The organism is Gulosibacter sp. GYB002 (genome assembly GCF_036577665.1).
Classification (GTDB): domain Bacteria; phylum Actinomycetota; class Actinomycetes; order Actinomycetales; family Microbacteriaceae; genus Gulosibacter; species Gulosibacter hominis.
This window is the reverse complement of the sequence record NZ_JARBDD010000001.1, coordinates 115,344-230,686: the sequence shown is the minus strand read 5'-3', so window position 1 is coordinate 230,686 and position 115,343 is coordinate 115,344. Positions and strand designations below refer to the sequence as shown.

At 61.2% G+C, this 115,343-nt stretch carries 84 protein-coding genes, 4 tRNA genes, 3 rRNA genes and 1 riboswitch (2 of these 92 cut by a window edge); of the genes, 36 read left to right on the top strand and 55 right to left on the bottom strand.

Going from position 1 to position 115,343, the window contains the following annotated elements; all coding sequences use genetic code 11:
- The 12 genes from obgE to ileS all read right to left on the bottom strand — a co-directional run.
- Positions 1–431, bottom strand: partial view of a GTPase ObgE gene (gene obgE, locus PV375_RS00960; protein ID WP_332105751.1) — the start only. Its footprint begins 1,075 nt before the window's first position; only the first 431 of its 1,506 coding nucleotides appear in the window; the start codon lies at positions 429–431; its stop codon lies beyond the left edge, outside the window.
- A gap of 105 nt (positions 432–536) precedes the next feature.
- A complete protein-coding gene (rpmA, locus tag PV375_RS00955; RefSeq protein ID WP_201517738.1) occupies positions 537–794 on the bottom strand; it encodes a 50S ribosomal protein L27 in 258 nt (85 codons plus the stop codon).
- Positions 795–815: 21 nt separating this feature from the next.
- Entirely contained in the window at positions 816–1,124 is a 309-nt protein-coding gene (rplU, locus tag PV375_RS00950; RefSeq protein ID WP_201517739.1) for a 50S ribosomal protein L21, read from the bottom strand.
- Positions 1,125–1,325: 201 nt separating this feature from the next.
- Complete coding sequence (locus PV375_RS00945; RefSeq protein WP_332105750.1) at positions 1,326–4,091, bottom strand: Rne/Rng family ribonuclease; 2,766 nt, start codon at positions 4,089–4,091, stop codon at positions 1,326–1,328.
- A 268-nt stretch (positions 4,092–4,359) separates the two neighbouring features.
- Positions 4,360–4,986, bottom strand: a complete 627-nt coding sequence (locus PV375_RS00940; RefSeq protein ID WP_332105749.1) for a hypothetical protein — start codon at positions 4,984–4,986, stop codon at positions 4,360–4,362.
- Positions 4,986–6,239 (bottom strand): alpha/beta hydrolase, encoded by a 1,254-nt coding sequence (locus tag PV375_RS00935; RefSeq protein WP_332105748.1) that lies wholly within the window; start codon positions 6,237–6,239, stop codon positions 4,986–4,988. Before PV375_RS00935 ends, PV375_RS00940 begins: the two co-directional genes overlap by 1 nt.
- A 25-nt stretch (positions 6,240–6,264) precedes the next feature.
- Complete coding sequence (locus PV375_RS00930; RefSeq protein ID WP_332105747.1) at positions 6,265–6,573, bottom strand: hypothetical protein; 309 nt, start codon at positions 6,571–6,573, stop codon at positions 6,265–6,267.
- Positions 6,574–6,706: 133 nt separating this feature from the next.
- Positions 6,707–7,072 carry a hypothetical protein gene (locus PV375_RS00925; RefSeq protein ID WP_332105746.1) on the bottom strand — a complete coding sequence of 122 codons (366 nt, stop codon included), beginning with the start codon at positions 7,070–7,072 and terminating at the stop codon, positions 6,707–6,709.
- Between the two features lie 102 nt (positions 7,073–7,174).
- A complete protein-coding gene (gene ndk, locus PV375_RS00920; RefSeq protein WP_332105745.1) occupies positions 7,175–7,606 on the bottom strand; it encodes a nucleoside-diphosphate kinase in 432 nt (143 codons plus the stop codon).
- Between the two features lie 67 nt (positions 7,607–7,673).
- Positions 7,674–8,045 carry a DUF4233 domain-containing protein gene (locus PV375_RS00915; protein WP_332105744.1) on the bottom strand — a complete coding sequence of 124 codons (372 nt, stop codon included), beginning with the start codon at positions 8,043–8,045 and terminating at the stop codon, positions 7,674–7,676.
- The gene (locus PV375_RS00910) at positions 8,042–9,478 is read right to left on the bottom strand and encodes a bifunctional folylpolyglutamate synthase/dihydrofolate synthase (protein ID WP_442903915.1); all 1,437 of its coding nucleotides are present in this window, start codon (positions 9,476–9,478) and stop codon (positions 8,042–8,044) included. Before PV375_RS00910 ends, PV375_RS00915 begins: the two co-directional genes overlap by 4 nt.
- Before the next feature lie 269 nt (positions 9,479–9,747).
- Entirely contained in the window at positions 9,748–12,978 is a 3,231-nt protein-coding gene (gene ileS / locus PV375_RS00905) for an isoleucine--tRNA ligase (protein WP_332105808.1), read from the bottom strand.
- Between the two features lie 457 nt (positions 12,979–13,435).
- Here ileS and PV375_RS00900 point away from each other — a divergent pair, with 457 nt between their 5' ends.
- From PV375_RS00900 to PV375_RS00855, 10 genes are all read left to right on the top strand, one after another.
- A complete protein-coding gene (locus PV375_RS00900; protein ID WP_332105742.1) occupies positions 13,436–15,280 on the top strand; it encodes a phosphoenolpyruvate carboxykinase (GTP) in 1,845 nt (614 codons plus the stop codon).
- Positions 15,281–15,517: 237 nt separating this feature from the next.
- Positions 15,518–15,856, top strand: coding sequence for a hypothetical protein (locus PV375_RS00895; RefSeq protein ID WP_332105741.1), 339 nt, complete (start codon positions 15,518–15,520; stop codon positions 15,854–15,856).
- Positions 15,853–17,298 carry a DNA/RNA non-specific endonuclease gene (locus tag PV375_RS00890; RefSeq protein WP_332105740.1) on the top strand — a complete coding sequence of 482 codons (1,446 nt, stop codon included), beginning with the start codon at positions 15,853–15,855 and terminating at the stop codon, positions 17,296–17,298. Before PV375_RS00895 ends, PV375_RS00890 begins: the two co-directional genes overlap by 4 nt.
- A gap of 127 nt (positions 17,299–17,425) precedes the next feature.
- Positions 17,426–17,866 carry a hypothetical protein gene (locus tag PV375_RS00885; RefSeq protein WP_332105739.1) on the top strand — a complete coding sequence of 147 codons (441 nt, stop codon included), beginning with the start codon at positions 17,426–17,428 and terminating at the stop codon, positions 17,864–17,866.
- Between the two features lie 111 nt (positions 17,867–17,977).
- On the top strand, positions 17,978–18,994 hold the full coding sequence (adhP, locus tag PV375_RS00880) for an alcohol dehydrogenase AdhP (RefSeq protein WP_332105738.1): 1,017 nt from the start codon (positions 17,978–17,980) through the stop codon (positions 18,992–18,994).
- 179 nt (positions 18,995–19,173) lie between these two features.
- Positions 19,174–19,386 (top strand): hypothetical protein, encoded by a 213-nt coding sequence (locus PV375_RS00875; protein ID WP_332105737.1) that lies wholly within the window; start codon positions 19,174–19,176, stop codon positions 19,384–19,386.
- A gap of 108 nt (positions 19,387–19,494) precedes the next feature.
- The gene (gene valS, locus PV375_RS00870) at positions 19,495–22,083 is read left to right on the top strand and encodes a valine--tRNA ligase (RefSeq protein ID WP_332105736.1); all 2,589 of its coding nucleotides are present in this window, start codon (positions 19,495–19,497) and stop codon (positions 22,081–22,083) included.
- A gap of 112 nt (positions 22,084–22,195) precedes the next feature.
- Positions 22,196–22,717 carry a GNAT family N-acetyltransferase gene (locus PV375_RS00865; RefSeq protein WP_332105735.1) on the top strand — a complete coding sequence of 174 codons (522 nt, stop codon included), beginning with the start codon at positions 22,196–22,198 and terminating at the stop codon, positions 22,715–22,717.
- Entirely contained in the window at positions 22,717–22,956 is a 240-nt protein-coding gene (locus PV375_RS00860; RefSeq protein WP_332105734.1) for a hypothetical protein, read from the top strand. Before PV375_RS00865 ends, PV375_RS00860 begins: the two co-directional genes overlap by 1 nt.
- 47 nt (positions 22,957–23,003) lie before the next feature.
- Positions 23,004–25,088: a M3 family metallopeptidase gene (locus tag PV375_RS00855; RefSeq protein WP_332105733.1), complete on the top strand. Its 2,085-nt coding sequence runs from the start codon at positions 23,004–23,006 to the stop codon at positions 25,086–25,088.
- An 87-nt stretch (positions 25,089–25,175) separates the two neighbouring features.
- Here PV375_RS00855 and PV375_RS00850 read toward each other — a convergent pair whose 3' ends face one another.
- From PV375_RS00850 to PV375_RS00800, 11 genes are all read right to left on the bottom strand, one after another.
- Positions 25,176–25,889 carry a hypothetical protein gene (locus PV375_RS00850; protein ID WP_332105732.1) on the bottom strand — a complete coding sequence of 238 codons (714 nt, stop codon included), beginning with the start codon at positions 25,887–25,889 and terminating at the stop codon, positions 25,176–25,178.
- 153 nt (positions 25,890–26,042) lie between these two features.
- Entirely contained in the window at positions 26,043–26,660 is a 618-nt protein-coding gene (locus tag PV375_RS00845) for a hypothetical protein (RefSeq protein WP_332105731.1), read from the bottom strand.
- A gap of 15 nt (positions 26,661–26,675) precedes the next feature.
- The gene (clpX, locus tag PV375_RS00840) at positions 26,676–27,959 is read right to left on the bottom strand and encodes an ATP-dependent Clp protease ATP-binding subunit ClpX (RefSeq protein ID WP_332105730.1); all 1,284 of its coding nucleotides are present in this window, start codon (positions 27,957–27,959) and stop codon (positions 26,676–26,678) included.
- A 121-nt stretch (positions 27,960–28,080) separates the two neighbouring features.
- Entirely contained in the window at positions 28,081–31,008 is a 2,928-nt protein-coding gene (locus PV375_RS00835) for a fibronectin type III domain-containing protein (RefSeq protein ID WP_332105729.1), read from the bottom strand.
- Positions 31,009–31,010: 2 nt separating this feature from the next.
- Positions 31,011–32,273 carry a hypothetical protein gene (locus PV375_RS00830; protein ID WP_332105728.1) on the bottom strand — a complete coding sequence of 421 codons (1,263 nt, stop codon included), beginning with the start codon at positions 32,271–32,273 and terminating at the stop codon, positions 31,011–31,013.
- On the bottom strand, positions 32,270–33,127 hold the full coding sequence (locus PV375_RS00825) for a heme ABC transporter ATP-binding protein (protein ID WP_311478474.1): 858 nt from the start codon (positions 33,125–33,127) through the stop codon (positions 32,270–32,272). The genes PV375_RS00830 and PV375_RS00825 overlap by 4 nt, the downstream gene beginning before the upstream one ends.
- A complete protein-coding gene (locus tag PV375_RS00820) occupies positions 33,124–34,296 on the bottom strand; it encodes a FecCD family ABC transporter permease (RefSeq protein WP_332105727.1) in 1,173 nt (390 codons plus the stop codon). Before PV375_RS00820 ends, PV375_RS00825 begins: the two co-directional genes overlap by 4 nt.
- Positions 34,293–35,555, bottom strand: coding sequence for a heme/hemin ABC transporter substrate-binding protein (locus PV375_RS00815; protein ID WP_332105726.1), 1,263 nt, complete (start codon positions 35,553–35,555; stop codon positions 34,293–34,295). The genes PV375_RS00820 and PV375_RS00815 overlap by 4 nt, the downstream gene beginning before the upstream one ends.
- Before the next feature lie 13 nt (positions 35,556–35,568).
- Positions 35,569–35,973: a hypothetical protein gene (locus tag PV375_RS00810; RefSeq protein ID WP_332105725.1), complete on the bottom strand. Its 405-nt coding sequence runs from the start codon at positions 35,971–35,973 to the stop codon at positions 35,569–35,571.
- Positions 35,970–37,043, bottom strand: coding sequence for a WxL protein peptidoglycan domain-containing protein (locus PV375_RS00805; RefSeq protein WP_332105724.1), 1,074 nt, complete (start codon positions 37,041–37,043; stop codon positions 35,970–35,972). Before PV375_RS00805 ends, PV375_RS00810 begins: the two co-directional genes overlap by 4 nt.
- A 113-nt stretch (positions 37,044–37,156) precedes the next feature.
- Positions 37,157–38,620, bottom strand: a complete 1,464-nt coding sequence (locus PV375_RS00800; protein ID WP_332105723.1) for a hypothetical protein — start codon at positions 38,618–38,620, stop codon at positions 37,157–37,159.
- A gap of 262 nt (positions 38,621–38,882) precedes the next feature.
- Between PV375_RS00800 and PV375_RS00795 the strand changes: the two genes are divergently transcribed.
- Complete coding sequence (locus PV375_RS00795) at positions 38,883–39,599, top strand: biliverdin-producing heme oxygenase (protein ID WP_311478480.1); 717 nt, start codon at positions 38,883–38,885, stop codon at positions 39,597–39,599.
- 148 nt (positions 39,600–39,747) lie between these two features.
- Here the strand turns inward: PV375_RS00795 and PV375_RS00790 are convergent, their stop codons facing one another.
- Positions 39,748–41,922 carry a S9 family peptidase gene (locus PV375_RS00790; RefSeq protein WP_332105722.1) on the bottom strand — a complete coding sequence of 725 codons (2,175 nt, stop codon included), beginning with the start codon at positions 41,920–41,922 and terminating at the stop codon, positions 39,748–39,750.
- Positions 41,923–42,039: 117 nt separating this feature from the next.
- Between PV375_RS00790 and PV375_RS00785 the strand changes: the two genes are divergently transcribed.
- Positions 42,040–43,725, top strand: a complete 1,686-nt coding sequence (locus PV375_RS00785; protein WP_332105721.1) for an MBL fold metallo-hydrolase RNA specificity domain-containing protein — start codon at positions 42,040–42,042, stop codon at positions 43,723–43,725.
- 105 nt (positions 43,726–43,830) lie between these two features.
- Here PV375_RS00785 and PV375_RS00780 read toward each other — a convergent pair whose 3' ends face one another.
- From PV375_RS00780 to PV375_RS00760, 5 genes are all read right to left on the bottom strand, one after another.
- Positions 43,831–44,493, bottom strand: a complete 663-nt coding sequence (locus tag PV375_RS00780) for an ATP-dependent Clp protease proteolytic subunit (protein WP_332105720.1) — start codon at positions 44,491–44,493, stop codon at positions 43,831–43,833.
- A gap of 21 nt (positions 44,494–44,514) precedes the next feature.
- On the bottom strand, positions 44,515–45,141 hold the full coding sequence (locus PV375_RS00775; RefSeq protein WP_201517770.1) for an ATP-dependent Clp protease proteolytic subunit: 627 nt from the start codon (positions 45,139–45,141) through the stop codon (positions 44,515–44,517).
- A gap of 261 nt (positions 45,142–45,402) precedes the next feature.
- Positions 45,403–46,752, bottom strand: a complete 1,350-nt coding sequence (gene tig, locus PV375_RS00770) for a trigger factor (protein WP_332105719.1) — start codon at positions 46,750–46,752, stop codon at positions 45,403–45,405.
- A 213-nt stretch (positions 46,753–46,965) separates the two neighbouring features.
- Positions 46,966–47,042, bottom strand: a tRNA-Pro gene (locus PV375_RS00765).
- Between the two features lie 23 nt (positions 47,043–47,065).
- Positions 47,066–47,139 (bottom strand) — tRNA-Gly (locus tag PV375_RS00760).
- A gap of 212 nt (positions 47,140–47,351) precedes the next feature.
- Between PV375_RS00760 and PV375_RS00755 the strand changes: the two genes are divergently transcribed.
- Positions 47,352–52,631 carry an SCO7613 C-terminal domain-containing membrane protein gene (locus PV375_RS00755; RefSeq protein ID WP_332105718.1) on the top strand — a complete coding sequence of 1,760 codons (5,280 nt, stop codon included), beginning with the start codon at positions 47,352–47,354 and terminating at the stop codon, positions 52,629–52,631.
- Here the strand turns inward: PV375_RS00755 and PV375_RS00750 are convergent.
- The 5 genes from PV375_RS00750 to PV375_RS00730 all read right to left on the bottom strand — a co-directional run bounded on the left by PV375_RS00750 (position 52,628) and on the right by PV375_RS00730 (position 58,496).
- Positions 52,628–53,692: an Fpg/Nei family DNA glycosylase gene (locus PV375_RS00750; RefSeq protein WP_332105717.1), complete on the bottom strand. Its 1,065-nt coding sequence runs from the start codon at positions 53,690–53,692 to the stop codon at positions 52,628–52,630. The two genes, PV375_RS00755 and PV375_RS00750, sit on opposite strands and share 4 nt — an antisense overlap.
- 15 nt (positions 53,693–53,707) lie before the next feature.
- On the bottom strand, positions 53,708–54,244 hold the full coding sequence (locus PV375_RS00745) for a ribose-5-phosphate isomerase (RefSeq protein WP_332105716.1): 537 nt from the start codon (positions 54,242–54,244) through the stop codon (positions 53,708–53,710).
- Positions 54,244–54,846, bottom strand: a complete 603-nt coding sequence (locus tag PV375_RS00740; protein ID WP_332105715.1) for a mycothiol-dependent nitroreductase Rv2466c family protein — start codon at positions 54,844–54,846, stop codon at positions 54,244–54,246. The genes PV375_RS00745 and PV375_RS00740 overlap by 1 nt, the downstream gene beginning before the upstream one ends.
- Positions 54,847–54,915: 69 nt before the next feature.
- Positions 54,916–56,721: an ABC transporter ATP-binding protein gene (locus PV375_RS00735; RefSeq protein ID WP_332105714.1), complete on the bottom strand. Its 1,806-nt coding sequence runs from the start codon at positions 56,719–56,721 to the stop codon at positions 54,916–54,918.
- On the bottom strand, positions 56,718–58,496 hold the full coding sequence (locus PV375_RS00730; RefSeq protein ID WP_332105713.1) for an ABC transporter ATP-binding protein: 1,779 nt from the start codon (positions 58,494–58,496) through the stop codon (positions 56,718–56,720). The genes PV375_RS00735 and PV375_RS00730 overlap by 4 nt, the downstream gene beginning before the upstream one ends.
- A 219-nt stretch (positions 58,497–58,715) precedes the next feature.
- Between PV375_RS00730 and pepN the strand changes: the two genes are divergently transcribed.
- From pepN to PV375_RS00715, 3 genes are all read left to right on the top strand, one after another.
- Positions 58,716–61,262: an aminopeptidase N gene (gene pepN / locus PV375_RS00725; RefSeq protein ID WP_332105712.1), complete on the top strand. Its 2,547-nt coding sequence runs from the start codon at positions 58,716–58,718 to the stop codon at positions 61,260–61,262.
- A gap of 141 nt (positions 61,263–61,403) precedes the next feature.
- A complete protein-coding gene (locus tag PV375_RS00720) occupies positions 61,404–62,366 on the top strand; it encodes a mechanosensitive ion channel family protein (protein WP_201612739.1) in 963 nt (320 codons plus the stop codon).
- 18 nt (positions 62,367–62,384) lie between these two features.
- Positions 62,385–62,813, top strand: a complete 429-nt coding sequence (locus tag PV375_RS00715; RefSeq protein ID WP_332105711.1) for a globin domain-containing protein — start codon at positions 62,385–62,387, stop codon at positions 62,811–62,813.
- A 155-nt stretch (positions 62,814–62,968) separates the two neighbouring features.
- Here PV375_RS00715 and rrf read toward each other — a convergent pair.
- The 13 genes from rrf to msrA form a co-directional block, all read right to left on the bottom strand.
- Positions 62,969–63,085: ribosomal RNA gene (rrf, locus tag PV375_RS00710) — 5S ribosomal RNA — on the bottom strand.
- 87 nt (positions 63,086–63,172) lie between these two features.
- Positions 63,173–66,224 (bottom strand): 23S ribosomal RNA (locus PV375_RS00705).
- Between the two features lie 343 nt (positions 66,225–66,567).
- Positions 66,568–68,090, bottom strand: a 16S ribosomal RNA gene (locus tag PV375_RS00700).
- The 16S, 23S and 5S rRNA genes sit together here, the layout of an rRNA operon.
- 388 nt (positions 68,091–68,478) lie before the next feature.
- The gene (locus tag PV375_RS00695) at positions 68,479–69,156 is read right to left on the bottom strand and encodes an ABC transporter ATP-binding protein (RefSeq protein WP_332105710.1); all 678 of its coding nucleotides are present in this window, start codon (positions 69,154–69,156) and stop codon (positions 68,479–68,481) included.
- Positions 69,153–70,808 (bottom strand): ABC transporter permease, encoded by a 1,656-nt coding sequence (locus PV375_RS00690; RefSeq protein ID WP_332105709.1) that lies wholly within the window; start codon positions 70,806–70,808, stop codon positions 69,153–69,155. The genes PV375_RS00695 and PV375_RS00690 overlap by 4 nt, the downstream gene beginning before the upstream one ends.
- 4 nt (positions 70,809–70,812) lie before the next feature.
- On the bottom strand, positions 70,813–71,850 hold the full coding sequence (locus tag PV375_RS00685; protein ID WP_332105708.1) for a thiamine ABC transporter substrate-binding protein: 1,038 nt from the start codon (positions 71,848–71,850) through the stop codon (positions 70,813–70,815).
- 42 nt (positions 71,851–71,892) lie between these two features.
- A riboswitch (TPP riboswitch) is annotated at positions 71,893–72,000 on the bottom strand.
- A gap of 76 nt (positions 72,001–72,076) precedes the next feature.
- Complete coding sequence (gene gdhA / locus PV375_RS00680; RefSeq protein ID WP_332105707.1) at positions 72,077–73,432, bottom strand: NADP-specific glutamate dehydrogenase; 1,356 nt, start codon at positions 73,430–73,432, stop codon at positions 72,077–72,079.
- Between the two features lie 230 nt (positions 73,433–73,662).
- Positions 73,663–74,334, bottom strand: coding sequence for a hypothetical protein (locus PV375_RS00675; protein WP_332105706.1), 672 nt, complete (start codon positions 74,332–74,334; stop codon positions 73,663–73,665).
- Positions 74,331–74,891, bottom strand: coding sequence for an acyl-CoA thioesterase (locus tag PV375_RS00670; protein ID WP_332105705.1), 561 nt, complete (start codon positions 74,889–74,891; stop codon positions 74,331–74,333). Before PV375_RS00670 ends, PV375_RS00675 begins: the two co-directional genes overlap by 4 nt.
- Positions 74,891–76,573, bottom strand: coding sequence for an energy-dependent translational throttle protein EttA (gene ettA / locus PV375_RS00665; protein ID WP_201518756.1), 1,683 nt, complete (start codon positions 76,571–76,573; stop codon positions 74,891–74,893). Before ettA ends, PV375_RS00670 begins: the two co-directional genes overlap by 1 nt.
- Positions 76,574–76,631: 58 nt before the next feature.
- Entirely contained in the window at positions 76,632–77,117 is a 486-nt protein-coding gene (locus PV375_RS00660) for a DUF6993 domain-containing protein (protein WP_332105704.1), read from the bottom strand.
- A 109-nt stretch (positions 77,118–77,226) separates the two neighbouring features.
- On the bottom strand, positions 77,227–77,700 hold the full coding sequence (locus tag PV375_RS00655) for a single-stranded DNA-binding protein (RefSeq protein ID WP_332105703.1): 474 nt from the start codon (positions 77,698–77,700) through the stop codon (positions 77,227–77,229).
- Between the two features lie 248 nt (positions 77,701–77,948).
- Positions 77,949–78,473 (bottom strand): peptide-methionine (S)-S-oxide reductase MsrA, encoded by a 525-nt coding sequence (gene msrA, locus PV375_RS00650; RefSeq protein WP_332105702.1) that lies wholly within the window; start codon positions 78,471–78,473, stop codon positions 77,949–77,951.
- A 24-nt stretch (positions 78,474–78,497) separates the two neighbouring features.
- On the opposite strand from msrA, the gene PV375_RS00645 reads away from it, so the two are divergent.
- The gene (locus PV375_RS00645; protein ID WP_332105701.1) at positions 78,498–79,361 is read left to right on the top strand and encodes an aminotransferase class IV; all 864 of its coding nucleotides are present in this window, start codon (positions 78,498–78,500) and stop codon (positions 79,359–79,361) included.
- Between the two features lie 37 nt (positions 79,362–79,398).
- On the opposite strand, the gene nadE is transcribed toward PV375_RS00645, so the two are convergent.
- The 3 genes from nadE to PV375_RS00630 all read right to left on the bottom strand — a co-directional run bounded on the left by nadE (position 79,399) and on the right by PV375_RS00630 (position 81,823).
- Positions 79,399–80,211 carry an ammonia-dependent NAD(+) synthetase gene (nadE, locus tag PV375_RS00640; protein WP_332105699.1) on the bottom strand — a complete coding sequence of 271 codons (813 nt, stop codon included), beginning with the start codon at positions 80,209–80,211 and terminating at the stop codon, positions 79,399–79,401.
- Positions 80,212–80,255: 44 nt separating this feature from the next.
- Positions 80,256–81,593, bottom strand: coding sequence for a Na+/H+ antiporter NhaA (gene nhaA, locus PV375_RS00635; RefSeq protein ID WP_332105698.1), 1,338 nt, complete (start codon positions 81,591–81,593; stop codon positions 80,256–80,258).
- 157 nt (positions 81,594–81,750) lie between these two features.
- Positions 81,751–81,823: transfer RNA gene (locus PV375_RS00630), tRNA-Arg, on the bottom strand.
- 70 nt (positions 81,824–81,893) lie between these two features.
- On the opposite strand from PV375_RS00630, the gene orn reads away from it, so the two are divergent.
- From orn to pglX, 6 genes are all read left to right on the top strand, one after another.
- Positions 81,894–82,526, top strand: a complete 633-nt coding sequence (orn, locus tag PV375_RS00625; RefSeq protein ID WP_201614882.1) for an oligoribonuclease — start codon at positions 81,894–81,896, stop codon at positions 82,524–82,526.
- Positions 82,527–82,603: 77 nt separating this feature from the next.
- Positions 82,604–82,679, top strand: a tRNA-His gene (locus PV375_RS00620).
- A 370-nt stretch (positions 82,680–83,049) separates the two neighbouring features.
- Positions 83,050–83,655, top strand: coding sequence for a DUF1819 family protein (locus PV375_RS00615; protein ID WP_201614884.1), 606 nt, complete (start codon positions 83,050–83,052; stop codon positions 83,653–83,655).
- A 12-nt stretch (positions 83,656–83,667) separates the two neighbouring features.
- A complete protein-coding gene (locus PV375_RS00610; protein ID WP_201614886.1) occupies positions 83,668–84,267 on the top strand; it encodes a DUF1788 domain-containing protein in 600 nt (199 codons plus the stop codon).
- Positions 84,268–84,272: 5 nt separating this feature from the next.
- Positions 84,273–87,785, top strand: coding sequence for a BREX system P-loop protein BrxC (gene brxC / locus PV375_RS00605; protein ID WP_332105807.1), 3,513 nt, complete (start codon positions 84,273–84,275; stop codon positions 87,783–87,785).
- A gap of 12 nt (positions 87,786–87,797) precedes the next feature.
- A complete protein-coding gene (gene pglX, locus PV375_RS00600; RefSeq protein WP_332105697.1) occupies positions 87,798–90,389 on the top strand; it encodes a BREX-1 system adenine-specific DNA-methyltransferase PglX in 2,592 nt (863 codons plus the stop codon).
- Positions 90,390–90,433: 44 nt separating this feature from the next.
- On the opposite strand, the gene PV375_RS00595 is transcribed toward pglX, so the two are convergent.
- Positions 90,434–91,573 (bottom strand): Eco57I restriction-modification methylase domain-containing protein, encoded by a 1,140-nt coding sequence (locus PV375_RS00595; protein WP_332105696.1) that lies wholly within the window; start codon positions 91,571–91,573, stop codon positions 90,434–90,436.
- Between the two features lie 290 nt (positions 91,574–91,863).
- On the opposite strand from PV375_RS00595, the gene PV375_RS00590 reads away from it, so the two are divergent.
- From PV375_RS00590 to PV375_RS00560, 7 genes are all read left to right on the top strand, one after another.
- The gene (locus PV375_RS00590; protein WP_332105695.1) at positions 91,864–93,075 is read left to right on the top strand and encodes a tyrosine-type recombinase/integrase; all 1,212 of its coding nucleotides are present in this window, start codon (positions 91,864–91,866) and stop codon (positions 93,073–93,075) included.
- A 77-nt stretch (positions 93,076–93,152) separates the two neighbouring features.
- Complete coding sequence (locus PV375_RS00585; RefSeq protein WP_332105694.1) at positions 93,153–94,136, top strand: hypothetical protein; 984 nt, start codon at positions 93,153–93,155, stop codon at positions 94,134–94,136.
- Entirely contained in the window at positions 94,129–95,175 is a 1,047-nt protein-coding gene (locus tag PV375_RS00580) for a PDDEXK nuclease domain-containing protein (protein ID WP_332105693.1), read from the top strand. Before PV375_RS00585 ends, PV375_RS00580 begins: the two co-directional genes overlap by 8 nt.
- The gene (pglZ, locus tag PV375_RS00575) at positions 95,172–97,667 is read left to right on the top strand and encodes a BREX-1 system phosphatase PglZ type A (RefSeq protein ID WP_332105692.1); all 2,496 of its coding nucleotides are present in this window, start codon (positions 95,172–95,174) and stop codon (positions 97,665–97,667) included. Before PV375_RS00580 ends, pglZ begins: the two co-directional genes overlap by 4 nt.
- A 14-nt stretch (positions 97,668–97,681) precedes the next feature.
- Positions 97,682–99,814: a BREX system Lon protease-like protein BrxL gene (gene brxL, locus PV375_RS00570; RefSeq protein ID WP_332105691.1), complete on the top strand. Its 2,133-nt coding sequence runs from the start codon at positions 97,682–97,684 to the stop codon at positions 99,812–99,814.
- Positions 99,811–100,161 (top strand): metallopeptidase family protein, encoded by a 351-nt coding sequence (locus PV375_RS00565; RefSeq protein ID WP_332105690.1) that lies wholly within the window; start codon positions 99,811–99,813, stop codon positions 100,159–100,161. Before brxL ends, PV375_RS00565 begins: the two co-directional genes overlap by 4 nt.
- Before the next feature lie 139 nt (positions 100,162–100,300).
- The gene (locus tag PV375_RS00560; RefSeq protein ID WP_201518767.1) at positions 100,301–100,621 is read left to right on the top strand and encodes a hypothetical protein; all 321 of its coding nucleotides are present in this window, start codon (positions 100,301–100,303) and stop codon (positions 100,619–100,621) included.
- Between the two features lie 10 nt (positions 100,622–100,631).
- Here the strand turns inward: PV375_RS00560 and PV375_RS00555 are convergent, their stop codons facing one another.
- Positions 100,632–101,219 carry a hypothetical protein gene (locus PV375_RS00555; protein WP_332105689.1) on the bottom strand — a complete coding sequence of 196 codons (588 nt, stop codon included), beginning with the start codon at positions 101,217–101,219 and terminating at the stop codon, positions 100,632–100,634.
- A 116-nt stretch (positions 101,220–101,335) separates the two neighbouring features.
- On the opposite strand from PV375_RS00555, the gene glgX reads away from it, so the two are divergent.
- From glgX to treZ, 3 genes are read left to right on the top strand one after another with little or no spacing between them, the layout of a single operon-like run.
- Positions 101,336–103,573: a glycogen debranching protein GlgX gene (gene glgX, locus PV375_RS00550; protein ID WP_332105688.1), complete on the top strand. Its 2,238-nt coding sequence runs from the start codon at positions 101,336–101,338 to the stop codon at positions 103,571–103,573.
- A gap of 59 nt (positions 103,574–103,632) precedes the next feature.
- On the top strand, positions 103,633–105,966 hold the full coding sequence (gene treY, locus PV375_RS00545) for a malto-oligosyltrehalose synthase (RefSeq protein WP_332105687.1): 2,334 nt from the start codon (positions 103,633–103,635) through the stop codon (positions 105,964–105,966).
- A gap of 46 nt (positions 105,967–106,012) precedes the next feature.
- Positions 106,013–107,920, top strand: a complete 1,908-nt coding sequence (gene treZ, locus PV375_RS00540) for a malto-oligosyltrehalose trehalohydrolase (RefSeq protein ID WP_332105686.1) — start codon at positions 106,013–106,015, stop codon at positions 107,918–107,920.
- Between the two features lie 57 nt (positions 107,921–107,977).
- Here the strand turns inward: treZ and dinB are convergent, their stop codons facing one another.
- Entirely contained in the window at positions 107,978–109,252 is a 1,275-nt protein-coding gene (gene dinB / locus PV375_RS00535) for a DNA polymerase IV (protein WP_201614909.1), read from the bottom strand.
- A 117-nt stretch (positions 109,253–109,369) separates the two neighbouring features.
- On the opposite strand from dinB, the gene PV375_RS00530 reads away from it, so the two are divergent.
- Both PV375_RS00530 and PV375_RS00525 read left to right on the top strand, forming a co-directional pair.
- Positions 109,370–111,103: an AMP-binding protein gene (locus PV375_RS00530; protein ID WP_332105685.1), complete on the top strand. Its 1,734-nt coding sequence runs from the start codon at positions 109,370–109,372 to the stop codon at positions 111,101–111,103.
- A 115-nt stretch (positions 111,104–111,218) separates the two neighbouring features.
- A complete protein-coding gene (locus PV375_RS00525) occupies positions 111,219–112,154 on the top strand; it encodes an acyl-CoA thioesterase (RefSeq protein WP_442903914.1) in 936 nt (311 codons plus the stop codon).
- Between the two features lie 13 nt (positions 112,155–112,167).
- Here the strand turns inward: PV375_RS00525 and PV375_RS00520 are convergent, their stop codons facing one another.
- Complete coding sequence (locus PV375_RS00520) at positions 112,168–112,869, bottom strand: NUDIX hydrolase (RefSeq protein WP_332105683.1); 702 nt, start codon at positions 112,867–112,869, stop codon at positions 112,168–112,170.
- An 82-nt stretch (positions 112,870–112,951) separates the two neighbouring features.
- On the opposite strand from PV375_RS00520, the gene PV375_RS00515 reads away from it, so the two are divergent.
- Positions 112,952–113,758, top strand: a complete 807-nt coding sequence (locus PV375_RS00515; protein WP_332105682.1) for an MBL fold metallo-hydrolase — start codon at positions 112,952–112,954, stop codon at positions 113,756–113,758.
- 73 nt (positions 113,759–113,831) lie between these two features.
- On the opposite strand, the gene gatB is transcribed toward PV375_RS00515, so the two are convergent.
- Positions 113,832–115,343, bottom strand: the 3' portion of a protein-coding gene (gene gatB / locus PV375_RS00510) for an Asp-tRNA(Asn)/Glu-tRNA(Gln) amidotransferase subunit GatB (protein ID WP_332105681.1). It continues 3 nt past the right edge of the window; 1,512 of the gene's 1,515 nt are visible here — the last part of the coding sequence; its start codon lies off the right edge, out of view; its stop codon occupies positions 113,832–113,834.

The following is a 115,343-nucleotide window of genomic DNA, read 5'->3' as shown; positions in this document are numbered from 1 at the left end:
CCCAGCAGCGCAAAACCGGGCGCTTTGCGTTTGCTGTTGGCGAGCGCGGCATTACCGAGACCGCCAACACCGCCTTCGGCGACGACGATGCGCATGCCCGGCTCAACCAGGTCAGCCAGTTCGCTGCCGTCTTCGGCACGCACCACGGTTCCCACCGGCACCGGCAGTTCTAGATCGGCGCCCTTCGTGCCGTTGCGAAAATCGCCCATCCCAAACCCGCCAGATTCGCTGCGGCGGTGAGCGCGGTGGTGGTAGCTCAACAGTGTGGTGACGTTGTTGTCGGCGACAAGCACGATGTCACCACCGTCGCCGCCGTTACCGCCGTCGGGCCCGGCAAGCGGTTTGAATTTTTCGCGTCGGATCGACATGCATCCATTGCCACCGTCGCCGGCGTTGAGATAGAGCGTCACTTCGTCGACAAAGGTGACCATGGCGATCCTTTCGTTCAGTGTTATGAGAATACGAGAAGAGGGGCGGATGCTCCTCCGCCCCTCTTCAGGAATGATTACCGGTGCGTGTGCAGCCGGTTTTGGTGACTATTCGCCAACCGCTACAACGTTGACGACCTTGCGACCCTTGCGGGCGCCGAATTCGACAGCGCCGTCAGCGAGTGCGAACAGGGTGTCGTCACCGCCACGGCCGACGTTGACACCGGGGTGGATCTTGGTGCCGCGCTGGCGGACGAGGATTTCGCCCGCGTTAACGACCTGACCGGCAAAGCGCTTCACGCCGAGGCGCTTCGCGTTCGAGTCGCGACCGTTCTTGGTCGAGCTCGCGCCCTTCTTTGTTGCCATGAGTTTTCAGCTCCTCGGGATTTACTTGATGTCGGTGACCTTGACGCGGGTGAGCTCCTGGCGGTGCCCCTGGCGCTTCCGGTAACCGGTCTTGTTCTTGTACTTAATGATCTTGATCTTCGGGCCGCGGAGGTCGTCGAGAACCTCAGCAGTCACCTTCACCTTGGCCAGCTTTTCGGCGTCGGTGGTGACCTTGTCACCATCAACGAGGAGCAAAGCGGGCAGAGTGATCTGGCCCTTGTCGTCGCCAGCGACACGGTTCATCTCGATGATCGAGCCAACCTCGACCTTCTCCTGCCGGGCCCCGGCGCGCACAACTGCGAATACCACTTCAGCTACCTTTTCTTCCAGCCCACGCACTTAGGTGGGCAAATCGTCTCATTTGATGAGGAAGTACCAAGTCCGCTGCGCCGGGCATCCACGAGATCGCAATGCATCCGTTAGCGAACGTGCAACAGCGCCCTACTTTACCCCAGCGAACAGAATCGCGTCAACCGTTGACCGGGTTCGGTTTTGCGGCGCCGCACTTGGTTAGCGACTTCCTTCGTCTGCCTCCGTTACCGGGCTCGCCGGTGCGGCACTGTCATCGGTCGAAATGGGACCGGTGGTGATGCGCCGACGCGGCTTCCGCGGCGTTTGCACCGACTCGGTCTTGGCTGCTTCTTGTTTGCTGCTGACCAAGGAATCGAGTGCGGCGTCGAGACTGCCGAGCGTTGCCGCAGCCGGCTCGGAAGCCGGTTCAGCGGCGGTGATAGCAACCTCGTCGAGGGGCAGACTAATGGATGCGATACGCGCGGCACGTTCCGACGGCTCGTTATTGTCGGTGGCCGGCTGCACTACCACGCGGCGACGGCGCGGCTTGTGCTTGGGCTGTGCATCCTCGGGAGATGTTGCGGGCGGCTCGCTGCTTTGTGACTGCGATTCGGTGCCGCAATCAGCGGCTGTTTCACGCGTGTCGCTGTCCGGCTTGCTGTCGCGTGAAGCGGACGTGTTGCGGCGCTTGTCATCACCCGAGTCTGAGTTTCCGTTTCGACCGCGGCGGCCGCGACGGCCGCGACGCGATGAGCTGCGCTCGGCATCCTTAGCGCTGTCGTTTCGCTGGTTGTTGTCGCTACGTTCGCTATCACCCACCGCGTCGGCGGCTGCGACCGCGGCTTCGAGCGACTTGCCACTCACTACCGCGGCGGCGGCGATTGCCAGGCGCTCGGCCGAGGCTTCAATTGCTGCCTGGCTGGGTTCGGCGCTGTCTTGTGTTGCACCCGCAATAGTGGATGCGGCAATCTTCGTGAGCGCGTTGCGGGCGTCGTCGGTGATTTCGTGAGTCGAGCCGTTTTGTTGCGGCTTCGACTTCGACTGCTGGCCGGAGTTTTTGTTGCGTCGGCCCCGGTTTTGGCGGTTGCCGCCGCCTGATTGTGCGGGCTGGTGTACGGGTTCGGCGTGCACATGCACACCGCGGCCGTCGCAGTGCTCGCACGGCTCCGAGAACGTTTCGAGCAGCCCCAGACCGATCTTCTTGCGGGTCATCTGCACCAGGCCGAGGCTTGTTACCTCGGTCACCTGGTGTTTGGTGCGGTCGCGTCCGAGACATTCGATGAGGCGACGCAGTACCAGATCGCGGTTCGATTCGAGCACCATGTCGATGAAGTCGATGACGATGATGCCGCCGATATCGCGCAGGCGCAGCTGACGCACCACTTCTTCGGCTGCTTCGAGGTTGTTTTTGGTGACGGTTTCTTCGAGGTTGCCGCCAGAGCCCACAAATTTGCCGGTGTTGACGTCGACAACGGTCATGGCTTCGGTGCGGTCGATGACCAGCGAACCGCCCGAGGGCAGCCACACTTTTCGAGCGAGGGCCCGGTCGATCATTTCGTTGACGCGGTAGTGCGAGAAGATGTCGCCGTCGCCGTCAAAGCGTTCGACTCGGTCGAGCAGATCGGGTGCGACCTGGCCGAGGTAGCTCTTGATGGTGTCGAGTTCCGACTGGCCCTGAACGATGAGTTTGTCGAAGTCTTCGTTGAATACGTCGCGGACGATTTTGATGAGCATGTCGGGTTCGGCATGTAGCGTCTGCGGCGCGCGGCCACCGTTGGCTTTGTTTTGGATCGACTCCCACTGCTTCATGAGTCGTTCGACGTCACGCGCGAGCTGTTCTTTCGTGGCACCTTCGGCGGCGGTACGCACGATCACACCAACGCCCTGCGGCAGCACCTCTTTGAGAATTTTTTTGAGGCGCGTGCGTTCGGTGTCGGGCAGTTTTCGGCTGATGCCGTTGAGGGTGTTGCCGGGTACGTACACGAGGTAGCGTCCGGGCAGGGAGATTTGGCTCGTGAGGCGGGCTCCCTTGTGCCCTACCGGGTCTTTGGTGACCTGTACGAGCACCTTGTCGCCGGGCTTGAGCGCGTTTTCGATTTTGCGCGGGGTGTTGGCGCCGAGGTTTGATTTCGCCCAGTCAACTTCGCCCGAGTAGAGCACGGCGTTGCGGGCGCGGCCGATGTCGACGAACGCGGCTTCCATACTCGGCAGCACGTTTTGTACGCGGCCGAGGTAGACATTGCCGATGAGCGAGGTGTCTTCGTTGCGGGCGACGTAGTGTTCAACGAGCACGTTGTCTTCGAGCACACCGATTTGCACGCGGTTGTCTTTGGCGCGCACGATCATCTTGCGGTCGACCGCTTCGCGGCGGGCTTGGAATTCGGTTTCGGTGACTACCGGGCGGCGTCGACCGCTGTCGCGGTTGTCGCGGCGGCGCTGCCGTTTGGCGGCCAAGCGGGTTGAGCCGTGCAGTTTTTGCGGCTCAGTGATGTCTTCAGAGTCGTCGCGCTGCTCATTCGAGCGCGAGTCTGCATCCGATTTGTGGGAGGTGTTGCTGCTTCCCTTGCCGCGACGGTTGCGGCGTGAGCGGCTGCGGCCGCGGCCGCTTCCCGATTCGTGGTCGCCGGTGTTGTCGTCGCTGCTGTCGTGGTCGCGGCGGGCGGGGCGTTCGGGACGCGGTGGCAGGTCGGGTGCCAAAAAGAACAGCGTGCGGGTGGTGATGATTTCGGGGATGCGCGGGTCGCGCTTGGGCTTATCGGCCTCGGTTTCCGGCGCCTTGGCAGTGTTTTCAGCTTCTTCAGGCTTGGATGCGGCCTGTTCAGCTTCTTCGCCGCTGGGTGCTTCGGTTGCGGCGTTCGGGTCGGGCTGGTCGGTCACGGGCTCGCCGTTGGCGTTTTCGGCCGTTTCGGGTGCAGCGTTGTCGCCGTTCAGTGCCGTTTCATCTGCTGGGGTTTCGGGCTGGTTGGATGTGGAATTTTCCACCATGTTCGGTGCTCCTCGCAGCCAGTCGCGTCGCGTTCCTGGCTACCTATCTCGTGCCGCAGTTCGGGCTGCGGGAATGCTGGCGCCGCATCTCACGGCGTTGCCGCTGGGGTGCGGCGGGCCACCCTCGAGCGACCCTGAAGTCTCGTGCGCTTATCGCGCCACTCAAGACTAACGCACCGAACCATCGCAGATGTCGAGCAGCAGAAGTTATCTGCCGACGCAGCTGCTACCTGATGCCTGTGGTCGATGCAGCATCAAGGGCCCGCAATCACTCAGACGGCCTCGTCACCGTCGGCTCCCGCCACGTCCGCGTCGGAAGCTCCGTATTCGCCACCGAAGCCAACGCCCAAAAATCATCTACCGGCAAACAACCCGTGTACATACGAATGTACATTTGACTTCCCTCAATCGTCCCAGCGATCACGGTAATGCCATTCTCCGAATCAATCCACGCGAATTGATTCACCACTTTGCCACTGCGCTGAGTTTCAGCAATCTTCTGCTTGAACTGCACATAACCACGCGACTCAAACACATCCCGCGCAGCCGCCAAAATCGGCTCCACCGCAACCGGCTCAGCCAAACGCTCCTCTACTCGAGTCGACACGAAACTTGCACCACGACTCCCTTCGCAGGGATACAGTGTGTACTGCTCCGGCTCCGGATCTTCCCAACCCACCGCACCAGCAGCAACCAACTGCAACTTGAACTCCCGAATCAATTCCCGAGACTCCGCCACAAACTCTTCACCCGTCATCCGCTCCGCAAACGGCAACGAACCACTATTATCCGGAAACATCCGGCCAGCATTCTCCGGCGGAGTATTCACCACACAACCACTCAACAACACCACCACAAATGACAACGCCAACCAGAACTTACCACCAGCACGCATTAATCTTCTCCTAGAATCACCCTGGCGAAATCATCAATAATCGGATTAGAATCCGTGCCATCAATCGGCGTGAAATAGTCAGCATGCTCCTTCTCTCCGATAAATTTCGAGCCGTATGGCACACCTGGCGGCTGCGAGCCCCGGTTTTCGAGCTGATTAACGTTGGCGTCATTCATTGGGTTATTCCCAAAGTTCCCGGTGGGATGTCCACCACCAATACCTCCAATTCCGTCACCGGGAATCAGCGAGGCAAAGACCCGCCCCTGGTCAACATTGAGATCGCGCGCATCTTCGACCCCCATACCGGGCGACCCAAAGAAGACCACGTTGTCGACCGCTCCCACTTTCACAGTCTCGACAGCGACTCCGGTGTTTGTCGACCCAAAGGAGTGCCCAGAGGCTGTCAAATAAAGCTCAGCGCCGTTGGCCTCACGCACCGAACGCAAGCCTTCGAGAAAAATACTTGCGCGCTCTCCTCCCGCCGTGAAGGGCCGAGTGTCAGTCGCGCCGGCAATAGTTTGTGGCACGTCATAGTCCATCCAATACACTCCAGCAGACAGCTCCCCGTCGGCACTTCGTGACCGTTTCAGGACAATATCCAACTCCTTGAGCCCCCTGTGCAACCCGCCTCTTGCGTTAGTCAAAATTCCAGGCGTGTGCACAACCATGTTCTTTGCATGATCGACATCACCGACACCAACAACCACTTCAAGGTTGTCGTGGCTGTAATCAAGTACCAGCAGTGAACGCGACAGGTCACGAGCAAGCGCATCATGCACGGCGAGCACGTCAGCATAGTAGGGATTTCTTCTTACCCACTCAGCTTTCGCAGTTTCCAGACTGGGCGGTTGCATCTCGTCACCGTAAATGTGTCGAGTGGACTCATAGATTTCGAGCTGTTCCTCATAGATCCTTTGCAGATCTTGATCATATTGCTGCAATTTAGGGTCGGCGAGCAGTTCATCCAGCACCATCCGATTTGCCCGGTCACGATCCACAGCAGGAATACCGTCGAGACTTCCGTAGAGCTCAGGGTCGTGTTCAATGAGCGTGCGCCGCTCGGTCTCGCTGAGCGCCGCCCACCAGACCGAAACCTCAGTCGGTGACCAATCAGCGAGCGGGGCCGCAGGCAAACCCGGAGCAAAATCGCTGCCTGGCCGGGTCAACGAAACGCTGTCACGCTCGAGCGCCGACAGTCTCGAACAAAACTCGGCATCCACCTCATCCGCAAGTGCGCACGCTTCGGCAATCATTTGACGCAACTGCTCAGCGTGCGCTTCATACGCTTTGATCAGTTCTTGAATCGCATTTCACTGCTACACGCGATGGCGTACTCGTAACCCCAATCTGCAATTCGTCGTATCTGGCCCCCATCTGCACGCTTCCGTCCGCACAAATCACCAGATCGTTGATTTCGGCAAACTGCCGACATTCCAGCACCGCCGTCTCAACTTCCCACACCCCGTCGGTTGCAGCCGCACAGGCCATCATGAGTTCCGATACCGCGGCCACAAAGTCATCGAGCTTGGCCTCATGCTGAAGCAGCCGCGATTTGAAAGCCTCCGCTGTAAGCCCCGTTGACTCCATCCCAGTACGGATGGCGAAACAGTCATCCGAGCACGTGTCGAGTGCGTTACGAGCCGGGATACACGTCTCGTCTGCTTGACCCAACGCCCCGTGTGTCCAATTAACTATCGTCTCCCAGTTCATCACCCCTCCACTACGGCATCAGCCGCCAAAGCGCTTCTCGATTGAGTTCGTCAACCGCAGCAAAGTCAGCCTCAATGGCCCGCAGCGACTCTCCGTCTGCGCTCAATGCAGATTTGAACTCCTGAAGCTCTCGAGCCAACTTGTCGACCACTGACGTAAGTTTTGACGCCGACTGCGATGCCGGCATCGAGTCTCGTGCATACGCCCCAGCTTCGCTCACACGTTGTGCAGCACCTAGCTCGGCGACCACCCCATCGAGTCGACCAGCTATCGCAGAAAACTCACCCGAGATGATTGCCAGCGACTGCATCCCCCCAGTTTCCTCACCTTTAAAGACCAAGTCCTCACCTTTGAAGACCAAGCTGTTACCGGTCATCCTAACCGCCACATGCAGCCACTACAGTCGGCCTCTGGAATGAGAAATGGCCCGCCAGTTGACGGGCCATTTCTGCTGAAACTCATTCAGTTTGTGCGAGCACTATTCGGCCGGGAACCACAGCCCCAGTTCACGCTCAGCCGAAAGCGTCGAGTCGCTCCCGTGCACGACGTTTTCAACCACCGCACTGCCCCAGTCACGGCCGAGATCGCCGCGGATGGTTCCAGGACGCGCAGTGGTCGGGTTCGTCTCACCAGCGAGCGAACGGAAGCCCTCGATTACACGGTTACCCTCAACGCGAATCGCAACCACCGGGCCCGACATCATGAACTCGACCAGCGGTGCAAAGAACGGCTTATCGACGTGCTCCTCATAGTGTTCGGTGAGCAGTTCACGCGACGGGGTCAGCATCTTGAGGTCGGTGACGGTGTATCCCTTGCGCTCAATACGCCCGATCACCTCACCGATCAGGTTCCGACGCACACCGTCGGGCTTCACCAAAACAAGGGTTGCTTCGGGGGCGGTCTGAGTCATTCCAGCTCCTCAATAGTCGATATTTGTTGGTCACCACGCTACCGCGTCTCGGTAACCAAAGTTCATTTCATTCAGCGGCAGCCTGGTCCATCGAGGCACGGCGCCGCTCAGCGTCAGCGGCCGCTTTCAAACACCACAGCCACAGCGCCGTAAAAATGCCGCCCACAACCCACATCGAGCCGTGTACAAATCCCAGCAGCATCAGCGCGATTTCCAGCCCCAAAAGAAACCACTTCCCCCAGGGGCGCCGCAGCGTCAACACGGCCACAATCATCAGCACGATGTAACCGGCAGTGCCGCCCAGCGCCACCGCCGGCGGCAGTGCCTTGAGTCCGAACAGCGCCATGCCGGCACAGAACACCGACACCACCTGGAAAGCAACCAGAATTGACCCCAGCTGCTCAATCAGTGATCGCGATCGACGCGGTCGCGCGCTCATGCCTCACCTTCCTCATCAGTGGCGGTCGGCCCCACAACGAGCGGTGCCTCGCCTGCCGCGGCAGCCCGCCAGCCCTCACGCTGGGCAATTGCCACCGCATCCCCAATCAACGTAATCGAACCGGTAATCAACACCCCGCTCGATGCGCCGACGCCAAGCTCGGCGGCCAGCTGCCGGGCAGTATCAAACGCGTCAACATCACGCTCAATAACTGTCAGCTGTTTGCGGTCGGCAACCTCATCACCCAGCACCTCCCGCACCTGCTCCCCCAGCTGCCAGGCGTCGATCGCCCGCGGCGAATCCGATTGGGTCACGATGATGCGGGTAGCAACGTCGGCCAGCGGCGGCACGATCCCCGCCACATCCTTATCGACCAGCACGCCGAGCACCAGCACGAGCTCGTCAAACGAAAACACCTCGCGCATCGCTTCGGCAAGATGCGCGGCAGCATGCGGGTTGTGGCAGGCATCCACCACCACGCTCGGCTCGGTGCCGATCAGCTCGAGCCGCCCTGGCGAGCGTGCCTCCAGCAGCCCCTCGGCAAGCGCATCCTCGTTGAGTTCACGGTCGAGCAGCTGCTCCACCGCGGCCATTGCCAGCGCCACATTGTCGGCCTGATAGCTACCGAGCAAGCGCACCGCCTGCGGCGCATACTCGGCACGGGTACCGCGCACCGCCACATACCGACCGCCCACCGCGGGCTTATCGCTCACCACCGCGAAATCTTCGGTGGCAAATTTCACCGGCACCTGCAGCATTTCAGCCGCCCGCCGCAGCTCGGCAGCAGCGTCCTCGGGCTGCGCCGCCGAAACCACGGTCGAACCCGGTTTGATAATTCCGGCTTTCGTGCGCGCAATCTCGGCGATAGTGTCGCCGAGACGGCCGCGGTGGTCGAGCGAGATCGGTGCAAACACCGCCACATCCGCATCGGCGACGTTGGTTGAATCCCATTCGCCACCCATCCCCACCTCGACGATGCCAACGTCGATCGTGGCGTCGGTAAAGCACGCATAGGCCAGCACCGTGAGCGCCTCAAAAAACGTCAACGCGGGTTTATCAGCGCGATCAAGCTCGGCATCAACCAGCCCAATAATGGGCTCAATATCGCGCCAAACGGTCGCCAGCTGCTCATCGCTGACCGGCTCACCGTTGATGCAGATGCGTTCGTTGACGCGCACCAGGTGCGGGCTCGTCAACAATCCCGTGCGCAGGCCGTGCGCCCGCACGAGTGCCTCGGTGATACGCGCGGTGGATGATTTGCCGTTAGTGCCGGTAATGTGAACCATCGCCCACCCCTCGTGCACATCACCCAGCAGCTCGCAGGCACGACGAGTGGCGTCCAACCGCGGTTCGGGCTGCGCCTCACCGGTGCGCGCCAAAAGCTCGTCGTACACCCGCTCGGCCTCAGCCGCCCAGTCGGTTTCGTCGCGCAAGCGCCGCTGCGCGAGTTCCCGCTCGCTCAGCTCATCATCGGGAAGTTCGTCATCTTCCAAATCGAGATCGCGCAGTTCCGCATCCAATTCGAGATCGTCGAACGGGGTGCCGCCGAGAAGCCGAGCCAGCTCATCGGCATCGACATCTGGCTCGGCAACCGGTTCGGGCTGTGCCGCCGGGTCGCGGCGAAAACTGGCACCGTCGTGCTTGTCACCTAGCCCACCGGGGCGGCCATATTCGCGGCCGGGCTCATTGCGCTCCGATTCGCTCACGCGCTCACCTTCTCGACCTCGACTTCAAGCGCTCCGTAACTGTGCGGGATGCGCGCACGATCAGCTTCGGGTGCCAGCCCGCCACTGATTTGGATTTCGAGGGCGAGCGTTTCGCCCGCGATCAGTTCACGGCACGATTCCATTGCGGCAACCGCGGCATCATCACTGCGCAGGGTGAGCCGGATGCGGTCGCTCACCTCAAGACCGGCAGCCTTACGCGCATCCTGCACGGCACGGATCACATCGCGCGCGATGCCCTCGGCGGCAAGTTCGGCAGTTATTTCACTGTCGAGCACCAGAATTGCGCCGTCATCGAGCAGCCCCAGCAGTTTGCCCTCAAACTCGTCGGCAATTTCGAGTCGCAGCTCGTATTCGCCGGCTTCGAGCTCGATGCCGCCCGAGGTAACCACCCCGTCGGTCACGCTCCAATCGCCCGATTTCGAGCCCTTAATCGCCTGCTGCACCTGTTTGCCCAGGCGCGGGCCAGCCGCGCGAGCATTCACCTGCAGCACCTGCGAGACGCCATATTCGGCCGCGGCCTCATCGGTGCGGGTGCGGAAATCAACCGAGCGCACGTTGAGCTCATCCGCCACAATCGGGGCAAACCGCGAGAGTTCTTCGGCGCGGGCTGACAGCACCGTTAGTTGCTGCAATGGCAGGCGCACCCGCAGCTGATGCTGTTTGCGCAGCGCCAGCCCGCCCGAAACCACGTCGCGCACCGCATCCATCGCCGCAACCAGCTCGGTATCGGCAGTAAATTCGTCCGCATCCGGCCAGTCGGTCAGGTGCACCGAACGGCCACCGGTGAGGCCACGCCACACAACCTCGGTGGTAAACGGTGCCAGCGGCGCAGCGACTCGGCATAGCGTTTCGAGCACGGTGAAAAGCGTGTCGAATGCGGCAGTGTCGTCGCCGGCCCCAGCCCAGAAGCGGTCACGCGAGCGGCGCACGTACCAGTTGGTGAGCACATCCGCGAAATCACGCAGCTGCGCCGTAGCGTTCGATGCATCCAGCGCCTCTAGGTCGCGCTCCACACCCGCCACGAGCTCGCGCAGCTTCGCGAGAATGTAGCGGTCGAGTACATCTGCCGAGTCGACCCGACGCTGGGCACGGTAGCCCTGCTTGTCTGGCCCAAAAGCGCTATTGGCGTAGGTGGTGAAAAAATAGTAGGTCGACCACAGCGGCAACAAGAACTGGCGCGTGGCTTCACGAATACCCTCTTCGGTGACGCTGAGGTTACCGCCCCGCAGCACCGGGCTCGACAGTAGGAACCAGCGCATCGCATCCGAACCGTCACGGTCGAACACCTCGTTCACGTTCGGATAGTTGCGCAGCGACTTCGACATCTTCGCACCGTCAGAGCCGAGCACGATCCCGTGCGAAATCACGCGCTTGAACGCCGGGCGGTGGAAAAGCGCGGTCGACAGCACGTGCATCACATAGAACCAGCCACGGGTTTGACCGATGTATTCAACAATGAAGTCGGCCGGCGAGTGCTCCCCAAACCACTGCTCGTTTTCAAACGGATAGTGGAACTGCGCGAACGGCATCGAACCCGAATCGAACCACACGTCGAGCACATCGGGGATGCGGCGCATCATCGACTTGCCCGTGGGGTCGTCGGGGTTCGGGCGTACCAGCTCGTCAATCGCCGGGCGGTGCAGATCGGTGGGGCGCACCCCGAAGTCGCGTTCGAGCTCGTCGAGCGAACCGTAGACGTCAACACGCGGATAGTTGGGGTCATCCGATTTCCATACCGGGATCGGCGAACCCCAGTAGCGGTTACGCGAAATTGACCAGTCGCGTGCGCCGGCCACCCATTTACCGAACTGGCCGTGTTTGACGTTATCGGGCACCCACTCGATCTGCTCGTTCAACTCGAGCATCTCGTCACGGAAATCGGTGACGCGCACAAACCAGCTCGAAACGGCTTTGTAGATGAGCGGCTGCTTACAGCGCCAGCAGTGCGGGTACGAGTGCACATACGACTTTTGCTGCAAAAGTCGCCGCTCAGCTTTCAGCTGCTGGATGAGCGGCCGATTGGCGTCGAACACCTGCTGCCCGGCAACCGGGGTGATGATGTCGAGGAAGCGGCCGCCCGCATCCACCGACAGGATCGTCGGGATACCCGCCGCGTCACAGGCCACCTTGTCATCCTCACCGTAGGCCGGCGCCTGATGCACCACGCCGGTACCGTCGGTGGTGGTGACATAGTCGGCCACCAGAATCTGGAAGGCGTTTTCGGTGCCGTATTTTTCGGTGTCGGTGAAGTAGTCCCACAACGGCTGGTAGCGCATCCCGCCCAATTCGGCGCCGCTGACGGTGCGCACGATCGCTTCACGCGCATCAGCTTCGCTTTCGTAGCCGAGCTCTTTTGCGTATGCGCCGATACCCGCATCGGCAAGCAAATACTGGGCTTCACCGGCAGCGGCTCCGTCACTTGCACCGGCGGGCCCGGCCGGCAGCACGGCATAGCTGACCTCGGGACCCACCGCGAGCGCCAGGTTCGTTGGCAGCGTCCACGGCGTGGTCGTCCAGGCGAGTGCCCGCACACCTTCAAGGCCGGCGGCGGATGCGCTCTCTCCCGTCAGTGGGAAGGTCACGGTAACGGTGTTGTCCTGCCGGTCTTGATAGACGTCATCGTCCATCCGCAATTCGTGGTTCGACAGCGGAGTTTCGTCTTTCCAGCAGTAGGGCAGCACCCGGAAGCCCTCGTAGGCAAGGCCCTGATCGTAAAGCTGTTTGAACGCCCAGATCACCGACTCCATGTAGGTGATATCGAGTGTCTTGTAGCCGCCCTCGAAATCGACCCAGCGGCCCTGACGTTCGACATAGTCTTGCCACTCTTGGGTGTAGCGCAGCACCGAGTCGCGCGCGGCGACGTTGAACGCGCCCACGCCCATCTGCTCAATCTCGTCTTTGGTGGTGATGTCGAGCTGTTTCATCGCCTCGAGCTCGGCGGGCAGACCGTGCGTGTCCCAGCCGAACACCCGCGGCACCTGGCAGCCCCGCATCGTGAAATAGCGCGGGAAGACGTCTTTGGCATAGCCGGTGAGCAGGTGGCCGTAGTGTGGCAGCCCGTTCGCGAACGGCGGGCCGTCGTAGAACACCCACTCGGGTGCACCGGCGCGCTGGTCAATGGATGCGGCAAAGGTCTTGTCTTCGCGCCAAAATTCGAGCACGCGCTCTTCGAGTTCGGGGAACCGCACCGATGGGGTTACGGGCATCGCACCCGGACCAAATGAGTTGGCGGGATAGACGGCGCGGTTGCGCTCAGCCGAGTCGGTCATGAGTGGTGGTCTCCTGAAACAGTGGGGTGCTGGCTGGTTCAGGGACGCTTTCGCGCGGTACCACCCCGATTGCGACGCTACTGCATCACCGCTCGTTCGTTGGCTGTAACGGGCCAGACCCGTTCGGTTCTACTTGGCACACCGATTGGCACGCTGTTCTTCCGAAGACTCCCCGTTGATAGCGGATCATCGTCAATAGCACCGAGTCTACTGGATTTCGCACAGTTCGCACGCGCGAGTTGTTGTACCCGAGCTGCAATTAAATGGCGTTCGGATGATTCGTATCAGTGGGCGTGGGATACTGAAGAGAACGCCATGCGCGTCCTGACCCAACGCGCAGGAAACGACCCCGAACGGTCGCACCACCGTCCGACGAAGGAGAAGGCAGAACAGCATGAACTCAACGCATACTCCGGTGAATCCGAACAACATCCCCCAGCTGTCGTCGAACTCCGACGTCAACGCCTGGGTCGTGAGTATCGCTGAACTGACCAAACCGAATCAGGTTGTCTGGTGCGACGGATCGGAAGCAGAGTTTAACCGCCTTACCGAAGAGATGGTCGAGCAGGGCTCGCTGATCCGGCTCAACGAGGAAAAACGCCCCGGCTCGTTCCTGGCACGCTCGGACGCCGGCGATGTCGCCCGCGTCGAGAGCCGCACCTTTATTTGTTCAGAACGCGAAGAGGATGCCGGCCCCACCAACAACTGGCGCGATCCGGCGCAGATGCGATCCGAGTTGAAAAACCTGTTCTCGGGCTCGATGCGCGGCCGCACCATGTATGTGGTGCCGTTCGCGATGGGTCCGCTCGGTGGCAAGATCACCCAGTACGGCGTGGAGATCACCGACTCGCCCTACGTGGTGGTTTCGATGGCGCTTATGACCCGCTCGGGCACCGCGGCACTCGAATACATCAAGCCCGACACCGATTGGGTGCCGGCCCTGCACTCGGTGGGCTACCCGCTCACCGATGACGACGGTAACGACCGACCCGATGTGCCGTGGCCCTGCAACTACCAAAAATACATCGCGCACTTCCCCGAAACTCGCGAAATCATGTCGTATGGCTCGGGCTACGGCGGCAACGCGCTGCTCGGCAAGAAGTGCTTCGCCCTGCGTATCGCCTCGGTGATGGCTCGCGACGAAGGCTGGATGGCTGAGCACATGCTGCTCATCCAGGCCACCAACCCCGAGGGTAAGAAGTACACCATCACCGGCGCTTTCCCCTCGGCAACCGGCAAGACCAACCTGGCCATGATGCGGCCCAAGGTTGACGGTTGGAAGGTCGAGACTATCGGTGACGATATCGTCTGGATGCGCCCCGGTGACGACGGCCGCCTCTACGCCATCAACCCCGAGTTCGGCTTTTTCGGCGTCGCGCCCGGCACCGGATACGACACGAACCCGGTGGCGATGGAAACCATCTCGAAGAACACCATCTTCACCAACGTCGCGCTCACCGATGATGGCGATGTCTGGTGGGAAGGGATGACCGCAGAACCGCCGGCGCACCTCATCGACTGGCAGGGTAACGACTGGACCCCCGATTCAGACACCCCGGCAGCACACCCGAACTCACGTTTTACCGTGCGTGCCGACCAGTGCCCCACTATTTCACCCGATTGGGAGGCCGTTGACGGGGTGCCGGTCGACATCATCCTGTTCGGTGGCCGCCGCCGCACCAATGTGCCGCTCGTCTACCAGTCGAAGGATTGGGACCACGGCTGCTTCCTCGGCGCCACGCTCGGTTCGGAACGCACCGCTGCCGCCGAGGGCAAGATCGGCGAGCTGCGTCACGACCCGTTCGCCATGCAGCCGTTCGCCGGCTACCACATGGCCGACTACTGGGGCCACTGGCTCGACATGGGTGAACAGCTCGGCGATAAGGCACCCGCGATTTTCCAGGTGAACTGGTTCCGCCGCGGCGAAGACGGCAGCTTCCTGTGGCCCGGTTTCGGTGAAAACATTCGCGCGCTCGACTGGGCGATTCGCCGAGTCGAAGGTGAGGTCGACTACGTTGAAACACCGATCGGAAACCTACCCCGTATCGAAGACATCAACGTCGAGGGCATCGACGTGACGCAAGAACAGCTCGACGAACTGTTCTCGGTTCCGGTTGAGGGATGGAAGGCTGAGCTGGTCGAAACCACCAAATACTTCCAGTCGATCGGCTCACGCGTTCCCGCCGAGCTGCTCATCCAGCTGGGCGAGGTGCGCGGTGGCTTCAAAGCAATCGACTAGCGAACGTTAACGCATACCAAACTGGCGGGGCGGATGATCGAAACTAAATCGACATCCGCCCCACTTTTTGCATCCCTAGAATTCAATTTTTTACCAGGTCAGCACGAACCCTAGCGGTGTGCCTCACAACTACCAGCAGCAGCCAGCGGGTGATCACCCGAGCACGTCACCAAAAGTTCAGACAAGCTCCATAACTTTGCGGCGCAATCGCACCACAACCGCTGTTGAAGGGTCGTTATGTCGTTGGAAATTTTGAACGGAGAGTTGGTAGAACTCTCGCGGGCGCTTGACAGCACCGCCGCGGAGGTGGCACCGGCAACTCTGTCCGGCGCGGCCGGTTCGGTTACCGCGGCAATGCCGGGCGCAGCGGCCTGCCAGGTTATGCAATCGGCAGCGACCACCTACGAGGCCAACCTGCGTCGCTTCGTGGACGCACTCAACTCGGATGCGACCGCGGCAAGCAGCTCGGACGCCGACTTCAACAGCACCGACAGCCACGGTGAGGGCACCTTCAGCAATACCGCCTGGAACAACATCGATTCGGCAGTGAACTACGGCGGGGAGGGCACCCGATGATCAACTGGGCAAGCATCCAAACCTGGAATCCCGCACCCCTGCAGGAAGGCAGCAGCCTGGCCCGGCACCGCGCCAACCAGCTCAGCTCGGCAGCCAGTGAACTCCAAAGCGCCGGTGGCCGCATCCAGTCGAAGGGTGAAACTGCCGATGCTGCCCGCAGATCAGCGGGCGAGCACACCGCCACAGCAACGACGCTGAGCGGCCAGCTCGACGGGCTTGATCGGGCACTCGCCCAGGGCGCCGCATCCGTAACGCAGCTGAACACGCAGGTGCGAGCCTGCCACACTTTTGCCGCCACCACGGGCATGGTTATCGCACCAACCGGCATGGTCAGCATCGGCCCCACCGTCAAAGCCACTGCCGTCGCACAGCAGGTGGCGATGCGCCTACCCACCTACACCGCAACACCCGCCTGGATCAAAGGCATGGCCGACCAGGCTACGCTCACCGGAATGGTGCAGGCAGCGGTAACACAAGCGAACACTATTGACGCTCAGCTGTCATCCGCTATCGGCACTGCGATGAACACCCCGGTGACGACTTCGGCAAACGGCAGTGCCCCGAACATTCAACTGACCGCGAACTCGATCGACCTCAGTGACGAGCTCGGCGACTCGGGCGCGGGAAAGACCCGGGGCAATGTTCCGCAGCTGCCGCTCAATGAGAGCGACTACTGGAACCCGCCCGAGGTCAAAAACAAGGTCGATGTGGCCGAGAAAATCGACCCCAACAAGACTTTCCCGCCAGAGGGATTCAAACTCGAACCCAACACTGCCTACACCGTGCACCAGGGCGGCAACGAGCAGATGCTGCGCGGCACCTACTACACCGACGAGAACGGCAACATCACTCACGTCGAAGCAAACGCCAGCCGTGAAAAAGGTGCGCCGCTCAACTACGACCTGCGCGAACCGGCGCCAAACACCACCTACCACGTCATGAACGCGCGGGGTGAGGGGTCAACCACCTATATCACCGACAATCTCGGCCGCACCGAAACGGTTATCATCGACGACCTCGACGACAAGAAGGGGGCTCGTCACCAGGGCATTCAGAGCACGATCGGGCAGATGGGCTCGTACGAGGGTGGCAGCAAAGAATCGGGCAACAAGGTGTACGACTATAACGGTGGTCACGCGGTTGCTGCTCAATTCGGTGGTATTCGCGAGAACATCAACCTCACCCCGCAGCTGGCCGATGTAAACCAGGCCAATAGCAATGCCGACTTCCAGAAGAACGGCCCGAACTACGGCCGGCTCGAAAACATGTGGAAGGCCGAGCTCGACAAGGGTAAGGAAGTGGATGTGGTCATCCACCACGTCTACGACAGCGACCTACAAAAACAACACAGGCTGATCGACCAGGTGCCCACGAGCTACATCGTTGACTACTCGAGCGACGGCAATATTTCGTCGACCTATGTGTTCGACAACACTCCGTAAGCGGGGCGCGGCACCGGTTGCTAACGAAGCGGTTGATTTGAGGTCGTACGCTAGACAGCGTTCAGACGGCCGGCCACTGTACAAGCAGTAGCGAGCGCGCAAGTGCGACCAAGAAAGAAGGGGCGGAATGGCTGAAAACGAGACTCCGAGCGGGGGCTTGCTCGACCAGCGCGAGGCGCTGGTGGCTGTGGCACGCGCGATGTGGGATGTACTGCCGGATGAATATGACAGCGTCACCTGCACCGCAATGGTGATGGGTGGCTTCGGTGAGTACCAGCAGCAGGCGCACAGCACCGAAGACAGCAAGGTGATCGGCGCCAGCTACCCGCTCATCAAGGCGGTCACCGAACTCCGTCGAATCATGTACCGCCCCCAAACTGGAACCTGGTACACCGCGACCTTCCGCCTGGTTCGCCCTGGGCAGCTCGAAACCCACTTCGACTACGACAGCGAGCCCGAGTGGACCATGCAGCCGTCAGATGACTCCTACCGGCAAGATGCCGAGGCCTTCCCCCGCGCCCCCGAGCACACACCCGATTGGATGCGGGCTAAGCTTCAGAGTTCGTAACGAGAACTTCAGACAACTTTGGCAGGCTGGAATTGGCTCGTGACCACTGAGCTGCAGCCAGCGGCATCCATGTGGCAGTGGTCGTAACGGGCCCGAACTAAGGAGTCCCCCGTGAAGGCTGCTGTTGTCCGTAATTTTGGCGACAACCTCGATATCAGCGAGGTTGACCGCCCAACCCCAGGCCCAAACCAGTTGCTCGTCAAGCTTGTTACCTCCGGTGTGTGCCACACCGACCTACATGCCGCACAGGGTGACTGGCCGGTTCGCCCCGAGCCACCGTTCATCCCGGGTCACGAAGGTGTCGGCATCGTCGAAGAGGTCGGCGAAGGCGTCGACGATTTCAAAGTTGGCGACATGGTCGGCAACGCGTGGCTGTGGAGTGCATGCGGTAAGTGCGAATACTGCCGTAAAGGATGGGAAACCGTTTGCGACTCGGTCGTCAACGGTGGATACACCGCCAATGGCTCGTTCAGTGAATACATGGTCGTAGACGCACGCTACGCGCCCCGTATCCCGGAGGGTGTCGACCCGGTCGAGGCCGCTCCGATCCTCTGCGCCGGTGTCACCGTCTACAAGGCGATTAAAGAGACCGAAGCAAAACCAGGTCAGTGGATCGTGATTTCGGGCATCGGCGGCCTTGGCCACATTGCAGTGCAGTACGCGGTTGCAATGGGTCTGCGTGTAGTTGCCGTAGACGTCGCCGACGACAAGCTCGAGCTTGCCAAGAAACACGGTGCTGAGGCGGTCGTTAACGCGGCCACTGAAGATCCGGGCGAAAAGGTCAAAGAGATCACCGACGGCGGCGCTCATGGAATCGTCGTGACCGCGGTGCACCCGAAGGCGTTCAGCCAGGCGATCGCTATGTGCCGCAAGCTGGGCACCATTGTTTTCGTGGGGCTTCCCCCGGGGGCCACCGAAGTCGAAATCTTCTGGGTGGTGCTGCTGCGTCTCACCATCCGCGGTTCGATCGTGGGCACCCGTCAGGATATGGAAGAGGCCCTCGACTTCTTTGCACGCGGCAAGATCAAACCGACCGTTGCAACTCGTAAACTCGACGAGATCAACGATATCTTCGACACTATGAAACAGGGCGGCATCGACGGTCGTTTGGTCATCGACTACCGCTAGCCCACAGCTGATCACAGGATCGGCGCTGTGCTTCTTTGCGTGAGCACAGCCCCGATCCTGTGTCGGCATCGCCGGTTGCCCGTCCTTCACCCGCTCGAGGCACAACCGGCCCGCATTGGCACCACTCGAACACGGAATCAAAGAGCGACTCTCTTCACGCTGAGGAGCATTGAGACGACATGCCAGCCTATGAATTCCTCGCCATAGTTGGGTTTGTTTTACACGCCGCAGTAGCAATCACTGCGCTGGTGAGCTTGCACCGGGCCCTCGACTCGCTGACGCTCGGCAGCGTGGTGTTCTGGTTCGCATTCATCGTTCTTTCGCCGCTATTGGGGGCACTCGTCTGGTTCGCGTTCGGCAAACCTTCCGACAAACACAAGCCCACGCGCTAACCGGTTCATTCCGATTCCCTCCCAATCACTGACAGCACTCGGGTAGGCTTGGCGCCAGTGCAAATTCAGGCACCCCGAACTCGGTGCCGTCGATAGTGAAAGGCTGCGATGTCGAACGCAAACCTCCCCGATAAGCCAGCTCTCGAAGGCCTCGAGGAGAAGTGGGGCAACGTCTGGGAAACCGATGGCACATACCGCTTCGACCGTGAGGGTGCGACCCGCGACACCGTCTACTCGGTCGACACTCCCCCGCCAACCGCATCCGGTTCACTGCACATCGGCCACGTGTTTAGCTACACCCACACGGATGTGGTTGCCCGCTACCAGCGCATGACCGGTAAGCGCGTGTTTTACCCGATGGGTTGGGACGACAACGGTCTACCCACCGAGCGCCGCGTACAGAACTACTACGGCGTGCGCTGCGACCCGTCACTGCCGTACGTCGAAAACTTCGTGCCCCCGCACGAGGGCGGTGATGGCAAGAGCATCAAGGCCGCCGACCAGCAGCCAATCTCGCGCCGCAACTTCATCGAACTGTGCGAAAAGCTCACCATCGAGGATGAACGTGCCTTCGAAGATCTGTGGCGCAAGCTTGGTCTCTCGGTCGACTGGACCCAGACCTACCGCACCATTGAAGATTCGAGCCGCCGCGCATCCCAGCTCGCGTTCATCCGCAATATTGAACGTGGCGAGGCATACCAGGACATGGCCCCGACGCTGTGGGACGTGACTTTCCGCACCGCAGTCGCGCAGGCCGAGCTTGAAGACCGCGAACAGCCAGGTGCCTACCACCGGCTCGCCTTCCACGGCGCCGACGGCAACGACATTTTTATCGAAACCACTCGCCCCGAGCTGCTGCCGGCCTGTGTGGCACTCGTGGCGCATCCCGACGATGAGCGCTACCAGCCGCTGTTCGGCACCACCGCCCGCACGCCGCTGTTCGACGTCGAGGTGCCGGTGCTCGCGCACCCGCTCGCCCAGCAAGATAAGGGCTCGGGTATCGCGATGATCTGTACCTTCGGTGATGTCACCGACGTGGTGTGGTGGCGTGAACTGAAGCTGCCGAACCGATCCATCCTGGGCGAAGACGGTCGCATCATGGATGCCATGCCCGAGGCCATCACCAGCGAAACCGGTCGCGCCGTGTACGCCGAAATGGTTGGCAAAACCGTTTTTAGTGCCAAGAAGATCGTCGTCGAGGCGCTGCAAGAATCGGGCGAGATGATCGGCGAACCCCGCAAGATCACCCACCCGGTGAAGTTTTTCGAAAAGGGCGACCGCCCGCTCGAAATTGTTTCGACCCGCCAGTGGTACGTCGCCAACGGCGCCAATGACGAGCAGCTGCGCGCGCGACTGCTCGAACACGGCCGCAACCTCGACTTCGTGCCCGAGTTCATGCGCGTGCGCTACGAAAACTGGGTCGAGGGGCTTTCAGGTGACTGGCTCATCTCGCGCCAGCGCTTTTTCGGTGTGCCGATCCCGGTGTGGTACCCGATCGACGCCGATGGTGTCGTCAACTACGACTCACCGCTGCTGCCGAGCGAGGCACAGCTGCCGGTCGACCCCTCAACCGACGCTCCCGAGGGCTACACCGAGTCGCAGCGCGGCGAGCCGGACGGTTTCGTCGGCGAACTCGATGTGATGGACACCTGGATGACCTCGTCGCTCACCCCGCAGCTGGCCGGTGGTTGGGAGCGCGACCCCGAACTGTGGCAGCTCGTATCGCCCTTCGACGTGCGCCCGCAGGGGCAGGACATCATCCGCACCTGGCTGTTCTCGACGCTGCTGCGCAGCGAACTCGAGCAGGGTCAGCTGCCGTGGCGGCACGCCACGATCTCGGGCTTTATTGTCGACCCCGACCGCAAAAAAATGTCGAAGTCAAAGGGCAACGTGGTGACCCCCGCCGCGCTGCTCGACACCCACGGCTCGGATGCGGTGCGCTATTGGGCGGCCTCGAGCCGACTCGGCACCGACGCGGCGTTCGACCCACAGCGCCCCACGCAAATCAAGATCGGCCGCCGGCTCGCGATCAAGGTGCTCAACGCCGCCAAACTCGCACTGGGCTTTGACGCCACCGGTGCCGACTCGATTGCCGCCATCACCAACCCGCTCGATCTGGCAATGCTCGCCGAACTGCGCGGTGTAATCGCATCGGCCACCCGCGCGCTGGGCGAGTTCAACCACGCCCGGGCACTGGAAGTGACCGAGACGTTCTTCTGGACCTTCTGTGACGACTACCTCGAGCTGGTGAAAGAGCGCGCCTACGGCGACGATGCCCCCGCACGCCAGTCGGCAGTGGCAGCGATGCGCACCGCAATCCACGTGCTGCTGCGGCTGTTCGCCCCGGTGCTGCCATTCGCCACCGAAGAGGTGTGGTCGTGGTGGCAGGAAGGCTCGGTGCACCGCGCCGCATGGCCAACGGTGGACGAGCTGCCCACACAGGGCCGTGCCGAACTGCTCGCCCTCACCTCGCAGACGCTCACCAGCATCCGCGGCACCAAGACCGATGCCAAGGTTTCGCAGAAAACCCCGCTGTTGAGCGTCACGATCGCGGCACCGGCCGCCGAAATTGAGCTGCTGGAAGGTGCCGCAGGCGACCTGGCCGCAGTCGGCCGCATCCAAGAACTCAATCTCGCAACCGACGCCGACGAACTCACCGTTCGCGACGCGGTACTCGGTGAGGCTCCCCAAAAATAAGCCAACAGATTCGGGCCGGTGTGTCGTACAGCCACCGGCCCGAAACTATGTGGGCACTGTTTTGGCTCGTCATCCCGGCCTAAAATAGGCGACGCGCTCTAGAAAAAGGATTATGACCACTCCCAACTACTCACGCTCATCCAATCGCTCCGCTGCGGCACGTATCGCACCGGTGCTGCGCCCGGTGGCCCGCGAAGATTTTTTCCCGTGGGTGAGTTTGCTGGCAGAGTCGTTAGAGGTAAGCGGGCTCGTCTACCGAGATGAGATTGCGCTGCGCATCTGGCAGCAGCTTGGCCACGAAAGTTCGAAGACGACTCCAGCTTCGCAATTGGAAGCCCTCGTCGCCGACCGCTCGGGGAACCTCATCGGCCTGGCCCTCATGCTGCCGTCGATCTCGCTCAGCACCGGTGCTGCCGCACTCGATGTACACCTGGCATATGTGCATCGCGCCGCCCGTGATGAGGCTGCGGCTCGTGCCCTTGTTGCTGCCGTACAGCAGCGAGCACGGGCAATCGGCGCAACCAAAATTCGCTGGCTCGCGGCAAGCGAGACCCTGCATCAGCTAGCCGGCGCCGAACCGATCTCAAAGTCGGGTATTTACGAGAGCAACCCGGCCCTGGACGTCGAGGCATAATGCAAATCGGCACCCGCTGGGCTGACAGCGCTCCCCCTCCCCCGAGCGTGCCGGAGCCGCTTGTCGAAGCCATCACAGCGGCGAATCTGCGCGGCGGCTCATGGACGCTCACCTGGCTCGAGGGACGCCCAATTGCAGATCACAGCGACGGCACGCATCTTGAAATTGACGACACCGGAGCCGTCACCGACGGCAGCAGTGAGCTGTGCGATGAAGACGACGACTGGCTGACGGGCTAGTTCCAACATCAAGCCAGTTCTGGGCTGGTCACGATTAGGCTCTGACCATGCCAACACCAAAACTCGATCCAGCAAACCCGTTTGCGGCCCCATCCAAACTGCCGTACGAACTCCCGCCCTTCACCGATATTCGCGACGAACACTATCGTCCCGCGTTCGAGGCCGGGTTGACGCAGCACCGTGCTGAAATTGCCGCCATTATCGATGCATCCGAACCGGCAACATTCGACAACACAATTGCCGCACTCGAACGCTCCGGCCAGCTGCTGCGGCGCGTGGCCATGGTGTTTTGGGCCCTCACCTCGAGCGACGCCACCGAGCCGATCTCAGAAATCGAGCGTGAATACGTCCCCAAACTCACCGCTCATTTTGATGCAATTGAACTCAACACACAGCTGTTTGAGCGCATCAACACGGTCTACGAGCAGCGTCACACGCTCGACCTCACCACCGAGCAACTGCACCTGGTTGAGCAGACCCGGCTGCGATTCCAACTCGCCGGTGCCGCGCTGGCAGACTCCGAAAAGCAGCGACTCGCCGCCATTAATGAGCGCGTTGCCGAGCTCAACACGGTTTTTCAGGCGAATCTGCTCGCCGACACCAATGCTCGCGCGGTGCTCGTCACCGACGTTGCTGAGCTTGATGGATTGGGCGAGGATGAGCGCGCTGCGGCGGCTCAGGCGGCTACCGATGCGGGTCACCCCGATGGCTGGTTGATTACGCTGCCGCTTTATACCGGTCATCCGTGGTTGGCGCAGCTGCGCAATCGTGAATTGCGGGCTCGCATCCACGCCGCCTCGGTGGCCCGCGCGAGTGAGGGCGAGCACAGCAATGCCGAGGTGGTGCTCGAAATCGTGCGGCTGCGCGCCGAACGAGCCGAACTGCTCGGTTTTGCATCCGCCGCCGAGGCGACCGCGGCCGATTCGACCGCGGGGTCGGCAGCGGCCATCAGCGAGCGGCTGCAACTGCTCACGCCACCGGCGGTGCGCAATGCTCGCCGTGAGCTTGAAGCCCTGCAAACGCTGGCCGATGAACAGCAACGCGCACAGGGTGCCGAGCCATTCCAGCTTGCCGCCCACGACTGGGCCTTCTACGCCGAACAGGTGCGCGCACGCGACTACGAGCTCGACACCGCGGCTATGCAGCCCTATTTCGAGATGAACCGAGTGCTGATTGATGGTGTGTTTGCTGCCGCCAAACTGGTGTACGGGCTGAGCTTCACCCCTCGGGAAGATCTCACCGGCTACGAACCGGATGTGCGAGTGTTTGAAGTTTTTGACGAGGACGGCACTGCCCTCGGGCTATACCTGTTTGACCCCTACACCCGCCCGGTGAAGCGAGGCGGCGCGTGGATGTCGAACTTCGTTGAACAAAACGAGCTGCTTGACCAGCAGGCGGTGGTGTTTAATGTGCTCAACGTCGCCAAGCCCCCGGCCGGATCGCCGACACTGCTTTCGCTCGACGAGGTCGAAACCATGTTCCACGAGTTCGGGCACGCCCTGCACGGCCTGCTCGCGCACACCGTGTATCCGAGCAATTCGGGCACCAGCGTGAAACGTGACTTTGTCGAGTATCCGAGCCAGGTGAACGAGATGTGGATGCTGCACCCGCTGGTGCTGCCCCGCTACGCCGTGCACCACGTCACCCGTGAACCGATGCCGGCCGAGTGGGTCGAGCGGCTGCAGCGCGCATCGCAGTTCAACGAGGGGTTCATGACCACCGAATACCTCGCCGCTTCGGTGCTCGACCAGGCCTGGCACTCGCTCAGCCGTGCCGAGGCCGAGGCGGTGCACGATGTGGCCGCGTTCGAGCGCGAAGCTCTTGACCGTGCCGGGCTATTGCTGCCCGAGGTGCCGACCCGTTATTCGTCATGCTACTTCCAGCACATCTTCGCGGGCGGCTACGCCGCCGGCTACTACGGCTATATCTGGTCGGAGGTGTTCGATGCGGCCACGGTGGAGCGATTCGAGGCGCTCGGCGAAGACCCGGCTGCTATTCGCGAGCTCGGTGAACAGTTCCGTCGCATCATTCTTGGCCCCGGTGGCTCGCGTGACGCAATGGAGATGGTGCGGGAGTTTTTCGGTGGCGACCCCAGCATCCAGCCGCTGCTGCACCGCCGCGGTCTCGACTAGCCGGTCGCGCCAATAAACACTGGCGCCGGTGTGCTGCTCCCCCCTGGGCGGAGGATGCGGCACACCGGCGCTAACTACTCGTAGAACTCAGTACTCGAGATCGCAAGCAACGTCGATCTCAAATTTCTTGACATCTCCACTGAATGAGCTGCCCTCACCCGTAACTCGCATTCGACCGCTTGAGTAGTTGAGCTGGGGCGCAGTTCCGCCGGTCGTTGAGGAGTACGACACATTATCACTGGTGTCTTCGCCAAACAGCAGCACCGAATCAACTTTGCCCTGTGAGTCTGCGGTGACAAGGAACGTTGCGCCCGCGTCGGCAGATGAAGAGTACTTGGAGTCACCACCAGTCAGTGTGTAACCGCCAGACGTACTGCAGGTGGTTTGCCAATCGATCGAAGACAGGTCGGTGTTACCGAGGCGCACGACATCGCGACCGCCTGCGCCGCCACCGGTGCCACCGCCACCGCTGCCACCGGTGCCGCCGGTGCCGCCGCCACCGATGTCGTCACCACCGTCACCGCCGCCGAAGCCGCCACCACCGCCGGTGCCACCCCCGCCGATGTCACCGCCGCCATTGGGTCCGTCCTCGGTGGGGCCGGGTGCTGGGCCATTACCCCCACCGCCGAATGGCAACAGGCCACCACCGCCGCCGTCACCTTTATTTTCTGCGCTGCGAGTCTGCTTAGACTTCGGCTTGTCATCGTTGTCATCGCCGTTCGCACATGCGGTCAGGCCAACGACCAACGGCACGGCCGCCATGAGAGCCAATACCTTGCGGCCTCGAGATGTGTGCTCCACGTGAGCGTCCTCCCCTGCAATCAATTCGCGGTCTAGTCACCGCATCAACATGGTAATAACGCAAGAAAACATAAACCGACCGCTTCAGGTAGTGCAGGCATCCAACGAGCGGATGACTCTGGCGAGCTGAACCTCAGCCGCGCGATCGTTCATTTATTCGTCGTCAGCGCAGGTGAACTCGGCGGTGTAGAGCGTTTTTGCCGTGCGGTCGGTGCCCTCAGGCGAATACGAGATGCCACGACCGTCCGAGATGATGCGCGTTCCTTCGAGAGTGAAGGTGCCGTTACCCTGACCACTGCCGGGAGTAACCGTCAGCCCGGTCTTTGAAGTGTGACCGCCACCATCGGGTCCGTAGCTAAAGGTGAATGACAGTAGCTGGTCGGCCCCACTGGCCAGCAGCATGAACACATACTGGTCGCCACCGTCCTCGGCGGTACCGAGCACAGAGGGAGCGCTATCGAGCCCACCACAGGTGATATCCCAGTCGAGCGCCGAGAAGTCATCATCGCCCACCCGTAGCGCATCCACACGTGGCGTACGCTTATCGTTTTCGCCGCCCGTAGGAGGTGTTGATTCAGCGGGTCCGGGAGTTTCGCTGCCGTGTGGCAACCCCTCGGGCTCAGTGAGCGTCTCAACGATACGGGTTGGGGTGGGCGTTTGTGCACGCGGGTCTTCGACCGTGAGCGACTCGGCAGTGCATCCGGAAGTCGCCGCGCTAACCGTGACCACGAGCGCGATCACGGCCATTGCTCGTTTTGGCCGGCTCATCATGCTGGCGGCACCGCGCTAGGCGGTTTTTCCTTTCCGTGCGTCCGCTGGCTTCGGGAGAATCGTGGGGGCGGCGTTCTGGCGCACCACATCGGCGGTGATCGATACCTTGGCGACGTCGTCGCGCGATGGAATATCAAACATGATCGGGCCGAGCACCTCTTCGAGAATGGCGCGCAGACCGCGAGCGCCCGTCTTCCGTGCCACCGCCAGATCGGCGATCTCCTGCAGCGCCGCATCGTCGAACTCGAGCTCGACCTCGTCGAGCTCAAACATGCGCTGGTACTGCTTGACCAGTGCATTGCGAGGTTCGACGAGGATGCGCACGAGCGCGTCGCGATCGAGCGGCTCGACGGTGGTGATCACCGGCAGTCGGCCAATGAACTCGGGGATGAGCCCGAACTTGTGGAGATCCTCGGGTTCAACGTCACCGAAAACGTTGTCGACGGTACTCGGCGAGTGAAGCGGCGAGCCAAAGCCGATGCCCTTCTTGCCTGCGCGCGACGAGATGATCTCTTCGAGACCGGCGAATGCACCCGCACAGATAAACAGCACATTGGTGGTGTCGATCTCAATGAAGTCTTGTTGCGGGTGCTTGCGGCCACCCTGCGGCGGCACCGCTGCGGTGGTGCCCTCGATGATCTTCAGCAGCGCCTGCTGCACCCCCTCGCCCGACACATCGCGGGTGATCGAGGGGTTCTCGGCCTTGCGGGCAATCTTGTCGATCTCGTCGATATAGACGATACCGGTTTCAGCACGCTGCACATCGAAGTCGGCGGCCTGCAGCAGCTTCAGCAGGATGTTCTCGACATCTTCACCCACATACCCGGCCTCGGTGAGCGAGGTGGCGTCGGCAACCGCAAAGGGCACATTGAGGCGGCGCGCAAGCGATTGGGCGAGATAGGTCTTGCCGGTGCCGGTGGGGCCGATCAGCAGGATGTTCGACTTGGCGATCTCAATCGCCTCGCTGTCGTCATCGGCCTGGTCTTTCGGGGTTTCGGCGTGCCGGATGCGCTTGTAGTGGTTGTAGACCGCCACCGACAGTGCGCGCTTGGCGTCTTCCTGCCCCACCACATAGTTCTGCAAGAACTCATAGATATCGCGCGGCTTGGGCAGATCGAACTCGGCGACCGCCTCGGGCTGCTGTTCGCTCATCCGTTCGCGGATAATCTCGTTGCACAGTTCGACACACTCGTCGCAGATATAGACACCGGGGCCGGCAATCAGCTGCTGCACCTGCTTCTGGCTCTTGCCACAAAACGAGCACTTCAGCAGATCGCTACCCTCACCGATGCGTGCCATGAAAACCTCCCAACGCGGTCAAATCAGACTAACCCGCCGCACCGACATTCCGCGAACGACGCACGCCAGGTTACGTTCGCCGCTCGCGAGCAGCCGATTCGCTCGCCATCTCGGCGGCGCGTCAGATATAGGCGGAGGGATCGAGCCCCAGTCGCTGCCGTAGGAACGCCACCACTGCCCATTGGAGCCCGGCGACGCTGAGCAGGCCCGCACCGCCACCCATGAGCATGGTCGGCGTCACCTCGAGTTCGGCATCGCCTCCCGCCGCCAGTGCTACGGTGTCCTGGCCGCCCTGCTGCGCCGCTTCGGCCCCGGTGCGGGTCTGCGCCGTTTTCGCGGCCGGTGCCTGTGCGGCAGCGGCGCTACTGGCACTACCCGCTTTCGGGGAGCTATTGGGCTTTGTGAGCGACGGTGCTTTCTCGGCCTCGTAGTCGCCCAGTGAGGGCACGAACGAACCCTGCAGGCTCAGCGTCATCGGCAGCGTCGGTTTGTAGGGGTCGCGCTGTCCGTTCGAGGTGAACCAGTACGAGAACTGCCCGGTTTCGTTCTGGAAGTCGACGAAGTCGCTCGGGAAAGAGCCCCAATAGGCCGCGTTCTCGCTCGTGCGCGGGACCTGCTTGGTTGCGCTAGCGCTGCCGTCACCACCCTCGATCTCCTGACTATCACCGGTGCCGCTATAGACGACGCCGAGGTAGTCGGGGGTGTGTTCGATAACGCCGTTCGCCCGCAGGCTCGCCATATTGACACCCGTCAGATTGGCGAGCGTAATCGTACGCGACTTTAGTTCAACCCACTTCGATGCATCCTGCATCGAGGCGCCATAGCCCGAGGCGACCGCGGTGAGTTTGCCGTTACCCTTCGGATCGAGTTCCAGCACCGGGTCGGTGGCCGACCAGTAGGTCATCCCGCCATAGAAGACCACCGTAAAGCTGCCCTGCCATTCGACGCGCACGCCCGACTCGTCGTTCTTCACGACGCTGCCATTCGAGAGCTTCACCTGCGACTCGGTGTGTGAGCCCTTGCGCTGCACGCTCACGGTATCACCATTGCGGTCGAGGCACTTGTTCTTCCAGGTCGCCAGCTCGAGCTGCGAGCCCTGTGGCTTTACGATGCTGACATTTCCGTCTTGTGCCCGATAGAGCTTGTCGGCTTCGCTGGCGAGCCACACACGTGAGCTGCCGGCGTCGCCGGTGCGTCCGGCCACGAGGAAGTTGCAGCCACCAAAGAAGGCGCCGCCATTCGTCTCGGCGTTGAGGCCCCAGTAGAGGGTGGCACCCTTGCTCGTGTCGTTCGAGTCGCCGTCCGGGCTGGGTGTGGGAGGCTTCTTGCCGCCGTCATTGCCGTCGCCGCCGCTGTCTTGCTGCTTGGAGGTGGTGACGGTGAGCTCGGCAGCCCGCCACAGTGCTTCGCTGTTGAGCACCGGTGTGACAACAACCGTGTACTGTGTGCCGTTCTGCAGCCCGCTCACGTCGGTGGAGTTCATCCCGTCAGGCACGGTGAGCGTTTTTACCGCTGCACCCGAGGTGTTCGTGCCCTCGAACACCTCGACCCGATAGTCGGGGGCCACCTCACCCGGCCAATTCCACCTCAGGCCGAAGCCGCCGGCGCGCACCGCCGACGCCTCGAGGTTCAGCGGTGCCCAGCTGCCAACGCCGCCCACAACAGCGAGCTGCGTGACGGCAATGGGTTCGGCCGTCGACGGCACGGGCGCGCCGGTAGCGGCGGATGCGGCACTCACGGCGCTGCTTTCTACTTCGGTGCCATCTTCAGCATTGGGGGATACGCTGCCGTCGTCGACAGCCTCGTTTGCCGCATCCGAATCAGGCGCATCGTCAGCGTCCGTGGATGCATCAGGTGTCGACGAAAGCTCAGTGGTCGGTTCGGTCTCGACAACTGGCTCGACCTCGAAAAGCTCCAGGCTGTGAACGCCAGCCGCGAGCGTGCCGACCCGCCACATCCCGGTTGCCGCAGCATCCGTAACGGGCATCGACATCTTGCCGTCGGCAGTTGCGAGCCATTCCCCGTTCGCCCGCACGGCAATCTCTCCGGTGACCCCGGCGGGAACGTTCGCGATAGATATCTGCACCGCTGCATCCGCACCCTCGGCAACCCGGCTGGGCGTCGCGGCAGCGTACGGCTCGGTTTTCTCGACATAGCTGATCTCAAGCGGCGCCGCAGGCTTCTTCAGGTCGACCATACCGCCCGACGAGTACCAATAGGCCGCCTGCCCCGTGAGCACATTGAAATCAACCCAGCTCTGCGGGAACGAGCCCCAGCCGTCTTTCGTGCGCAGCTGCTCGCCCGAGGGACCATCCGGTTTGACGTCAACCGCCACGCCTTCGTAGTCGGGAGTGACGCGAATGCCGGTGTCGGTGACCTCAACATGCTGCATTGTCGCCAGCTCAATCTGCGTGGGCGGGAGCTCAACCCACTTCTCGGGGTTGAACATATCGGCCCCGTATCCGCTGGCGGTGCCGGTGAGCTTGCCCCTGCCGTCGACCACCGTGAGCTTGGGGTTGCTGATCGACCAGTAGGTCATGCCGCCGTAGTAGACGATCGTGAACGAGCCCTCGAACTCGAGCTGCGCGTCGTTCTTTGCCGCGTTGATGGTGCCTGAGCCGCCGGTGAAGTTCACCTGGTTGCCGCTGGTCGACCCCGGCTTGGTGTTCACATTCTTGCCGTCGGGGCCCTGGCACTTGTTGGTCCAGGTGGGTGCCACCTGATTGCCCGCGGCATCGGGTTTGGTGATCGTGACCCTGCCGTTGGTGGTCTGGTAGTACTTGTCGGCGAAGGCGGCTGACCAAACCGATGAGGCACCGTTATCGCCCACCGTGCCGGCGACAAGGAAATTGCAGCCACCGAAGTAGGCGCCGCCGCCCGACTCGTCGTTGACGCGCCACGAGAGGTTCGCATCAACAACCTGCGTCGTGCTGCCGGCCACCGCAGCCTGCGCCGCGTCGATAGCGGCGAGTCCGCCGCCCGCCGTGAGGCTGAGCACGCCCAGGCTCACGGTGAGTCGCTGCAACCAGCCCTTCCAGAAGCTCACCATTTTCACTCTCCTCCCTCGCCGCGCGAGCGCTGCACCGACATCACGAGCGTCGGGGCATCTTCATCCGCGCTCTCGGTGGCACTGCGCGTAGCCGAGTCGTCTTCCTTCGACGCCTTCTGCGATCGCTCAAAGAAGCTAAGCCACTGGTCGAAACTCTCGCCGCTGGCTCTGGGGTCGGCGGGTTTGGGCGCGTCTGCCGACACTGCGGCGTGCTTCATCTCGGTGCGAGCGATGAGCGCCGCCGCGCGGTCGGCTTCTTTGGCGCCCCGCAGCTCCATCTTGTGTTCGAAGCGCATCGTCTTCTGTTTCTGTTTATCGCGCTGTTTGAGCGCCGCGCGCTCGCGCTGTCCGCGCACCTTCTCAAGCGCCTCGGGGTTCACACCGAGCAGCAGCGCTTTTACCGCCAGATAGCCACCCACGCCGGCGGCGAGGATGATGAGCGAAACACCCACGAGAATGAGGGCGGGCAAAATCGCCACAAACCATCCCGGCATCGCCGCCGCATCCCCGCCCGGCGCGGTCAGTTCCTGCACCGGTGATACCTCGGCAGGTCGCTGCGCCTGCGCTGCCGAACCCGACTGCGCTGCCGAACCATTCTGCGCATCCGCAGTCGACTGGCTGCTCTCGGCCGGGGTCTGGGAGCCGCTCGAACTGTGCTGAGCGTCGGCAGCGGGTGCCGCACCGGCCCAGGTCACGGGCGTAAACGACTCGTTATTGGCATTTTTCACGCCGTGTGCGCCGATGGTGATAATGCCGCAGGTCACCTGTGTGCAGTCAACCTGACGCTCGTTGAGCTGGCGATCGAAGGTGTTAAACACCGCGCCCGGCACCCTGAGCGTTGCCGACCAGGTGCCGTCTGCGTGCAGTTCACCACCGTTCGCGGCGCTGGCAGTGGAGCTGCCGGGGAACGTCACGAACAGCTGGAAACCGGCGGGGTTCGTTTCATCATCGTAGACATAGCGGTAGTTCGTGCCGGTGACACCACCATTACTCGGTTTCCACGAGCCGCCGCTGGGGTCGTCAACCCAGCCGAAGAGCACGTAGATCCCGCCGAATCCGCCCTGCACCGATTGGAAGCCGCTGCCCTGCAGCTGCAGCGTCGACTCCCCGTTCGGGTCGGCCTCGCCGGTGACGGTGACGCTCGCTGCAGCGTGCGCGGGCTGCGCGAACGACGGCACGGCAACGGCCGTCACGCCGAGCGCGAGCGCGACGCCCGCTGTGGCTCGCAGCAGCTTGCCCGCACGGGTGCGAATCGTTCGAATCATGAGGTACTCCCTGGAATAACTGATGTGGCGTCGCGATCGGGCACGACGATGGGTTTGCCGGTGCGCGGATCAGGCACGATATGCACCGGATAGTCGTAGACCTCAGAAACGCGCTCGGCAGTGAGCACCGCCTCTGGTGCACCGTCAGCGACAATGGTGCCGCCGCTGAGCAGCGCGATGCGATCGGCATAGGCCGCCGCGAGGTCGAGATTGTGGACAATGACGACGACGGCGCAGCCGGTGGCGGCGTAGCTGCGCACCAGCTGCAGCACCTGCTCCTGGTGCTTAATATCCATCGCCGCGGTGGGTTCGTCGAGCAGCATCACCGATGCAGTCTGCGCTAGCACGCGCGCGAGGGCCGCCCGAGCACGTTCACCGCCCGACAACGACGGATAGTGCCGGTCGGCAAAGCGCTCGATATCGGTACGCGCCATCGCCCCCGAGGTGATCAGCTCATCGGCCTTCGCATTCGGGGTGCCCTGCCAGGGTGCGCGGCCCATATCGACCACCTCAGCCACCGTGAACGGGAAGGCGATATCGATCTGCTGCAGCAGCACTGCGCGGCGCATGGCGAGCTCGCGATTGGTCCAGGCGTGGGTTGGATAGCCCTCGAGCAGCACCTCGCCGCTGATGGTGTCGACATCTGCGGTGATGGTGTTGATCAGCGTTGATTTACCGGCACCGTTCGGGCCCACTAGCGCCAGCACCTCTCCCGCCCTGATGTCGAGGTTGATGCCGTCGAGCACGCGGCGCTCGCCGAAGGTGACCGCCACATCCCGAATCGAAAGCACCACCTCGCCCATCGCAACCGGTTCGGGTCGACGCGGCACGGTACTCAACATTATGCTGCTCATGCCCAGCCACCTCCCCGATTGCGGCTGGCACGAATGAGGTAGAAGAAGAACGGTCCGCCCACGAGCGAGGTGAGCATCCCAATCGGCAGATCGGCAAACTCAACGAGCGTGCGGGCACCGAGGTCGGCGATGGTGAGTAGCAGCGCGCCGCCGAGCACCGAGGCCAGCAGCAGCGGCCGGTGCGCGGGACCGATGATCATGCGCACGATATGGGGCACGACGAGCCCAACGAAGGCGATGATGCCGGCAAACGCAACCGCCGACGCAACCAGTAGGGCGACGTACACCATCGCGAGCATCCGCAACCGTTCAACGTTGACGCCCACGTGCCGGGCCGCCTTTTCGCCCAGTGAGAGCAGGTCGAGCTGTCGCGCGATAAAAATTGCCAGCACGATGCCGATCATGATCAGTGGGCCAACGAGCAGCACCTGCTCCCAGCGGCTGCCGTTGAGCGAACCCATCTGCCAGAACACGATCTGCTCGCGGGCCTGGGTGGGTGCGCGAAAGGTGATGAAGGCGATGAGCGCACCGCACACGGCATTGACCGCCACACCGGTGAGGATGAGCGTGATCACCTCGGTGCGGCCGCCCGTGCGCGAGAGCATATAGACGAGGAAGGTGGTGATGAGCCCGGCGGTGAACGCAAAGGCGGGCGTCGTGAAGGGGCCGAGGAAGGTGAATCCGAACAGGATCGAGAAGCTCGCCCCCACTGCGGCACCCGACGAGACACCCACCGAGCCGGGTTCGGCGAGCGGGTTGCCGAAGATGCCCTGCATGAGCACCCCACCAACCGCGAGCGCGGCACCGACGAACACGCAGAGCACCAGCCGCGGGAAGCGCACCTCGGCAAGCGCCGCCGCACCGAACTCGTGCGAGGGGCCGGGCAGCCAGTTGATGCCGATCGAGTTGAGCACGAAACCGGCCACCTCTGCCGGCGGAATGAACAGCTGTCCGATCATCGCCGAGAGCAGGCAGGCACCCACGAGCGCGATCGCGAGCGTGATCATGAGGATCGTCGAGTTCGCGCGGCGCTGTTTGCGCGGTGCCAGTTCGGGAGCCTTCAGCGGCTCCTGCGGTGCTTCCTTCGGTACTCGCGCTTCGGCTCGCCTTGCGCGCGGCCGTGTTGCCACTGCCGACTCGTCGGCCTTGCTGGTAGACACTTCGGTCATCGGTTTTTTTCTTCCAGTTCTTGTCGGATCTCGCCGAGGCGTTTTTCAACGGCTGCGGGGCCGTGCTCGGGCTGATAGCTGTGCTCGGGTGCGTAGATCGCGGTGCCGAGCGCCGCAAGCACAAAGGCGGTGCGGGGCCCGAAGCTCATCACCTCGTAGTCGCTCATATCGACGATGCGGCGGTTCTTGCCCGCCGGGGTCTGCTTGATACCGGGTAGTTCGAGCGCGGCATCGATTCCACCCACCGAGGCAAGTCCCAGCGTCATCACGATGATGACGTCGGGTTGGGCCTTAATCAGCGCCTCCGAGTTTGTCGGCGCCATCCCCTCGAAGCCGACCTCGGTGGCCACATCACGCGCACTGATCGACTGGATGATCGAGTCGGCACCCGAGCCCATACCGAACCAGTAGTAGATATTGCCGCGCAAATAGAGGAACACCGTGCGGGGCTTTTTCTCGGGGTCGGTGGGCGCGATTCGGCCGAACTGCTGAATTACCGAGTTGATCTCGGCGTAGGTGCGGTCGGCCAGCGCCTCCCCCAGCGACGAGACCCCGAGCGCATCCGCCACAAATTGAATCTGCTCACCAACGCCACCAACCCCGGCCTCATAGGGCGTCGGCACCATCACCACCGGGATGCCCGCTTCGCGCAGCTGCAGCTGCACATCGTAGGGGCCGACCGTGCCGTCGGTAATGACGACAGTGGGCGCGAGGTTGAGGATCGCTTCGGCGGCGAGCTCATGACCGTTCTGGGTGACGAGCGGCAGGTCGTCATTGCCCGGCATGAGGCCGACAATGTCGGTGGCCGTATCGCGGCCGACGAGATTGCAACCGAAGCCGAGTCCGATCACGGCGGCTGCCAATCCGCCGTTCTGATTGAGGGCAAGGATGCGCGTGGTGTCACTAACGGTGACCTCAACTCCATCGGCGCTGTTGACGGTTGCCGGCAGCTGCTGCAATGCGGATGCGGCATCGGTGATGGGCGGGATGGCCGCGGCCTGCGTGTAGGCGGTTGTCGGGCCGGTGATCTCGCGGGGTGAGGTGAGGTCGACAGAGTTCACCTGGGGCAGCTGCGGCGGTGCCGGCTCGGTTTGAGCTTCGGTCTGCACGCAGTTCTTGTTCGCGGCGAGGGATGCGGTGCCCACGTTGTGGAAACCGTTCATTCCCAGCGCCACCGTGACGGCGACGATCACCACCGCCCAGGCGGTGCGGTGTACCGTGGCGCGCTTGAAGCGGCGCAAGAGCCGAGGCATAGCCATAACTGGTGGTCTCCTACTGCTCTTCGCGGCCGCGACGGCTCACCAGCACTGCGCCGCCGGCGGTGAGGACAGCCGCCGAGGCGATCATGCTGATCAGGGCGAATTCGCTGACACCGGTTGCGGCGAGCGAGCCATTGCCCTTGTTGCCGGTGCCCTTGCCGTTGCTGTTCGAGTTACCGGCGCCGGTGCCCTTGTCGGCACCCGAGCCGCTGCCCGCATCCGAACCATTGCCGTTACCGCCGGGCTTTTCGGTGGCGGTGTTGGCTGGAATGGTGACGGTGACGTCGCTCGAGTCTTTCTCGGCTGCGAGAGCCGCGGCGGCGCCCAGGCCACCGGCACCCAGACTGCCGCAAACCAGCAGGCCAGCGAGCGCAATAGCGGCCCGCGGCGAACGGTGTGAACTGCGCCGAAGAGTCATTCCAGCGCTCCTTCCTTCTGTGATTCTGATTGGAGTTCGCGTTCGCGTGCACGATAGGCCAGGTAGAGCTGCTCGCGGCGACGGCGAATCAGCACAAACACGACGGTTGCGGCGGCTGCGAGCACCACGACGATCAGGGCCAGCAGCGACCAGGGCGCGCCCGCCACCTGCGATTCGGCGGTAAACGGTTCGGGTACGGCCAGCGACCCGTCATACGGCAGCGCCGTGGCACTCACCTCGACACTCGCCCCGCCGATCGCGAGGGTCGGCACTTCGCGGGTGAGTCGCACGCTCGAACCCGGCAAGAGGTCTTCGACCGCCGTTGCGCCGCGCGGTGCACCAAAGGCGAACAGCCCGTGCACGCTGATCGCGTCGTCGAGGCGGATTCGTGTGTTCCCAGTGTTTGCCACCGTATAGGTGGTGCGGATCTTGGCAGGCGCGAAGGGGTTGGGGCTCGCTATGTATTCGCTGTCAACGTCGCTAATCTCAACTGCGGCTTTGAGCTCGCCAATAACGCGCACACTGATGCGCAGCCCGAGTCGACGCTCAACCTGTACTTGTCCCTCACCGCTCGGCAGCAAAGAGGCGACGATCGCGGCCGAGTGGTCACCCGGCGTGGCGTTGTTTGGCACTGCGACGGTGAACTCCACCTCGGTGGATTCGCCCGGTTTGAGGTCGATTTCTTTGGTCTTGGGTGTCACCCACGCGCCGGCGTCGGTTGATTCCTCGCCCGAGGCGAGGATGTCGATGCCACCCTCGGCGGTGGTGAAGGCATCGGCTGCGTAGATTTTCAGATGCAGGTCTTGCGAGCCGGTGTTAGTCACCTGCATGGCGTCATCGATGCTGCGTCCGGCCGAAGTGCCATAGCTAAAGTTCGGCCGACCGTTGCCTTGCTCGCCATCCACCGTCGACACCGACCATGCAGCGCCCTCATTCTGGGCTGATAGCGGTGCCTGGGCTGCGGCCACACGCGCGGTCAGCGCGAGCTGCACGGTTACCACGAGGATGCTGGCGAAAACAGCCATGAGGATGCGCGCGAGAGGGCGCGCGTGACGCAGGGCAGACGACATTCAGAGAAGCTCTCGAGAGACGGTGCAAGACCTACTGCACAACAGAGATTGAGAATGAGGGGTCCGGTTGGTGCGGCGGTCGTGTACGCCGCACCAACCGGAGTCGGAATCCGCTAGCTGATAGCCGAGATTGTCAGCTGCGCGGTGTACTTGCCGGCGGGGGCCTTCTCAACCGGAACCATCAGGTTGAGCAGGGCGTTCACCTTGGCGGGTGCCGCGGCGCCCGAGGTAGCGAGCAGCTGCGACTTGGCGAGGCCATCGGTCTCACCCGCGCCGGGGTTCACCTTGTTACCGGGCTTAACGGCATCGCTCTCGGCGGTGACGCTCGGCTCCCAACCGAGGTACGAACCCGAGAACTTGTTTTTACCCGAGTCGAAGCTGCTCACCTGACCGCTCAGGCTCCAGCTGTACTGGTTGTCGCCACCGGTACGGTCGTCGGTGACGATGATCGAGTCGAGGTTGCCCTGGGCAACGAAGTTGTCGCCATCCTGAGTTGCGGTTGCGAGGTCGGCACCACCGGGTTCGCCGCCCTCCCAGGCCCAGCCAAACTTACCCTTGGGTTCAGTCGGAGGTACCTCGGGGTCGGTGGGATCGGTCGGCTTGGTCGTGGCCTCGGGGATGGTCACATCGACATTCCCCTCGGGCGCGGTCGCCGGGGGCTCCGCAGCGTCGACGGTGTAGCCAATCGACAGCGGCGCCGCCACCTTCTTCGGGTCGACCGCACCGCCCGAGCTGTACCAGTACGACGACTGGCCGGTCTGGATATTGAAGTCAACCCAGCTCTGCGGGAAGGCACCCCAGTTCTCGCCCTCGCGCTTCTGGTCCGACATACCGCCCTCTGTGTTAACCTCAACGCCCCGGTAGTCGGGGGTGATCTCGATGCCGGTCTCGGTCACATCGACGCCCTTGAAGGTGGCCACGTCGATCGGGGTGTCTTCCAGCGGCACCCACTTCTCGAGGTCGTGCATATCTGTGCCATAGCCCGAGGCGGTGCCGGTGATCTTGCCGACGCCGCCGGTCACCTCGAGGTGGAGGTTCGACACCGACCAATAGGTCATACCGCCGTAGAAGACCATGGTGAACGCACCGGGGAAGTCGATGCTGGCGTTGTCGCCCGCGGCGTCAACCTTGCCGGTGCCGTTCGCGAAGTTCATCTGGTTGCCGCTGGTCGACCCCAGGTGCGTCCTCACGGTCTGGCCGGCCGCGTTCTGACACTTCGTGCCCCAGGTGGGTGCAATCTGCTTACCATCGCTATCGGGCTTGGTGATGGTGACATTGCCATCGGTGGTGCGGTAGTGCTGCTCGGCCTCGGCTTCACCCCACACGCGTGCCGACCCCAGGTCGCCAACCTTGCCGGCGACGAGGAAGTTGCAGCCACCATAGAAGGCGCCACCGCCCGACTCGTCATTCACGCGCCAGCTGAAGGTGGCGTTGCTGACGGTGCTTTCGCCACCCTCGGCTGCAAAAGCGGGTGCGGCAGCAAAACCTGCACCCATCACGAGCGCACTCGCCGCCAGACCGGCGCCTGCACGATTGAGCCAGGGCGATTTGCCCGCCCGGTTACGACGTTCTGTCATATCTACTCCTGTTAGGAACCAGGTCGATCTCGGAAAGAAATCGACGGAACAGTCGCCGACACGACACAGCGACGTTAGACTCACCTTCAAACGGTAAGGTGACCCTTAATTAGGTTAGGAAACCCTAAGTTAGGCTTGCCTAACTTCAGCATAGACTACGAAGTGAGTTTCTTCCACATTTGGTTGCTGCGCTTGAGAACCGTGCCGAGCTAGTCGGCCCAGCAACGCAGGTATGACCAACCCGACATCACCTAGGAGAGCCATGACTCAGACGGCAACCATCCCCGCACCCGCAGCAAGTTCGCTCAGCGAAAAGCTGCGCGCACTCACCGCCCGCTCGCATGAGAGCGCCGAAACGTCGACGTTCATCGTCGATCTCATGCGCGGCGCGCTCGACCTCAATGCCTACTACCATCTGCTCGAGCAGTACAGCTACATCTACAACGCCCTCGAAGTGACGGCGGGCAAGATGCGCGAGAACATGCCTCATTGTGAGCTGCTCTCGGTGGAGCTAAACCGCAGCGAGTCGATCGACGCCGATCTCGAGACACTGCGCTCGCGCGTGACTGCGCCAGCTTCGGGCATGCTGGCTTCGACTCGCAGCTATGTTGAGCAGATCCTCGCCACCGAGCACGACTCGGTACGCTATCTGGCGCACCACTATGTGCGCTACCTCGGCGACCTTTCGGGCGGGCAGGTCATGCGCGTGTGGCTCGGACGCCACTACGACCTCGCCGACGAAGAGGCCACTTTCTTCCACTTCGCCGAGATCCCGAAGCCGGTTCCCTTCAAGGAGGCCTACCGCGAGCGCCTGAACGCGCTCGACCTCACCGAGCAGGAGCAGAGCCGCTTCATTGACGAGGCGATCGCGAGCTTCAACGCCAACCAGGAGATCTTCGAAGAGCTGAACGAGATCACCCGCGCGCGCATCGACGTGGTGCCGGCAGAAACCGCGCCGCGCCCCATGCGCCGCGACTAGCGCAGCCCGGCCAACAAAAACCAGCGGCGTAGTCGAGCACCACCAGCTCGACTACGCCGCCTTTGTTTCGACTGGGTCGGGGCTCATTCACCCCGGCCAGCCGAGCGACACCGCGCCATGAACACCACAGCACGGTGCCAAGCATCACTCAGAGCAGCTGCTCAGCTCCGATCGCGTGCAGCACATAGGCGTAGTCCCACGCCCGATCGCGCCAGCGCTGGTAGCGGCCCGACCCGCCACCGTGGCCGCCGTGCATTTCGGTCTTCAGCACGATCGGCTCGCTGCCGGTGGTTACCTCGCGCAACTTCGCCACCCACTTGGCCGGCTCAACGTAGAGCACGCGAGTGTCGTGCAGGCTTGTCACCGCGGCGATCTGCGGATACCGCACCGCGCGGATGTTCTCATAGGGCGAGTAGCTCTTGATGGTCGCGTAGGCCTCGGGGTCGGTGATGGGATTGCCCCATTCCTCCCACTCGAGGGCGCTCAGCGGCAGCTCGGGGTCGAGGATGCTCGTCAGCGCGTCGACGAACGGCACCTGGGCGACGATGGCACGATAGCGTTCGGGGGCGAGGTTCGCGACCGCACCCATCAGCAACCCACCGGCCGAGCCGCCGATCGCCGCGAGCCGGTCACCGTCGACGAGACCGGCCGCAACCAGGTGCTCGGTCGCATCCACAAAATCGGTAAACGAATTGACTTTCTTCGCCTTCTTGCCGTCTTCATACCAGCGCCGGCCGAGCTCGCCGCCACCGCGGATATGCGCCACCGCGAACACAGCGCCGCGGTCGAGCGCCGAGGCCACTGGCAGCGAGAGCGCCGGCTCCATCGAAATCTCGTAGGAGCCGTAGCCGTAAATGATCGCCGGCGCGGTGCCATCGAGCGGCGTGCGCACGTGGTGTAGCAGTGTGATCGGCACGCGAGTGCCGTCGCCCACCACCGCCCACTCGCGCCGGGCCACATAGTCGGCAGCCCGGTAGTCGCGCACCTCGATTTCGTGGCGCAGCTGTGGCACATCCCCGCGCTCGAGTGCCGCAAACTCGATCTCAAACTCGCGACTGGGATGCACCCAGCTGTCGACCTCGAGCCGCAGCACCGGCGCCCCAAACTCGAGTTCGCGATGCGAAACACCGATGAGCTCCTCGGCAAATTGCGGCTGCAGCAGCTCACCACCAGCAAGCGGCACCACGAGCACCTGCGGCAGCGCCTCGCGCATCGCATCGACAACGAGATAGTCGCCAGTGTACGAGAACGACAGCAGCCGGTCGGTGTCGCTACCGGCAATCAGCACGATCGGCTCGAGTTCGGCGATTGACGCCACCGGCCCGGCCGCGAAACGCTCGAGATCAACCAGCACCAGCTCACCATTGGGCTGGCCGTCGTGGTGCAGCACTGCCAGCTGCTGGCGGCCATCGACTACCACCGGCTGCACTTCGTAGCGCAGCCGCGCATCCCGCGCGATCAGCGTGGTCATCGCATCCTCGCGCAGCCCCGTGCCCGGCACGAGTGGCCACAGCTGCAGCTCATCGAGCTCAGAGTTCCCGGCGCTGCCGATGACGAAGCGGCGATCGTCGCTCAGCCTGCCACCGAGCCACATCTCGGCATCGTCTTCGCGCCACAGCAGCAGGTCATTGGCCTCGCTATCACCCAGGCGGTGCACGCGCAGCTCATGCGGCCGCCACGACTCGTCGATCACGGTGTAGACAATGCGCTCACCATCGGGCAAAAACTCGACCGCCGGGCCGATATTGCGCAGCGAGTCGGCCAGCCACTCGCCGGTAGCGAGGTTCCGCACCCGCAGCGTGTAGCGCTCATCACCGGTGGTGTCTTCGGTGTGCAAAAACAGCTCTCCATCGGGCGAAATATCGATGCTGCCAACCGCATAGAACTCGTGCAGCTGCGACTCGGTATTCGCATCCAGCAGCACCTGCTCACCCGGCGCCACAATGTCAGCATCGAGCACCGGCGGCACCCAACCGACGGCTGCGGCGGCGGGTTCGGATGCGGCGATGCGGCAGAAAATCGGATGCTGCCCGCCCTCGATCATGCGGCTGAAATACCACCAGTTACCGCGGCGACTCGGCAGCGTCACCGAGGCCTCGTGGGTGCGCCGCTTAATCTCACCGAAGATCGCCTCGCGCAGGGGCGCCTGCTCGGCGGTGATCGCTTCGGTGTAGGCGTTCTCGGCCTCGAGATGCGCGATCACCTCGGGCGATTCTTTCTCGCGCAGCCACTCGTAGTTATCGATAAACACATCGCCGTGCACTTCACGTCGATGCGGTTCTTTGCGGGCTGTTGGCGGAGTAGGCATTCCTGCATCAGTCATGGCACCGACAGTAACCCACGCCTCCGACATCGCTGTCTGCGTTCTGCCAGCACTCGGCTCTCTGGCGGCTAACACGATTCCCATGAAATCAGCACCCGCGGCTGTCAAGCTGAAGCCGTGAACGCATCCACCCACACCACCCTGCAATTCCTCGGTGCCGCCGAAACCGTCACCGGCTCAAAATTCCTGCTCAGTGTCGGCGACCGCCGCATCCTCATCGACGACGGTATGTTCCAGGGGCCTCGCGAACTGCGCAAGCGCAACTGGGTGCCACTGCCCTTTGAGGCCGATTCGGTGACGGATGTGCTGCTCACGCACGCGCATATGGATCATGTCGGCATGCTGCCGCGGCTTGTGAAGCGCGGGTTCCGCGGCCCGATTTTCGCCACCGAGGGCACCGTGCGGCTCGCCGAGATCGTGCTGCGCGACGGCGCGAAGCTGCAAGAACAAGACGCCGCCGAGGCGAATAAGCGCGGCTCGTCGAAACACCAGCCGGCGCTGCCGCTCTACACCACCGCCGATGTGGAGGCGACGCTGCCGCTATTTGTGACGGTGCCCTTCGATGAGGATCTCGACCTCGACGACGGCATCGTCGCCCGCTACACCCGCGCCGCGCACATCCTCGGCTCGGCCTCGATCACGCTGTGGACCCCCGATGTTTCGGTGGTGTTCTCGGGAGATCTCGGCCGCCACGACCACCCGGTGCTGAAGCAGCGCGGCACTCCCCCGGGCGCGCCCTATGCGCTGATCGAGAGCACCTATGGCGACCGCGAGCATCCCGAACCCGAGTTGCTGCCGCACGAGGGCTTCGCCGATGTGGTGCGCCGCACCATCGAGCGCGGCGGCTCGGTGCTCGTGCCCGCCTTCGCCGTCGACCGCACCGAGGTGGTGCTCAAGCAGATCGCCGATCTGCGAGCCGAGGGGCGCATCCCCCATGTGCCGGTGTATGTCGACTCGCCGATGGCAAATGCGGCGCTGGATGCATACCGGTCGCTTCCCGATGAGCTGCGCGACGATCTGCGCCCCGATCAGCTGCTCGAGTTCCCCGATCTGCACTCGGTGCGCAGCCCCGATGAGTCGCGCGAGCTGACGACCAAGGCCGGCAAGCATCCCGCCATCATCATTGCCGCGAGCGGCATGGCAACCGGCGGCCGGGTGCTGCACCACCTCGAGGTGATGCTGCCCGATAAGCGGCACTCGGTGGTGCTCACCGGATATCAGGCCGTGGGCACGCGCGGGCGCACGCTCGTCGAGGGCGCCACGAAGCTAAAGCTGTTCGGCCAGTATGTGCCGGTGCGCGCCGAGGTGTTCCAAGACGGCGAGTTCTCGGTGCACGGTGACCGCTCAGACCTCCTTGACTGGCTGCGCGAGCTGTCGCCGCGGCCGCACACCGTGTTCTGTGTGCACGGCGAGGAGGATGCGGCGAAGGCATTTGCCGCAGCGATCGAGGAGGAGTTCCCCGGCATTGATGCGGTGGTGCCGCATCACAACGAGGTGGTCGTGCTCGATGGCACCCGAGCCGCGCTCGAGCCGAAACCCGCCACCGCCCGCCGCATCGACCGCACCGTGCCAGAAGTCACCGCATCCACCGGCCCCTTCACCTCGGATGCTGCCGGCGAGGCCGAGCAGATTGCCGCCGCACCCGTGCCGCGCGACTATCGGCTGCTGACCGGGGCATCCCCCGACGAGCTTTCGGCGCAGGCAGCCGAACTGCTGGCGGCCGGATATGTGCCGTTCCAGTCGCCGAGCGTGGATGAGATCGCCGGGCAGCCGCTGTATCTGCAGGCGTTCATCCGGCCGTAAGGCTCGTTTGGCAATAGCGCTCGCTGGCGTCAGCGATACAGCGCGAATCGGCCGTGTCGACCTCCCTGCCCGGGAGATTGACACGGCCGATTGCGTTGCGCTGATCTAGTTGAGAATGACCGGCTGTGCACCCTTCCTCGAGGTAAGCACCTGGTCGATAAGGCCGTATTCAAGGGCCTCCTGCGCCGACAGGATCTTGTCGCGCTCGATGTCGTTCGAGATCATCGCCTGTTCCTTGCCCGAGTGCTTGGCGAGCGCCTCTTCCAGCCACTCGCGCATCCGCAACACTTCCTTCGCCTGGATCTCGATATCCGAGGCCTGGCCCTGGCCGCCACCACCGGTTGCGGGCTGGTGGATGAGTACGCGAGCGTTCGGCAGCGCGAGGCGCTTACCGGGCTGGCCTGCGGCAAGCAGCACCGCGGCGGCCGATGCCGCCTGGCCGAGGCAGACGGTCTGCACCTCGGGGCGGATGTACTGCATGGTGTCGTAGATCGCGGTCATCGCGGTGAACGAACCACCGGGCGAGTTGATGTACATGGTGATGTCGCGGTCGGGATCCTGCGACTCGAGCACGAGCAGCTGCGCCATCACGTCGTCGGCCGAAGCGTCGTCAATCTGCACCCCGAGAAACACGATGCGGTCTTCAAAGAGTTTCGCGTAGGGGTCTTGGCGCTTGAAGCCGTAGGCGGTGCGTTCTTCGAACTGCGGCAGGATGTAGCGCGAGTTCGGCATCGGCGATCCGGCTGCGTAGGTGGGAATGTTAAGCATGTGAATGGGTCCTTCCTCGTCCTACTCGCCGTCGTTGCTCACTGCATCGGGGTTGCTCGAGATGCGTCGGTCGGTGCCGCCACCGCCGACCACCGAGGTGGCCGATTCTGAGATGTGGTCGACGAAGCCGTACTCGAGCGCTTCTTCGGCGGTGAACCACTTGTCGCGGTCACCGTCCTTGTGGATCTGCTCGACCGACTTACCGGTGCGTGCCGCGGTAATTTCGGCGAGGCGCTGCTTCATGTCAAGAATGAGCTGTGCCTGACGCTGGATGTCCGACGAGGTACCACCGAAACCACCCAGCGGCTGGTGCAGCAGTACGCGAGTGTTCGGGGTGATGTAGCGCTTGCCGGGGGCACCCGAGGTCAGCAGCAGCTGCCCCATCGAGGCGGCCATACCGATGCCGACGGTGACAACGTCGTTGGGCACCAGCTGCATGGTGTCGTAAATCGCCATGCCGGCGGTCACCGAACCACCCGGCGAGTTGATGTAGAGGTAGATGTCGCTTTCGGGGTCTTCAGCCGACAGCAGCAGCATCTTGGCGCAGATTTCGTTCGCGTTATCGTCGCGGACGTCTTCGCCGAGCCAAATGATGCGGTCTTTCAGAAGCCGGTCGAAAACACTGTTCGGCAGTTGCTGTTCAGCCACAGGTGATTCTCCTTCGTGCGGTTTCGCCTCAAAGTTACTCGACCCGAGCCGAAGATCTGGTCACTGTTCGCCGTGGGCGTGAATATGGCTGCGCCGGTCGAGAGGTGAGAAACGCGGAAGATTTTGGGTTCAGGATGGCCGTAGCTACATCCTGGACCCAAAATGTTCCGCTGAGCTCCCCAGACACTGCGACAAAAAGCGGGCACTGCAACAAAAGGGGTGGGGATGCTTAGATGCCTCCCCACCCCTTTACGAGCCGAATTACTTCTCTTCGGTCTCGGCAGCGTCTTCGGTGCCCTCTGCTTCAGCGGCGTCGCGCTTGTTACGGCCGTCGCGCACGGCGGCGGTGAACTCGCTCAGGTCAACTGACTTGCCGTTCGAGTCGACGATCTCAGCATCCTCAAGCACGTAAAGCACTGCCTTCGAGCGCGCCACTTCGCCGACCAGTTGCGGAATCTGATTGTTCTGCTGCATGATCTGCACGAATTCCTGCGGCGCGATACCGTACTGGCTCGACTGCTGGAACAGGTACTGGGTGAATTCTTCCTGCTCGACCTCGACCTGCTCGGCCTTGATGATCTCGTCGAGCAGCACCTGCTGCTTGAACGAGCGGTTCGCCTCGGCACGAACCTCTTCGCCGTGCTCATCGTCGAGGGTCTTGCCCTCCTGCTCGAGGTGACGCTTGACTTCGTCTTCGACGAGCTGCTCGGGAACCGGCACCTCGTTGGCTTCAAGCAGCGCGTCGATAGCGGCAACACGGGCCTGCTCGAGCTGTTCAAAAGCCTTCTTCTTCGCGGCCTGCTCACGCAGGTCGGCCTTCATCTCATCGACGGTGTCGAACTCGCTCGCGAGCTGCGCAAACTCGTCATCAAGCTCGGGCAGTTCACGTTCCTTCACCGACTCGACGGTGATGGTGATCTCGGCCTTCTCGCCGGCCTTCTCGCCACCGAGGAGCGTCGATTCGAAAGTGGTCTCTTCGCCGGCGGTGAGCGTGAGCAGAGCCTCATCAGTGCCCTCGAGCAGCTCACCCGAACCAACCTCGTGCGACAGGCCCTTGGCCTCGTCGATCACTTCACCGTCGATGCGTGCCACAAGGTCGATCACGGCGAAGTCACCGTTCTCGATCGGGCGCTCGACCACCTTGAGGGTGCCGAAACGAGCGCGCAGCTCGTCAACCTCGGCGTCAACGTCCTCGTCGGTGACCTCGGCAGCGTCAACCTCGAGCTTGAGACCCTTCCAGTCGGCAATCTCAATTTCGGGGCGGATGTCTACCTCAATTTCGACAACCAGGTCACCCGAGAAGTCAGCAACCTCGGGGGTTTCTTTCACGTCTGCTTCGGGTCGACCCAACGGCAGCAGCTCTTGCTCGGCTAGCGCGTCCTGGTAGAAGCGGTCAAGGGCATCCGAGATGGCTTGCTCGAGCACCACCGGGCGACCAACGCGAGCGTCGATGAGCTGGTTCGGCACGTTGCCCTTACGGAAACCGGGCACCTGCACCTGCTTGGCGATCGACTTGTATGCCTGGTCGATATAGGGCTTGAGTTCTTCCGGCGAGATGCTCAGCGTGAGCTTCGCGTGGGTCGGGGTGATCTTCTCGACCGAGGTCTTCACGAGTGGGTCTCCTACTAAATCTTTGGTCCGCGCACTGCGGTCTTCGACTGTCGCACACGTGCAAACCGCGCGGTTTCGGGCGAGTTCGCACAGACAACCCTCAATGATACGCGCCGAACTGTGTCACACCCTAATTATTGTCGGTAGTTTCAGCAGCCGGCCTGCATCCAGACACTAATTACCGAAGAGAATCGGGCACAGGCGCGCTCCAGATGGTCGGGACTACAGGATTTGAACCTGCGACTTCTCGCTCCCAAAGCGAGCGCTCTACCAAGCTGAGCTAAGTCCCGGAGACCGCGCCTGCGGCGCGATCTGGAGGGGATGACGGGAATCGAACCCGCGTAACCAGTTTGGAAGACTGGGGCTCTACCATTGAGCTACATCCCCACGGCCGCCAAGCGGCACTGCGCAAGTCTACCCGAAACTTTTTCACCGCGCGATTCGGCCCGCGAATGAAACTCGCTCGACCGCAGGGTTGAGGTTGTGGATATCTCGAGCAAAAACGCTGACATTCCGCTTAGCTCAGAGCAACTCAAAAACCATGTGCCCAAACCTGAGCACCAGATCGGGCACGGGACAGTGGCGAACAAAGGCGACGGATGAGCGGAACTCCCACAGAGCCATACGGCCCCAACGACCAGATCGAAATCGCACGCGATAGCGCATCGCTGCGCGACACCGGCCGCTGCCCGCTGTGTGCAACCCCGTCCGATAGCGCGGATCCTCAGGCCGGCACCACCGACCCTCACCGCTGCTGGCGCTGTCAACTCGACCTGACCGATCCGCGACTCGCCGAGGTGTTTCAGCTCGGCGTGGATGCGGCCAGGATGCTCGACCAGCGCGAGTCACAATTGCGACAGCTGCGCGTCGAATCAATCGCCGAGCAGGAAGAACACGCCCGCGCAGCGTTGACACTACCGACGGTGTCTGAGACTGCAGCACCCGCCCCAGTTCCAGCTCCGGCACCCGCACCCGCTCCCGCGCCCGCACCAGCGACGCAAGCGCCCACTCCCTTACCACCGCTCCCAGAAACGACAGCGTTCATTCCACCAGCACCCGTGCCAACACCCATGCCAGCACCCGTGCAATCACCGGTGCAGGCACCACAAATACCGTCTGCACCATCGGGCACAAAACCGCATCCCACCGCGGTATCCCGCCCGCGGCGACAGCTTTCGCCGCAGGCGATGCTGCTCACCGTCGGGGTGTCATTCGTAGCGATTGCCGCAGCGGTCTTCCTCACTGTTGCGTTCGTCGTGTTCAATCTGACGACGAAGGCGGCAATCATTGGCGGGCTCACGGTGCTCAGCGCGGTCGGTGCATCGCTGCTGCAACGCGCCAGGCTCGGTCGCACCGCAGAAGCCATTGCGGTGCTTGCTGTGGTCTTGTGCGTGCTTGACGTTTGGGCACTGGATGCACTCGGGTTACTCGCGGCAACATCGCTTAATTCGGCCATTATCTGGGGAATTGGTCTCACCTTGTTGGCCGCTGGATGGTGGGCGTGGGGACACATCACCCGGCTACGAGCAGCCACCGTCGCGAGCGCCTGCAGCATTATGCCAGCGCTGAGCCTGCTCATTCTGGGGCTAAGCAACCAGTTTGTCTGGGATCCTGCCGCGCTCGTGATCCCGCTCTCACTCGCCGCGGCATCCGCTTTCGCAGTCGCGCACGCTTTTCGACGGGGCGGCAAACCGCTACTCGCCGAACAGCACCTCGTGCAGGCAATGGCCACGCTGGCCACAGTTTCGCTGATGGCATTCCTGTTTTCAGCCGCCATAATGGCGCAACCCGCTGCCGGCTACCGCACCGTCGCCGCCGGCGTCTTACTCGCCAGCTGGTTTTTGGTGGCGCTGCGCTGGGGTATCAGCCCCGTGTACCGCGCTATTGCCGCGGTGAGTTCGGTGGCTGCTGCCTTCGTCTTCGTATTGACCGCCCAAATGGCAATTACCGGCACGAGTTCAGGACTGCCGTGGTGGTGCGGCGGAGTACTGATTGCGGTCGCCGGTTATTGGTGGTTGCTGCGCAGCTCTGGCCAGCCCAATCGCCCCGTTACGGTCGGGGCGACGGTATCGGCAATCGCGGCTGGATGCACGGTGGTGGCTCATTTCGGCTGGGCAGTCAACCGGTCGCATTACCTGTCACCGGTTCACACCGCCGAGCGCTACCTTGGCACCTCAACCGTTGATTACGGGGCGTTTGATCTCGGATTGCTAGCGTTTGCGACTTCTTCCGCAGCGGTAGCGCTGGTTATTGCCGCGCTCCTCCAGCGTCGCCCCGTGGCTGCACTGGCATCTGCAGACACCGGTGAAGTGACCAGCAACAGCGCTGACCCACGCCCAGCTTCACCTCCGCCGATACGCCCGCTCGCCGGCACGGGTATCCGGCAGCTGATAGGTGTCGTATTCTCGTGCGCTGCTCTCGTCTTTTTCGCGCTTGCGTTTTTGGCGGTGCCAGCGACCGTTGCGCTACCTGCTTTTGGAGTCATGACAGTCGCCGGCGTGATCATCGCGCTCCGACTAGCGGCTGCCAGTAGCGCACCGCTGCGCTGTGTCATTGAATTTGCCTGGATCATCGCTGCTGGTGGCGCACTGCTGCTCGCGCCAGTGACAGCTGTGCCGCTGCTCGTAGTGGCGGCCGTAGTCGCGGTGGTGCTTGTGCGCACCGTGCCGCTGCTTGGCACACAAACAGCCGGCGTGATGCCCGCAGCTTATGGAGCGCTGTTCATCCCGCTGGTGATCCATGCCGGAATCGCCTCGTTGAGCACGCAACAATTGTGGCCATTAACCGTATTGGCTGCGGTGTGTGGTGTCCCGGCGGCACTCTTGCTGCTGCCCGAACGGCACAATCCCACTCGGGTGGCCAGTTTTGCCCTCGCCGCGCTGGCATGTTTGAGCGCTGGGTTCACGGTTTTGGCGAGCTGGTTTTTCAGCCCCGAACGGATCAATAGCGGACACATCTCCCAGACGGCAACAACGCTCGGTTTGCCCACCACCGCAGCTGTGCAACCATTCGAGCCATTCCCCACCGTTGGCGTGCTCATCGCGCTGCTGGTGGCACAACTGCTGCTGCTCACCCTCACGCCGAACTGGCAGGCGATGCCCACACAGCTCGCGCGAATGCTTGCGATCCCGCTCGCCGCGTTCGCCGTGGCGCTCAGTGTCGACGGAACGCTACGGCTGGAATTTGACTTCAGCAACGCGTCCCATTTGATCACCGCGCTGAGCCTGGGCGGTGCACTCGCCGCGGGCTCGCTGCTGGCCGCCCGCAAAGCACCGGCCCGAGCGAAACTTGGTGCTGCGGCACTCGTGGTGCTGGGGCAGACCGTGACGACATTCACCGTGGTACTTGGTGACAGCGCGTTTCGTGAACAACCAGAAACCGTCGCGAGTACCTTCCTCGCAATTGTCGCGACAGCGGGAATTTCACTCTTCCTGCACCATCCAATTCGGGTATCTCCCGCGGCAGAGATAGTGATGTGGCTCGTGCCGACCTTTATTGCCGGTGGCATCGGTTCGCTGCTGCACACAATGGTCGATATCCCGTTGGTAACGGTTTTACCGGGCGCACTGGCGTTCAGTGTCGCGGCAGCGCTACTGGTACTGCGTCGACCTTCGCCAAGCCGTTCCTGGGCTGCCGCGTGGCTGGCGCTCGGGGTGCTCACTGTGTGGCAGGTTTCGCTCCGTTTGACACCGACCGGAACGTGGGCGCTCACCACAGTCGAGCTCGCAACGCTGGGGCTGCTCGCCGCGATCCTGTTCCTGGCAGCAATCGCAAACTGGCCACCGCAACTTGCTCCCCTGCAATCTGTGGCAGTGTGCATCGAGCCGGTGCTCACCGCGGCCAGCTTCGTCTTGTTCCACAACCGGTTCCACGAGTCCAGAACAATTGATTCGATGCCTGTTGTGGCACTGCTGATCGAGCTGGGGGTTATTTGCCTGCTCACCTGGTTGTTCGCCTGGCTGACGCTCTGCGATGCACGGCGTAATCGTCCGGCCTCCCACCGAGCACTCAGTGCTGCCGCATTTGCGGTCGCGCTGCTGGTGCTCTTGCTACCGGTTGGCAGCGCATGGTTAGCCGCCGATGCTGGATTTGCGCTGCCGCTACTCGCCGCTGCTGTCGGAGCGGTGCTGGCGCTGCTAACCGGCCCGGTGCCACCGACCGAGCAACTGTCACTCTCAAAGCTGCCGCACTCCCCCGCGCTCCCGCACTTTTTGGTCGCCGCGAGTGTGCTGGTGCTTGTTGGGCTTTCGTTCTTTGCGCTGGATGGACGTGGTTTCGAAGCCGCCACCAGGTTGACCTTCACTAACGTCACCGCCACACTACTCGACGCGAGCATTGCGGCGCTGAGCCTGGCGGCACTTCGCCGCGGTCATCACTTTGCGGCAGCAGTGGCACCACCGGCGATCTGGCTGGGCACCGTCCAGTTCAGCGTGCCACTGTTCGGTGCCTGGTGGCCCCTCATCACCGCCACCACCATTGCGTTGGTCGCAGTGCTCACTATCCGTCGTCGATACCGAGGTGCCGAGCCGTCGCCGCTACCGGCGCGCCTCACCGTGGCCCTCGCCGCGGCAATTCCCGGTGCCGCAGCGGCAATTCCACAGCTCACGCAGCCCACGGTTCCAAGCACCGGCTTGTTCATTGCTGCCACGCTGGGGCTCTTGGTGCTGTCGCTGTGGCCATTGCCGATGATGCAGCAACCGGTGAATCCGGTACGGGTTGTGCTGGCCGGTGTCGCGACGGTTGCGGCGATCGGGATGCGTCTCAATGCGCCGGCGCCCTGGGTCGAGCTGAGTGCGCTGCCGCTGGGAGTATTCCTGGCGTTCGCCGCGATCAGCGCCGCTCGAGCCAGGGCGCGCTGGGAGGCACAGGCTTATGCCCTGCTCGCGCCCGTGTTGGTCATGGTGATGCTCCTCCTCTTCAATGGTGTCGCCGCACGCCCCATCGTTGTGCTGGCAGTGGCTACCGCGCTGGCGCTCATTGCTGCACTCATGGCTGCCCTCAGCGCTCGACACACGCACGGGGATGCCTCCCTGGCCGCCTCGTTGCGGGCCGGGCTGCTGCAGGCTTTCAGCCTCGGCGCCATCACTGCGGCAGCAATTAGTCAGCTGGCAGCGGTAGTGCAGTCCGAGCCGGAGAGCATCCCAACGATGCTGCTACTGCTGCTCCCGGGCCTGGCCCTGCTTGTGGCGACGAGTTTCATCACAAAACAGATGTGGCTCGCCACGGCCGCAGCGTTCAGTGCACTGCTACTGCCTTCGCTTGCCTACATAGAGGCAGGTGTCACCGATATTGGCACCCAGTACGCACTCATGGTGCCGCTGAGTGCACTCGCTGCCATCCCCACCATTGCGCTGGCAATCAAGCCTCATTCGCCTGCCCGCACCACTGCCATGACCGCTGTCGGAGTGGGCCTGGCAATCGTGACCATCATGGGAGGTAGTGCGACAACGCCGCCCGAAGCGGTCACTATTCCAATGTCCACGGCTGCACTCACGTCCGGAATAATCGTGCTCGCAAACACCGCCACAGCTCGCAGCTGGCTGACACTCGGGCCCGGGCTGGCAGTGCTACTCGGGGCGGGATACGTATTCGAACACATCGACACGCAGCCGTGGCGAGTAATCCTCATGTCACTACTCATCGCGGGCTCGCTGGTGTTCGGTGCGATGAAGCGGCTGCAGGCACCGATCGTGCTCGGCACCATCACCGGCCTCGCGCACGCGATACTCGCCACTCGCCGCGCCTTCCCAGAGCTGGTGGTGCCCTGGTGGGTTTGGTTGGCGATCGTGGGCGCAGCGTTGATTTTTGTCGCCGCTACCTATGAGGCTCGCCGCCGACAGGCACGAGCGCTGTTCGCATCCGTATCAGCGCTGCGCTAGTGCTGACAGCCAGGGCACCAGTAGAGCTTGCGTCCCTGCATGAGTTCCACCTGCACATTGGCACCGCAGCGGCGGCAGGGTTCGCCCGCTCGGCCGTACACCCAGTGCCGATGCGCCACATCCGCGAGCGCAAGTTCCCACTGCTCGCCCGTGAGCCCATCAATTGTCATCATGCGCCCCACCCGTACACCGTCGGGCAGTAGTCGAGTCCAGTCACGCCACATCTCGCGCAGCTTGGATTCTGGCACCTCATTACCCGGTAGATGCGGGTCGATTCCGGCACGGAACAGGATTTCGGCGCGATAAATATTGCCGATGCCCGCAACCACAGCCTGGTCCATGAGCAACTGCCCGATCGCCACGCGGCGCCGCGCAGCATTTTCCACGAATCGGTCTTCACCGGCGGCGGGGTCGCCAACGAGCGGGTCTGGCCCGAGCCGATCGAGCACACGCTCCACGCCGGCATCATCGAGCAGTTCGCAAACGGTCGGCCCGCGCAAATCCGCGCAAGAGCGGTCGGTCAGCATCCGCAACCGCACCGTGCCGACAATCTCAGGGGGCCACTGCTCGCTCGTGGCCAGCTCGGCGTCGTGCTCGGCCATTCGACGACGCCGCGGCGCGCCAATCGACAGTGCCGAATCTTCGCCGTCGGCGTCCACGATCTGCGCGACCGTGTGCACCCGGTTCGCTGCCGCATATTCTCCGGTCTGACCGATTCGGCCGCCGTCTCCGGCGCGCTCTTTGAGCGGCACCGCATCGGTAATCGGTTCGGCACCGGGCAGCGTCACTGACGGCACACCGGCCGAATAGTCGACCGCAGTGACCTCACCCCAAAAATCCCAGGCGCCATAGATGCCGAGGTGCACCCGCAGCCACAGTCCATTATCGAACGCGGCAAACATCTGCTTGCCCACCGCAAAACAATCGGTGAGCACACGGTCATTGATGCGTGCTGCGCCGTCAGCAAATCGCCCTTGCGGGCTGGATGCGGTGATGCGTCGGCCACCGAAAGTGGCTCGGATCTGGTTGGCGATGCGGTGAACGGAATGGCCCTCAGGCACGATGCTCCTTCGCGCTTAGGCTTCGGGAGCAGCGTCGACCACCACGGGAACGTCGCCTTGGGTCGCCGTCACCGTGGTTTTCCCCGCGATCGCTCCGGTGCGTTCGTATTCGCGCAGCTGCCCGATACGGCGCACATGCCGCTCCTCACCGGGGAATGGCTCCCCGATGAACGTATCAATAAAACCGATCGCTTCTTCAAGCTCGTGCTGCCGGGCGCCGATCGAAATGACATTGGCGTTGTTGTGTTCGCGGGCAAGCTGCGCCGTGGCTTCGCTCCACACGAGCGCGGCGCGCACGCCGGCCACCTTGTTTGCGGCGATCTGTTCGCCATTACCCGAACCTCCGAACACCACACCGAGCGAAAATTCGCCGGCAGCCCAGTCGTTTGCGACAGCCTGCGCCGCATCGATGCAGAACGACGGGTAGTCGTCAACGGGGTCGTATTCCTGCGGCCCGTGGTCGATGACCTCGTGACCCGCCGCACGCAGGTGTTCCTGAAGCTGTCGCGAAAATTCGAGCCCGGCGTGGTCGGTCGCGACGTGGATGCGCATCAGTCGAACTGCGGACCGCGCGTCCGCGAGCGCTTGAGTTCGAAAAAGCCGTCATAGCCCGCTGCGGCCACAACGCCATCGAACAGTTGCAATGCCATATTGCCCTTGGGTGCCGGCGAGATGACGGGGCCAAAAAACGCAACGCCGTCGACCGCGATGATTGGCGTACCGACGTCCTCGCCCACGAGGTCGATTCCCGACCGATGTGAGGCCTGCAACAGCTCGTCAAATTCGCCAGACTGGGCGCGTTCGACGAACTCGGCCGGCACCTGAGCCTCGGCAACCGACTCTGCCAACACATCGTCGTCACGGCGTTCGCCAACGTGAATGCGCGTGCCGAGCGCGTCGTACAGCGCCTTGACCCGGTCGTTACCGAGTTCGGCATCAACACCGGCTGCCACCTTGCAGGTGAGCAGCATCCGCTGGTGTGCCTCGGCGTGGGTGTTGTTACGGCCCTCGTTGAGGATGGCGAGCGACATCACCCGCCAAGTCACGTTCGTTTCGGGACGGAGGCGGTGCACCTCGTCAATCCAGCGCGAAGTCATCCACGCCCATGGACATACCGGATCGAACCAAAACTCGATCGTCGCATTCGAAGTCATGCTGCCAGCGTAGCCGCTCCCTCGTGAGGGTTCCCTCGACGGCGGCCACACACCGTGCGGAGATTGCGCTTAGAGCGAGTCTTGCCAGGCGCGATGCAGGTCTGCAAAACGTCCGCCGGCGGCGATCAGTTCGGCCGGAGTGCCATCTTCAACCACGGCACCGTCGTGCACCACCAGCACCCGGTCGGCGTTCATGACGGTTGCGAGCCGGTGGGCGATGATGATCGCGGTGCGGTCGCCGAGCAGCTGTTCGAGCCCGTGTTGCACGGCACGTTCGCTTGGCAGGTCGAGCGAACTGGTGGCCTCGTCGAGAATAAGCACGCGTGGGTCGGCAAGAAACGCGCGCGCAAACGAAACCAGCTGCTGCTGCCCGGCTGCCAGTCGGCCACCGCGCGAAAGCACATCGGTGTCGTATCCATCGGGCAGCTGGCGAATGAACGTGTCGGCACCGATTGCTTCGGCTGCCGCTTCAATTTCGGCCCGGGATGCATCCGGGTTACCAATCGCAATATTGTCGGCAACCGTCCCCGAAAACAGATACGACTCCTGAGTCACCATCGCCACCGCCTGTCGCAGCGATCGATCGGACAGTTCACGCAGATCAACACCATCAATTCGGATGCTGCCGGAAGAGACATCATAAAAGCGCGCGATGAGCTTCGCGATCGTCGATTTACCGGCGCCGGTGCGCCCCACAATCGCCACGGTCTGCCCCGCCGGAATGTGGAGGTCAACGTGCGGCAGCACATCCTGGCCGTCTCGGTAGCCGAAGCTCACCGCATCCAGGTCAATGGTGCCGCGTCCGGCAGGAAGCGGTTTCGGATTCTGTGGTTCGGTTACTGACGGATTTACCGAAAGGAAGGCCGAAATTTTTTCGAGCGCCGAAGCGGCCGACTGGATCAGGTTGTAGAAGCCGGCGAGCGTGTCGATCGGCACAAAAAACCAGCGGGTATACAGCACCAGCGCGAGCAGCACACCCACTTCGAGGTTGCCGCCAACAACGCGCAGACCACCAACTGCGATCACCACCGCGATTGTGAGGTTGCCGAGCAGCTTGAGCGCCGGCTGGTAGATACCAAACACCATGATCGAACGCAGGAGTGCCGTGCGGTAGTCACCGCTGAGCTCGGCGTAGCGTGCATCGTTTGCGGATTCGCGACGATAAGCCTGCACCGCGCGAATACCGGTGAACGTTTCGACAAATTCCACGGTGAGCCGTGCCGAGTGGGTGCGCATATTTCGGTATTCCACCGATGAGCGACGCTGGAACCAGGTCGACAAAAAACAGCCCGGCACGAGCATCACGAGCATCACGAGCCCGGTGAGCCAGTCCATCAGGATGATCGACACGGCGATCACGATCATCCGGGCCGGGGCACCGATAATCGCTTCGAGGCCAAACACGAGCGGTTCGCTCAGCGACTCGGTGTCGTTGGTTTGGCGCGAGATAACGCGGCCGCTGGTATAGCTCTCATGAAACTCGAGATCGAGCTGCTGGCTGTGTCGGAAGATGCGTAGCCGCAGGTTGTAGAGCACCCGCTCGGCAACGCGGGCTGAAAGGCGCAGGTACGCGAAAATAGCGCTCGAGCCCACCACCGCGAGGCCCAGGTAGCCGATCCCCGCGGTCCAGGCCGGTGTCGAATCGCCCGCTTGTAGGGCCGGTAGCGCAACGTCAATACCCCACGCAATAACTGCGGGGCCGGCGACCACGGCGAGCTGATAGATGATGATGAGCACGGCCACGGTAAAAAATGCGCCGCGAGCTGGGCGCAGCAGCTCACCCAATAGCTGCCGCATCCGCTCTCGTTTTTCACGATCGCTGCCCGCCGCAATCGGGTCGAGGTCGTGGTCGGCTTCGGCCTGTTGCGTTGTCATTCGTCGTCACCTCCCGAAGCTGCGGCGCTGGTGGCCGGGTCGGCCATGATGGCGCGGTATTCCGGCCGGGTAGCCATGAGTTCGTTGTGTGTGCCCACCGCCATGACGCGGCCGTTTTCGAGCAGTGCGACCCGGTCGGCGAGCGCCACCGTGGATGAGCGGTGCGCGACCACGAGCGTGGTGGTGCCTCGCAGCACTTCCCGCAGCCGCGCGGTGACCCGTTCTTCGGTTGCCGTGTCAAGTGCCGATAGCGGATCGTCCAGTAGCAGCAACCGGGGTTTCGCTGCGATCGCACGCGCCAGCGCGATGCGCTGTCGTTGCCCACCCGAAAGTGACAGCCCCTGCTCACCGATGCGGGTATCGACACCGTTGGGAAGCTCATAGGCAAAACCGGCATCGGCGGTTTCGAGTGCCAGATCGAGCAATTTGTTGGCCGCGGCGGTGTTGCGATCGGCGTCACCGAGTGGTCGGTCGAGCCCGAGGGCGCGGTCGGCTCCCAGCAGCACGTTTTCTCGCACACTTCCCGAGAACAGGGTGGCCTGCTCAAACGCCACCGCGGTGGTGGCGCGCACCTCGGCGAGGTCAAGATCACGCACATCGTGGCCATCGATCAACACCGCGCCCGCGGTTACGTCATACAGGCGCGGCACCAATTGCAGCAGCGTCGATTTACCGGCTCCGGTAATACCCACCAGCGCCATCGTCTCCCCCGGACGCACGGTGAGCTGCACCTCGTGCAGCAGCGTGTCGTCGGGTCGATCGGGATAGGCAAAACTCACCCCGCGCAGTTCAAGTTCGCCGCGCGCAGACATGGCAGCAAATTCATCGGGATGCTCGGGGCTCGTGATCGTACGCGGTGCGTCAATCACCTCAAAGTGTCGTTGCAGCGCCGAGGCGGTGGAGGCTGCGGCACCAAACATTTGACCGATCATGGTCACCGGTCCGTTGAGGATCATCGCGGTGGCAAAAAAGGCCGACAGCTCACCGACGTTCATATCGCCATTGGCGATGAGGTGCAGCCCGAGCAACAGGGCCGTGCCGAGCGCAATTTCGGGCAGCATCCGCACCACCGCGTCAAAGTTGGCAATGAGGTCGGTCTGGCGCACCCCGATGGCACGCACCCGGTCGGCGTGGCGCTCATAGCGCCCGAGCGCATAGTCGCCGCGGCCGAAAGCCTTGAGCACTCGAATACCATGCACCGACTGCTCAACATTGGTGGCCAAATCGCCGCTGGCATCCTGCCCCTGGCGCGAAAGCTGCCGATATTTGCCCGCGAACCACGCGGTGTAAAACATGATCGGCAGCGCGGCGGCGAAGTAGATGGTCGCGAGCAGCCAGTGCGAGCGCACCATCAGTACCATGCCGATAGTGAGCGTAAACATGTCGGTGATGAGCATGATGCCGCCGAAGGCAACAAACCGACGAATCTCGCCGAGGTCGGTCATCGCCCGCGAAAGCAACTGGCCCGACTCCCAGCGATCGTGGAAGGCAAGTGGCAGCCGCTGCAGGTGACCAAATAGCCGTGTTCGCATCCCGTATTCGATGCGCGCCGAGGGGTCGACCGACAGCATCCGGCGCACAAACAGCAGCCCCGACTCAATAAGTGCCAGCCCCACAACCACGAGCGCGGCCATGAGCACAACCGTGGCACCGGCGTTGACGGTGAACACCTCGTTCACCAGATACGACAGCACCTGGGGCATCGCCAGCGCGGCGACCCACGAAAAAATTGAGACCACAACACCGAAGATGAGCCGGAGGCGATAGGGCTTCATCAGCCCCCAGAGGCGACGTAACGGTCGTTGCTGCAAAATTCACCCCATACGCGTCATTCATTCAATCTGGTTAACACTACGCCGTGCCGGTGCCGAAAACATGTGTGGCGCTTCAGTCTTTTTCACAGGTCGCCGACCGTTTTGCACACCCAGACAGCGGTAAGCTCAAGCCCGACCAAAAGCGTAAATGACGCCAAATCGAAACGACAGGATGTATTCGTGCCCGGAGAAAACCTCACTCGCACCGAAGCCGTCGAACGTCGTGACCTCGTCGATGCCACCAGCTACGACGTGTCGATCGACCTGACGACCTCTCCCGAAACCTTCCGCACCGTAACTCGCGTAGAGTTCACCGGCACCGAAGGCGCCACCACTTTTATTGACGCCATCACCGACACCGTTCACGCAGTGAAGCTGAACGGCATCGACCTCGACCCGGCAGAAGTTGCCGACGGCGTGCGCATCACGCTGCCAAATCTGGCAGCCAATAACGAGCTCATTGTCGAAGCCGATATGCGCTACATGAACACCGGCGAGGGTCTGCACCGCGCAGTCGACCCTGCCGATGGCGAGGTGTACCTGTACTCGCAGTTCGAGGTGCCGGATGCCCGCCGCATGTACCCCTGCTTCGAGCAGCCCGACCTCAAGGCCGTGTTCACCTTCCACGTGACGGCGCCCGAAAACTGGGCCGTGATTTCGAACCAGCCCACCCCCGAGCCCGAACCGCTCGGCGATGGCAAGGCCGTGTGGCATTTTGGCCAGACCCCAAAAATGTCGACCTACATCACGGCACTCGTCGCCGGCCCGTATGTCTCGTGGCATGACGAACTCGTTTCGGCAAGCGGCCGCACCATCCCGCTGGGGGTGTACTGCCGTAAGTCACTCGCTGAGCACATGGACGCCGACAATATTTTCACCACCACAAAGCAGGGCTTCGAATATTTCGAACGCAACTTCGGCGTCCCCTACCCCTTCGACAAATACGACCAGCTGTTCGTGCCCGAATACAACATGGGCGCGATGGAAAATATTGGCTGCGTGACCTTCACCGAAACCTATGTTTTCCGTTCGCGGGTGAGCGACGCCATCCGTGAGCGCCGCGTGGTGACCATCCTGCACGAGCTGGCCCACATGTGGTTCGGCAACCTGGTCACCATGAAGTGGTGGAACGACCTGTGGCTGAACGAGTCGTTTGCCGAGTTTATTTCGACGCTCGCGACCGCCGAAGCTACCGAATGGGAAAACGACTGGGTAACCTTCCTCGCCAGTGAAAAGACCTGGGCGGTACGAGAAGATCAGCTGCCGTCAACGCACCCGATCGTCGCCGAAATTCGTGACCTTGACGATGTGCTGGTGAACTTTGACGGCATCACCTACGCCAAGGGCGGTTCGGTGCTCAAGCAGCTGTTTTTCTGGGTGGGCCGCGAGGCGTTTTTCACCGGCGTGAACTCCTATTTCAACAAGCACGCCTACGGCAACACGGTGCTCGACGATCTGCTGGTTGAGCTCGAGGCCGCTTCGGGTCGCGATCTGCGCGAGTGGTCGAAACTGTGGCTGGAAACCGCCGGCGTGAACACGCTGCGCCCCGAGTTTGAACTGGATGCAGACGGCAAGTTCACGTCGTTCGCCATCCTGCAGTCGGCTGCCGACGCCCACCCCACTATTCGCCCGCACCGCCTCGCGGTTGGTATCTACAACCGCACTGACGAGGGCATTGTCCGCACCCACCGGGTCGAACTTGATGTGAATGGTGAGCGCACCGAGGTGCCAGAGCTTGTCGGCCAGCACCGGGGCGATCTTGTACTCATCAACGATGACGACTTCGCCTACGCCAAGATCCGTCTCGACGAGCAGTCGCTGCGCACCGTGCACGACCACGCGGGTGAAATTGTCGACCCGTTGGCCCGCGCGCTCACCCTCGGCAGCCTGTGGGATGCAACCCGCGATGGCGAGGTGCCGGTGCAGCAGTTCATCGAGACCGTGCTGGCACATATCGGTAGCGAAACCGAATCGACCACGCGTCGGATGCTGCAGTCGCAGCTGCTCGGCTCGGTTGACCGTTATTCGCGTCCCGAGCGCCGCGAGCAGCGCCGAATCGAGGTTGCGGATGCGTTCTGGTCACTCGCGCAGGCGGCCGAGCCTGGTTCGGATGCGCAGTTTGGTTTTGTGCAAACGTTCGCGCAATTCGCCACCACTGACGAGCAGCTGCAGGTTGTTGCGGATCTGTACGACGAAAGCGTGAAGCTTCCGGGTCTCGACATTGACACCGATCTCGGCTGGCAGCTGCTGTATGCACTGGTCGCCGGTGGTCGGGCAGGTGAGCCCGAGATTGCGGCGCGGTATGCCGCGGATGCCACCTCGGACGGTAAGCGTTCTGCCGCGCACGCCCGTGCCGCAATCCCGACTGCCGAAGCGAAGCGTGCGGCCTGGGATTCGGTGTGGACCACTGCGGGCGCCACGAACGACATCGTTCGCGCCGCCGCCGCAGGGTTCTGGACTACCCGCGATCATTCGCTGCTGACGCCGTTTGTCGACACGTATTTCGCCGAGCTGCGACAGATCTGGTCAAGCCGTTCGTACCACATCGCCGAATACCTGGTCGACGGTTTCTTCCCCGGGCTGGTCGACACCGAGCGGGTCGTCGCGCTCGCTACCGAGTGGCTGGCAAACAATGAGGATGCACCGGCACCGCTGCGTCGCCTCATCGCCGAGGACCTCGATAGTGCCCAGCGCGCGCTGCGCGTGCAGGCTGCCGACGTCGAGTAGTCAACCATAGCCATCAGGGCTGGGTGCTGCCGCTAAGGCAGCGTCCAGCCCTGATTTTTTTAGCTGTGCTGCCGCCGCGTTGTGGTGATGCTCAGCTGTTTGCTGCCAGCACTCGGGAAGCACTCGTATGATCGGCTGCAAATGCAAAACTTTTTTGACTCCGTTATTGAGTTCCTCGGCCCGTTCTCTGACCTCATTGCCATTGTTTTGGTCATCCTCGGAGCCTGGCTGGTCAACCGACTCGCGAAAATCATCATTCGTCGAACCGTGGGCAAGATCGTCTCCGGTGTCAAAAAAAAGCGTGGCGTCAACGACACCCAGATGCTGGCGCTGCGTTCGCCACTCGAGTCGGTGCGCACCGTGCAGCGCGCACGCACTATCGGTCAGGTGCTCGAAAACATCGTTGCGGTGCTGATCTTCGTGATCACCGTGATGTGGGTGGTCACGATTATTAACCCGTCGTTTTTGGCTTCGCTCACGGTGCTCTCGGCGGCCGTGGGTGCCGGACTCGGTTTCGGTGCCCAAAAAATCGTTGGCGATGTGCTCAACGGCCTGTTCATGGTCATCGAAGACCAGCTGGGCGTCGGCGACGAGGTCGATATGGAATATGCAATCGGCATCGTTGAAGCAGTGGGCGTGCGCGTAACCCAGGTGCGCGACCTGTGGGGCCAGCTCTGGTACATCCGCAACGGCGAAATTCAGCGCGTCGGCAATAATTCCCAGGGCTGGAACCGCGCCATCATTGACCTTGCGGTGCCCTACACCGTTGATCGCGACCGCGCCCAAAAAGTGATGGCCGAAGCTGCCGAGGCGCTCTATAACGACCCCGAATGGGCCGAACACATCATTGAAAAACCCAGTATTTGGGGTTTGCAGACGCTCTCGGCTGAAGCTGTCATTGTTCGCCTCGCGGCAAAGACGCTGCCGGGCGAACGCTGGAGCGTTGAGCGTGAACTTCGTGCCCGCATCCAGGATGCATTCAAGGCCGAGGGTATTTCGCTACCGCCGATGAACACGGTGATTTTTAACGGCCCCAATGGGATGAACCTCACGCGCGCCAACGGAATTGATGATCGTCAGGCACAGCAGCGCGAAGCCGAGTGAGTGCGTAGGCTTGGCCTTATGACTGAACCGCTTCCCGTCCATCTGCGCACCGGCGAACAAGGCGCTGCGGCCCTTCCCACCGTTTACGAGCAGGTCGGCGGCATGGCGGCATTCGACACGCTCGCCCGCCGCTTCTATGAGGCGGTGCAGCAAGACGAGGTCATGTGGCCAATGTATGACCCTGATGATCTCGAGGGCGCCATCTGGCGACTTAGCCGGTTCCTCGGACAGTATTGGGGCGGTCCCACCACCTATTCGGCACAGCGCGGACACCCGCGGTTGCGGATGCGTCACGCACCGTTTCCGATTGATCGGGATGCACGCGAGCGTTGGCTGCGCCATATGACCGCCGCAGTCGACTCAATGCAGTGGCCGCCGATGGTGCGCGCGCAGATGCTCGATTATTTTGATCGCGCGGCCACCGCCATGATTAATCAGCTCGGATAATCCGCCGGCCTGTCGGCAATAACCCCTAGGTCAACAGCGTCACCGTTTTGGTGTTGTCACCGTTTTAATGCTGTCTGAGGGGTTGTTTTCGGGAAACAAAAAAAATGGTGGGGCACACAACCCAAACGGATTATGCACCCCACCATCAAAGTAAAGTTCGGCAGTGACCTACTCTCCCACAAAGTCCCCCTTGCAGTACCATCGGCGCAAAAGCACTTAGCTACCGGGTTCGGAATGTAACCGGGCGTACCCACTCCGCTATAACCACCGAAACACTCCCTGGCAATACGCCAAGAACCACACAACAAACGCGAACACCCACAACAGCAAACAACCAAACAAGCAAGCCATTCAAAGGTAGAATCAAATAATCGGCCTATTAGTACCGGTCAGCTCCACACCTCACAGCGCTTCCACATCCGGCCTATCAACCCAGTCATCTACTGGGAACCTCAAAGGAAGTCTCATCTCGAAGCCGGCTTCCCGCTTAGATGCTTTCAGCGGTTATCCATCCCGAACGTAGCCAATCAGCCGTGCCCTTGGCAGAACAACTGACACACCAGAGGTTCGTCCATCCCGGTCCTCTCGTACTAAGGACAGACCTTCTCAAACTTCCAACGCACGCAGCGGATAGAGACCGAACTGTCTCACGACGTTCTGAACCCAGCTCGCGTACCGCTTTAATGGGCGAACAGCCCAACCCTTGGGACCTACTCCAGCCCCAGGATGCGACGAGCCGACATCGAGGTGCCAAACCATGCCGTCGATATGGACTCTTGGGCAAGATCAGCCTGTTATCCCCGAGGTACCTTTTATCCGTTGAGCGACAGCGCTTCCACAAGCCACTGCCGGATCACTAGTCCCGACTTTCGTCCCTGCTCCACCCGTCAGTGTCACAGTCAAGCTCCCTTGTGCACTTACACTCAAAATCTGATTGCCAACCAGACTGAGGGAACCTTTGGGCGCCTCCGTTACTCTTTAGGAGGCAACCGCCCCAGTTAAACTACCCACCAGGCACTGTCCCTGAACCGGATCACGGTCCGAAGTTAGATAACCGGTATCACCAGAGTGGTATTTCAACAACGACTCCACAACCACTAGCGTGGCCACTTCACAGTCTCCCACCTATCCTACACAAGTAACACCAATCACCAATACCAAGCTATAGTAAAGGTCACGGGGTCTTTTCGTCCTGCTGCGCGTAACGAGCATCTTTACTCGTAATGCAATTTCGCCGAGTTCGCGGTGGAGACAGCTGGGTAGTCGTTACGCCATTCGTGCAGGTCGGAACTTACCCGACAAGGAATTTCGCTACCTTAGGATGGTTATAGTTACCACCGCCGTTTACTGGGGCTTAAATTCAATGCTTCGCCAAAGCTAACACTTCCTCTTAACCTTCCAGCACCGGGCAGGCGTCAGTCCGTATACATCGTCTTTCAACTTCGCACGGACCTGTGTTTTTGATAAACAGTCGCGACCCACTAGTCTCTGCGGCCACCACACCCTCTCGGAGTAAATCCTAACAAGCGGGTGGCCCCCCTTCTCCCGAAGTTACGGGGGCATTTTGCCGAGTTCCTTCACCACGATTCTCTCGATCTCCTTGGTATTCTCTACCTGACCACCTGTGTCGGTTTCGGGTACGGGCAACTCAAACCTCACGTCGATGCTTTTCTCGGCAGCATAGGATCACCAACTACCCCAAAACAGGTTCCGCATCAGATCTCAGGCACACAAGCGACGGATTTACCTATCACTCACCCTACATCCTTGCCCGGATACAACCACTCACCCGGATTGGCTACCTTCCTGCGTCACACCCACGCTACCCTCCCCGGATCGGATCACGCACAAACCCATCAACACGAACCAAAGGCCCGCGAAAACAAGCTCACACGCTTAGCATCACCAGATCAGATTTGACGGTTCTTCGCCGGTACGGGAATATCAACCCGTTATCCATCGACTACGCCTGTCGGCCTCGCCTTAGGCCCCGACTCACCCAGGGCAGATTAACTTGACCCTGGAACCCTTAGTCATTCGGAGGACTGGTTTCTCACCAGTCATTCGCTACTCATGCCTGCATTCTCACTCGTGTCACGTCCACGACCAGATCACTCTGCCGCTTCACCCACAACACGACGCTCTCCTACCCACCCCCACAAAAGGAGTGCCAAAATTTCGGTGGTGTGCTTGAGCCCCGCTACATTGTCGGCGCGGAATCACTTGACCAGTGAGCTATTACGCACTCTTTCAAGGGTGGCTGCTTCTAAGCCAACCTCCTGGTTGTCACTGCAACTCCACATCCTTTTCCACTTAGCACACGCTTAGGGACCTTAATTGTTGGTCTGGGTTGTTTCCCTCTCGACTATGAAGCTTATCCCCCACAGTCTCACTGCCACGCTCTCACTTACCGGCATTCGGAGTTTGGCTGACGTCAGTAACCTTGTCGGGCCCATCGGCCATCCAGTAGCTCTACCTCCAGCAAGAAACACGCAACGCTGCACCTAAATGCATTTCGGAGAGAACCAGCTATCACGAAGTTTGATTGGCCTTTCACCCCTAACCACAGCTCATCCCCCCAGTTTTCAACCTAGGTGGGTTCGGTCCTCCACGAGGTCTTACCCTCGCTTCAACCTGGCCATGGCTAGATCACTTCGCTTCGGGTCTAGAGCATGCGACTCAACGCCCTATTCAGACTCGCTTTCGCTACGACTACCCCACACGGGTTAACCTCGCCACATACCACTAACTCGCAGGCTCATTCTTCAAAAGGCACGCCGTCACCCCAAAAGGCTCCGACGGATTGTAAGCATACGGTTTCAGGAACTATTTCACTCCCCTCCCGGGGTACTTTTCACCATTCCCTCACGGTACTTATCCACTATCGGTCATCCAGAAGTATTTAGGCTTATCGGGTGGTCCCGACAGATTCACACAAAGTTTCACGGGCTCCGTGCTACTTGGGATACCATCCACGCCACACACAAAGTTTCAGCTACGGGACTCACACCCCCTACGGTTCGCTTTTCAAAACGATTCGCCTACCCTGCGCACCAACGCCGACCCCCTGGTAGAAGGATCAAGACAGTCCCACAACCCCGACCACGCAACGCCTACCAACTCTCACACGTGACCGGTTTAGCCTCATCCGCTTTCGCTCGCCACTACTCACGGAATCACTCTTGTTTTCTCTTCCTACGGGTACTGAGATGTTTCACTTCCCCGCGTTCCCCCTCACCGCCCTATACATTCAGACGGGAGTAACCAGAACAAGTCTGGCCAGGTTTCCCCATTCGGAAATCCTCGAATCAACGCCCGTTTATCGGCTCCCCGAGGCTTATCGCAGATTACCACGTCCTTCATCGGCTCCAGATGCCAAGGCATCCACCATATGCTCTTACGAATTTGAACACCAAGAATAACTTGCCATTACCAAGACAAAAGAATCAAAAAAACTCTCATCAAGACAACAATTGCTCACAACCACACGCCACCCCAAACAGGGCAACATGCAGCTGCAGATGCTCGCGTCCACTGTGTAGTTCTCAACGTACCACCACGGCCCAACACCAACCCCCACCACAAAGCAAAGGCCAGCACCAGACGTGACCAGGCAAACCACACCCCACCACCAAAACAGCAGCAGAGCACTGGTCCCCCAGCACCCAACAACGCACACTCCAAGAATGTTCCACCCAAACACCCCCTGGCCAACACTCGCAGCCAACAGGGATGCCAAAAACAAACTCCTTAGAAAGGAGGTGATCCAGCCGCACCTTCCGGTACGGCTACCTTGTTACGACTTAGTCCTAATCACCGATCCCACCTTCGACAGCTCCCCCCAAAAGGTTAGGCCACCGGCTTCGGGTGTTACCGACTTTCATGACTTGACGGGCGGTGTGTACAAGGCCCGGGAACGTATTCACCGCAGCAATGCTGATCTGCGATTACTAGCGACTCCGACTTCATGGGGTCGAGTTGCAGACCCCAATCCGAACTGAGACCGGCTTTTTGGGATTCGCTCCACCTCGCGGTATCGCAGCCCATTGTACCGGCCATTGTAGCATGCGTGAAGCCCAAGACATAAGGGGCATGATGATTTGACGTCATCCCCACCTTCCTCCGTGTTGACCACGGCAGTATCCCATGAGTTCCCACCATAACGTGCTGGCAACATAGGACAAGGGTTGCGCTCGTTGCCGGACTTAACCGAACATCTCACGACACGAGCTGACGACAACCATGCACCACCTGTATACCGACCCAAAGGGCGCGACTATCTCTAGCCGATTCCGATATATGTCAAGCCTTGGTAAGGTTCTTCGCGTTGCATCGAATTAATCCGCATGCTCCGCCGCTTGTGCGGGCCCCCGTCAATTCCTTTGAGTTTTAGCCTTGCGGCCGTACTCCCCAGGCGGGGCGCTTAATGCGTTAGCTACGACACAGAAACCGTGGAAAGGTCCCCACATCTAGCGCCCAACGTTTACGGCATGGACTACCAGGGTATCTAATCCTGTTCGCTCCCCATGCTTTCGCTCCTCAGCGTCAGTAACGGCCCAGAGATCTGCCTTCGCCATCGGTGTTCCTCCTGATATCTGCGCATTCCACCGCTACACCAGGAATTCCAATCTCCCCTACCGCACTCTAGCCTGCCCGTACCCACTGCAGACCCGAGGTTGAGCCTCGGGCTTTCACAGCAGACGCGACAAACCGCCTACGAGCTCTTTACGCCCAATAAATCCGGACAACGCTTGCACCCTACGTATTACCGCGGCTGCTGGCACGTAGTTAGCCGGTGCTTTTTCTGCAGGTACCGTCACTTGCGCTTCTTCCCTACTAAAAGAGGTTTACAACCCGAAGGCCGTCATCCCCCACGCGGCGTTGCTGCATCAGGCTTGCGCCCATTGTGCAATATTCCCCACTGCTGCCTCCCGTAGGAGTCTGGGCCGTGTCTCAGTCCCAGTGTGGCCGGTCACCCTCTCAGGCCGGCTACCCGTCGTCGCCTTGGTAGGCCATTACCCCACCAACAAGCTGATAGGCCGTGAGCCGATCCAGAACCGCAAAAACTTTCCAACCGAAGACCATGCGGCCTCGGCACCTATCCGGTATTAGCCACGGTTTCCCGCGGTTATTCCAGAGTCCTGGGCACGTTGCTCACGTGTTACTCACCCGTTCGCCACTAATCCACCAAAGCAAGCTAAGGCTTCATCGTTCGACTTGCATGTGTTAAGCACGCCGCCAGCGTTCGTCCTGAGCCAGGATCAAACTCTCCATAAATGAAGTAAACACCCACCCACCCCGGAAAAAGAGGCAGACAGGCAAGCTCGATCTCTGACAACCACACAACCCCAAAAAACACGGGGCCATGCGCATCAAAGAAACCACAAACACAACCAAAAGGTCATGCCGAGGCAAAAAATAAACTGGCATTCAAAAAAGTGCACGCTGTTGAGTTCTCAAGGACCAAACACACCCCAAACCCACCAACACAACAAACCATGTCAGCTTCACTGGGAGTGGTAGTTCTAGTCGCCTACCGGCTGAATCCGATTTCGTGACCCTCGCGCTCTCTGGCGCTTGGCGTCTCGCGGCGACAAGGGAATAATTTACGCACTTACGAACAGTTATGCAAGTTGCTCCTGAAACCCGGGCGTGTCGCGCTTGTTTATGCGGTTTGTGGATACAGACGGCCATCGCGAATCTCGACGATCCGGTCTGCCATCGTGCGGGCCTCTTCCCAATCGTGGGTGACGTGCACAGCAGCAGTTGCCTGCCCCCGCAAAATATCCCGCACCTCCACTGCCAGCCGCTCGCGTAGTGCGCGATCGAGAGCCGAGAACGGTTCATCGAGCAGCATGATCCGCGGCCGGGGCGCTAGAGCTCGCGCGAGAGCCACCCGTTGGGCCTGCCCACCCGATAGTTGCGCCACCGAACGGTCGCCGAGTTGCGGCATCCCCACCAGTTCAAGAAGCTCAGCCACACGGTGGCGGCGCTGCGCCGCTGACATCCGCTGCACCTCGAGTCCGTACGCGATATTGCGAGCCACCGAACGATTCGCGAATAGCTGCGCATCCTGAAAGACCATGCCGCAGCCCCGCCGGTGCGTGGGCACATCGGTCACGTCATCGCCCGACATCAGGATGCGTCCCGACCACACCGGCTCGAGCCCGGCAATGGCGCGAAGTAGCGTCGATTTTCCGCAGCCGCTGGCGCCAAGCAACACCACAATCTCGCCTGGCTGCAGCTCGAGATCGGCATCGGTGACCACCGGACTTCCGGGTTCGTAACCCACCGTGACCGCTTCAAGCTGCAGTGCCGGAAGCGAGTTCGTCGAGTCGGTCATACACTGCTCGCTTTCTTTTCTTGAATCAGCAGGCTCTCGGTGGCGCGCGCTCCGGGTAGCTGGCGCGGGCGCCATTGCTCGCTCAGCAGCAAAATCGCACCGGTCAATAGCGCTAGCATCACTGCACCGGCCATCGCCATGCCGTAGTTGAAATCACCGGGGCGGCCCAGCAGCCGCACGATCATGATTGGCAGAGTGGGAGCATCCGGGCGCGCCAAAAATGTGGTGGCTCCAAACTCTCCGAGCGACAGCGCGTAGGCAAATCCCGCAGCCGGCCCCACCATGCGCGCCAGCACGGCACCGTCAACTGTCAGCAGCACCCGAAGTGGTGAAGCTCCGAGCACCGCCGCCGCTTCACGCTGCCGGTTATCAATCGCTCGCAGCGCCGGCACCAGCAACCGCACCACAATCGGTACGGCAATCACGGCCTGCGCCGCCGGGACGAGTGCACCTGAGATGGCGAGGTTTGGCCAGGCAGCTTGGATCGAAACCACCATGCCGAAACCCACCGTCACCGCCGAAACACCCAGCGGCAGCATGATGGCAGCGTCGAGCAACCTGGTTATTCGGGTTGCGTTGGGTCGAGATAGCAGCAGCGATAGTGGTACACCGATAATGAGCGATAGCACTGTGGCATCCACGCCGATGCGCAGCGAATTTTCGAGCGCGGCGAGCACGGTCACCCCACCACCAAAACCGGTTCCAGAGGTGGCAAGTTTGGCGAAGTTTTCGACACTCAACTCGCCACCGACCGTGAACGCGGCACGAAACAGCCCCAAAAGCGGTAACACGATCAAACCGGCGATCACCGCAACTGTGACGATCACCGCCGGCGAGGTGCGCACGGTGAGCGGCCGCAACCGCGGCTGGTGTTGTCGCAGCGGCTGGTGATTTCGGCGCGTGAGCGCATTCGACACGGTAACGGTCAGCACCACGATCACCAGCTGCAGGCACGACAACACTGCCGCCGCACGAAGATCAAACGCCGCCGTGGTTTGACGATAAATCTCGGTTTCGAGAGTGCCGACACCCGGCGTGCCCAGGGTGCGGACAATGCCGAACGCGGTCGAGCAAAATAGCAGCACGAGACTCGCCGCGGCGGCAATCGCGGGCATCAATTGCGGCAGGGTCACCGTGATAAACACCCGCGCGGGCCCGGCACCGAGGGTTGCTGCGGCCTCGGCGGCGCGATAGTCGAGCCCTCGCCACAGGGTGCCGACCGTGCGCGCCACCAGACCGTAGTTAAAAAACATCATGGCGAGCACGACGGCGGTAATGCTCCCCTCGAGCCCCAACGAGCGGAACGCCATACCCACCACGACGGTGGGCAATACGAACGGCATGGTCGCAGCCATGCGCAAGGCGGTTTGACCGCGGAATCGCACTCGATACAGGGCCCAGGCGCCGGGCACCCCCAAGAGCACACAACCAGCGGTCGCAGCCAGCGCCATCCCTAGCGTTTGAGCAAGAATTCGCCAAGTGCGCCCGTCGGTGAGCACGCTTCCAGCCACCGAAAGGTCAATTCGGGCTCCGTCACTGAAGCCGCGCACGAGCATGGCGGTGACCGGCCACGCGAACAGCACCGCAAGCAGTGCCGCCGGAACAAGACCGGCCACCAGCCACAGGGGCCAGAGCCCGTCGCGCCGTTTCACGGTGCTATTCGCTCAGCTTCGTGAACTCGTTTAGCCAGGTCTCCCGCTCGGCCGCAACCTGGGCAGGGTCGACATCAATCGGTGTCGTTGATGGCTGGGCGTGTTTCGCCCACTCCTCAGGAAGGTCGACCTGGTCACTGACCGGGTACATGTACATCTGCTCGGGAATCGTGACCTGGTATTCGTCGCTGAGCAGGTAGTCGATGAACGCCTGCGCGCCCTCGGGGTTTTTCGCGCCGGCAACCACACCGGCATACTCAATCTGGTCAACGCAGCTCGCTTCGAGGTTGCCGGTCTTGCCGCCCTCGGCGGCCGGCGATGAGGCATAGCTCAGCACCAGCGGGTAATCGCCCTTGCCTTCTGAACCCGAAAAGTCGCTGTAGTACGCATCCGACCAGCCGGCTGCCACGCGGGTGCCGCCATCAAGCAGCTTCGACATGTAGCTCTGCCAGTTGTCTCCGTACTTGCCTACAACACCGGCCAAGAAGGCAAGCCCCGGTGATGAGGTGCTGGGGTCGGTGATCACCAGCAGCTTGGCGTATTCGGGTTCGGCCAGTTGGTCGAGGCTGGTGGGCTCGGCAACGCCATTTTCGGCGAACCAGTCGCGGTCAATATTGATGCACACCTGGCCGTGGTCAATCGGGGTGAGCGTTTTACCCATCGCGTAGTCGGCGGCGCTATCGGGCAGTGCGGCCGATTGATATTCGCTCAGCACATCGGCATCGGTAATGGTGGTTGCCGAAAAGTTGTCGATACCAAACACACCGTCGACGGTCGGCGCATCCTTACCCAGCAGCAGTTGGTTCACCACGAAGCCGGCATCGCCGGGTGCGGTGGTGACCAGCTTGTAGCCGGTTTTTGTTTCAAAATCGGCTTTTTGCTCGGCGGTGATCTGGAACGAATCGTGCGTCAGGATGGTGACGGTGCCGCCGGCGCCGTCGGTGCCGGTTGCGTCGGTGCTCGGCGAGGCGCTGATACTGCACCCGCTGAGTGCGAGCGCGACCACCGCCGCTGCGGCAATGAATCGGATTTGACGACGCATGTGAACCTCCACTGTGTATGGAGGGCTCGCATTGGCTGCGAGGAGAGGTAAAGCTCGACTTCCTCCGCCGGTGCTAACCGGTTCAGGTTCGAGGGTCAGCGGTCCGTACCGCACTCTCAGCGCCCCGGTGGCGCTCCCCTGTCGTGCCTCTGATGCTAGTGGATTCCGCGGCAGAACTCGCCAACCGCGGCGCCTGCCGGTGTGGCTGCGGCATTCAGCAACAAGTTCAGACGAGCCCCTGGGCGATCATGGCGTCGACCACTTTGGTGAAAGCGGCGATATTGGCACCCAGTACATAGTCGTTCGGATCGCCATAGCGGCTGGCAGTTGCACGCACGCGTTCGTGCACTGACACCATGATTTCTTCGAGCCGCGACTCGGTGTAGGCAAAGTCCCAGCTGTCACGGGATGCGTTTTGCTGCATCTCGAGCGCGGAGGTGGCAACACCTCCCGAGTTCACTGCTTTGGCCGGACCAAATAACACGTGTTTTGCTGCCCGCAACAACTGCGCCGCTTCGGGTGTGCAGGGCATATTTGCGCCCTCGGCCACCACTTTCACACCGTTGTCGATGAGCGCACGCGCCGATTGGCCGTCGAGCTCGTTCTGGGTGGCACACGGCAGCGCAATATCCGTCGGCACGTCCCACACATCCGTGATGCGCGCGTGAAACTCAACCCGGGGGCCGCGCCGGTCGGCATAGTCACGGATGCGGCCGCGCTCGATTTCTTTCACCTGTTTCAGTAGCTCGAGATCGATTCCATCGGGATCATAAACGCAGCCAGATGAATCGGATGCGGTCACCACCCTGGCACCGAGTGCCTGCGCTTTTTCGATGGCATAGAGGGCGACATTGCCCGCACCGGAAACCGAGACGCGCTTCCCGTCGAGGGTTTCGCCCATCGTGGCGAGCTGTTCGCGGGCGAAGTAGATGGTGCCATAACCGGTTGCTTCAGTGCGCACCAACGAACCGCCCCAGTTGAGCCCTTTCCCGGTGAAGGCGCCCGCTTCGAATCGATTGGTGATTCGTTTGTACTGGCCAAACAAGTAGCCAATTTCTCGGGTTCCCACACCGATATCACCCGCGGGCACGTCGGTATATTCACCAATGTGTCGGTAGAGCTCGGTCATGAACGACTGACAAAACGCCATGATTTCAGTGTCGCTGCGACCGTGGGGGTCAAAATTTGCACCGCCTTTACCGCCACCGATCGGAAGCCCGGTGAGCGCATTTTTGAAGATCTGCTCGAAACCCAAAAACTTGACGATGCCGAGGTTCACGGATGGATGAAAACGTAACCCTCCCTTGTAGGGGCCAAGCGCCGAGTTGAATTCGACCCGGTAACCGCGATTGATGTGCACCTGTCCGCGGTCATCGCGCCACGGCACCCGAAAAATAATCTGCCGCTCCGGCTCGCAGAGGCGATGGATGATGTCGTGGTCGAGGTACTCGGGGTGCTGCTCGAGCACCGGTCCGAGCGAGTCGAGCACCTCGGCGACTGCCTGGTGGTACTCCGGCTCGTTGAGGTTGCGTTCAAACACATCCTGCTTGAGCACCTCAATTGTCGAGTCGATCTGTGGCATTCCGCACCTCGCTAAGTCGGTTTGTGTTGCACTGTAACGCGAGCGCAACAACTGAACGAGCATCATTTATTTCACGGGATGCAATAAAAGAATGCCATTAACCACTCGCGCGGCTAATGGCATTCATACCGGAGCAACCCCGGCACACTAATGACATTTAATGAATGTAATTAGTTAAATGCCAACTCGCCATTGAGATTGGTCACTTGAACAATAGCACGATAATTATTTTATCGCTGCGCCAAAATCTGCCCGGTTCGGCTCACCAACCGCCACCAACCATCCGCGATATGCACGGCGATGGGGTCACCGACACGCCAGAAGCCGAGCGCGTGTCCGGCAAAAGCGACCCCCGCCGGCGGTCGGGTGTCGCCAGCCAGCGCCCCGCAGCTGTCTGGCAGCTCACGCGTCCAAGTGTCGGTACGGCCCGCCCGCTGATCGGCGCTGTTCGCCACCGCAGCGATCCCAGATTCGGCTGCGGCAAGCACGGCCGCAGCATCCAGCTGGCCGACAAGCGTCCAGCCATGTAGCGGCGGACGCCGACCCGTCCACGATTCCAGCCGCCGCTCGGGTGGAACCGACAGTTCCAGTGCCGCATCCCCGGAGGCCTCACGTGCGAGCCGATCGAGAAACCCTCGCAACGGCACCACCGCCTCAAACCGGCTCGAAGCGCAGTCGCTTGGATCAGCATCCAACACCTCGCCGGCGATGGCCCGCACGCCGATGGTCAGCGGTGAACGATCGAGAATGCCAGCCGGGCGCAGCACCGGCACCCAAAAGGCCACCGCCGAGCCGACTTGCTCAACCAGCACCGAACCGTCCTCGATGCGGCCCGCCCGCCCAAAATAGGTGGCCAGATCATCGCGCACCCGCGCATCCTCGAAACGAATCCGGGCGCTCATTTGGCTGCCGCTTCGCCACCGGGCGTGTGCTCGCCGGCGCGCTCCACCCGGTCGACGCGCAGCTTCGGCGGCTCACCCAAAAATGGCCGCCAGGCCGCGCGTTCGGCGTCGTTGAGTCGGCGCGGTCGCTGCGACTCGGCATCGAGAAACACGATCGACGAGCGCGCCGCAGTGTGCAGGATGCGCGGCCCATGCCCAACCGGGCTCCACACCTCGTAGGCAATTTCGGCCGATGCCGCACCGAGATGGCTCACCCAAATCTGCACGTCGAGCGGTTCGGGATAGTGTGGGATCGGCGCCCGGTAGTCAATCGCGTGGCCGGCGATGAGTGTGAGTGTGTCGCCACCGCTGCCGGCATCCACAATGCCCATCGGGCGGTTCGTTTCGGTACCAGGCTGCGGTTTCCAAAACGCCGCGATACGCGCTTCTTCGAGCAGCGTGAATAGTGTCGCGTTATTGACGTGACCGTACGCATCCAGATCGCGCCAACGTACCGGCACGGCCACGTGGAATCGGCGTTCGCCGTCCACGTGGCCGCTTTCGAATGTTTCGAGCATTAGTCGCGAGTGAGCTTTCGGTAGGTGACTCGCGAGGGTTTGGCCGCTTCGGGGCCGAGACGCTCAATCTTGTTCGCCTCATAGCCCTCAAAGTTGCCCTCAAACCAGTACCAGTTCGACGGGTTTTCATCAGTGCCTTCATAGGCAAGGATGTGCGTGGCCACGCGGTCGAGGAACCACCGGTCGTGGGTGATCACCACGGCGCAACCCGGGAACTCGAGCAGTGCGTTTTCGAGGCTCGACAGCGTTTCAACGTCGAGGTCGTTCGTGGGCTCGTCAAGCAGCAGCAGGTTGCCGCCCTGTTTGAGAGTGAGCGCCAGGTTCAGCCGGTTGCGCTCACCACCCGACAGCACGCCCGACTTCTTCTGCTGGTCTGGGCCCTTAAAACCGAACGACGACACATAGGCGCGCGAGGGAATTTCGACCTGACCAACCTGGATGAAGTCAAGACCGTCGCTCACGACCTCCCAGACCGACTTTTCGGGGTCGATACCGGCGCGGTTCTGGTCGACGTACGAGAGTTTGACGGTTTCGCCAATCTTCAGGTCACCCGAGTCGAGCGGCTCAATACCAACGATGGTCTTGAACAGCGTTGATTTACCAACACCGTTCGGACCGATAATGCCGACGATGCCGTTGCGTGGCAGCGAGAAGCTGAGGTTATCGAACAGCACGCGGTCGCCGAAGCCCTTTTTGAGGTCGGTGGCTTCGAGCACAATATTGCCCAGACGCGGCCCCGGCGGAATCTGAATCTCTTCAAAATCGAGCTTCCGAGTGCGCTCAGCCTCGGCCGCCATCTCTTCGTAGCGAGCCAGACGCGCTTTCGACTTGGCTTGACGACCCTTGGTGTTCGAACGCACCCACTCAAGCTCTTCGGCGAGGCGCTTGGCAAGCTTGGCGTCTTTTTTGCCCTGAATCTGCAGTCGTTCTTTTTTCTTCTCGAGATACGTCGAGTAGTTGCCCTCGTAGGGATACAGACGGCCGCGGTCGACCTCGGCGATCCACTGGGCGACGTGATCGAGGAAGTACCGGTCGTGGGTGATCGCGATCACCGCACCGGGGTACTTCTGCAGGTGCTGCTCGAGCCACAGCACGCTCTCGGCGTCGAGGTGGTTCGTGGGCTCATCGAGCAGCAGCAGATCCGGCTTTTCCAGCAGCAGCTTGCACAGCGCCACTCGGCGACGCTCACCGCCCGAGAGGTTGGTGACGGGTTCATCAGCGGGTGGGCAGCGCAGCGCATCCATCGCCTGCTCGAGCTGCGAGTCGAGGTCCCAGGCATCGAGCTGGTCGATCTCGGTCTGCAGCGTGCCCATCTCTTCCATGAGCGCATCAAAGTCGGCGTCTGGCTGCGCCATTTCTTCGGAGATCTGGTTGAAGCGGTCGAGCTTGCCCTTAATATCGGCAACTCCCTCTTCGACGTTCTCACGCACGGTTTTCGACTCGTCGAGCGGCGGTTCCTGGAGCAGGATGCCAACGCTGAAGCCGGGGGTGAGCTTGGCCTCACCATTCGACGGCTCGTCGAGACCGGCCATGATTTTGAGGATGGTCGATTTACCGGCACCGTTCGGGCCGACCATACCGATCTTGGCACCGGGGAAAAACGACATTGTCACGTCGTCGAGAATCAGCTTGTCGCCCACCTTCTTGCGGGCGCGAACCATTTGATAGATGTACTCGGCCATGTTGTCCAGTCTATGAATTGCGGTTATCGGATGTGGTCAAGTCGCGGTAAAGCTGTGGCTACCAGTCAATATCGATCGACTTGGCAAGCTGACACTTGCCGCTGCTAATCGGTTTGGAGACCAGCGATGCGTAGCGGCCATCTGGGCCGCGCTCTCCCAGAAGGCACATATTGTCGGGCATGTGCACCGACACAATCACAAAGGTGGTGTCGAGCCCGATCGGCGTTTTATCGCTGGTCACTTCCATTTTTGACTTGTCGAAGCCGGCGTCTACGAGAGCGTTGACGAGGTCTTTGGAGCCCGCGCCGGGATTTTCCGACAGCACCTGTTTGAGCGTCGCATCAAAGTAGGCGTGGTTCACCTCTGCTCCGCCGTCGGGCACAAACTCGGGCGCCTGAGTAGGTGTGGCTTCGGCCGCGGTGGTGGTTTCGACCGGTCCGCCGTTGGTGGCGCCGCTCGTGCAGCCAACCAGCGCCACACTCGCGAACAGGAGCGCGGACGTCGGCAGCAGCACCGCACGCGGAAAACTTTTGAAGCGACTCATCGAGTTGGCATTCTACGTGGCCAATTCCGCAAGATCGCCATCGGCCACTCAGCTTCCGCCACAACGGAGCAGTCCCGAGCAACTGTGCTCGGGACTGCCCACGCTGGCATTAGAACGGTTTGCCCGCATCCGACAGCTCAGCCGTCTGCGCACCGATGTCGGCAAATCCGACTACCGAATCGCTGGCCGGCGTAGTGATGTCGCTGTCTGCTTCTTCACGCTGCCGCGCGTTGCTGCTCACGGTAGCGGTGGCAAAAGAAAGGTCGGGGCCGACGTGATTCGCGAGGATCTCGATGCGCTTGCCGTTGCTGTTGTCTTCGCGCTGAAACTCACTAATTTGCAGCCGCCCCTGCACCATGACCCGGTGCCCCTTGGCGAGGCTCGCCTTGACATTGGTGGCGAGATTACGGAAACAGGTGATGGTGTACCAGTTAGTGTGCTGGTCTTCCCACTTACCCTCTTCGTTGCGCCGACGCCGTGAAGAGGCGAGCCGAAAAGTGGTGATGGTGAGATCGCCGTTATCGCTGTGTTTGTGTTCGGGATCGGTTCCGATAACTCCGACCACTGTGATCTGATCTGACATGCAGGCTCCAATCGTGCTGGGTGTTGAGACGATCGGCGAGCCCGTGCCGTGTCGAATGTTACGAGGCTCACCGACCGTGCCCGCAGTCTCTCGCGATCATGTCCGGTCACATCGACAGCAAGACGGTCGCTGTGGATAACCCGCTATTAACAGGCCGGTCGGTTTCACAGTGATGCGGCGCGGCACTACCCCATCCACTCAGCGAACTACCCCATCCACTCAGCGAGCTACCCCATCCACTCAGCGAGCTACCCCATCCACTCAGCGAATCGGGCACGCACTTTCCGCACCTTTGGTACCGCGACGGCATTGCAGTAGCCGTTGCCGGGGTTTTTTGCGAAAAAGTCCTGGTGGTAATCCTCAGCCGGCCAAAAATCGGTGGCGTCCTCGATGGCGGTCACCACCCCACCGCCCCACAGCTCATTGGCGCGACCGATGGCGGCGGTAAATTGTTCGCGCTGCTGCGCATCCGCCGGGAACATCGCCGAACGGTACTGGGTGCCAATATCTGCGCCCTGCCGGTTGAGCTGTCGAGGGTCGTGCAGAGTGAAAAAAATGTCGAGCACGATATCGGCGGGAATGATCGTCTCGTCGAACTCGATGCGGATCGCCTCCGCGTGACCGGTGCTGCCGGTGCACACCTGCTCATAGCTCGGCTCGGCAACCGCGCCGCCGATATAGCCGGCGGTAATGGCACTCACACCGCGAACATTGCGGTACACGGCATCAAGACACCAAAAGCAGCCACCGGCGAGAACAAATGTTGTAGTCATGCGCGCAAGAGTACGCTGAATTACATGACACCTGTTCCACTGGTAGCCCTTCTTGACGGCTCACTGCACGACGTCACCAGCATGATGGTGCGGCCCGACGACCTCGGTATCGTGCGCGGCGACGGAGTTTTTGATGTTGCGCACGGTTACGCCGGCCGGTTTGCCAACCTGGATGCGAACCTCGAGCGACTCGCAAATTCGGCACGCATCCTGTCACTACCAGAACCGGATGCGGCCGGCTACCGCCGCGCGGTCGCTGCGCTCACCGATGCCTGGGATTGGGATGCAGCTCCCGAAACGACACTGCGCATGGTGCTCACTCGCGGACCGGAAACTGAGAGCCCTGAAACTCGCCAGCCGAGCGCCTGGGCGATGATCTCGGCAATCAGCGAGCGGGTGGTGCAAGAACGCGAGGGCGTACGAGTGCTGGTGCTCGACCGCGGAATTGAGGCCGAAGAAACGAGCGAGCTGCCGTGGCTGCTGCCGGGTGCCAAGAGCCTGTCTTACGGCATCAATATGGCGGCAAAGCGCTGGGCGGCGGCCCACGGTGCCGATGACGCGCTGTTCGTGTCGCCCAGTGGCCGATTGCTCGAAGGGCCGACCTCTTCGCTCGTGCTCGACATCGACGGCGCGCTGGTCACCCCCACACAGGATGGGCTGCTTCGCTCGCTCACCATTCAGGCCATGATCGACGGCGCGCCAGCCGCCGGCCTCACCGCCCGATTCGATGTGCTCAACCTCGCTGACCTTGACCGGGCTCGGGGCGGCTGGCTGGTTTCTACCGGCCGCATCCTGGCACCGATTATTGAGCTCGATGGCAAGCCGTTCCCGATCTCGCCGCTGCACGACCGGCTCGCGCAGCTGCTCGAGGTACCGGGTCGCGGCTAGTTCGCCGATCGGCAGGCTGCGGCAGCCCGGCTTGCCGCTAGCGCCACCACTGGTCCGTGGGGGTCACCGGTAGGTGCCGCTTGTGTCGAGTGCGCAGATAGTAGCCCTCGATTTTTGCGGCGAGCTCGTCGGCGACTTCACCACCGGTGAGATAGGTGTCGATATCGCGGTAGCTGAGCCCGAGCTCGGTTTCATCCGGCCGGCCGGGCACACCATCAAGCAGGTCGGCCGTGGGCACTTTTTCGTAGAGCCGCGCATCCGCACCGAGGTGCTGCAGCAGTTCGCGGCCCTGCTGTTTTGTCAGTCCGCTCAGCGGCATCACATCTGCCGCGCCGTCACCAAACTTTGTGAAAAACCCGGTGACAGCCTCCGCCGCGTGATCACTTCCGAGCACGAGCATCCCGTGTTCACCACCGAGCGCAAATTGCGCCACCATGCGGATGCGAGCCTTGATATTGCCGCGATTAAAATCGCTCAATCGCACTGGCGCAAACGCCTCGCTCAAACCGTCTACAGCCGCCTTAATGTTGACCGTCACCGTTTCATCGGGCCGGATGAATTGGAGCGCCAGCTGTGCATCCGCTTCGTCCAGCTGCGTGCCGTGCGGCAGCCGCATCGCTACAAAGCGCGCATCCCCGCCACTGTCGCGCACCCGTTCAACCGCCAGCTGCGCCAGTCGCCCCGCCAGCGTCGAGTCTTGACCACCGGATATTCCGAGCACGAATCCACGCGCACCGGTTTTTTCGAGATAGTCGACCAAGAACTGAACGCGACGCTCAATTTCATCGGCCGGATCGATAGTTGCCCGCACCGCGAGCGCAGTAATGATCTCTTGCTGTAGGGGACGCATAGCCGGATTCTGTCACGTTCGGCTGACCGGTTCGTCGAGAACCATTACTGCGAGGCCTGCTGATCTTTCGTGGCTTTTTCGGCGACGGTTTGCGCAGCTTCCGATCGTTCGTGGGCGCGGCCGCGGAGCCAAAGGAAGATACCGCCGCAAATAGCAGCGAACGTGGATGCGATCAAAATTGCCGACTTCGACAGTTCGTGTTCGGGGATGCCGATCGGGAAGGCAAGTTCTGAGATGAGCAGCGAAACCGTGAACCCGATACCCGCAATCATCGACACCGCGACAATATCGAGCCATTTAATGGCCGGGTCAAGGTTGATGCGCTGTACCCGCGTGGTGAGGAAGACCGCCAGCGTAATACCGATGGGTTTACCGACGATGAGGCCGAGCGCGATACCCAGTACCAGCGGCGAGGTGAGGGCTGCAAAGTCCATGCCCGCAAACGAAACCCCGGCCGAAAAAAACGCGAACAGCGGCACGCAAATACCGGCTGAAAGCGGCCGGAAGCGGTGTTCGAACGTTTCGGCGAGGCTCATTTCGTCGCCGGTTTCGCCCCTGGCTGGCCGCACCGGTACCGAGAAGCCCAGCAGCACACCGGCGATGGTGGCGTGGATACCCGACAGGTAGAACAGCGCCCACACGATGATGCCGAGCGGCAACAGCAGGAACCATGCCGCACCCTTGTCTTCCCGGAAGAGGTTGCGGCCGTAGTGCGCCAGCAACCAATAGCCGGCAAGTGGCACGAGCGCCGCAAACAGGTGGCCGAGTGACAGCGCCGAGGTGTAGGCAATCGCGATGATGACGATGGCGATGAGGTCATCGACAACTGCGAGCGTGAGCAAGAAGGTGCGCAGCGCGAGCGGCAGCTTCGAGCCGACAACCGCAAGCACTGCCACTGCGAAGGCAATATCGGTGGCTGTCGGAATCGCCCAGCCGTGCGACAGTTGCGGATCGTTACCAGCGAAAAAAATGTAGATGATGGCGGGCACGATCACCCCGCCGGCGGCCGCCGCGATTGGCACTATCGCGCGGCTGGGTTTACGCAGGTCACCCTCGACAAATTCGCGCTTGAGCTCAAGACCCGCCAAAAAGAAAAACACTGCGAGCAGGCCGTCGGCGGCCCAGTGCCCCACCGTCATCTCGAATGACCAGTCGCCGAATTGGAAACCGGCCTTGGTGTCGCGAAGCCCCTCGTACCAGCCCGATAGCGGACTGTTGGCCAGCACAATCGCGATCACTGCGGCCACGATGAGCAGCCCACCGCCGATGGTTTCTTTGCTGACGATCTGTGCGATTCGCTGCAGCTCGCTCGGCGAGGAGGGCGCAAAAGCGGTTTCTTCTTGCTGGGCTGTATCGGGTTGGGAGGCGGGTGCGTTAGTCATCGAGATCCTCAGAGCGTTTCGCGAACAATGCCATCCATTCCGGCAGTCACGCCGATGAATGCGCCGACCAGACTTCCCGGCTCACCGCGAATCACCTTAACGGCTGGAGGCTTGCAACCGCCACCGGGCGCGTTTACTCCGGCACCGCCACTGACAGCGCCCCCAGCAGGACTCGAACCTGCAACCTACGGATTAGAAGGCCGTTGCTCTATCCATTGAGCTATGGAGGCGAATGCTTCCAGCGTACCGGCACCAGCAACACCGTGAGGATGCATTCTGGCGGTGGCTACCATTGGATGCATGAGCAATGCGAATGACCGGCTGGTGTGGATTGACTGCGAAATGACCGGGCTCGACCCGCAAATCGACGAGCTGGTTGAGGTTGCGGTATTCGTCACCGACTTCGAACTCAATGTGCTCGATACCGAGGGGCTCAGCGTGGTCATTAAGCCATCACAGGCGGCCCTCGACCACATGAACGACTTTGTCACAGAGATGCACCGCACCTCTGGCCTGGCCGAAGAGATCCCGCACGGCATTTCGCTGGCCGATGCCCAGCAGCAGGTGCTCGACTATGTGAAGCGGTTTGTTCCCGCCGCCAAGCAGGCACCGCTTGCCGGCAACACGATCGGCACCGACCGCATGTTCCTCGCCCGCTACATGCCCGAGCTGGATGAGTTCCTGCACTACCGCAATATCGACGTGTCGACGTTCAAAGAGCTCGCCCGCCGCTGGTACCCGCGCATCTACTTCCAGTCGCCCGAAAAACACGGCGGGCACCGCGCCGCCGCCGACATCCTCGAATCGATTCGCGAACTGCGTTATTACCGCGCGGCAATGTGCATCCCCCAGCCCGGCCCCAGCAGCACCGAGTTGAAGGAAACCTCCAAGCAGGTTGCGGATGAGTTCGCGCCGCTACTCGAACGCGACTAGTTTGCCGCGCCGCCGAGTCGCTATGTGCCGAGAATTGGGCTATCATGGCCAAGTTGCATGCGTGAGCAGACAACATGGCGGACGTAGCTCAGTTGGTAGAGCGCTTGGTTGTGGTCCAGGAGGTCGCGGGTTCAAAACCCGTCGTTCGCCCCAATTTTTCATGAGTGAGTGTCCGATGCTCTGGGCGTTTTCTGGCTTAGATGCCCCGGCTGACCCGTTTTCTTCATCTCATGCGACTCCGCGCTACATGTTGATTTGCACCAATCCAGCAACAGCGATCGGCACTGCAGTCCTCAACGAGCCGCTCACTGGGTCCAGCCCCGAAAACCTCACGTGACGCCGACTTTTTGCCGATATCATCATCCAAGTTGACTCACTCGTGAGAAACGCAAGGGTGTCCGCAGTGAACGAGCCAGACGCTTGCCTGCCCCTCGCACGCAAATGGTGCTCTTCGCGCATACTGACACGTTGTCGGAGGCAGCTCATATCCTGATTCACTGCCACGCGCCGGAAGGAGGTGCCGATGACTAGTAGGTCTCAGAGCCACGACCGATACGCGCTGTCATTCACTAGCGGTGCACTCCTGGCTCGTGAAGCAGTAATTGCTACGCCGCTTTTCTTGGAAACACAAGACTGGGGTTCGGTCCGTGACCGGCTTTGCTCAGACAACATGCTCCAGACGAGAACCGCCTCTTCCTCGGTCCGTCTAGCGCGTGAGGTCGCGCAACGCTTGGCGACACTGAGTCTCCCCGAGCTCGAATTGTTACGAGACGCCAGCCCAACCGAACGGGGTCACTTGATGTGGGTTGCGGCGTGCCGCCGCTACGCGCTTGTCGGTGACTTCGCAGAAGAGGTCGTACGCGAGCGCTTTCTCCTATTCACCCCCTCCTTGGGATACGGTGACTTCGACAGCTTCGTTCGAGAGAAGACGCTGTGGCACCCCGAGCTAGCCGAGGTGAAAGACTCAACATTGCTGAAGCTCCGTTCGACGGTGTTCCGCATGCTTTTCGAGGCCGGCTTGGTCACTGGGGGTGAGATCGTCCATGCGGCGTTGTCTGAGCGCATCCGCGACGTGCTCGAAGCTCGGGCACCAAGCGACCTTCGATACTTCCCGACCCGAGATAGTTAAGGAGAGCTCACTGTGAAACCGGGTGAACTTTCTCGCCAAGAGCAGCACCTGTTCGCGGTGCTTTGCGGAGAGCGCTTCCTCAAGATGGAAGGCATGTCGAACGAAGTTCCGTTCTTCATCTATCCATACCCACCAGAGCATGCCCGCGAGGTAGAGCAAGCAAAGAGGCGGGTCAAGAACCGCCTGGCCGCTAAAGGCATTGAGGTTCGTGAGATCAATCTGTACGACCTGTCGGTTGACATGCTCAAGCAGCGAGGCGACTGGGACGAAGTGCTTGAGGTTGAGCCCGAACTGGACAAGTCGGAGTTCACAGAGATGCTGCAGTCCATGCTCAACCCAGAGCAGCACTTGGCCCCGGCGATCCGAGAACGGCTTGCTGATGGGGGCTTTGACATCGTGTTCCTCACCGGGATCGGTGAGGTGTTCCCATACATCCGTTCACACAATGTGCTGAACAACTTGCAGAGCGTCATCGTGGAAAAACCGATGCTGATGTTCTTCCCCGGCCACTACGAGCAGTCCGACACGCTCGGCTCGTCGCTGGTGCTATTCGGCAAGTTGAAGGACGACCAGTACTACCGCGCAAAAAACATTCTGGAACAGGAACCGTGACCGTCATGCACCTCAACGAAATCTTCGCCAAGGACGTCCAGCGACCCATCGAAGGCGTCATTAAAGCTGACGATATTGCGCATCTGGGCACCGAGGTCGAGGAATACGTCCTGACCAATGAAGCCGCTAAGGGGCTTGAGCTGCTGCTCGAGGCATACACGAATTACACCAACGCAAACGGCGTTTGGATCTCAGGCTTCTTCGGTTCCGGTAAGTCACACCTGTTGAAGATGCTCGCGCACCTCCTCGGCGATGTAGCGGGCGATGATTTCCCGCGCGAGCAGGTCTCGGAGAGTTTTCGCGCCAAGGCCACGGATGCGTTCCTTCCAGCCCTTCTCGATAAAGCTGACCGCATCCCCGCGAAGAGTCTTCTGTTCAACATCGATCAGAAAGCCACGCTGATTAGCAAGGAGCAGGCTGACGCCCTGCTACGCGTGTTTGTGAAGGTCTTCGATGAGTCTCGCGGCTACTATGGCGACCAGGGGCACATCGCTCGTTTTGAACGTCAACTTGACGACGAAGGGCAGCTTGAGGCGTTCAAGAGAGCATTCTTGGATGTGTCGGGACGGGAGTGGGTCGATCGCAGGCCAAGTTTCGGGCTTCCGACCGTACGCAAGCAGGTCAACGAAGCATACGCTCAGATCACCGGCATTGATTCGTCGAGTGCGCCGGACATCTTGAAGACGTACCAGGAGACCTATTCGGTCTCGATTGAAGACTTTGCCGATGAGGTTCGTGACTGGCTGGACAAGCAGCCCGCCGGATACCGGTTGAATTTCTTTGTTGATGAGGTCGGCCAGTTCATCGGGTCCAACACCCATCTGATGCTGAATCTCCAGACAATAGCTGAGTCGCTCAACACAAAGTGTGGCGGACGGGCGTGGGTGTTTGTGACTTCACAGGAGGACATGGACAAGATCGTCGGTGACCGAACCAAGCAGCAGGGCAACGATTTCTCCAAGATTCAGGCTCGGTTCAAGACCCGAGTAAAGCTCACTTCCTCAGACGTGGAAGAGGTCATTCGCAAGCGACTGCTAGAGAAGAACGCCAAGGGTGCCCAAGTGCTCGAAGCGGTCTATGCACAGGAGTCTGCGAACTTCAAGACGCTCTTCGACTTCGTTGATGGAGCGAAGACATACCGCAACTACACCGACGAGTCACACTTCGTTGGCACCTACCCGTTCGTGACCTACCAGTTCCCCTTGTTCCAGGCAGCGATCGAGAGTCTCTCCGACCACAATGCCTTCGAGGGGCGAAACAGCTCCGTAGGTGAGCGCTCCATGCTTGGTGTCGTCCAGCAAGTTGCCAAAGAGATCGGTAACGTCGAGATTGGTGCGCTTGCCACCTTCGATGCCATGTTTGCAGGTATCCGTGCGTCGCTTAAGTCGGCTGCACAGCGTTCGATTGACCGCGCCGAACGCGACCTGCCCGACAGCAGTTCGCCGGTCACGAAGCTTGCTGTGCGACTGCTCAAGGCGCTGTTCCTTGTGAAGTATGTTGAGAGCTTCCAAGCCACTCCACGCAACCTGACGGTGTTGGTTTACAACCGGTTCGGACTCGATCTTCCAGCGTTGTCCAGTCAGGTTCAGGACGCTCTCACTCTTTTGGAGACCCAGACTTATGTGCAGCGTAGCGGTAACGTCTACGAATACCTCACCAACGAGGAGCAGGTGATTGAGGAAGAGATCAAGAACGTCGAGATAGATTCCTCCGAGCTCTCCGCCCGACTGAACAAAATTCTTTCTGGCGACGTTGTTAAGACTTCGAAACTCCGTTATACGAAAAACGGGCAGGATTTCCCGTTCGGGTACAAACTCGACGACCAAGCATTCGGTCAACAGCGCGAACTCTCTTTACACTTCATCACTCCCGAGTACCCGTACGGGCCGGAGGAGATCCGCATGCACTCCGCAGGCAAAGACGAGCTACGCATAATTCTCGCGCCCGATGACCGGGTCCTATCCGACCTGCGGCTGCTCATCAAGACCGAGAAATACACGAAGCGCAAGCAGACCAGCTCGCTCTCGCCGGTGGAAGAACAAATCTTGCGCGCCAAGGCGACTCAGAACGCGCAACGAGAAAAGGAGCTGATCGAGCGTGTCCGCTCGGCCGTCGGAAAAGCCGATCTTGTGATCAATGCCGCAGATCTCTCCTCTGGGTCGCAAGAAGCAACTTCGCGGATCGCCGAGGGATTCCAAGAACTCATCGCGCGTACCTACACTCAACTCAGCCTGCTCGATGGACATGTCTACAGCGAGCATCAGATTGCCGGGTTCGCTACCCCAGACCAGAACACCCTGATTGATGATTCCTCTATGCACGCAATAGCGGCCCCGGCTGAAGAGGTGTTGTCATACGTGCTGCAGCGCGATCGGCTCGGGGAACAGATCACCTTCAAGAAGATCGTCGATCAATTTCAGGCCAAGCCCTACGGGTGGGATCTCGCCTCGGTCGAGTGCGTCGTCGCCTGGCTGGTCGGCACATCGAAAATTACACTCACCGTTGACTCGAATCTCCTCAAACGCAGTGAAGTGGCAACGGTGTTGCGCAATACGCAAAAGCACTCCCATGCCGTCGTCGCACCTCAGAAAACTTTCGACCAACGTAAGGTCGCTACGCTGCGTTCCTTCTGCACAGACTTCTTCGATGAACCCGCCGCGCCGAAAGACCCGCTTGAGCTGGCGCAATACGCCAGCGAGCGCCTCCGCGCGAAGAGCGCAGAACTCAAGGCCCAGGTCAGCGGTTCTAATTACCCGTTCGTGTCTCAGCTAGAAGCTCCAATCGCGCTGCTCGATTCTGCCATTGGGAAGTCCGATGACTGGTACTTGACCGATTTCGACACCGCAGACGACCTACTCGACGCAAAAACAGACGTCATCGACCCCATTCAAGCCTTTCTCGGGGGATCCCAGCGCAGGATTTATGACGAAGCACGCGAACTCCTGACAATCAATGCCAACAACCTCAACTATCTGCCGCCTCAGAGCAGCCAAGTGGTTGCTGAGGTCCTCGACGATCCCCAGTGCTTCCGCGGTAACCGAATGACCAGGTTGAAGGCGGCCACAATTGAGCTTGAGGAGCACATCAATGATGCGGTTGCGACACATCGCGACGAGGCGTCTGGCGAGATTGACTCACGTTGGGCGCCACTGCAAGCCAGCAAGATCTATCTGGACGCCACTGACGCCGCTCAGCGCCAGGCTACCGATAGCGTCAACATGACTCTTGACCGGATCTGCGACGAGCGCCAGATTGCTGTCATCCGTGAGATCGCCAACTCCTTCGAAGAACAGACTTACCCGGCAATCCTCGATCACCTCACCGAGAACCCCCGCCTTCATGAAGGCGACCAGGTTTTCACGCCAATCGCCCAAAAGCAGACAATCTCTGTCAAGAACATCAGCGCAACAGGTATTAACGGCGTACTGGAAACAGAAGACGACGTGGATCGTTACCTCAGCGCGCTCCGCACAGCCCTGGTTCAAGCCATCCACGACGATAAGCGCATCGCACTCTAGGAGTCATCACAAATGGAAACCGCACCGCTGAAGAGCTTCGCCACATGGGCAAGGCGAGAACTCATCACACAGGTGAGTGCCCGGCTCAACACCGTGATCGCGCCGTCTTCGACAGAGCGAGTCGAGAACCAGCGTGCGGTTGCGATGCTTGAGCACGATATCGACGCCGCCGGAGGCGGAACGAAGGGCAAGGACGCAATCACCGACAAGATTGCCTACACCTGGTTCAACCGCATCATCGCCCTACGATTCATGGATGCGAACGGGTATACCGGTGTCGGGGTCGTCTCCCCCGCGCACGGCCAGCAAGTCGGACAGCCCGAGGTACTTGCCGATGCGAAACGCGGCAACATCGACCCCGAAGTGATCTCCAACAAGCGCACCCTCGATACGATCATTGGGCTGCTAGATGGTACTCGCCCAAGTACGGATGCGCAGGGAGAGGCCTATACCCTTCTGCTCGCCGAGTATTGCCGTTACTGGAACCGCTCGATGCCATTCATGTTCGAGCGCGAGGGTGACTACACCGAGCTCCTTATCCCTGCGAACCTTCTCTCTGGCGACTCGATTCTCACTCGGGCAGCCGCAGCTCTCACCGAAGAGGTCTGTAGTGAAGTCGAAGCGATCGGGTGGCTGTACCAGTTCTACATCTCGGAACGGAAAGACGAGGTTTTTGCCTCATTCAAGAAGGGCAAGAAAGCCGGCGCGGCTGAGATTCCGGCCGCGACCCAGCTCTTCACCCCACATTGGATCGTCCGCTATCTGGTTGAGAACTCTGTGGGCCGTCTGTGGATACTGAACCATCCTGAGTCGCAACTGGCTGACCAGATGGACTACTACATCGCACCGGTCGACGAAGAGACTGACTTCCTTGAGATCACCCGGCCTGAAGAACTCACGGTCATCGATCCGGCATGCGGCTCTGGGCACATGCTCACCTACGCATTCGACCTGCTCTACGCGATCTACGAAGAGGAAGGCTACGCTCCCTCCGAGATTCCCGAGCTCATCCTCACTCACAATCTCTCTGGCACCGAAATTGATCCCCGTGCAGGTGCGCTGGCTGCGTTCGCACTGACGATGAAAGCCCGCTCACGCCAACGCACCTTCTTTAACAAGCAGGTTGAGCCGAACATCTGCGTACTTACCCCGATCTCCTTCGGTCCCGATGAGCTGGACTTCCTCGTGACCCAGGACGGTGACCGTCAGGCCGAGGAGGCGTTCTGGAATCAATTCGAGGAGGCCGACACGTTCGGCTCTCTAATCCGACCCAATGCTGATCTGACCGTTCATCTCACGAATCACCTCGCGGGGCTCAGCGACGAAGATGACCTCTTTAGAGCCGACACCCTTGTCAGGGCGCAGCGCGTCATCACCCAGGCCATGTACCTCTCCCGTGACTACTCGGTCGTGGTCGCGAACCCGCCCTACATGGGCAGCAAGCAGATGAACGGCCGGCTTACACAGTTCATGAAGCATGAGTACCCAGACTCAAAATCAGACCTGTTCGCCGCATTCATCGAGCGCTGCACCAACCTCGCCGAGCTACGAGGTGCGGTGGCGATGATCACGATGCAATCGTGGATGTTCCTCAGCTCATACGAGAAACTCCGCGAATCACTTCTCGCGAAGCAGCGAATCACCTCAATGCTGCACCTCGGTGCCCGCGCATTCGACTCGATCGGAGGCGAAGTCGTGTCTTCAACCGCGTTTACTTTGAGTAACGTACCTCCAGAAGGTCGTGATGCTGGGCGCATGCGGGCGGGCGCCTTTATTCGACTCGTCGAAGGGAACTCTGAAGCAGAAAAGATTTCCGCGCTGGCGACTGCACTCGAGACACGAGCCAAAAACGATGGATTCCACCGCGCGTCGGATACGGACTTCGCTGCCGTCCCCGGTTCGCCGATCGTCTACTGGCTTAGTGAAAAGATGCGTGCCACTTTCTCGGAGGGGCGGCCCCTCAGTGAAGTAGCGAACCTGAAGCAAGGACTGGCTACGGCGGACAACAACCGATTCCTGCGCCTGTGGTGGGAGGTCTCCGAGCAGCGAACTTCCTTCAGTTGCACATCTCGTGAAGAAGCCGCCACCAGTGGCGCTCGATGGTTTCCGTACAACAAGGGCGGGGAGTTCCGGAAGTGGTATGGAAACCAGGAATACGTTGTCAACTGGGAGAACGACGGCGCCGAAATTCGCGTGTTTGGCGCAGAGAACGGCGGGCGTCCTCGGTCAAGAGCGCAAAACATTGACACCTATTTTTCACCGTCAGTGTCATGGTCCGACATTTCGTCAGGCGAAGCAGCCTTTCGCCGATTTCCAGCGGGCTTCATCCACGACTCAACAGGTCACTCCGGTTTCGCTGACCCAACGCTACTCAAACACGTCATCCTGCTACTGAACTCCCGGTTCGTAATGGAGACGATGAAGGTCGTTGCCCCAACGCTTCACTTCCACATCGGTTATGTGGGACTCGTACCAGTTTTTCCGGGCGTCCTCGAGCTTCCAAGCGGCATCCTCGACGCCTTGACCGACACTTCGCGAGATGACTGGGACTGTTTTGAAACATCTTGGAACTTCAGGCAGAATCCTCTCCTGGATTCTGCCTGAACAAGCTCATATACAAGATGACTTGCACCTCAGAGTTGGACGGACTAGCTGTTCCTTGCTTGAGAAACGAGAGCGTTTCCCGAAAAGTTCCAGGACGTCTCCGACATGTTCCAATCCAACCTCGATGTTTCGACTGCGCCCTCTGCGAGTATTTCAATGCATTCCGAGCCTGATTCCACTAGTGGGAGGCAAGCAACCTGGCCCACCTCGAAATTGAGGGTCGGGGCTAATGCGGCCAACTGTTCGAGAGCCACCAGCGAATTCACGAATGCGAGCAACCTATACCGGTCCCGACTCGTCGACGAGAAGATTGAGGTACCCGCCACGTCGTAGACAAAACCAGGCGGATAGACTCTAAATGCTGGAACTCCACTACTTACTTTCGACCATGACACTGACGGTGAAAAGTATCGATCGCGCCCCTGGCCACGGACCAGGGTCTTACCAGCAGGAACGAGATAGGGATAGCGTTCAGCCAGCCCATGTTCGATTTCGTGTCCGTCATGCTCCCAATTGACGACATACTCGTGGTTTCCAAACCAGCGTCTAAACGAACCACCCTTGTTATAGGGAAACCATCGTGCTCCGCTAGCCTCTGCGTCTTCGAGTGAATCGCAATGAAAGGCGGATCGTTTACCAGACACCTCCCACCAATACCGCAAGAATCGGTCGTTATCTCCTGTTCGCAAGCCCACGCGGAGGTCAACAAGCTTGCTTAGGGGCCGCCCCTCCGAGAAAGTGGCACGCATCTTTTCACTAAGCCAGTAGACGATCGGCGAACCGGGGATCTCGTTCATATCACGCTGGGAAACCGTGAAGAAGCCGTCGCTGCCTGCAGATGTATTGCGCGGATTTCGCGCAGGGAATCGACGGGGACTCTCGCCGGCTAAGTCATCGAGCTCCATCCATGTGTACTTGCCAGGCAGGCGACTATTGCCGCCAATTTTCCAAATGGTCGCACAAGTGCCGAATGCGATTCGCATGACCATGTTGTCCATATGAAGCATGGCCACAATCGCAGCGTCGCGCTGCAGCTTTGACCGCAGCCGCTCGTATGACGAAAGGAACATCCAACTCTGCATCGTCACTTGAGCCATATATCCATGGCGCTTCAACAATGAGACCGCACGCTCGATGAATGCGGCGAACAGGTCTGATTTTGAGTCTGGGTACTCATGCTTCATGAACTGTGAAGTCAGGCCCGCTCGGCCACATTAGTGGGTCCTCTCGGTGTCGATTGATGAAGTTGCTGACCCTCGGCCGTCGCCAAAGATCTCGGCCGCCTGCCCCAATGGCTAGCCTGATGGCTACCCGTGCCACGTCGGCCATAGTCCCGCGAGTTACAGGCATAGATCCACTGACATTGCCGTCGCGCACCGTCTGAGCTCCGTACATTGGTGCAGTCGAGGGCCGCAGATGGCTACCCTGATGGCTATCCCAATGGCAGGTGAGTGCAATCTGGTGAACTTGAGCCATGGCACACAAGCAGCGCAGCAAGGGCACCGGATCGATATACAAGAACTCTCGCGACCAGTGGGTGGCAGCTATCGAAGCCGGTTGGACAGCAAAGGGCACACGCCGCCGAATCACGTTCAAGGCCAAAACGGAGGCCGGCGCCCGCAAGAGGCTCGCCGAGGCGCAACAACGATTCGCGTCGGAAGGAATGGCAGCAACGTTCGCCACTATCACCGTCAAGCGCTGGGCCGACATCTGGCTCGAGCATCGTCAGCAAGTTGTGCGCCCGGGCACCTACGTCTCCGACCGTTCGGCAGTCAGTCGGTGGATCATTCCAACGCTTGGCAACCTCTGTCTCAATGCGCTCATGCCCTCCGACATCCGAAGGCTCACAGCAGCGCAACAGGAGGCGGGTCTTGCACTCTCAACCATGCAGCGCACCCACGCCGTGCTTGGCAAACTACTTGCCGACGCCGTCGCAGAGGGTTATCAAGTGTCCTCTCGAGCCCGTGAAACGAGCGGGCCAGGAACCGGCGCGTCACCTCGCCAAGCGCTGAGCGCGACTGACGCAATTCAGATCCTCACTGCCGCCACGACCCGGCCCGATGCCTCACGCTGGGTTGCTGCACTCGTCGAGGGGTTGCGCCCCGCTGAAGCACTCGGACTGACCTGGGACATGGTCGACTTGGATGCAGCGACAATCACGCTTGCATGGCAGCTTAAAGCCCTTCCCTACATGGAGCGTCGAAATCCCTCGAGTGGTTTTCGTACCCCGCGCGGATTTGAGTCTCGACACCTCACTGGCGCGTACCACCTGGTACGGCCAAAGACTCAAGCTGGAATCCGTGTCATTCCGATCATACCTTGGCTCGTCCAAGCGCTGGCGACATGGCGCGAAATGTCCCCGGAGTCTCCGTTCAATCTTGTGTGGCCACGCGAAGACGGTTGCCCTCGTTCAGCAGAATTTGACCGCGCGCAATGGTATGACATAGTCAGCCAGTCGGGCGTATTGGTAACGCTCCCAGACGGCAGGATGCGTCCACCACTGCTATACGAGGCACGGCACACGGCTGCCACACTGCTGCTATCAGGAGGCGTCGATGACACGACCATCAGGGCGGTGCTCGGCCACTCGTCAGTGCTGAGCACGAAGGCATACCTTCACACTGATCGTTCGCGAACTCGTGCAGCTCTCGTCGCGTCGGCCGAGATGGTTGGACTTGGCCGGTAGCCTGAATGGAACCCATCGGCAGGCAGGTACATCGAGGTCGGTTCCCCCTGCACACTTGGCAGCATTGTGAGGAAATTTTGAAGACGCTGGAACAGATTGTCGCTGAACACCGCGACACGTGGAAAGCGCGCTCGCTCGAACAGCAGCGACTGGAGATCGAGAACAACGAGGCAGTGGCAAAGCTCTACGGTTTAGAGGACGAAATCCCGTCACATGTGCCACTCGAGCGTGTCTCACTCACCAACAATTCAGCGTTTCGATGGCCCAACAAGACTCCCGAAGAACGCGACGAGCTATTCGCTCAATCCGCCCTCACCGATCTGATCTCTTATGCCGTGGGCTGCATGTTCGGACGGTACAGCCTAGATGTGCCCGGACTAGTCCTAGGAGACCAAGGAGCCACGCTCGACGACTATCTTGAAAGGGTCCCGACACCGACGTTCATGCCGGACAAGGACAACGTCCTACCGATCGTCGACGGTGACTGGTTCGAAGACGACATCGTCGCAAGGCTCCGGCTCTTCATCAGAACCGTTTTTGGAGAAGAGCACTTCGAAGCCAACTTGCGGTTCATCACGACATCGCTTGGATTGAAGAACCTACGCGACTATTTCATCAAGACGACAGGCCGGGGAGGTACATCGAAGTTCTACGATGACCATATTCATCGCTACAAGAAGCGCCCAATCTATTGGCTCTTCTCAAGCCCCAAGGGCACTTTCAATGCGCTGATTTACATGCATCGCTACAACTCATCCACCGTGTCGACCGTATTGAATGAATACCTGCGCGAGTATGAGGCCAAGCTGGAAGCGAGCCTTCAGCACCAGGAGCGCCTTAGCGCCGGCGACGGCACGCCACGCGAGAAGGCGGCCGCCCTAAAGGAATCAGAGCGGCTACGCAAGGTGCTGCTGGAGTTGAATGAGTATGAGCACGACGTGCTCTACCCGCTGGCATCTCGGCAGCTCGACATCGACCTCGATGACGGGGTAAGGGTGAACTATCCGAAGTTCTATCCAGCCCTTAAAAAAATTAAGGGGCTGGACGCTGCCGATGAATGAGATCATTCAGGGCAGCCAAGGATCCGAACGAGAGTTGCTCGTGCGCGCCGCAGAGGTGATTGAGGAGGGCCAGGCTGCAGCGGCTCGCCAAGCAAACCTCGCCCTTACGCTGACTTTCTGGCGGCTCGGTCGACTCATCGGAGAGGAAGTACTCGGTTCCAAGCGCGCTACCTACGGTGAACAGATTGTCGTCTCGCTGGGACGACAATTGGTGGAGCGGTACGGCCGCTCGTACGAAGACAAGAACCTTCGACGCATGATCCAGTTTGCCCGTCAGTTCCCTGAAGAGCAGATGGTCGTCTCGCTGGGACGACAATTGAGTTGGACCCACTTCCGAGCGCTGCTGCCGCTGAAGTCCCCAGAGGCCAGAGCGTTCTATGCGCAGGAAGCCATGGCTCAGGGACTCAGCGTACGTGGACTGCGGCATCTGATCTCGCGGAAAGCGTTCGAGCGCCGTGCTATCGCCAATGCACAGCTCGTCGGCGATACCTCCGTACCACGCGACGTGTTCCGCGATCCATACCTGCTGGATTTCCTCGGTTTGAAAGACACGTTCCTCGAACGTGACCTCGAAGCAGCAATTGTTCAAGACATGGAAGCATTCTTGCTCGAAGCCGGCAACGGATTCGCATTCGTCGAGCGTCAGAAGCGAATGATCATCGACGATGACGACTATCACCTCGACCTGCTCTTCTACAGTCGGCCACTACGACGCCTGATCGCCGTTGAGCTGAAAATTGGCAAGTTCAAAGCCTCCTATGAGGGCCAGATGAAGCTCTATCTCAAATGGCTCGACCGTCACGAGCGTCGCGAGGACGAAGAATCACCGATCGGACTGATCCTCTGCACTGAGACGGGCCGGGAGCAGATTGAGCTCCTGGAAATGCATAAGGATGGGATCGTCGTCGCCGAGTACTGGACCGAGCTACCGCCGAGGGCCGAATTGCAAGCACGTATCCAACAGATTTATCAGACGGCCTCCGAAAGAGTGGCAAGGCGCGAGATCGAATCGACATCGAAGCAGGAGGACACAAAATGACTTCGCTTGCCGCCATCCTTCCGCATTTGGAGCAGCGATTCGAAACGCAACGTCTCGTGTTCTGGCACGACACCGCGTGCGAGTACACCGCAGAACTCGACGCACTTGACCTCGGTGAGGTCACAACGTTGCACGTCAAGAACAATGAGTACGCGATAAAGCATCGTGTGCTGCATACCGATCCGACATCTAAGTTCCTCATTTACCGGGCCGGTGAAGTTCCCGTCGGAGTTGGCAACTGGTTGCTCGACCTTGAGCTTGCCTTCGGTGCGTTCACCGCGGATCGTACCGCGCTCGTGCGAGAAGACCTTGGGCTCGAGGGGCCCCAAATTGACAAAGTTATCCGAGACCACGAGAAGTTCTTCCGCGCCACCAAACGAATGCAGGCACTGAAAGCTTTACTGTCGACTGACGATAACGCGGATCGGCTGCGAGCAAAGATGTGCGCAGTCTTGCTTGGACAGCAGGAGCACAGCATGCTGGAACTCACACGCACGCTGTTAATCGAAAACGCACGTCATGATATGACCAAGTACGCGACACTCGTTGACTATGGACTCGATGGGTTCCATTGGGACGGAGCCGCGAGAATCTACGGCTATACATCGGACCAGCCCAGCGTCGATGATTTCGTGTTGTGGATGTTCCGCCAGGCAGCGAATGGGTTCACATCGGAGGTACCCGGTGACTTGCGCAATATCCAGCTTGACTTCGCAAGTCTACGAAACGACCGGCGCAGTACCACCGCCCTCGCTACCTTGGCACAGAGAGCATCAGAGAGCCTAGGCTATGCAGACAGCATCGAGGACGCCCAACTCGACGACCTAGTGGACAACGACCTGTTCGAGGATGTAGAGCGGAAGATCATTAGTCTGCTCGCGCAAGCAATCAACGAACGGACATTGAACGCGCGGGATGTGTCAGAGACCATCCGCGCCCGCCAAAGCAGCATCTGGGTGGACAGGTACCGAGAGCTGTACACAGCGCTCGGCGCAGCTTCTGATCTGCTGAGCGAACTCTCAACCGCGCAGTTCACAATCGCGTCATTCGATGACGGACTCGATCGTTACCGAAAGCAGTGGTTCCGCATCGACCAGCTCTATCGACAGTTCCACTTTGCTGCTCGCGTGACCGAAAATGCCGGACCGCTGGAGGCACTCCGAGATCAAGTCGAGAAGCAGTATGCGAACCGATACCTGTACGAACTCGGCAATTCTTGGCAGCAACACGTCGATACTGTGCAGGACTGGCGATCTGCAACGCTTCGACCGCAAGCCAAGTTCTTTACCGATCATGTTGAGCCAATCATCCGCAAGGGCAACCGCAAAGCCGTTGTCATCGTCTCTGATGCACTGCGCTACGAGATCGCCGATGAACTTCGCTCACTCATCCGGCAGGAAGACCGCTTCGACGCGGAAATTGACGCCATGCTGGGGGTGCTACCTAGCTACACACAACTCGGTATGGCTGCCTTACTTCCACACAAGACAATTGCACACTCTCCTAATGGTGATCCGGTACTCGTAGACGGACACCGCTCCGACGGAACCGCGAACCGCAACAAGGCGCTGTCATCAGTGGGTGGCTTCGCAATTCAGGCCGAGGAAGTTCTGTCGATGCCCCGCGGCGAGTTGCGCGAGCTCTACGGCGCACATCAAGTGCTGTACGTATACCACGACAGAATCGATGCGATCGGCGACAAGGCTTCCACTGAGCGGCAGGTGTTTGAGGCCGCCAACGACGCACTGCGCGACTTGGTGGACCTGATCAAACGACTGACCAACGCGAACGCCACAAACATCCTCGTCACCGCCGACCACGGGTTCCTCTATCAAGACACCGCACTGGCCGATGCCTCATATCTCTCGACCAAGCCTCAGGGCAATGACCTCGTGGTTGTCAACCGTCGATACGTTCTCGGGCGGGGCCTCAAGGATGATCCGGCTTTCCGGACCTTCGAACCCGAACAGGTGGGGCTCAGCAGCGACCTGGAGCTACAGATTCCCAAGTCAATTCATCGCCTCAAACTTTCCGGGGCCGGCTCAAGATTTGTTCACGGCGGAGCTACCCTCCAGGAAATCGTGGTGCCAGTCGTCACCGTCAACAAGAAGCGCAAGAGCGACATCCGTCCCGTCAACGTCGAAGTACTGCCCGAGACGAACAAGATCACCACAGGCCAACTAGTTGTAAAGCTTTTCCAGTCCGAACCAGTGAGTGAAAAGGTTCAGCCTCGCACCCTGCGCGCAGGCATCTACGTTGGCGAGACCTTGATCTCGAACCAGCCCGAGCTCATCTTCGACCAACCTTCCGATGACAAGCGGGACCGTTACCAGAGCGCGCGGATGTTGCTCAGTCAGGACGCAAACGAGTACAACAACCGCACAGTCGAGTTCCGCCTCGAAGAGCAGATACCCAACACCACCCAGTGGCACGTTTACCAGAGCGCTCAGTACTTGCTTAAGCGCTCGTTCACGTCGGACTTCGATTTCTAGAGGAAGCAGTAGCCATGACGGACACAGGGAACCATCCCAACGACGAATCGGACATCGCAACGAGTACACCGTCGCAGAACGACCTGGACTACAAGATCAATCTATTGTTCGGAGGCTCGGTCGTGCGCAAGGACCTGGTGAAGGTCGTCAAGGGAAACGCGATCGTTCCCTCGTACGTGCTGGAGTACTTGCTCGGCCAGTACGCCGCATCCGACGATGAGGAGACTATCCAGGCCGGCATCGATGCGGTGCGCAGGATTCTCGCTGACCACTACGTACACCGTAACGAGGCCGAACTGGTAAAGTCCACGATCCGCGAAAAGGGCCGACACCGGATCATTGACAAGGTCACCGTGACCTTGAACGACAAGCAGGACGTCTATCAAGCATCATTCGCCAACCTTGGCCTCAGCGGCGTGATCATAGAGCCTGCGATTGTGAATGCGAACCCGAAGCTGCTCGTCGGGGGTGTGTGGTGCATCTGCGACATCGAGTACTTTCACAGCGACGATGTTCGAGTGGTGCCGTGGATACTCGGCAGCCTGAAGCCGATCCAAATGTCGAACTTCGACCTAGATGGGTACCTCGAGTCGCGCCGGGGATTCAACACGGAAGAGTGGATCGATCTGCTAATCCAGTCCATCGGGTTCAACCCCAAAATGTTCGGTCGCCGTGCAAAACTCCTGCAGCTCGTGCGGCTCATCCCCTTCGTCGAGCGCAACTACAACCTGATCGAACTTGGACCAAAGGGCACCGGCAAGTCGCATATTTACTCCGAGTTCTCACCCCACGGCATGTTGATTTCCGGTGGTGAGGTCACCGTCCCCAAGCTCTTCGTGAACAACGCCAACGGCCGCATTGGATTGGTCGGCTACTGGGATGTTGTCGCATTCGACGAGTTCGCGGGCAAGAAAAAACGCACCGACAAAGCGCTTGTCGACATCATGAAGAACTATATGGCGAACAAGTCATTCTCCCGTGGTGTCGAGACTCTCGGTGCCGAAGCATCCATGGTGTTCGTCGGGAACACCTCGCACAACGTGCCCTACATGCTGAAACACTCGGACCTTTTTGACGAACTTCCCGAGGCATACCACGACTCCGCCTACCTCGACCGACTCCATTTCTACATCCCCGGCTGGGAGGTAGACACCATCCGTAGCGAGATGTTTGCCACTGGCTATGGCTTCGTCGTCGACTACATTGCCGAAGTGCTACGTTCGATGCGCAACACCGACTTTTCCGACCGCTATCAACAGCACTTTACACTCGGCTCAAACATCTCCACACGTGATCGAGACGGCATCCAGAAGACCTTCTCTGGTTTGATGAAGCTCATCTTCCCAACTGGCCAAGCAACCAATGCTGAGATCGAAGAACTGCTCCGCTTTGCCATCGAAGGGCGCAAGCGTGTCAAAGATCAAATCTTGCGGATCGACACCACGATGGCTGCTGTCGACTTCGGTTACAGCGACAAGACCGGCGTCTGGCATGGAGTGTCCACACTCGAAGAAGACGAGTACCCCGACTACTACCAGTCGCGGTCGTTTAATGCCGACGACGAAGCACCGACTGCGGCGACAGATACTCCAGACCACGATCTCGAAAAGGCAGCCCAGACATCGGACACGCTACAACCTCATCTGTTCGAAGGTCACCGAGAGTTTCAGGAGAACCAACGTGGAGTGTCGTACGAGACGTTACTCCTACCCCATCTGCGCGGCGCCAAAGAAATTAGCATTGTAGATCCCTACATCCGGCTCCCACACCAGGGACGAAACCTAGTGGATCTGTTGTCTCTATTGGCTGCGTCCAAGGATCCTGCCGACGAGATCATGGTTACGCTCGTGACCAAAGCCGAACAAGGTGAATACGAACAGCAGCATCTCCACATGCTCAAGGAGATCCAAGACAGCGCAGCCACCGTGGGCATCCGGTTCGCCGTCACCTGGGACGAGACCATCCACGATAGGTCGATTCGCACAGATCACGGCTGGAAGCTTCTCCTCGGCCGCGGGCTCGATATTTTTCAAAAGGGCTCTGGAAGTCAGTATGATTTGGGCGCACGTCGCCAGGAGTTCCGACAGGTTTTTGCTTTCGGCATCACCTACATTCGCGAAAATGGGCCTGACGCGGAGGCAGCATGATCGAACTCAGCGCCGAAGACTTTGAACAGCTTGTCGTGAGCGAACTCGACGCGCTCCCCGATCGGGTGGTTGACGGCCTCGACAATGTGGTGTTCCTAATCGAAGATCGACCGCCCGACGGATCGCTCGACATGCTCGGCGTATACGAAGGATTCGATCTCACCGAACGCGGCGCATACGGCTTCGGCGAGCTGCCCGACCGCATCATCCTGTTTCGCGAGCCGCTGCTGGCAATCTGCGAAACCGTCGAGGAGCTTCGCGATGAGGTGCACATCACACTCGTCCACGAAATCGCGCACTACTACGGCATCGACGACGAACAGCTTCACGAACTCGGTTGGGGATAACGCATCCCGGGAACTTTCCGCCGCACTCGTTCCTCATAATTGAATGGCACCCGTTCAGCGTGCCGACTCAGTCTCCCGATAGGTTGTCCGCACCGAGTCGACCTTCGATTCCCGAATCTGCCAGCAGAAAGAGTGTTCGATGTCATTCCCCCAGATGAACTATCAGCCCGCGCATCAGCCTGTCCCGCCGTATGGCTATAACGCTCAGCCACCGGAAGACCCCGAGGGGCTCGGCAGCTGGATTCTCACGCTTTTTGTTGCCGGCCTCCCACTCATCGGGTTCATCTATCTGCTGGTGCTTGCCTTCGGCTCTGATAGTTCCAAAGCCAAACAAAACTTCGCCCGCGCCTCGCTCATCCTCGGACTCGTGGCGTTTGTCATCATGTTCGTGGTGTTCATCGTGATCGGGGCCACTGTTGGGTTCGCCGCATTCTCGGTTGTGAACATGAGCGACTACTAACTCCGGCCGCTTACTCGAGTCGGCCCTCACTGCCGAGCGACTTTGCGAAGCCCCGCTGCCCGAGCAGCCTGTGCACCGCATCGATATCGCCCGGCATTTCGAATGTCGCATCCGCCAGCTGTGCCGGCGCCTCCAACGCATAGAGGGCGTTTTCCTGTGCGCGCCACCCCTCCCACCAGTCGTCGGAACCGTCACGTCTGCGGGCGCGATCGCGCCGCAACGATTCGGATGCATCCAGCCAGAACGACACATCGGCATACGGCAGCGATGCCCGGGTAATCGCCCCGCATCCCTCCACGATGAGATCGGGTTCGGGGGCAAGCATTGCGCCATCATGAAAACCACCGCGGTGCCAATCCCACTCGCGCAACCGCACGCGCTCACCTCGCGCCCGCGGCGCGAGCACCGCACCCACCAGCCATCGAGCCCCGGCACTCAACCCCTCCCAGCCGGGATAAAAATGCTCGACATGCACCAGCTCGCAACCGTACTCACGGGCGAGCGTGCGGGCGAGCTCGGTTTTTCCGGCACCAGATCGGCCATCAATAAGCAGCGTCCGGCCACAGGGACGGTGGGATGCACGCGGTGAGACGGTCATAGCAGCGAACCTACCCTGATTTGCTTTGCCAACCGGCAACCCGCCGGTTACCGAAGCTCAGCGTTCCTGTCAGGGCGGCGCTCTATGGTTAGGGGCCTAAGAAAGGAACCTCGTTCATGTCGCACACCGAAACTCCGCACAGTTGGCCGGGCCAGCCATACCCGCTGGGAGCCACCTTCGATGGCACCGGCACCAACTTCGCCATCTACTCGGGCGGCGCAGAAAAGGTCGAACTGTGCCTGTTCGACCAGGACGGCACTGAAACCCGGGTGCGGCTTTTTGAACAGGATGCGTATGTGTGGCACTGCTACCTGCCGCAGGTGCAACCCGGTCAGCTCTATGGCTACCGAATTCACGGCGCCTACGACCCCGCAACCGGCCACCGGTTCAACCCCAACAAGCTGGTGCTCGACCCGTACGCCAAAGCCATCACCGGCAATATCGAGTGGAACCAGGCGGTTTTTTCTTATAACTTCGGCGACCCCGACTCGCGCAATGACGAAGACTCAGCCAAGTACATGCCCAAGGGCGTGGTGATTAACCCGTTTTTCGACTGGGACGGCGACCGTCTCCCGCGCATCCCCTACGCCGATTCGGTCATCTACGAGGCGCATGTCAAGGGGCTCACGCAGCTGCATCCCGACATTCCCGAATCGATGCGCGGCACCTATGCCGGCGTGGCGCACCCGGCGGTAATCGAGCATCTCAAGCGCCTCGGCGTCACCGCACTCGAGCTCATGCCCGTGCACGAATTTGTGCACGACTCGACACTCGCCGAGAAGGGCCTGCGCAACTACTGGGGCTACAACACCCTCAACTTTTTTGCGCCGCACGGCGACTACTCCTCAACCGGCGACAATGGCCAGCAGGTGCAGGAGTTCAAGAGCATGGTGAAAACCCTGCACGCCAACGGCATCGAGGTCATCCTCGACGTGGTCTACAACCACACGGCCGAAGGCAACCACCTGGGCCCGACCCTCAGCTGGCGCGGTATCGACAATGCGGCCTATTACCGACTCGAACCCGATGCGCGCTACTACACCGACTACACCGGCACCGGTAACTCGCTCAATATGCGTCACCCGCACTCGCTGCAGCTGATCATGGACTCGCTGCGCTACTGGGTGACCGAGATGCACGTCGACGGTTTCCGCTTCGACCTCGCCTCAACCCTCGCGCGAGAACTGCACGATGTCGACAAGCTTTCGTCGTTCTTTGACCTTGTGCAGCAAGACCCGATCGTTTCGCAGGCGAAACTCATTGCTGAGCCTTGGGATGTGGGCCCCGGCGGCTACCAGGTGGGTAACTTCCCGCCGCTGTGGACCGAGTGGAACGGCAAATACCGTGACACTGTGCGTGATTTTTGGCGCGGTGAGCCCTCAACCCTCGGCGAGTTCGCCACCCGCGTCACCGGCTCGGCCGATCTGTATGAGCGGTCGGGCCGGCGCCCGGTGGCGTCGATCAACTTCGTCACCGCCCACGACGGGTTCACGCTGCGCGACCTGGTCTCGTACAACGAAAAACACAATGACGCCAACGGTGAAGACAACCGTGACGGTGAATCGCACAACCGGTCGTGGAACTGCGGGGCTGAAGGCCCGACCGATGACCCCGCGATTAACGAGCTGCGTGCCCGCCAGCAGCGCAATTTCATCGCCACGCTGCTGCTGTCGCAGGGGGTTCCCATGCTCAGCCACGGTGATGAACTCGGCCGCACCCAGCAGGGAAACAACAACACCTACGCGCAAGACAGTGAGCTGTCGTGGATTAATTGGGAGCACGCCGACAAACCGCTCATGGAGTTCACGCGCGCACTCGCGGCACTGCGCCACGAGCATCCCACCTTCCGCCGTCACCACTTCTTTAATGGCCGCGTTGCCAAACGCGGCGAGGGTGAGGGGCTGGCGGATGTGATCTGGCTGTCGACCGATGGCAGCCAAATGTCGGATGAAACCTGGAACGAAGCATTCGTGCGCGCCGTTGGGCTATTTCTCAACGGGGATGCGATTGCCGGTCGAGATGCGCGCGGCGAACGCATCCGCGACAAGAGTTTCATCATCTATTTCAATGCCTCAGAAAACGATGTCGAAACTCGCCTCCCCAACGCCGATCTTGATTTCCGGTGGGAGCCGGTGATTGACACTGCCGGGAAGGCAACCCAGCTCGGTGCTCTCGGTCCCGGTGATACGTTCACCCTCGTTTCTCGGTCGCTGGTGCTGCTCCGCGAGTTCACCGAACCCGAGCCCGAACCCGATCACTCGGTTGCGGCTTCGGTTGCCACCACCACGCAGGCAATTCCGATCATCACGCAGGCAAACGAGCAGGCATCGATGTCAGACCCCACCGACCAGTAACCGCCAGCAGTCAATAACCGCCAGCTGTCAATCGCGAAACCGCAAAGGAGCGAGCAACCATGTCGGATCCGCAGTCATCGACCGTTGAGCGTCGGGTACCAAAGAGCACCTACCGGCTTCAGCTAACCCCCGAGTTTGGTTTCGCGGCGGCCACCGCGCAGCTGCCCTATCTCGCCCAGCTCGGTGTCGACTGGATCTATCTATCGCCCGTGCTGCAGTCGACCAGCGGCTCGCAGCACGGCTACGACGTGGTTGACCCCACCCGTGTTGATGCGACCCGCGGCGGCCGTGATCAGTTCGTGCGGCTGTGCGAGACGGCACACGAGCTCGGCATGGGCGTGTTGGTCGACATCGTGCCCAACCATATGGGGATCAGCGTGCCGCGCGAAAACCCCTGGTGGTGGGATGTGTTGCGGCACGGTCGCGATTCGTCCTATGCCGAATTTTTCGATATTGATTGGGATGCTGGTGACGGTAAGCTGCTCATCCCCATCATCGGTGATGACGATATGCCCGAGCAGCCCGGCGATCCCATCAAACATGTCACCGTCGACGCCGATGCCGGGGTACTGCGCTACTGGGATCTCGAGTTTCCACTCTCCCCCGGAACCGCAAGCGATGACATCCGCACCACACACGCCAATCAGCACTACCGACTGGTGCACTGGCGGCTCGGTGACCACGCACTGAACTACCGCCGGTTTTTTACAGTCACCACGCTTGCCGGCCTGCGCGTTGAACGCGACGAGGTGTGGGATGCTGCGCACGCCGAGATCCTCTCGTGGCTGCGTGAGGGGCTCGTTGACGGGTTGCGCATTGACCATCCCGACGGACTGCGTGACCCGGCCGGCTATCTCGAGCGGCTTCGCGAGCGCACCGGTGGCGCCTATGTGATCGTCGAAAAAATTCTCGAACCCGGTGAGCAGCTGCCCGACTGGGCATGCGAGGGCACTACCGGATATGACGCGCTTGCTGCCACCGAACGGCTCTTCGTGGATGCCGACGGGGTTGCCGATCTCGAGCAGGCGGCCGCCGCACTGTCGTCCTGTGATCTTGACGATTGGGATACACTCACCCACCACTGCAAGCGCGACGTCGCCGATGATGCGCTGCAGGCTGAACTGCGCCGGGTAGCTCGTGAACTGGGTGACGCGAGCGACCAGACGCTCGATGCGCTGAGCGAAATTGCCGCGAATTTCAGTGTTTACCGCACCTATTTGCCGCACGGTACCGAACTGCTCGAGCAGGCCGCGCGCAATGCCGCCGATTGGCGTGCAGATCTGGCCGGCGAAATCGAACGGCTGCTGCACGTGCTGCGCGACCCGGCGCATCCGGCCGCGCTTCGCTGGCAACAAACCACCGGCATGATCATGGCGAAGGCGGTAGAAGATCGGGCCTTCTATCGGTTTTCGCGCCTCACCTCGCTCAACGAGGTCGGTGGCGACCCGAGCCATTTGGCGACGAGCGTGGCTGACTTCCACGCCGCTCAGCAGGCGCGGCTTGCACGCTGGCCACACGCACAAACCACCCTGACCACGCACGACACCAAGCGCTCGGAAGACACTCGAGCGCGGATTGACGTGCTCAGTGAGATGCCCGATGACTGGGCCGAAGCGCTGCACGAGCTGCTTGAGATTCAGCCGGTTGAAAACCCCGCCTTCGCCAATTTGATCTGGCAGGCCGTTGTGGGTGCGTGGCCGGCGTCACGCGAGCGGCTGCACGATTACGCCACTAAGGCGGCTCGTGAGTCTGGCGAAATCACCACCTGGACCGCAGTTGATGAGCAGTATGAGGACAGTGTGCACGGGGCCATCGATGCCGCCTTCGATCACCCCGCTGCTCGGGCGATTATTACCCGGCTGCACGAAAAAATCACGCCGCATGGCTACCACAACTCGCTGGTGATGAAAGCGATCCAGTTGCTTGCACCGGGGGTGCCGGATGTGTATCAGGGCACCGAGCTGTGGGACCGCTCACTCGTCGACCCCGACAACCGCCGCCCGGTCGATTGGGCCGCGCGTCAAGCGGCACTCGACGCGATCGGGAAGGGCGCCCGCCCGGCACTCGACGAGACCGGCGCAACCAAACTCATGGTGGTTACCGCTGCACTGCGGTTACGGCGCAAACTGCCTGAACGGTTTACGCAGTACACACCCCTGACGGTGACCGGCGCGGCACAAGACCACGCGGTGGCGTTTGACCGCGGCGGAGTCGCACTCGTTGGTGCTATTCGCCCGGTGGGACTCGCCGAGGGTGGCGGCTGGCATGGCACGACCGTCTCGCTTCCCGAGGGACGCTGGCTCGATCAGCTCACCGGCCGGGAGTTCAGTGGCGAGGCGCTGCTTGCCAGCATGCTTGATGAGTTGCCGGTGGCCATACTGGTGCGGTTTTAGCGGCTTGCGAGCCGGTTAACGTCGATCGATTTTAAGGAGCCCTGCCATGCGTGATGCCCGTTTTGATGTTTGGGCACCGAAGGCCAACCGAATGCGCGTCGTCATCGACGGCGCCATCTACGAGATGGCTCGTTCGGACGAAAATTGGTGGCGCCCCATTGGGCTGCCAGAGCTGCCGGATGAACCGATCGCGCTGGCCACTGCGGTCGCCGACGGCGATCTCACGCTCACCGGGCCAATCAGCGTTATCGCCGCCGAGCAGGCGGTGCCGGCGCCTGCGGTTAGAGAGCACGACTACGGCTACCTGATCGACGACGATGATACTCCCCGACCCGATCCGCGTTCGCGTCGCCAACCCGACGGCGTGCACGGGCTGTCGCGCACATTTGATGCCGCCCGGTATCGCTGGTCGGATGCGGCCTGGACCGGCAGACAGCTTGCCGGCAGCATCATTTACGAACTCCATCTGGGCACCTTCACACCCGAGGGCACGCTCGATGCCGCGATTGACAAGCTCGATCACCTGGTCGATCTCGGTGTTGATTTTGTCGAGTTGATGCCGGTGAACGCGTTTAATGGGCCGCGTGGCTGGGGCTATGACGGTGTGCTCTGGTATGCGGTGCATGAGCAGTACGGCGGCCCGGAGGCGTATCAGCGTTTTGTTGATGCCTGCCACCAGCGCGGTATTGGGGTGATTCAGGATGTGGTGTATAACCACCTCGGACCCTCCGGTAATTATTTGGGCATGTATGGCCCGTATTTGGCGGGCCAGCACACCACCGCGTGGGGTGATGCGGTAAACCTTGACGGGTTCGACTCAGACCAGGTGCGCCGCTACATTATCGATAACGCGCTCATGTGGTTCCGTGACTTTCACGTTGACGGGCTGCGCTTGGATGCGGTGCACGCGCTGGTCGATACTCGCGCCACTCACGTGCTGGAAGAGCTGGCTGATGAGGTGGATGCGTGTTCGGCGCAGCTGCGCAAACCGCTTTCGCTGATTGCCGAGTCGGATCTCAACGCACCGCGAATGATTGCGAATCGCTCGGCGGGCGGGTACGGGCTCACTGGCCAGTGGTCGGATGACTTCCATCACTCGGCGCATGTGGCGCTCACCGGCGAGGCTGGTGGCTATTACGCTGATTTTGCCGCCGACGGTGGTGGTTTGGGTGCGCTCGCGAAGGTGCTGCGGAAGGGCTTTTATCATGACGGGTCGCTGTCGAGCTTCCGCAACCGGCACCACGGGCGGGCGCTGCCCGAGGGGATGCGTGCCTGGCGGTTGGTCGTGTCGATTCAGAACCATGACCAGATTGGGAACCGCGCGACCGGCGACCGGTTGAGCGAATCGCTCACAATCGACCAGCTTGCGGTGGGGGCGACGCTCATGCTGTGTGCGCCGTTCACGCCGATGCTGTTTATGGGTGAGGAGTGGGGTGCGACCAGTCCGTTCCAGTTCTTTTCTTCGCATCCCGAACCCGAGCTCGCAAAAATGACCACCGAGGGACGCATCAGCGAGTTTTCGCGCATGGACTGGGCCGATGTGGAAGTTCCCGACCCGCAGGCGCTGGCGACGTTTGAGCGGTCAAAGCTCGATTGGCACGAGCTCGCTCAACCCGAACACGAGCGGCTTTTTGTGATCTACCGAGAGCTGATCGCGCTGCGGCGCACGCTCCCCGAACTTTCATCGCCGTGGCTACGGGATGTGACGGTGAGCTATGACGAGGATGAGCGCACACTGTCGTTCTGGCGCGGAAATGTTCAGGTGGTGCTCAATTTTGCCGGTGAGATGCGCCGGGTTGAGGTGGACGTGGATGTGCGATGGACGCGGGTTGTTGAGCAGCCGCTGCTCGAGTATGTCACCAGCGCCGAAGTCAGGCTCGAGCACGTGAACGGCCGCAACTACGCAATAATGCCACCGCACTCGGCAGCGGTGTTTTCACCGGCAGCACCATAGCCACTGCGCTGCCGACCAGCAGCTGTAAGTAAAAAAGCCGGTTTCAAAAAGTCGGTTCTAGTTGCTCGGCCGATTCGGACGCTCGGTAAGTCCTGTGCCTCGGTCACGGCGCTCATGACGGCCAAGCAGCGAAGCCGGGCGCAGAGCATCCCGACCAAATTTTGCTGTGGCCACATCCACCGCCCGCTCGGCAGCATCCCACTCGTCATCGTGCTGTTCATCCCAGAGCGTGAGCGCCGTCGCTTCCCCCGCCGGCGCCAGCTGATCGGCACGCACCCCGATCAGCCGCACCGCCTGGCCATCATGATGCATCCCGGCCAGCAATCGCGCAGCAGCCCGAAACAGCACCAGTCCCGTGCTAGACGGGCGGTCGAGGCGTTCCTGGCGGGTGATGGTTTCAAAATTGGCCCAGCGCAATTTCACGGCGACCGTACCCGCAACCAGATCTGCTTTGCGCAGCCGCTGCGCCACCGCATCCGCCTGCGCCCGCACCTCGCGTTCAAGCTCGGCATGTGAGGTGACATCCTCCGAAAAAGTTTGCTCGTGCGATACCGATTTTTCTTGATGCTCGGTTACCACCGCCCGCTCATCGCGACCCCAGGCGAGTGCCGATAGCCGCTGTGCCATTGCCTTACCGGCGAGCCGTTCGAGCACCGGCACGGGGGTGTGCGCCAGGTCGAACACCGTGTTGATGCCGCGGCCGTGTAATTTTTCGGCGAGCTTGCCGCCCACTCCCCACAGTGCACCCACCGGTAGCGCGTGCAAAAAGGGAAGCGTCTCATCGGGTGAGATCACCAGCATCCCGTCGGGTTTGCATTTGCCGCTGGCCAGCTTCGCCACAAATTTGGTGCTCGCAGCCCCCACCGAACAGGTCAGCCCGGTTTCGGCAAGCACGCGGCGACGAATCAGCCGCGCGATTTCGCCTGGCGACCCGAACAATTTGGTCGCTCCCGACACATCCAAAAACGCCTCGTCGATCGACAGCGGCTCGACCAGCGGCGTGATGTCGTGGAACACGCGCATCACCTCGGCGCTAGCGGCACGATACTTGTGCATCTGGCCTGGAATCACCACCGCCTGCGGGCAAAGCTGCAGCGCTCGGCCAATCGGCATGGCTGCGTGCACCCCGTACGCGCGCGCCTCATAGCTCGCCGAAGAAACCACTCCCCGGGTGCCGTTACCACCAACGATTACCGGTTTGCCGCGCAGCTCGGGGCGCTCGAGCTGCTCTACCGAGACAAAAAACGCATCCATATCGACATGCAGGATCGTGGCACCGGTATCGTCACCGCCAGTGCCGGTGATGCGACCCCCGAGATCCTTTTTTGTCACCCCTCCAGACTGGCATGAGCCACCGACGTTTGGTAGCAGCTGCTGTGCACCAGCAAGTGGCTGCGCTCCGGCACGGGCTACGGCAAGCGGGCGCAGATGTCTCGTAGGATTTACCCCATGCGTGCACAAGAGTTCAATGCCAAACGAGGCTGGCTGGCCAGCTATGCCGAAAATGTTCCCGCCGATATCGAGCCGGTAACCGGATCGCTCTACGACGAACTTGCATCGCGGGCCGCCGACTATGCCGACTCGCCAGCGCTCGAATTTTTTGGCCGCGAACTCACTTTTGCCCAGTTCCACAACCAGGTGCTGCGCGCGGCCAAAGGGTTGCGCCGGCTCGGTGTGGGCAAGGGCGACCGGGTGGCGCTCATCATGCCCAACTGTCCGCAACACCTGATCGCCTACTACGCGGTGCTGCGGCTGGGTGCGGTTGCTGTGGAACACAATGCGCTCTACACCCGCGACGAGTTTTACACCCAGTTTGCCGACCACCGTGCCGAATACGTCATCGTGTGGGACAAGGTCGCACCGGTCATCCAAGACTTTGCCGAAGAACTCAGCATCAAGCACATCATTTCGATGAATATGACCCGCGCCATGCCGCTGAAAATACAGCTCCTGCTGCGTCTGCCGGTGGCGAAGGCGCGCGAAAGCCGTGAAAAGCTCACCGCCCCGGCGCCGGGAACCATCCCCTTTGAACAGCTACTGAAGCACGGTGAGCTGCCCGAAACCTTCCCGAAGCCGGGCGCCGATGATATCGCCTCGCTCGCCTACACCTCGGGTACCACCGGAGCGCCGAAGGGCGCCATGCTCTCACACAGCAACCTGGTGTCAAACGGCCGTCAGGGTGCGGCCTGGATGCCCGAGTTCACCCCCGGCGAAGAAACTATTTATCTGTTCCTGCCGCTATTCCACACGTTCGGGATGCTGCTTGGCGGCCTGTACGGTGTGGTGTCGGCATCGCGTGTGGTGCTGTTCCCGACGTTCGACCCCGACATGGTGGTCGAGGCATCAAAGCGTCACCCAGCGACCTTCGTGCCTGGGGTACCGCCCATGTACGACCGGCTCGCGCGCGTGGCCCGCGACAACCCCGAGCTCGACCTTTCGCACGCCCGCTACGCCATGAGCGGCGCCATGACGCTCACCAACGCCATCGTTGACCGCTGGGAGGCGGTTGCCGGCGGCAAGCTCAACGAGGGTTATGGCCTCACCGAGGCCTCGCCGTTCGCGATGGTGAACCCGTTTGGACCCACCCGCAAGGTCGGCACCATCGGTGTGCCGGCGCCATCAACGCTGATGCGCGTGGTCGACCCGAACGATCTCGAAAAAGAGGTCGAGTTCGGCGAGGTCGGCGAGCTCGTCATTAAGGGCCCGCAGGTGTTCCAGGGCTACTGGAAAAACGAAGCCGAAACCGAGCAGGTCATGCTGCCGGACGGCTGGCTGCGCACCGGCGACCTGGTCACTCAGGACGAAGACGGTTTTGTCACCGTTGTCGACCGCAAAAAAGAAATCATCATCACCGGTGGTTTCAATGTGTCGCCCTCCGAAGTCGAGCAGGTACTGCTGCAGGCCCCCGGCGTGCTCGAGGTTACGGTGGTCGGTATCGCCCGCGGCAGCAACAAAGCCGAGTCGATCACCGCGGTGGTTGTACCCGACCCAGAGGCCGAGTTTGACGAGCAGGCGGTGCGCGCTCACGCCCGTGAACACCTGGCAGAGTACAAGCGTCCGCGCAGCTATGTCATCTGGGAGGAGCTGCCGAAGTCGATGCTCGGTAAGGTGCTGCGCCGCAGCGTGAAAGAAACGCTCACCGCCAACCCGAAGGCCACGCGCGCAGCCAGCGACGACGAGTAGCGCGCAACTGATAGCGGCGGCAGCCGGCGCAGTTACACTGTAGCCCGTGACCGAATCCGCGAATCTTGCACCCACGCACGGCATGATGCCTGAGATGCCGCCGCTACCAAAAACGATGGCTGAGCTTGAGGCAATGCCGCCGCTCGACGCGTTCCTCGCCACGCTCAACCTCATCGACACCGGTGCACGCACCACCGAAGACATTTTCACCGGCGCCAGCCAGTGGATGCCCGGCGGCCGCGTCTTCGGCGGCCAGGTGGCAGCCCAGTCGATCGTGGCGGCCACTCGCACGGTGCCGGCAGACCGCAATATCCACTCGATGCGTGGCTATTTTTTGCGGCCGGGCGATATCCAAAAGCCCATCACCTTCTCGGTCAATCGGATTCACGACGGCAAGTCGTTCTCAACCCGTCACGTTGAAGCCTTCCAAGACGGGCTGCCGATCTGGTCGATGATTTCGTCGTTCCAGATCGAAGAGGAAAGCGCGGTCGACCACGATTTCCCGATGCCCGAAAACCTGCCGATGCCTGAGTCGCTGCCCAGCGAAGCCGAGTTGGTTGAGCAGGCCGGGGTGAAACTCGCCAACTTTTGGGTGCACCGCCGCCCGTTCGTGATGCGACACGTCGACGGCCCGGTCTACCTGCAGCCAAGCACCTCGCGTGAGCCCTTCGACCATGTGTGGGTGAAATCGGCTGCCCCGCTACCGGACGACCCCATCGTGCACGCCGCGGCGATCGCTTATGTGAGCGACTATCTCATGCTCGAACCCACGCTGCGCCGCCACGGCCTCACGTGGATCGATCCGCGGCTGCGAGTGGCGAGCCTCGACCACGGCGTGTGGTGGCACCGCTTTGCCCGCGCCGATGAGTGGATGCTGCTGCGCATTAAATCACCAAACGCACACGGCGGCCGCACGCTCGCACAGGGCTATCTCTACACGCGTGACGGCAAGCTCATTGCATCCATTTCGCAGGAGGCCATGCTGCGACTCAAAGAGGGCGCACCATCACGCCTTGCGGGTGTCAAACTCCCCGAGCCGCCGGCGAACTAACCGCCCTACCGCCTCATTCGAAGTCACGGATATACCGCCACGGCCGCGCACCGGTTTCGAGTCGGTGCCGAGCAGCGGGCCGCGATGCCGTGCCGAGTTCATCAATCTGCCACTGACTGTCACCAAACCAGTAGCAACGCTGCTCGGCAACCTGCCGCGTTTCATAGTGTTCAAACGGGGTGTTCGCTACATGCGTCAACACCGCTTCGCTGCTGCCCAGCTGCATGAGCTGCCACAGCGTCACCCAGGTGGGCACAATGAGTGTGCGTTCGGCTCGCTCATGTGCCACGAGCATCTCATCGGGTCGCACCCAGGCAAGTTCGGCCACCTCACTCAGCTGTGGCCGAGGGGTGCCGCAATACTCGGTGGCGATATAAAACCAGGTGCGAAACTTCGGCATCGAATGCTGCGGCGGGCTCCACAGTGCGTAGGGATGCAATGCGCCGGCTTCAACTCGCAGCCCGGTTTCTTCGCGCAATTCCCGCACCGCGGCCGCACTCGTGACCTGGCGTTCGGCGGCGGGATGCTCGTGATTGACCGCGCCGCCATCGCTCGCCTCCACCGCGCCGCCCGGCCACACCCACGCATCCGCGAACGAACCGCGCTTCGGCCGGCGCATCATGAGGGTTTCGAGCCCGTCGCCGCCATCGCGCAGCAACAGCACCGTCGCTGCCAGACGCATCCCGTCACGTGTCATATCCGCACCAGTGGTCATCCCCCGACGCTACCGCACCCGTTCTCGCTGCCGCCCGGCATTCCAGCACGTATTTCACCGGCCGACAAGTACCCTGGCCACTATGGCCACCTCCGAACGCGCCGCTGACGAGAATTCCCACTGTGATAGCGCAAGTTTTGCGGTGGCACCCGGTGTGCTGCGCATCCGGGCGAATAATCCGGGCCAGATGACCCTCAGCGGCACCAATAGCTATTTGATTGATGGCCGCATCCTCATCGACCCGGGTCCCGATCTCGAGCCTCATGTTGATGCCCTCGCCCGCTGGCCCATTGAGACGGTGCTCGTAAGCCACCGGCACCGCGACCACACCGGCGCAATTGATGCGCTGGTGGCTCGCACCGGCGCCCGGGTGTTTGCCGCCCTCGACGAATACTGCCGGGATGCCGCGACGCTTCGCGGCGGCGAACGAATCGAAACTGAAAGCGGCGCAGTCGAGGTGCTGGCAACACCCGGCCACACCGCCGATTCGCTGTCGTTCACACTGGTTCGCGACGGCGCCGACCGCGGGCTGGTGTTCACCGCCGACACCATTCTCGGCGGCATCACCACGATGCTCGATTTCCCGGATGGCACGCTTGGCGACTACCTGGCAACGCTTGATCAGCTGGTCGCTACCGGTGAAAACCTGCCGCTGCAGATTTGCCCCGGGCACGGACCCACGCTGCCCGACCTCACGAGCGAAGCGCAGCGATTGCGGGGGCATCGGATGCGGCGGCTCGAGCAGGTGGCCGCGCTGCGGGATGCGTGCGGTGACGACGCCGGTCGAATCGCGCGGCGGCTGTATGCGGATGCACCCGAACAGGTGCTGTCGGTGGCCGAAAGCATGGTGCGAGCGAACCTCGCGCACCTGCAGACAGTAGATCGCTAGTCGGGTTCGCGCCAAAAACATTGTGGGCCGGTGCTCTAGCAGCACCGGCCCACATGTGCCACAGTGGGCGGGGTTATTGTGCGGCGCGTTCGAGAATGATTTCGCGCACGCGGCCGGCATCGGCCTTGCCCTGCATGGCCTTCATCACCGCACCGATGATCGCGCCGGCGGCCTGCACCTTACCGTCGCGGATTTTTTGCAGCACATCGGGCTGGGCGGCGAGCGCCTCATCGACTGCGGCAACCAGTGCACCATCGTCTGACACCACGGCGAGGCCACGGCTGTCGACCACCTCACGCGGCGAACCCTCACCGGCAAGCACGCCCTCGAGCACCTGGCGGGCGAGCTTGTCGTTCACAACGCCCTCGCTGATGAGCGCCTCGATTTCGGCAACCTGCGCGGCGCTCGCGAGTTCGGTGGGGTGCACCTGACGCTCGTTGGCGATACGGCTGAGCTCACCCATCCACCATTTTTTGGCGCCCGCTGCCGTGGCACCAGCGGCGACGGTGTCGGCAACCGCGTCGAGCAGGCCGGCATTGACGATATCCATGAACTCCTGGTCGCCAAAGCCCCATTCGCCCTTGAGTCGACGGCGGCGCAGCACTGGCTGCTCGGGGAGCTCGGCGCGCAGTTGTTCGACCCAGGTGCGGTCGGGGCGCAGCGGCATCAGGTCGGGTTCGGGGAAGTAACGGTAGTCGTCAGCATCCGACTTGAGTCGGCCCGGCGAAGTGCGCCCGGTATCTTCGTGCCAGTGACGCGTTTCTTGCGTCACCGTACCGCCGGCTTCAAGGATGGCGGCCTGGCGCTGAATCTCGTAGCGCACTGCCCGTTCGATCGAACGGAACGAGTTCACGTTTTTTGTTTCGGTGCGGATGCCGAGCTTTTCGGTGCCGCGCGGCCGCAACGAAACGTTAGCGTCGCAGCGCAAATTACCGCGCTCCATGCGCGCTTCTGAAACACCCAGCGCACGCACGATATCGCGAATGGTGGAGACGTAGGCGGCGGCGAGTTCGGGGGTGCGGGCTTCGCCGCCGAAGACCGGCTTGGTCACGATCTCTACGAGTGGCACACCTGCGCGGTTGTAGTCAACCAGCGAATGATCGGCGCCCTGGATGCGGCCGGTTGCGCCACCGATGTGGGTGAGCTTACCGGCGTCTTCTTCCATGTGGGCACGCTCGATCGGCACTGAAAACACCGTGCCGTCCTCGAGCTCAACCTCGACCTCACCATTGAACGCGATCGGATCGTCGTACTGCGAAATCTGGTAGTTCTTCGGGTTGTCGGGATAGAAGTAGTTCTTTCGCGCAAAACCCGATTCTTCGGCGATTTCGCAGCCGAGGGCGAGCCCCAGGCGAATCGAGTGCTCAACCGCCTGCTGGTTTACCACCGGCAGCGTGCCCGGCAGGCCGAGGTCGACCGGGCCCACGAGCGTGTTGGGCTCGGCATCGTCGTACTTGCCGTTGGCGGGGTTGGGCGTGGGCGAAAACATCTTGGTGTCGGTGTTGAGTTCAACATGCACCTCGAGGCCGATAACCGGCTCGTATTTTTCGAGCGCCGCCTCGTAGTCCATCAGATCGGGACGAGC

Excerpts from the sequence above, each read along its gene's own strand:
- rpmA (WP_201517738.1), bottom strand. The coding sequence starts at position 794 with ATGGCAACAAAGAAGGGCGCGAGCTCGACCAAGAACGGTCGCGACTCG.
- PV375_RS00945 (WP_332105750.1), bottom strand. The coding sequence starts at position 4,091 with ATGGTGGAAAATTCCACATCCAACCAGCCCGAAACCCCAGCAGATGAA.
- PV375_RS00940 (WP_332105749.1), bottom strand. The coding sequence starts at position 4,986 with ATGCGTGCTGGTGGTAAGTTCTGGTTGGCGTTGTCATTTGTGGTGGTG.
- PV375_RS00935 (WP_332105748.1), bottom strand. The coding sequence starts at position 6,239 with ATGATTGCCGAAGCGTGCGCACTTGCGGATGAGGTGGATGCCGAGTTT.
- PV375_RS00930 (WP_332105747.1), bottom strand. The coding sequence starts at position 6,573 with ATGGAGTCAACGGGGCTTACAGCGGAGGCTTTCAAATCGCGGCTGCTT.
- PV375_RS00925 (WP_332105746.1), bottom strand. The coding sequence starts at position 7,072 with ATGACCGGTAACAGCTTGGTCTTCAAAGGTGAGGACTTGGTCTTTAAA.
- ndk (WP_332105745.1), bottom strand. The coding sequence starts at position 7,606 with ATGACTCAGACCGCCCCCGAAGCAACCCTTGTTTTGGTGAAGCCCGAC.
- PV375_RS00915 (WP_332105744.1), bottom strand. The coding sequence starts at position 8,045 with ATGAGCGCGCGACCGCGTCGATCGCGATCACTGATTGAGCAGCTGGGG.
- ileS (WP_332105808.1), bottom strand. The coding sequence starts at position 12,978 with ATGCCCGTAACCCCATCGGTGCGGTTCCCCGAACTCGAAGAGCGCGTG.
- PV375_RS00900 (WP_332105742.1), top strand. The coding sequence starts at position 13,436 with ATGAACTCAACGCATACTCCGGTGAATCCGAACAACATCCCCCAGCTG.
- PV375_RS00895 (WP_332105741.1), top strand. The coding sequence starts at position 15,518 with ATGTCGTTGGAAATTTTGAACGGAGAGTTGGTAGAACTCTCGCGGGCG.
- PV375_RS00890 (WP_332105740.1), top strand. The coding sequence starts at position 15,853 with ATGATCAACTGGGCAAGCATCCAAACCTGGAATCCCGCACCCCTGCAG.
- PV375_RS00885 (WP_332105739.1), top strand. The coding sequence starts at position 17,426 with ATGGCTGAAAACGAGACTCCGAGCGGGGGCTTGCTCGACCAGCGCGAG.
- PV375_RS00875 (WP_332105737.1), top strand. The coding sequence starts at position 19,174 with ATGCCAGCCTATGAATTCCTCGCCATAGTTGGGTTTGTTTTACACGCC.
- valS (WP_332105736.1), top strand. The coding sequence starts at position 19,495 with ATGTCGAACGCAAACCTCCCCGATAAGCCAGCTCTCGAAGGCCTCGAG.
- PV375_RS00865 (WP_332105735.1), top strand. The coding sequence starts at position 22,196 with ATGACCACTCCCAACTACTCACGCTCATCCAATCGCTCCGCTGCGGCA.
- PV375_RS00860 (WP_332105734.1), top strand. The coding sequence starts at position 22,717 with ATGCAAATCGGCACCCGCTGGGCTGACAGCGCTCCCCCTCCCCCGAGC.
- PV375_RS00855 (WP_332105733.1), top strand. The coding sequence starts at position 23,004 with ATGCCAACACCAAAACTCGATCCAGCAAACCCGTTTGCGGCCCCATCC.
- PV375_RS00845 (WP_332105731.1), bottom strand. The coding sequence starts at position 26,660 with ATGATGAGCCGGCCAAAACGAGCAATGGCCGTGATCGCGCTCGTGGTC.
- clpX (WP_332105730.1), bottom strand. The coding sequence starts at position 27,959 with ATGGCACGCATCGGTGAGGGTAGCGATCTGCTGAAGTGCTCGTTTTGT.
- PV375_RS00835 (WP_332105729.1), bottom strand. The coding sequence starts at position 31,008 with ATGGTGAGCTTCTGGAAGGGCTGGTTGCAGCGACTCACCGTGAGCCTG.
- PV375_RS00830 (WP_332105728.1), bottom strand. The coding sequence starts at position 32,273 with ATGATTCGAACGATTCGCACCCGTGCGGGCAAGCTGCTGCGAGCCACA.
- PV375_RS00825 (WP_311478474.1), bottom strand. The coding sequence starts at position 33,127 with ATGAGCAGCATAATGTTGAGTACCGTGCCGCGTCGACCCGAACCGGTT.
- PV375_RS00820 (WP_332105727.1), bottom strand. The coding sequence starts at position 34,296 with ATGACCGAAGTGTCTACCAGCAAGGCCGACGAGTCGGCAGTGGCAACA.
- PV375_RS00815 (WP_332105726.1), bottom strand. The coding sequence starts at position 35,555 with ATGGCTATGCCTCGGCTCTTGCGCCGCTTCAAGCGCGCCACGGTACAC.
- PV375_RS00810 (WP_332105725.1), bottom strand. The coding sequence starts at position 35,973 with ATGACTCTTCGGCGCAGTTCACACCGTTCGCCGCGGGCCGCTATTGCG.
- PV375_RS00805 (WP_332105724.1), bottom strand. The coding sequence starts at position 37,043 with ATGTCGTCTGCCCTGCGTCACGCGCGCCCTCTCGCGCGCATCCTCATG.
- PV375_RS00800 (WP_332105723.1), bottom strand. The coding sequence starts at position 38,620 with ATGACAGAACGTCGTAACCGGGCGGGCAAATCGCCCTGGCTCAATCGT.
- PV375_RS00795 (WP_311478480.1), top strand. The coding sequence starts at position 38,883 with ATGACTCAGACGGCAACCATCCCCGCACCCGCAGCAAGTTCGCTCAGC.
- PV375_RS00790 (WP_332105722.1), bottom strand. The coding sequence starts at position 41,922 with ATGACTGATGCAGGAATGCCTACTCCGCCAACAGCCCGCAAAGAACCG.
- PV375_RS00780 (WP_332105720.1), bottom strand. The coding sequence starts at position 44,493 with ATGCTTAACATTCCCACCTACGCAGCCGGATCGCCGATGCCGAACTCG.
- PV375_RS00755 (WP_332105718.1), top strand. The coding sequence starts at position 47,352 with ATGAGCGGAACTCCCACAGAGCCATACGGCCCCAACGACCAGATCGAA.
- PV375_RS00745 (WP_332105716.1), bottom strand. The coding sequence starts at position 54,244 with ATGCGCATCCACGTCGCGACCGACCACGCCGGGCTCGAATTTTCGCGA.
- PV375_RS00740 (WP_332105715.1), bottom strand. The coding sequence starts at position 54,846 with ATGACTTCGAATGCGACGATCGAGTTTTGGTTCGATCCGGTATGTCCA.
- PV375_RS00735 (WP_332105714.1), bottom strand. The coding sequence starts at position 56,721 with ATGACAACGCAACAGGCCGAAGCCGACCACGACCTCGACCCGATTGCG.
- PV375_RS00730 (WP_332105713.1), bottom strand. The coding sequence starts at position 58,496 with ATGAAGCCCTATCGCCTCCGGCTCATCTTCGGTGTTGTGGTCTCAATT.
- PV375_RS00720 (WP_201612739.1), top strand. The coding sequence starts at position 61,404 with ATGCAAAACTTTTTTGACTCCGTTATTGAGTTCCTCGGCCCGTTCTCT.
- PV375_RS00715 (WP_332105711.1), top strand. The coding sequence starts at position 62,385 with ATGACTGAACCGCTTCCCGTCCATCTGCGCACCGGCGAACAAGGCGCT.
- PV375_RS00695 (WP_332105710.1), bottom strand. The coding sequence starts at position 69,156 with ATGACCGACTCGACGAACTCGCTTCCGGCACTGCAGCTTGAAGCGGTC.
- PV375_RS00685 (WP_332105708.1), bottom strand. The coding sequence starts at position 71,850 with ATGCGTCGTCAAATCCGATTCATTGCCGCAGCGGCGGTGGTCGCGCTC.
- gdhA (WP_332105707.1), bottom strand. The coding sequence starts at position 73,432 with ATGCCACAGATCGACTCGACAATTGAGGTGCTCAAGCAGGATGTGTTT.
- PV375_RS00675 (WP_332105706.1), bottom strand. The coding sequence starts at position 74,334 with ATGAGCGCCCGGATTCGTTTCGAGGATGCGCGGGTGCGCGATGATCTG.
- PV375_RS00670 (WP_332105705.1), bottom strand. The coding sequence starts at position 74,891 with ATGCTCGAAACATTCGAAAGCGGCCACGTGGACGGCGAACGCCGATTC.
- ettA (WP_201518756.1), bottom strand. The coding sequence starts at position 76,573 with ATGGCCGAGTACATCTATCAAATGGTTCGCGCCCGCAAGAAGGTGGGC.
- PV375_RS00660 (WP_332105704.1), bottom strand. The coding sequence starts at position 77,117 with ATGAGTCGCTTCAAAAGTTTTCCGCGTGCGGTGCTGCTGCCGACGTCC.
- PV375_RS00655 (WP_332105703.1), bottom strand. The coding sequence starts at position 77,700 with ATGTCAGATCAGATCACAGTGGTCGGAGTTATCGGAACCGATCCCGAA.
- msrA (WP_332105702.1), bottom strand. The coding sequence starts at position 78,473 with ATGACTACAACATTTGTTCTCGCCGGTGGCTGCTTTTGGTGTCTTGAT.
- PV375_RS00645 (WP_332105701.1), top strand. The coding sequence starts at position 78,498 with ATGACACCTGTTCCACTGGTAGCCCTTCTTGACGGCTCACTGCACGAC.
- nadE (WP_332105699.1), bottom strand. The coding sequence starts at position 80,211 with ATGCGTCCCCTACAGCAAGAGATCATTACTGCGCTCGCGGTGCGGGCA.
- nhaA (WP_332105698.1), bottom strand. The coding sequence starts at position 81,593 with ATGACTAACGCACCCGCCTCCCAACCCGATACAGCCCAGCAAGAAGAA.
- orn (WP_201614882.1), top strand. The coding sequence starts at position 81,894 with ATGAGCAATGCGAATGACCGGCTGGTGTGGATTGACTGCGAAATGACC.
- PV375_RS00615 (WP_201614884.1), top strand. The coding sequence starts at position 83,050 with ATGACTAGTAGGTCTCAGAGCCACGACCGATACGCGCTGTCATTCACT.
- brxC (WP_332105807.1), top strand. The coding sequence starts at position 84,273 with ATGCACCTCAACGAAATCTTCGCCAAGGACGTCCAGCGACCCATCGAA.
- pglX (WP_332105697.1), top strand. The coding sequence starts at position 87,798 with ATGGAAACCGCACCGCTGAAGAGCTTCGCCACATGGGCAAGGCGAGAA.
- PV375_RS00595 (WP_332105696.1), bottom strand. The coding sequence starts at position 91,573 with ATGAAGCATGAGTACCCAGACTCAAAATCAGACCTGTTCGCCGCATTC.
- PV375_RS00590 (WP_332105695.1), top strand. The coding sequence starts at position 91,864 with ATGGCACACAAGCAGCGCAGCAAGGGCACCGGATCGATATACAAGAAC.
- PV375_RS00580 (WP_332105693.1), top strand. The coding sequence starts at position 94,129 with ATGAATGAGATCATTCAGGGCAGCCAAGGATCCGAACGAGAGTTGCTC.
- pglZ (WP_332105692.1), top strand. The coding sequence starts at position 95,172 with ATGACTTCGCTTGCCGCCATCCTTCCGCATTTGGAGCAGCGATTCGAA.
- brxL (WP_332105691.1), top strand. The coding sequence starts at position 97,682 with ATGACGGACACAGGGAACCATCCCAACGACGAATCGGACATCGCAACG.
- PV375_RS00565 (WP_332105690.1), top strand. The coding sequence starts at position 99,811 with ATGATCGAACTCAGCGCCGAAGACTTTGAACAGCTTGTCGTGAGCGAA.
- PV375_RS00560 (WP_201518767.1), top strand. The coding sequence starts at position 100,301 with ATGTCATTCCCCCAGATGAACTATCAGCCCGCGCATCAGCCTGTCCCG.
- PV375_RS00555 (WP_332105689.1), bottom strand. The coding sequence starts at position 101,219 with ATGACCGTCTCACCGCGTGCATCCCACCGTCCCTGTGGCCGGACGCTG.
- glgX (WP_332105688.1), top strand. The coding sequence starts at position 101,336 with ATGTCGCACACCGAAACTCCGCACAGTTGGCCGGGCCAGCCATACCCG.
- treY (WP_332105687.1), top strand. The coding sequence starts at position 103,633 with ATGTCGGATCCGCAGTCATCGACCGTTGAGCGTCGGGTACCAAAGAGC.
- treZ (WP_332105686.1), top strand. The coding sequence starts at position 106,013 with ATGCGTGATGCCCGTTTTGATGTTTGGGCACCGAAGGCCAACCGAATG.
- PV375_RS00530 (WP_332105685.1), top strand. The coding sequence starts at position 109,370 with ATGCGTGCACAAGAGTTCAATGCCAAACGAGGCTGGCTGGCCAGCTAT.
- PV375_RS00525 (WP_442903914.1), top strand. The coding sequence starts at position 111,219 with ATGGCTGAGCTTGAGGCAATGCCGCCGCTCGACGCGTTCCTCGCCACG.
- PV375_RS00520 (WP_332105683.1), bottom strand. The coding sequence starts at position 112,869 with ATGACCACTGGTGCGGATATGACACGTGACGGGATGCGTCTGGCAGCG.
- PV375_RS00515 (WP_332105682.1), top strand. The coding sequence starts at position 112,952 with ATGGCCACCTCCGAACGCGCCGCTGACGAGAATTCCCACTGTGATAGC.